The sequence below is a fragment of the Vibrio sp. J383 genome, assembly GCF_023503985.1.
GTDB lineage: Bacteria > Pseudomonadota > Gammaproteobacteria > Enterobacterales > Vibrionaceae > Vibrio > Vibrio splendidus.
The window spans coordinates 1,669,069-1,784,411 of the sequence record NZ_CP097294.1 but is presented as its reverse complement, the minus strand read 5'-3'; the positions used below and the strand labels follow the sequence as shown (position 1 = coordinate 1,784,411).

Sequence of the window (115,343 nt, the reverse complement as noted above, 5' to 3'; positions counted from 1 at the left end):
TCTTATCGCTCGCGAACAACATTGGGCCCCAGTCCATCACAACGATAGGTAATTCTGGGTAGCGTTCAAATACATCAATGTGCTCGCCTTCAAGGGTTGAACACATCAGCATTAGGCCATCGACACGCTTCTGCAGCAAGGTATCTATAGATGATTTCATGCGCTCGCTGTCGCCTTCGGTGTTACACAAGATAAGGTTGTAACCTTTCTCGTAGCAACGACGCTCAACACCTTTCACTACTTCACCAAAGAATGGGTTAGTAGAGGTAGTTACCAGCATACCTAAGGTTTTGGTTTGCTTCATTTTCAAACTACGAGCCAATGCAGAGGGTGCGTAGTTGAGTTCTTTAGCCGCACTGTTAACACGCTCAGCTATCTCTTCACTGACAAAACGTGACTTGTTGATCACATGGCTGACGGTTGAAGTTGAAACCTTTGCTAGCCGAGCGACGTCTTTCATTGTTGCCATAAAAAATCCTTGTGGGAGTAACTTGCCACGTTGCGCGATATTCTGCCTGAATACAGGGGCTTATGCTTGTTATTTGTTGTTACCGAATTTGAAGGCTTGCATCCGTTAATGACGGTTTAGCTCAGGAATTAAGCCTTCAAGTAGGTATCAAGCTAAGCCGATAATTGCTCTGATAAAAACGCGTCGGTTTCAGCACGGCTTGGAATTGACGTCTGAGCGCCGAAGCGAGTCACTGAAATAGCAGCCGCGGCATGAGCAAACTTAATCGCGCGCTCAAGTGGCATGTCTTCAAGTAAGCCTGTCACCAATGCACCGTTGAAGGTATCACCCGCTGCGGTTGTATCCGTTGCTTCAACACGGAAACCTGCGATTAGCTCGCCCTTATCGTTTTTACTTACCCAAACACCTTTCGCGCCAAGTGTGATCATCACAGTCTCGATGCCTTTGGCGTGCAAAGCTAAAGCTGCCTGATGAGCGGATGCGCTGTCAGTCACGGTAATGCCTGTCAGTACTTCAGCTTCTGTTTCGTTAGGTGTAATCACATCAACACACGCCAATAGTGTATCTGATAGAGGACGAGCAGGAGCCGGGTTAAGAATCACTTGAGTGCTGCTTTCCTTCGCCACTTTTGCAGCGTATTCAATGCCTTCAATTGGCGTTTCAAGCTGAGTCAGCAGGTATTTAGCACCGCGAATCTTCTCTAGGTGCGGTTCAATTTGGTCGCAAGTCAGCTTGTTGTTAGCTTCAGCAGAAAGACAAATGCTGTTTTCCCCCGTTGCGGATACTTGGATCATAGCAATGCCTGTCGGCGTGTTGTCTGCAACGATCACGCCGTCGATGTTGATGCCGTCTTTGGCGAAATCTTGACGAATATTGATGCCAAATGGGTCGTCACCAACACACGCGATAAAGCCAATATCTGCGTTTAATCGCGCTGCAGCTACCGCTTGGTTTGCGCCCTTGCCACCAGGGATGACCTGATAGTTACCGCCAATCAAGGTTTCACCCGGACGAGGGAAAGAAGGAACCTGCAGTACGTGGTCAGCATTAACGCTACCTAAAACAATCAGTTGAGTCATGATACGAGCCTTATGATATATCGTATTTGAGAATACATTGCTCTTACACATCGCCATGAACAGGGCATGAGAAACAGCAATATATTGTCGAGAGGGTTGGGTAAAGAAGGCAGGGGAATAGGGGAACCCCTGCCTGTATGTCGCTTTATTTAGTAACCATTTTTGCTTTATTTAACAAATATGGGTTTCTATTACTGGTTTTGAATACTGCTTTCGATTACTTAGCAATAATTTTTAGAGGTACTGGAATGTACTCGTCTACTGTCTCGCCTTTCAGCACTTTGTCTGCCATTTCGATACCAAGAGAACCGATTAAGTCAGGCTGTTGCGCTACTGTTGCACCTAATAGCCCGCGGTTAACTGCAGCAATGCCGTCTTCAGTGCCATCAAAGCCAACGATCAATACGTCTTTACCTGAAGCTTGAACTGCGCGAAGCGCACCTAGTGCCATCTCGTCGTTTTGAGCGAATACCGCTTGTACGTCAGGGTTAGCTGCAAGTAAGTTCTCCATTACGTTCAGACCTTTAGTGCGGTCAAAATCAGCTGGTTGGCTTGCAAGAAGCTCAAGGTCGCTGCCGTTTACTGCGTTCATGAAGCCTTCACCACGTTCACGAGCTGCAGAAGTACCAGCAATACCTTCAAGTTGGATCACTTTCGCTTTTTCGCCCACTTTTTCCATGATGTAGTGACCTGCCATTTCACCACCGATTACGTTATCAGAAGCAATGTGGCTCACTACGTCACCACGGCTTGCGCCACGGTCTAGCGTTAGTACTGGGATGTTTGAACGGTTAGCAATGCGAATCGCGTTAGATACAGCGTCTGAATCTGTAGGATTAATCAGAATTGCTTTAACACCACGAATGGTTAGATCTTCAATGTTCGAAAGCTCTTTGCTTGGGTCGTTTTGAGAATCAAGAACGATAAGCTTGTAGCCTAGCTCTTCAGCTTTCGCTTCTGCGCCATCTTTCATGGTTACGAAGAATGGGTTGTTCAATGTAGACAGAACGATTGCCATTGTATCTTGCGCCTGTGCAGACACAGATACCGTTGTAGAAAGAAGAGCAGCAGAAATAAGAGTCGCTAATTTTTTCATGGTGTAAGTCCTTTATGTAGGGTGAGCTAGGTTGGATAATCCTAGCTCGTTGTTACGTTATTTATTGGTTTAATTGTTACGTTACGTCTTGTTTTTAATAGGTGTTGCGTTTACTGAATAAATCAATTTGTATTACTTGTTTTTGTTGTCGACCAATACCGCCAGAAGAATAACCACTGCTTTTGCAATCATCTGGTAGTAAGAAGATACGTCTAGTAGGTTTAGGGCGTTGTTTAGGAAACCGATAATCAATGCACCAATCAAAGTGCCCATGATGCGACCACGACCACCAGCTAAGCTTGTGCCGCCCAGTACTACTGCGGCGATAGCGTCTAATTCGTAGCCCATACCTGCGGTAGGTTGAGCTGATGACAAACGAGATGCCACGATGATGCCTGCAACCGCTGCTAACAGACCACAGATTGCGTAAACACCGATTTTTACTTTGTCTACATCGATACCTGATAGGCGAGTTGCTGATTCGTTGCCACCTAGAGCGTAAACATAACGACCGAAACGTGTGTGGTTCAGTAGGTACCATACCGCTGCGAATACCACGACCATGATCCATACTGGAACAGGGATGCCCATTGCGTAGCCTGTACCGAACCAAGCAAATGCGTCTGCTGTTTCAGTGAAGCCTGTTGAGATCGGACGACCGTCGGTGTAAACCATGGTTACGCCGCGCAATAGAGTCATGGTTACTAGCGTTGCGATGAAAGCTTGAACTTTACCCTTGGCGATAATCACACCACTGATAGCACCCAGTGCTGCACCTGCTACTAGAGCTGTTGGAACGGCGATCATGACCGGGATTTCCATGCCAATCATGCTGGCAGCGAAAGCACCACAAAGCGCAAGTACAGAGCCGACACTCAAGTCGATACCCGCAGTTAAGATAACCAGTGTCATACCCACTGCGATAATTGCATTCACAGAGGTTTGGCGCAGAATGTTCAGGATGTTATCGACAGTAAAAAAGTTTGGATTTAAGAAAGAAACGACAACAATCAGGAAGATCAAAGCAATCAATGATTTTTGATCAATCAGCCATTCTTTGCTGATTAACGGTTTTTTCTTTGGAGCTTCAGTTGTTTTGCTCATGGTTTTAGTACTCATGCTGCGTCCTCGTTGATCTTTTTACCGACCGCACACGCCAGTAATAATTCTTGGTTTGCTTCTTTAGCATCAAATTCACCGCTTACACGGCCTTCATGCATCACCATGATGCGGTCACTCATTCCTAACACTTCTGGCATTTCAGATGAGACTAAAATAATGCTCATGCCGTCGGCTTTAAATTTATTAATGAGTTGGTAAATTTCTTTCTTAGCACCGACATCGACACCACGAGTGGGCTCATCGAGAATCAATACTTTTGGTTTTGTCATCAAGCCTTTAGCGATAGCTACTTTCTGTTGGTTACCACCAGATAGGTTGCCAATGATTTGCTCGCGAGTCGGGGTCTTGATGTTGAACAGTTTGATGAAGTCATCAACCGCCATCACTTCGTCTTTGTGTTGGATTTGACCTTTGTTAGTCAGTAGGTCAAGTGAACATAAAGACATGTTTTCTTTTACTGAAAGCCCTAGAACCAAGCCATCGCCTTTACGGTCTTCAGAGATGTATGCAATGCCATTGGCAAGGCCATCTTTTGGACTAACAGGGTTAATGGTTTTGTTTTCTAAGTTGATGACACCGCGCTCACTCGGAAGAGCGCCGTAAATCACTTTCATCAGTTCGGTACGACCTGCACCCATCAAGCCAGATACACCCAGGATTTCGCCGCGCTTTAGAGTAAAGCTCACGTCGTGAACACCAGAACCCGTCAGGCCAATCACTTCAAGGCAAGTTTCACCGTGGCTTTGGCCGATACGAGGATATTGCTCGTCCAGCTTACGGCCAACCATCATTTCGATTAGGCCATCTTCGTCAGTATCTTTTACTTCACATTGGCCAATGAACTTACCGTCACGAAGCACGGTGATGTCATCACAAATCTCGAAGATCTCTTTCAAGCGGTGAGAGATGTAAACAATGCCGCAGCCTTCAGAACGCAGCTCGTTAATCACCTTAAATAGCGACTCAGTTTCAGTATCGGTTAGTGCATCCGTTGGCTCATCCATGATGATGACCTTAGATTCAAACGATAGGGCTTTCGCGATCTCTACCATTTGTTGCTCACCAAGGCTTAACTGTCCTAAAAGTGTTTTCGAGCTGTGTTTTACATTAAGACGTTTAAGTAGCTTGTCCGCTTCTTGGTACATTTCGTTCCAAAGAATACGACCCATAGTCCCGGTGATTTCACGACCTAAGAAGATGTTCTCGGCGATGGTTAGCTCTGGAATTAGGTTCAATTCTTGGTGAATGATACTAATGCCAGCTTGTTGTGAATCACGAGGTCCTTTAAATGCCGCTGGTTTACCTTGGTAGGCAATAGTGCCGCCATCCAAGTGGTAAATGCCGGTGAGCACTTTCATGAGCGTTGATTTACCTGCACCGTTTTCACCCATTAACGCCATTACGCGTCCTGGGTAAACGTTGAGGCTTGCCTTATCCAGTGCTTTCACACCAGGGAAGGCTTTCTCAATTGAACTAAGTTCTAAAATGGCTTGAGTCATGTCGGTTCCTTTACTCGGGGCCAGTTGTATTTGATTGTTCTGTATATGTATTGTGTTTGTTCAGCAATGACGCTGAACTGTCGTTGCGTTTCGCTTGAGCTAAAACGTTACGCCAGCTTGGAAAATGACATTCGCATATGGTGTGCATTCACCTGTGCGAATCACCGCGCGGCTTTCGTGCGTGCGCTCTTTGAATTCTTCATGAGTGATGTACGTAATCGAAAGCGATTTGCCGCAACGCGCTTCTTCTGTCTTGATTAAATCAATCAGCGCGGCGTGATGTTCAGGGCTGACTTTCGCAAACTCTTCTGCAATCACAACACCTTCAATTTGAGACTCATCCAGCATGGTTTTTACCGTTTGTTGAAAGCTTGGTACACCATGAGTCAGAGCAAGATCAATGCGAGTGACGTGGTCTGGAATCGGTAAGCCCGCGTCACAAATCGTGATTTCATCTGTGTGGCCAAGAGTCGCCACTAGGTAAGAGAGCTCAGAGTTTATTAGGGTACTTTTTTTCATATCACGACCTATCGAAAAATAACGTTTAATGGGTTGAGAACAACTCAAGAAAAAGCCATCGAAACGTTTCGATAGTGATAATAGTGTGTGATTTATCATTTGCACGTTTGATTGTTTTAGAGTGTGATAACGATCATCGAAACGTTTCGATGGGGCGTTTTTTGGTGATCGCAATCACTTTCATCGGCAATTAAGAAGGTAAGGCAACGTAACGTTAACTTAAGGCAAAGGGAGCTAAAGTTTATTCACCGGAACATTTTGAACAGATTCTATAGGGGAGGTTTTAAGGGGTGTTTCTATTGCTACATATCCAGCTTCATTTGTATTGGGTATGACGAACAACGTATAGCCATATCGAGGAATCGTAACAATTTTGATGTTAGATGCTCTCAAGCGAACAAAAACATTCCTTAAGCAATAAATGACATTGGTTAGTGCTTGTGTCGGCACCGTTTCGTTTCCCCAACATGCGTTCACGATGTCTTTTCTAGGGATGGGTTGTCCAGCGCTTTGCGACAGTAGACAAAGCACGGAAAACAAGTGGTGACGTAAATAGATCTTGTTCCCCTGTTTGTTCGTGATGTTTCGAGTATCTACGTTAAGAGTTAGGTCGCCAAAGTGGATTTCGTTATTCATTGTTTTTCGATCTTTCTCATTCTTCATTGTGGAGGAGTGGGTTGGGATAGCAGATAAAGCGCGCGGATTATGCAAAATAACGTCACTGTTGAAAGTAAGCATGCGTAAGTCTGCACGAATAAAATCTAAAAATGGGATGGTTTGAAAATTGATGGGAGGTATTTTTAAGAAATAGATGGATTTTATTTGTCGATTATTCAAATGGTTATTTAGCTATAACTGATTGTGTTGTATGAGATTACAAAGTGATTATATTTTTATTTATTTTTTTGTTTTCTGTGAGATTAACCTGCTTGCTAATTCGACGGGGTGTCGGATAACTCTAACAAGATTGTGCAGCACAGGAAGGCGTAACAATCTTGATTTGCATTAAGTAAGGTCAAGCCGTAATGAACAAAAAATTTCTTCTAAGCATCGCAATGATGTCAGTATTTTCAGCAAACAACGTAATGGCAGCGGACAGCGGTTTCTACCTAGGTGGTGCAATCGGTACGTCTGGTGTGGATGACGGTGGCATGTTTGATTCTGTAAATGTACCCGTTAGCTTTGAAGCAGAAGACACCACATATCGTTTGATTGCAGGTTACAAATTTAATCGCATCGTTGCGATTGAAGCGCAATACACGGACTTTGGTGATGTTGTTGCTAAATCACCAGGTCGTAATGATGGTTTCACTTGGACACCTCAAATCTTTTCAGTAACGGCTAATCTTGGTTACACGTTTGATAATGGCGTTCGTCCATTTGGTACTATCGGTTTATCGACTATTGATCTAGACATGAAGCTTGCAGACGGCTCTCGCCCTTCAGAAAGTGGTTTTGATGATACGGGAGACGGCATCCGTATGGGGGTTGGTGTTGAATACACACCACCTACAATGTCTTCGTTGAGCTTTCGCCTAGCGTACGAAGCCGATGCTTTTGACATCGAAGATAACGACAACGGACACAAGACAGAAGAAACCGTTGTTCTGGACTCTTTTTACTTAGGCGCAATGTACACATTCTAAGTTTCACACCTTGCTAAACGGTAAATCGGTTCTAAATGGGGCGTCGGTTGGCTCAACCCGTTTGGCTAAAGTGGAAAGCCGCAGTTTTTGACTGCGGTTTTTTTCTGTCTGTTACAGCTTGCGTTTTTACATGTTCGGATTAGGTAAGACGCCTGTTTTAAAGCGAACCTGCATCGGGCAGTTAAGCTTCACGAATATGAGCGGTTACAGCAACGATGGCATGGTCCGTACTGAATTGATCGTGCTCGAAGCTTGGATTGATGAGGTGATGATCGACCACTGTGTAATCAGACAATTCCATCAAACTTGAAGAGTTCTGACAATCGAATTCGTTCGACATCAAAATGTAATCCAGTACAGACCCAGAAGCTCCGTAGTAATGGGTTGGTTTACGCTGTTCAAGCAAGTCTTGTTCATGCAATTGATGATAAATATCCCAGCTGTCTTTTAAGCGGAAGTGGGAAAGCCAATGCTTGCTGTTTTCGTCTCGGTTTATTGCGTAACTCAACAGCCCTTTAAACTCATCGTGGAATAATGGTTTATTAAAGTCACCCATCAACACAACAGGCTGATCGGTTTGGTAGCGATGATTGGTGATGTATTGATGCAGCATCTGAGCTTCAAGGCCACGTTGAACACTCGATAACCAAGAGCCAAGTTGTTCTTGGTGGAAGCGAGTGAGCGTGTCACTTTGTGGCTTTGCACCTTGCTGAGCGTTATCCGAATCGACAGATTCAGTTCTTGGCTCCGTCGGACGCTGTGATTTGAAATGCACAACATAACAGTCGGTTGAACCTAAATGAGGCAACGTAATAGTGGCATGAACAGGTGTTCGGTTGAATGAGAAGTTGTCACTAAGGTTGAACGCTTTCAGTAACTTCGAATCTGGCGTAACAGGCTGCACGTTTTCAATCGGGTAACGGGAAGCGATACCAACGACAGGTGAGGTATATAAGTAGTCATCCTCAACGTGTGCACTATCGACAACAGCAAAGTAAGGGTAGCCAAGTTCATTCATTAACTGCTCTAAAGACTGCGGGCTAAATATCTCTTGAAAGCCAATCACATCACAATCTAATGAACGAATCGTTTCAGCCATCCAGTGCTGTTTCTTCTGCCATTCATCGAAGCTGTAGATGTTCTCAAAATCATAGTAAGCATTCGGTGGTTCGAGGTAGTTCAAAAGATTGAACGTTGCGAATGTTATGTGGTTTGGTTTATTCAAAGTGTCATTCCATTTAGACCTAGGCAGCAAGGATACTCCAGTAAAGTATAGTTTGTTGATTATTTGGGGGTTAAGTTTGATTAATTAAGCCAATCAAAGTCAGTGACGCTTCTGTCAGTTACGTTAGTGAGATTATTGTGACGCAGCTTTAGCTTGCTGCGTCATCAAATAAATTCGAGTGGTGACGAGTTAATTGTAAATAAACGGTAAGAGTTAGGGTGCTGATGGTTTTATTAGTTATTACATGATGTTAGATTTGAACCTATACTTGATTTAACGGCATGCATTCAAAGCCGATTAATTAACTTGAATATCGAATTCATGACATTTGAAGGGAGAGTCAAATGGGAACAGTTTTTCGACGCAAAGCCTCGCAGCGCACTCAGTTTTTCAGGTCTAATTTAAAGTCCTGTGCAGTTATGCTGCCGCTTATTGCTTTACAACCCTCCGTTACTTACGCTTCTGATACCCAATCCACTCCTGCTGTCACCGTTATTGAAACCACACAATTGGTTGGTTTTGGTGAAGCAAAATATCCAGCCGACTTCACTCACTTCGATTACGTTAATCCTGATGCGCCAAAGCAGGGCAAAGTGACCTATGGCAGTATAGGTACCTACGATAGCTTTAATCGATTCGGTTCTCGCGGCGTTGCTGCAAGTTATACCGGAGAGATTTACGATACCTTGATGTTTTCTCCGAGCGACGAGATTGATGCGTGCTATCCATTGATTGCTTCAAAGGTTCGCTACGCCAGTGATTTCACTTGGATGGAAATCGACATCAACCCAAATGCTAAATTCCAAGATGGCGAACCTATTACCGCGCACGATGTTGCCTTCACTTTTGACAAGTTTTCAAAAGAAGGTGTGCCTCAGTATCGTGTGTATTACAAAGAGATTAAGTCAGTAAAAGCGGTCTCTGATTTGGTTGTTCGTATTGAAATGAACAGTCCAAACCGCGAAAAACTGTTTAGCTTTGCGCAAAGCACTCGTGTATTGCCAAAACATTTCTGGAAAGACAGAAAACTGTCTGAGCCTCTAAGCGAGCCACCAGTCGGTAGTGGTCCCTATAAGATCATTAGCTATAAATCTGGGCAAAGTGTGACCTACGGCCTAGATGAAAACTACTGGGCAGCAGACCTACCAGTCAACGTTGGCCGTAATAACTTCAAGCAAGTGCAATACGATTACTATCGCGATGACACCGTAATGCTGGAAGCCTTCAAAGCAGGGGAGTTCGATCTTCGAACCGAGAACTCGGCTAAGTTCTGGGCCAACTCTTACACGGGCGCAAACTTCGATAAAGGCTACATCATTAAAGAAGAGATCAACCATGAGAAGCCTGAAACGACTCAAGGTTTTGTCTTCAATATTCAATCTCCAGTGTTCTCTGATCCTAAAGTTCGTGAAGCGTTAACGTACGCGATGGACTTTGAGTGGATGAACAAGAACATGTTTTATGGTCAGTACAAACGGACTCGTAGTTACTTCCAAAACACTGACTATGAAGCGAAAGGCTTACCAAGCGAAGCTGAAGTTGAGTTGTTGTCTCAGTACAAAGATCAGATTCCAGCGCGAGTGTTTACCGAAGAATTCCAACCTTCAGTAACCGACGGCAGCGGCCGTATTCGTAGCCAAATGCGTACCGCTTTCAAACTGCTGAAAGAAGCGGGTTGGGTATTGAAAGACAAAGTGATGACCAACGAAAAGACCGGTAAGACGATGTCATTTGAGTTGTTGATTTACAGCCCAACCACGGAACGAATCGCAACGCCGGTTCAAAAGAATCTCAAGCGCATGGGTATCGAGATGAAGATCCGTACCATCGATACCACCCAGTACATCAAGCGTCTTCGTGATCGTGACTTCGACATGGTTTCGTCGTCATTTTCCGCAAACCCTTATCCTAGCCCGAACTTAATGATCGTTTGGAACTCTAACTACATTGATTCTACTTACAATACTGCAGGTGTGATGGATCCGGTGGTTGACGCGTTAACAGAAGAAATTGCGCGTAACCAACAGCATCCTGAAAAGCTGCTTACGTTAGGTCGTTCACTTGACCGTGTATTGCAGTGGAATTTCTACAACATCCCGCAATGGCACGTCGGTGAATATCGCGTAGCAATGTGGGACAAGTTTGAGCGTCCAGATGTATTGCCTAAATACGATTTAGGTATCGATACATGGTGGATTTCAGAAGAGAAGGCGGCTTTGCTTCCTGAAAAACGTCGCTAGGAGTTAGTTAGCATGGCCGCGTATATATTTCGGCGTTTATTGTTGGTGATCCCCACGCTGTGGGCGATCATCACCATCAACTTTTTCATCATCCAGATAGCGCCTGGAGGTCCGGTAGAGCAAGCCGTTGCTCAACTAGAAGGGCACAACTCTGGCATCATGGAGCGCTTTTCTGGTGGTGGACAAGAAGTTGATTTAAGCGAAAGTGACCAAGCGTCTGCAAGCGGCTATAAAGGCTCTCGCGGGCTTGATCCTGAAGTGGTTGAAGAGATCAAAAAACAGTTTGGTTTTGATAAGCCGATTCACGTTCGCTACTTCGATATGTTGAAAAACTACGCGACCTTTAACTTTGGTGAAAGCCTGTTTAAGGGAGGTAACGTCATTGACCTCATCATCGAGCGGCTGCCTGTTTCCATCTCCTTGGGATTGTGGAGTACCTTAATCATCTACGTGATCTCGATACCTCTAGGCATCATGAAGGCGATACATCACGGCTCTCGCTTTGATATTTGGTCGAGTGCGGTGATCATTGTTGGCTATGCCGTTCCAGGTTTCTTGTTTGCGATTATCCTGATTATTTTGTTTGCGAGTGGTAACTACTTCAGTTGGTTCCCATTGCGTGGGTTAGTGTCGAGTAACTTCGACCAGCTCAATTGGTATCAGCAAATAGGCGACTATTTCTGGCACTTAGCTTTGCCTATTTTTGCGATGGTCATCGGCGGCTTTGCCACACTGAGCATGCTGACCAAAAACTCCTTCCTTGATGAGATCAATAAGCAATATGTGGTGACCGCGCGAGCGAAAGGTTTGGACGAGAGCAGTATTCTCTACAAGCACGTTTTTCGTAATGCCATGTTGATCATTATTGCCGGTTTTCCAAGCGCGTTTATTAGTATTTTCTTCACGGGTTCTATGTTAATTGAAGTGATGTTTTCACTCGAAGGCATCGGCCTGCTCGGCTTTGAATCGACCATTCAACGAGATTACCCAGTGGTGTTCAGTTCTCTCTATATCATGACCTTGCTTGGCTTGGTGCTGAGCATTATCTCCGACCTGACTTATACCTGGGTTGATCCTCGAATTGATTTTGAAGCGCGTTAATGGCGAACGAATAACAAGGTATTGATAATAAATGTTTAACAACCCTTTAGCTGAAGCTCGTTGGTTACGTTTTAAAGCAAACAAGCGTGGTTTTATCTCCCTTTGGATATTTACCATTTTGTTTGGATTGAGCCTGTTCGCTGAGATCATTGCAAACGACAAGCCACTCTTGGTGTCTTATGATAATCAGTGGTTTGTACCTGTTATCAATGAGTACGCTGAGACAGAATTTGGCGGCGAGTTTGAAACCGAAGCCGACTACAAAGATCCTTATGTTATCGAACTCATTGAAGACAGCGGTTACATCGTGTGGCCAATCATTCCTTTTAGCTACGATACGATAAACTTCGATATTTCGGGCGCGGTGCCATCGGAGCCAGATTCAGTGAACTGGCTTGGAACCGATGATAAAGGGCGCGATGTGCTAGCTCGCATCATTTATGGTTTTCGTATCTCTGTTCTGTTTGGTTTCATTCTGACGATTGTATCGAGCGTTGTCGGTGTCGTAGTCGGCGCGACACAAGGTTATTACGGTGGTTGGGTCGACTTGTTTGGGCAGCGCTTTATTGAAGTCTGGTCTGGAATGCCGACCCTGTTCTTGCTGATCATTCTGTCGAGCTTTATTGAGCCTAATTTCTGGTGGTTGCTCGGGATTATGGTGTTGTTCAGTTGGATGAGTTTGGTTGGGATTGTTCGAGCTGAATTCTTACGCTGTAGAAACTTTGATTACGTAAGAGCCGCGCAAGCCATGGGTGTCGACGATAAACGCATTATGCTTCGCCACATGCTACCCAACGCGATGGTGGCATCGTTAACCATGATGCCGTTTATCCTTTCTGGCTCGGTCACTACGTTAACCTCATTAGATTTCTTAGGCTTTGGTTTGCCTGCGGGTTCGCCTTCATTAGGTGAGCTATTGGCGCAAGGTAAAGCTAACTTGCAAGCGCCTTGGCTTGGCATCTCTGCTTTCGTCGTACTTTCTCTGATGTTGACGTTACTTGTCTTCGTTGGTGAAGCGGTGCGTGATGCTTTCGACCCACATCAACAGAAGTAAGGATAGGTCATGACTTCAAATACAGTTCCTGCTTCCAATAACGTTTCTACTGCAAGATCAGCAACAGGTAGTTCCGACACGTCTCCAGTTCTAACCATAGATAAATTGTCTGTCGGTTTCGGGCGAAAAGATTCGATAGAACAAGTGACGCAAGATGTCTCTTTAGAAATATACAAAGGTGAGACACTCGCGCTGGTGGGCGAGAGTGGCTCCGGTAAATCGGTTACGGCTAATTCGATTTTAAAGCTGTTACCAAAAGGCTCATCTCATTACTTAAACGGTAAGATTAATTTCTCTGGTACCGATATCCTGAGTTGTTCTGAAAGACAGCTGCGCGGGATTCGTGGTGGCCGCATCGGCATGATCTTCCAAGAGCCTATGGTTTCGCTTAACCCACTTCACCGAGTCGGTAAGCAGCTAGTTGAAACTCTTTCTATTCACCGAGGAATGCGAACCAATAAAGCTCAAGCCTTGGCGATAGAGTGGCTTTCAAAGGTGGGTATTCGTTACCCAGAGCAGAAGATATCAGCGTACCCGCACGAGCTATCAGGTGGAGAGCGTCAGCGTGTGATGATTGCGATGGCACTGATCAACGAACCTGAGCTGCTTATCGCTGACGAGCCGACGACGGCATTGGATGTGTCGGTACAAGCGCAGATTTTGGATTTGTTGAAGGACCTACAACAAGAGCTGGGTATGGCGATGCTTTTCATCACCCATGATTTGAGTATCGTTCGTCAAATTGCCGACAGAGTGGCAGTAATGAAAGATGGCCGAGTCGTGGAAAGCAATGACTGCCAAACACTTTTTAATGCGCCAGCTCATCCATACACGCAAAAGCTTATCAACTCTGACCCGAAAGGTTTACCTGTACCGGTTTCTTCTGACAGTAAACCTTTGCTTGATGTTAACCAACTTCGTGTTTGGTTCCCGATTACGGGCGGTTTATTCAAGCGAACCATTTCTCATGTCAAAGCCGTAACAGACATGGAGTTCACTTTGAAGAAAGGGCATTCCATCGGTTTAGTTGGCGAAAGTGGCTCTGGCAAATCGACAACCGGTATGGCGATACTCAAATTAGTGGATAGCGAAGGGTCAATTACCTACTCGAATGAACAGCTGCAAGGTTTAGACCGCAAAAAGATGCTTCCATTTAGAAGCCGTATGCAAGTGGTCTTTCAAGACCCATTTTCTGCGTTGAACCCGAGAATGTCAGTTGCTCAAGTGATTGGTGAGGGTTTGTTAGTGCATCAACAATTGGATGAGAATGAACTCGACCAACGCATCTGTGACGTAATGAAAGAGGTCGACTTAGACCCAGAAACTCGCCACCGTTACCCCAACGAATTTTCTGGAGGCCAAAGGCAGCGTATTGCGATTGCTCGTGCTTTGATCCTTAAACCAGAGTTTATCTTGCTCGATGAGCCAACATCGTCATTAGACAGAACCGTCCAAGCTCAAGTGCTGGATTTGCTGAAGTCACTTCAAGAAAAGTATGGCCTAACCTATCTGTTTATCAGCCATGATCTGAATGTTGTGAAATCCCTGTGTCATTACACCATCGTGATGAAAGCTGGCGAGGTAATAGAGAAGGGTGACACTGAGACTTTGTTTGGTAATCCGCAGCATGAATACACCAAGCAACTTGTGAGTCTTTCCAATGTTGGTGGGACGTTATAACGAAGGTGTCAGCACTAAAACAAATAATGACCTGATCAATTCAACATGGTCATTTAGTTGTTTTAAGATTACACTGCGCCCAATATTTCAGAAGTACATATTTAGGTAGAGGTCACCATGGACCAAGAACATTACGAAGACGCTGATTACGAAGGCCAAGAGCTGGGCGAAGAAGGCGAAGAGATTGAAATTGAAGCAATTGGTATTGATGTTTCATCACAGCCAATCGAGCTCTACAAAGTGTTTAAAATTGCTAACCTAGTGAGTGGTGGCGGAGAAGCTAAACACATCATCTCTGAAGGCTACGTAGCGGTAAATGGTGAGCTAGAAACCCGTAAGCGTCGTAAAATGTACGATGGCGACTTCTTTGAATTCAACCAAGAATACTATGTAGTGGTGTGTGATCAGCCAGTACAAGAAGAATCAGAAAAGCCGAAAAAGAAAGAAGCGCCTAAAAAAGAGAACAAGGCGAAGAAAGGTCAGTCTAAAAAGGATTCTAAGAAGAAAGAATCTAAGAAAAGCAAAGCAGAAATGCTAAGCGCAACGGCTGAACCAAAGAAAGAGAAAAAAGAGAAGAAGAAAGAAAACAAACCGAAAAAGAAAGCGGATACGCCGAAGCCAACACGTGACGACAAAAGCGGCCGTAACTCGATTGAATTCTTCTAAAATTATTACTTTGAAACGTAAGCACCGTTAGACCCAGGTTTACGTTAAACAGATATCAAAAGGCTCACTATTTAGTGAGCCTTTTTTGTAGGTGTAAATTAGGTCCTGACCTAATTTTATTTTTGATGAGCCACAAACTCTACAAACCTATCCCTAAGTGGGTTTTCACTCTCTCCATTCCATATCAACCCGACTGGCCAAGTGGCGTGTTCACCTTGTAATGCAATGAATTCCACATCGGTGTTACTAATGTACTGCGCGCTGTTTGGCACAATAGTGAAACCGATATTGGCCGAAACTAACGCCAGTAGGGTAAGAATGTCGTCGGCTTCTTGTGTCTTTGATAAGTCGATTTTATTGGAAAGACAATATTGTTGGATCTGTCTGTCTAATCCGGGGCCGCGATGTTGGGCGAGCTTTAAATAAGGCCATTTCGATAACTTAGAGAGAACCTGATCGTTGCCTGGCGCTTGTTTGAGGAGATCTTTGTGTACCGCTATTACAAGGGAATCATTGAACAGAGTTAGACTTTCCAAACCCACAGAGTTGGGTATCCGATTGAAGCTGATATCGAGTTCGTGACTCAATAACTCATCCGTCTGCTGCTTAGAAGGTGTGTCATTTAAGGTGATGTGAACGTCTGGGTATTGCTGTTTATAAGCCGCAATAAGCTTGGGCGCTTCATGATAAGTGGAAACACCAAAGCCAATGTTCAAATGCCCCTGAGTTCCGTTCACCACAGAGCCTGACAGTTGTTCAAACGCCTGCATAGAATGAACCAAACGTTGGGCTTCTGCCAGTAACGTTTTGCCTGCGTGCGTCAGCTCTGCGCCATTCCTGCCACGAGAAAACAAAGATGCCCCAATGTTGGATTCAAGTCTTTGAATCTTTTTAGTGAGTGCCGATTGAGTGATGTAGAGCTGCTCTGATGCCAAGCGGTAATTGCCTGATTTAGCTAGCTGACAAAATGCCTTCAGTAGATCAAATTCCATTCCAAGTACTCATTGAATTGAGAATATCTTTCATTATATGGAATTGAATCGATTTTTTATACTGAGTCCATACCAAATCAGATTAAGCGAAATTCGAGGACGAATCATGAAGAGAGACATCAAAGTAGCGTCGGTTCAATTTAATCACCACGCAGGTGACAAGGCATATAACTTGTCGCTTATAGAGCAATACGTTCAACAGGCTGCGAACAGTGGTATAGAGATCATCAGTTTCCCAGAGATGTGTATCACCGGTTATTGGCATGTGTCTGTTTTGTCGAGAGATGATATAGAAGCGCTAGCGGAGCCCGTACCGAGAGGCGAATCGACTCAAAAACTAGTTTCGTTGGCAACGCAATTTGGAATGAGTGTTGGCGTGGGCTTGATAGAGCAGGGCGCGGATGGCGAGCTATACAACACCTACGTATTCGCCATGCCAAATGGAGAAGTTCAGAAACACCGTAAACTGCACACCTTCGTTAGCCCGCACATGAGCAGTGGTGATCAATACACGGTGTTCGATACGCCGCATGGTTGCAAAGTGGGTATCTTGATTTGTTGGGATAACAACTTGGTCGAAAATGTCAGGATCACTGCTTTGAAAGGTGCAGATATATTGATCGCGCCACATCAGACGGGCGGTTGTCATTCACGAAGCCCGAATGCGATGAAGCGCATTGACCCAGAGTTATGGTTTAACCGAGATGAAAACCCAGAGGCGATTCGTGCTGAAATGCAGGGTAAGAATGGGCGCGAGTGGTTAATGCGTTGGCTGCCTGCAAGAGCGCACGATAACGGCCTGTTTGTGGTGTTCAGTAATGGTGTCGGCGTTGATATGGATGAAGTTAGAACCGGTAATGCGATGATTTTGAGCCCTTATGGGGAAATCATGACCGAGACTGACAGCGTTGATAACGACATGGTGATTGCAGAGCTAAAAGCAGAAGAGTTAGAGATGTGTACGGGCAGACGTTGGATTCGTGGTCGTAAGCCAGAGCTTTATCATTCACTTACACAGCCTCTTGGTCATGAGCTAGATCCGCACCAAGCGCGTTTTGCTGAGAAGTAATGTGAAGATGCTAGTGGATAAGGCGAGTAAATAAGGAGTCGGCAGGGAAGGGGTTGATTCAATAACATCGGATGTAGTCTACCCACTTAAACTGTTTTTAAGTGGATAGACTATTTACATGTTAAGCATTAAGCATTAAGCATTAAGCATTAAGCATCTAAGTTCTATTCTCAGTGGCGGGTGCGAGAAGACGTCAGTTCTGATGCGCGAAGCTGGGCGACGGCTTTTGCTAGTTCAAGCTGAGCTTGTGCAAAGTTGATGTCTACATTGCCCTTATTGATATTTTCTAGAGCTGCATATTTCGCTTCTTCTGCGCGAGCGCGGTCAATATCTTGGCCGTGCAAGGCAGTATCGGCTAACACCGTTACCACATCCGGCTGAACTTCGAGCATTCCGCCAGAGACATAAAGCACTTGCCCTTCTGATTTAGGATCTGTGACAAACACTGTTACGCCCGGCTTGATCTTACTGAGAAGCGGGGAGTGACCGGGGCGGATCCCCAGCTCACCGTCAGCGCCAGAAACGGCTAGGGCATACGCTGGACCTGAAAACAGCGTACCTTCCGCACTTACAATATTAAGTTGAAATGTATTATCTGTAATTCCGATAGCCATGGTGCACCTGCCTCTTAGAGTGATTTTGCTTTGTTAAGCACTTCGTCGATAGAGCCACAGTACAAGAATGCCTGCTCTGGGATATCGTCATATTCGCCGCCTAACAGGCCTTTAAAGCCTCTTAGTGTTTCGCTTAACGGTACAAATACACCTTTCTGACCGGTAAACACTTCGGCTACGTGGTAAGGCTGAGTTAAGAAACGTTCAATCTTACGAGCGCGAGATACGGTCTGTTTGTCTTCAGTAGACAGCTCATCCATACCAAGAATCGCGATGATGTCTTTTAGCTCTTTGTAGCGTTGCAGCGTTGTTTGGACTTTTTGTGCAATGTCATAGTGCTCTTGACCAACCACAAGCGGGTCCAATTGGCGAGATGTTGAATCCAATGGGTCGATTGCAGGGTAGAGGCCCAATGCCGCGATATTACGAGACAGTACAACGGTCGCATCTAAGTGAGCAAAGGTTGTTGCTGGTGATGGATCGGTCAAGTCATCCGCAGGTACGTATACCGCTTGGATAGACGTGATAGAGCCTTGTCTAGTCGAGGTGATACGCTCTTGAAGCACACCCATCTCTTCAGCGAGTGTTGGTTGGTAACCTACTGCAGAAGGCATACGACCTAACAGCGCTGACACCTCAGTCCCTGCAAGCGTGTAACGGTAAATGTTATCAATGAACAACAGTACGTCACGACCTTCATCACGGAAGCGCTCAGCCATAGTCAGGCCTGTAAGTGCAACACGTAGACGGTTTCCCGGTGGCTCGTTCATTTGGCCGTAAACCATGGCTACTTTGTCTAGTACACCCGCTTCTTTCATCTCGTAGTAGAAGTCGTTACCTTCACGAGTACGCTCACCAACACCGGTAAATACAGAGAGACCTGAGTGGGCTTTTGCGATGTTGTTGATAAGCTCCATCATGTTGACGGTTTTACCTACGCCAGCACCACCGAACAGACCGATTTTACCGCCCTTAGCGAACGGACAAATAAGGTCGATAACTTTAACGCCAGTCTCAAGAAGTTCAGTGCTGTTGGCTTGTTCTTCATAAGAGGGTGCTTCACGGTGAATTTCGTAGCTTTCTTTTTGACCGATTTCACCGCATTCATCGATAGGCTGACCAAGAACGTTCATGATACGGCCTAAGGTTTCTTCGCCCACAGGAACGGTGATTGGAGAACCGGTGTTTTCAACAGTTAGGCCACGGCGCAAGCCATCTGACGTACCCATTGCAATACAACGAACGATACTGCCACCCAGTTGTTGCTGAACTTCCAATACGAGCGAGCTTGCTTCCTCGCTAGTCACTTTCAATGCATCATAAACGCGTGGGCTGTTGCCGCCGCTGAACTCGACGTCTACCACCGCGCCGATAACCTTAACTATTTTTCCAACACTCATCTCTAAATCCTCAAATTCTATTCTTAACCCACTCTTTCTGCCCTTAGACAGCTTGAGCACCTGAGACTATTTCACTCAGTTCTTGGGTAATGGCAGCCTGTCGCGCTTTGTTGTATACCAACTGCAAATCATCGATGAGTTGGCCTGCGTTATCGGTCGCCGCTTTCATGGCCACCATTCGGGCTGCTTGCTCACAGGCAATGCTCTCTACGATGCCTTGATACACTTGCGATTCAATGTATCGATGTAACAGCTCAGAGAGGATGTCTCTTGGTGCTTGCTCATAGATGTAGTCCCAACGACGTGCTTTTTTCGCGCCTCCATCGGCCTCAGAATCTGAAGGGTGTGGCAGCAACTGCAAGGTCGTTGGTTCTTGAACCATGGTGTTGATGAACTGGTTATAAACGAGATACAAGCTGTCGATTTTTTCGTCGTCGTAATGCCCTAGCATCGCGTTAACCGTACCTAAAATGTCTTCTAATTTAGGCGCGTCACCAAGGCCTGACGTTTGCGCGATAACATTGCCGCTGCGTTGGAAGAACGAGATAGCCTTAGATCCCACTAAGGTTGTTTCTACCTCGACTCCCTTGGTGCGCCATTGCTCCATTTCTTCTAACACTTTCTTGAACAAGTTCGAGTTCAAGCCACCACATAAGCCCCGATCGGACGAAATAATGATGTAAGCAACGCGTTTTGGTTCACGCTGTTGAAGGTAGGGATGCTGGTATTCCAGCGACCCTGATGCGACATGAGAGATAACTTTGCGCATGTTCTCCGCATATGGACGTGTTAGCGTCATATTGTCTTGAACCTTACGCATCTTACTTGCCGCAACCATCTCCATTGCACTGGTGATTTTCTGAGTGTTACTAACACTGCCTATCTTGGTGCGAATTTCTTTAGTATTTGCCATTATCTGCTCCTAATTTGCTTTGATTTCCAGCCAACAAACCGGAGCGTTTACCAAGCTTTCAACGCTACAAAGTCACCGAGAAGCTTTGCAAGAGCGCCATCAATTTCATCGTTGTAGTCACCATTAGCGTTGATGGTGTCGAACAACTCTGGGTTTTGACCTTTTGCGTAAGCAATCAATTCTTCTTCAAAACGCGCAATTTTGTTCAACTCTACGTCAGCCAAATAGCCTTTTTCTGCTGCGTAGATAACCGTTGCTTGTTCAGCGACAGACATCGGCGAGTATTGCTTTTGCTTCATCAGTTCGGTTACACGCTCACCATGATCAAGCTGCTTGCGCGTCATGTCGTCTAAGTCAGAAGAGAACTGAGCAAATGCGGCTAACTCTCGGTATTGAGCTAACGATGTACGGATACCACCCGACAGTTTCTTGATGATCTTGCACTGAGCCGCGCCACCCACACGAGATACCGAGATACCTGGGTCAACTGCAGGACGTAGACCTGAGTTGAATAGTTGGGTTTGTAGGAATACCTGACCATCAGTAATTGAGATTACGTTGGTTGGTACAAACGCAGATACGTCACCCGCTTGAGTTTCAATGATAGGAAGCGCTGTCAGTGAGCCTGTTTGGCCTTTCACTTCACCGTTCGTAAACTTCTCTACATATTCCGCATTAACTCGTGCTGCACGTTCTAGTAGGCGTGAGTGGAGGTAGAATACGTCGCCAGGGAAGGCTTCACGACCCGGTGGACGCTTAAGTAGCAATGAGATTTGACGGTAAGCGACGGCTTGTTTTGATAGGTCATCATAGATGATCAATGCATCTTCACCGCGGTCACGGAAGTATTCGCCCATGGTGCAACCTGCATAGGGGGCTAGGTATTGAAGCGCTGCTGATTCTGATGCTGACGCCACAACAACGATGGTATTTTTAAGCGCATCGTGGTCTTCGAGTTTACGAACAACGTTGGCGATAGTGGAGGCTTTCTGGCCAATAGCCACATACACGCATTTGATGCCAGAATCTTTTTGATTGATGATCGCATCGATAGCTAACGCTGTTTTACCAGTCTGACGGTCACCGATGATAAGTTCACGTTGACCGCGACCGATAGGCACCATGGTGTCTACCGCTTTATAGCCTGTCTGAATGGGCTGATCGACGGACTTACGCTCGATTACGCCGGGTGCAATTACTTCTACAGGGTCGAGCCGGTCACAACTCACTGGGCCTTTGCCATCGATTGGCTCGCCTAATGTGTTCACTACACGGCCAAGCAGTCCGTTACCGACAGGCACTTCCAAGATACGGCCAGTACCTTTCACTTTCATACCTTCAGATAGGTCAGTGTAGGGGCCCATAACTACGGCACCGACTGAGTGGGTATCTAGGTTAAGTGCGAGGGCGTATTTGCCTCCTGGAAGCTCGATCATCTCACCCTGCATGACATCCGCAAGGCCGTTTATGGTAATGATGCCGTCACGAACCGAGACTATGGTGCCTTCGTTGCGAGCTTCGGTGCTCACATTAAATTTCGAGATGCGATCTTTGATTAGATCGCTGATTTCATTTGAATTTAATTGCATAATTGTTACCTATCTCGCGTGAAGTTGATGGGCTAATCGGTTAATTGATGTGTTCAAAGAACCATCGATGACGGTTTCACCCGCCTTGATGACGATCCCGCCAACCAGCGAGTCATCAATAACCTGTTCCATTTCAACCTGACGTTCTAATTTCTTCTCAAGTGCAGCAGTGAGTGATGTAACTTGATCTTGTGTAAGCAATTCTGAACTGGTGACAGTGACAGGGATTACACGTTCATGTTCGTCCTTTAGGTCGCTGAACAAGTTAAACAAGTCTCTGATCACTGCAAGACGGCCATTCTCAGCCAAGACTTTAATGAGATTAATGACGTGGTCATCAACGAGTCCTTGGCAAACGTGAATGATGAGATTGACCAGTTCTTCAGATTGCTGTGTGTGAACACCTTCTGCTGATGAAATCTGTTTAGCGATCGTTTCTTCTTCCGCCACAGTCACAAGAATCGACAGCATTGAGTGCCACTCTTGCAACTTGTTTTCACCTAAAGCAAAGTCGAACGATGCTTTAGCGTAGGGATGAGCAATATTGGTGTAATCTGACATATTGCCTCCGTTTAGAGTTCGCTTATCATTTGATCAACTAACGCTCGGTTCGTTTCGGAATCTAGGTTTTTGCTGATCAATTTCTGTGCACTTTGAATAACAGCATCTGCCATATCCGCTTGAAGTTCACGGCGTAACTTTTGACGTTCGCCTTCTAGCTCAGCTCTACCTTGTTCTAAGATACGTGCTTTTTCTTGCTCACCTTCTTGGTGAGCTAAGGTGATGATTTCGTTGCGGCGTTTTTTGCCTTGCTCAATCAGTTCAGTCACATTTCTTTTCGCATCGGCGACGAGTTGTGCGCCATTTGATTTTGCTAGTTCTAGCTCTTTCGCTGCATTCTCTGAGTGGCGTAAACCATCAGCGATTTCTTTTTGGCGCTCGTCTAACATCGCGGTGAGAGGGGGCCATACATATTTCATGCATAGCCAAACAAAAATCACGAATGAGATTGCTTGACCAAACATGCTGGCATTTAAGTTCATACCTTCCTCACTAAATCTTGATTATTTACAAATCGATCTTTTCAAAGCTTTTCATTAAGCCACGGCAAAGATGATGTATAGACCGATACCAACACCAATCATCGGTACAGCATCCACAAGACCCATCATGATGAAGAATTGAGTACGAAGCATTGGAGTAAGGTCTGGTTGACGAGCTACACCTTCAAGGTATTTACCTGCTAAGTTACCAATACCAGATGCTGCACCTGCTGCACCTAAACCGATCAGTAATGCACCCGCTACATATAAAACTGCGCTTACGATATCCATTTGTATCTCCGATAAATAATGTGTTAGTTAATTTTTTAGTTATTAATTAATGGTGTTCTTCTGTTGCCATCGCTAAATAAACAACGGTCAGTACCATAAATATAAATGCTTGCAAGAATACGATTAATATGTGGAATAAGGCCCATGGAACACTCAGTGCCCATTGCATCCACCAAGGCATTAGTGCGATAAGGATGAATATCATCTCGCCTGCATACATATTTCCGAATAATCGTAAGCCTAGTGATATTGGCTTTGAAATTAATGTTATTAATTCAAGAACAAAGTTAACAGGATATAAAAGAGGGTTATCAAATGGCTGAGTAGTTAGCTCTTTGATAAAGCCTTTCAAACCTTTATTTTTAAACGTATAAGTTAACAATAAAATAAACACACCGAGTGCCATCGACATTGGGATATTTACATCCGCTGTCGGTAGGTCTCTAAAGTGTTCTAAACCCATTACACGAGTTAACCCTGGTATTAAATCTATAGGCAATAGGTCGACTGCATTCATTAACAACACCCAAACAAAAGTGGTTAATGCCAGTGGCCCTATTAATTTATCCTCCGCTTGAAAAATCTCTTTGACTAGGTTGTTAACGAAATCAAAGATAAGCTCGATAAAACATTGAAAACGACCTGGAACACCGCTAGTGCCCTTGGTCACTACATATCGAAAAGCTCCAATAAACAGTAAACCCGTGATCCAAGATACCAACATTGAGTCAATGTTGAACGCCCAGAAACCATCACCTGTAGTTAAGAAGGTTAAGTGATGCTCTATGTATTCGTGAGCGGTAGTGACTTGATCCATACTACACGTACTCCGATCTTGTAGAGGCAGTAATAAATGGTGTTAAGAAGTACCCAATCATTGTGAAAATATACGCGTATAATATTACTGGGTTATCCAATTTAAAAAACTGGAATGCCAAGATAAACATTAAGAACGTATAGGTTATTTTCACGACACGACTCATTTGCATTAAGTCACGTAAACTATAATTAGGATTCTTGTGCACCTTAAGGCTTGCATATATAAAACCAAACAGCGGTGGTAACATCGCGATTACGACACCCAAAGCTGAAGACTCCATATCTACTTTATTACCAAAAAACACTTCATATAAAACTACACCGACGGCTAATACTATTTGGCAGAGAACAACTCTTTTAGCAGCAACAAGGATGTCGCTACTTATCCCATTAAGCCTCATAATAAAACCTTATATTTAACAGTGTAAGTCAATATAAAACACAGTTTGAATATGTTTTGTTACTAGCACTTACTTGTTAATAGCAATTTGACTTGTTAATAAACCTTTACTTGTTAACAAAGAAATAATCTTTCTGGCTTTATATCTCCTGACGAAATTAAACGTTAAAAACTAACTCGCTATCGTTTCGACAAAATATAAACTACGCCTAAAATTATGTGATCAAAACGACAAATATCGGCATCAATAATTCCATTTTTGAAATGAGTGTTTTTCATTTATGAAAGTAATAGTTCTATTATTAAAACCATGAATATTTAAAATGCTTTGTTTATAGCGAGAAAATGGAGGTTTTACCCAGAAAATTAGAGAGAAAAAATATTAAGATATGACGTTATCAATTAAGCATATTCAATGACTTAGAGTCTTTTCTAAATGTGATGACGGGTTGGTATTCGAAGCGGGGTATAACCAAGATTTTGTTGATATTGGAAGGTTTCGTTTGTGCAGTGAAATAGCAGTATGGTGCTCCTTATCATTAAGCTAATATTTTTTAATATCGTTATCATATTTTCATTATTGATGTATTGGAACGCGAATCAACACGCCCAGCACCGGGTTCAAGATGAAAATTTGATGAAAAATTCAGCGTCCAACCACTTATGCAACAAGATCTAGGGTCAATGATGAGGGCGAGGAAACATACATACAGATGGAAAATACGGGTTAATTGACTCAAAAATAGAGGTATCGCTGAGGTTGGGTCGAATTATTATCGGACGAATTCGCAGAGTATCGACCCAGAAATCACAGTTTCAATACAGAAATAATCGGAATCTAAAGATGTTTGTCGTATCAATAGGCCTATAGGAAGCGCATTCATTCATGTTTTTCTATTACTCTTCATAGCTTAGGTATTGAATACACAAGTCATGAAAGGCTTGTGCTTGTGGCGAGATCGTACGGTCAGCCAATCTGAAAATACCGATCTGACGCTGTAAGGGCGGGTCAATCAACGGAATCCACACCAAGCGGGTTTCATTGGTTGGGAAAGCCAGTTTAGGCAGCGTGGTGACGCCTATCCCGAGTTCTAACACCGAAAACAACGAAGTGATGTTCTCTACTGAATACAGAGCCTGTTCGCTGAGCATTCGTGCGGGTGTTGGGTCAAGTAGGGTACAAGTACCGTTGCGAATGAAGGGTTGTTTTAACAAAGTTTGCCATTCGATTCCCTCTCGTTGAGAGGCGATGGGGTTGTCTTTGAGGCAGACCACACCAATAGGGTCAGAGAGCAAAGGCGTGAAATCGATGCTCTCTTCTTCTAAATGGGAGCTATTTCCGAGGGCAACATCCACCTCTCCAGAGAGTAATCTCGCTTCCACACCTGCCGCATTATCGTCAATTAAGCTGACCTCAACATTGGGGTACTTTTCGCAAAAAGCCCCTAAAACACTAGGGATTAGTTTTGCGGCCACTGAAGGGACACTCGCTATTCGAACTCGCCCTTGTTGGCCAGCTGCTGCAGCACGGAGGTCGTTATCTAATGCCTTGTAAACATTTAAGAATTGAATGATTTTCGGTAAACATATTTCGCCAAAAGGTGTCAGCGTCGATTTGTTGCCCGTTTCAAACAGTGGTTGGCCGAGAATTTTTTCTAGCTCTTTTATCGATGTTGAAAGTGCCGCTTGCGAGCGATTTGCTCGGTGAGATGCCGCTCTAAATCCGCCTTCTTCGACCACTAAAACAAAATGTTTTAACTGTTGTAGCTTAATACTCATGACAGGAATCCTTCTCTAGGCCTTGCTATACCTTACTTTTTTAAAGGTGATAGATTTTATTTATCAAATGCACAAAATTTACCGTTAGATTTATCAGCCGTCAAGGTGCAGTATTTAACCATCTTGAAACATAGTTGTTACAAAGTTGGATAGAATCGTGAACGCACAAACTAAAAAACACCCAGTAAAAACCGAGCTTTTCGCTTCAAAAGCACCACTAGAGTGGGCAATCGTTAATAACGGCACTCTATACACAGCGCAGATTCCAATTGATGAAACTGGCGCAGTAGTAGAAGGCGGTATCGAAGCGCAAACGCGTCAGACTTTTAACAACCTTGTTCATACGTTGGAGTGTGCAGGCGAATCTATGGATTCAGTGCTGCAAGTTCTGATTTACGTGACAGACCGTGAATATCTAAAAACGGTCAACAGCGTATACGGAGAATACTTCAATGCACCTTATCCAAACCGTGCTGCGGTCGTCGTTGCAGGGTTAGCAAGAGAAGAAATGTTGGTTGAGTTCGTGGTTTACGCATCAGCCTCTCAACCTGAATAAAGATACTGTGAACTGAGGCAATTTGCGGATTAAAGCTATTTGTCTGTAAAGATCTTTATTGATACAAGCGTCTTGGTTCAGTTTTAGATACAAGATTTAAACGTTATTTCTTATATAAATTAACGTTTTATTCATTAATCAGATGGTTGCCAGGCTCAAACGCAACCTAACCGTTACAAGGACAGAATGATGACTCAATTACAGAATGTTCAAGCAGAAAACGCACTTTACATTGGCGGCGAATGGCAAGCGGGTGTAAGCACCGTTGCGAACATTAACCCATCAGATATTTCTGAAAACATCGGTAACTTCGCACAAGCAAGTGCTGACCAAGTTCAACAGGCGATTTCAGCGGCAAAGCACGCTCAACCAGAGTGGGAAAAAACGCCGATTGAACGTAAGCAAGCAGTACTTCAAGCAATCGGTGATGAGCTGATTGCACGTTGTGATGAGCTAGGTACGTTGCTTTCTCGTGAAGAAGGTAAGCCTTTTGCTGAAGGTCGTGGCGAAATTTACCGTGCAGGTCAGTTCTTCCAGTACTTTGCGGCTGAAGTGCTTCGTCAAATTGGCGACAACGCAGAATCAGTACGCCCAGGTGTTTCTGTAGAAGTGACTCGTGAAGCGGTGGGCGTTATCGGCATCATCTCTCCTTGGAACTTCCCAACGGCAACAGCAGCTTGGAAAATCGCTCCAGCGCTTGCTTTCGGTAACAGCGTTATCTGGAAACCAGCAAACCTAACGCCAGCAAGTGCGGTTGCACTAACTGAAATCATCCACCGTCAAGGTATGCCTGCAGGTACGTTTAACCTTGTACTGGGTAGTGGTTCGAAAGTAGGTGATGCACTGATCAACTCTAAAGAAGTGAACGGTGTGAGCTTTACTGGTTCTGTTGATACGGGTCGTAAGGTTGCGGCGGCTACAGCGCCAAACTTCGTTCGCTGCCAACTCGAAATGGGCAGCAAGAACGCACTTGTGGTTGCTGATGATGCTGATATCCAAACAGCCGTTGATGCAACGATTGCAGGTTCATTCTCTGGCGCAGGTCAAAAATGTACAGCATCTTCTCGTCTAGTGGTTATGGATGGCATTCACGACCAATACGTTGAAGCACTGATCAAGCGTATGAGCGAGCTGAAAGTGGGTCACGCACTAGAAGACGGCGTGTTCATGGGCCCTGTTGTTGACGGCAACCAACTTGAAGCGAACCTAGGTTGGGTTGAGAAAGCACGTCAAAGCGGCGGTGAGCTAGCATTTGGTGGCGAACGCCTAAGCATGAAACACGAAGGCTTTTACATGTCTCCAACGCTGTTCTTGAATACTAAGAACGATTGGGAAGTGAACCAAGAAGAAGTGTTTGCACCAATGGCAAGCGTGATTCGTGTCGCTGACCTAGAAGAAGCGATTGCGACAACAAACGATACTCGCTTTGGTCTAACGGGCGGCATCATTACTCAAAGCCTACGTACTAGCGCAATGTTCAAGCAACAAGCGCAAACAGGTTGTGTGATGGTGAACCTACCAACAGCAGGCACCGATTACCACGTACCGTTTGGTGGTCGTAAAGAGTCTAGCTTCGGTCCTCGTGAGCAAGGTCAATACGCGAAAGAGTTCTACACAGTGGTGAAGACAGCTTACCAGCGTCCTTACTAAGCAGCTTTCTATATAAGAATTGGATAGCTGAAGATATTAAGTCTCTAGCTATCCAGCTATCGAATTGGCCTGATTCACAGAGTCAGGCCAACATCCAAGCCCAATTACGCTCAATCAATGTAGATTTCAAAGACTGAGCACCCAGTAAGTGATTTAACCCATTTTTGAAAACATGTTATTTGAGCGTGTTTTCAAAACCGAGCTAGAACACTGAGCTTTCAATAGGAGTGGTTATGTACCAGCAACGGATTGTTATAGATGGATTGCAATACTGCAATTGGAACAGAGAATATTTCCAAACACTAAAGGCGAGCGGCATTACAGCAGTTCACGCTACCGCGGTTTACCACGAGACAGCTCGTGAAACCTTATCTCGCTTTGCTGAGTGGAATCTAAGATTCGAGCAAAATGCAGACATTATCATGCCGATTCATTCAATGGCTGATGTTGAAACTGCAAAAGCGACGGGAAAAGTCGGCATTTTTCTAGGTGCTCAAAACTGTTCGCCAATCGATGATGAGATTGGTCTTATCGAAGTGATGCGTCAGCAGGGTCTTTTGATCATGCAGCTTACTTACAACAACCAAAGCTTACTGGCGACGGGTTGTTATGAGCAGAACGACACAGGCATCACGCGCTTTGGTAAACAGGCTATCGAAGAGATGAACCGAGTAGGCATGATCATCGATATGTCTCACAGTGCTGAACGCTCAACACTTGAAGCGATTGACTTGTCTTCTCGTCCTATTTGTATCAGCCACGCGAACCCTACGTTTGCTCATGATGCATTACGAAACAAATCAAACGATGTGATTAAAGCCCTAACCGCACGCGGTGGCTTAATCGGATTCAGCTTATACCCATTCCACCTACCAAACGGCAGCCAATGTACGTTGGAAGATTTCTGCCAAATGGTTGCAACGACTGCTGACATGGTTGGCGTAGAACACCTAGGTATTGGTAGTGACCTATGCTTAAACCAACCTCAAGCCGTTCTTGAATGGATGAGAAATGGTCGTTGGTCTAAAGCAATGGACTATGGCGAAGGCTCTGCAAACAACTCAGGTTGGCCAGATGCGCTGCCTTGGTTCTGTGGTAGTGCGGGTATGGAAAACATCTATAACGGATTGATGCGCCATGGTTTCAGCGAGTCTGAAGCTGGGCAAGTCTTGGGAGAAAACTGGTTTAACTTCTTGAAAGATGGCCTAGAACCTCAAAGCAAGGGTTAAGTGTTTTTTCACTAGCAATCATCGAATTAGCAGCCTTCTAATAAACGTTCATTTAGACGTGCTGTTTTAACCAATTTCACTATTCAAAAGGAACAACGGTCTATTTCGCAACGCGGTAACCCAAACATGGATTAGCCTGCCCAACACAAAAAACAATAGGGCAGGTGTTAAATACACCTCTTGTAGTCATCATTAAAGTGACAGCTGCAAAGAAACCTCTGGAGTCAGAGTATGTCTGATTTAACCAATAGCGTGAAATCTTCAAACGTAAATGCGGGTCAAACAAACACAGCAAACAATAATACACAGTCTGAATCTACTTCAGACAAATTAGGACTAACCAACCCAGCACTATGGTACAGCGGCGGCTTTATTGCTCTGTTCGTAGCCCTTGCTTTGTTTGATGGCGAGCTGTTATCAAGCCTAGTAAACACGGGTTTTGCTTGGTCTGTAAAAGTGTTCGGCCCTTATTGGCAAATGCTTCTTCTTCTGACTTTTCTTATTGGTCTTGGCCTAGCGGCAGGGCGAACAGGCAAGGTTATCCTAGGTGGCATCGATAAGCCTGAGATGGATGGCTTTCGCTGGATGGCAATCATCTTCTGTACACTACTTGCGGGTGGCGGCGTATTTTGGGCGGCAGCTGAGCCTATCGCGCACTATGTGAGCCCACCTCCGTTGTATGGCGCACAAGAAAATGCACAACAAGGCGCGGTGAATGCTCTATCACAATCATTCATGCACTGGGGTTTTCTTGCATGGGCAATCGTTGGTAGCTTAACGTCTATCGTGGTTATGCACCTTCACTACGACAAAGGCTTACCGCTTAAACCTCGTATTCTTCTTTACCCTGTATTAGGTGAAAGAGCGCTGAAAGGCCATACAGGCGCATTGATTGATGCATGTTGTATTGTTGCAGTAGCAGCGGGCACCATCGGTCCGATTGGCTTCTTAGGCCTACAAGTGAGCTACGCCCTGAACGAACTGTTTGGTATTCCAGATGGCTTCACGACACAGCTGATCATCATCTTGTTCGCTATCGTTCTTTACACATTGTCTGCATTAAGTGGTCTTAACCGCGGGATGCAAATGCTAAGCCGTTACAACGTAATTTTAGCAATGGCATTGATGGTCTACATTCTGATCTTCGGCCCAACAAACTTCATTTTCAATGGCTACATCCAAGGTGTAGGCAGCATGATAGATAACTTCATCCCAATGGCAACATACCGTGGTGACGAAGGTTGGTTGAGCTGGTGGACAGTATTCTTCTGGGGTTGGTTCTTAGGTTACGGCCCAATGATGGCAATCTTCATCGCTCGTATTTCACGCGGCCGTAGTATTCGCCAATTGGTATCAACCATCAGTCTTATTGCGCCGTTTGTAACATGTTTCTGGTTCACCATTGTAGGTGGTTCTGGTCTAGCGTTTGAAATTGCAGATCCAGGCAGCGTAAGTAAAGCGTTCGAAGGCTTTAATTTACCTGGCGCGTTACTGGCAGTAACTCAGCAACTACCAATGCCAATGCTTATCTCTATTCTGTTCTTGATCTTGACGACGATCTTCATCGTAACGACAGGTGACTCAATGACTTACACCATCAGTGTGGTAGTCAGTGGTGAGACAGAGCCTAACGCAATTATTCGTACTTTCTGGGGTGTGATGATGGGGGTAACAGCATTGATTCTGATTTCCCTAGGTTCAGGCGGAATCTCCGCGCTGCAATCGTTCATTGTAATCACAGCGGTACCGGTGTCCATAATCTTACTGCCATCGCTTTGGAATGCGCCTCAAATCGCAATCAAGATGGCGAAAGAGCAAGGTTTTTAAAGAACAGGTTTTTTAAAGAGCAGATTTTGTAAAGAAAAGGGCTCTTTAAGACAAGAGCTCTGTAAAAAAAAGAAACTGATTAAATAAGAAAAATCAGCCTTCGAAAGAAGGCTGATGCAAAAATTCCGAAAGGAACAGCAAAACTGTACTGGTGAAGATACACCGGACGGCAAAGTATTTAGGTCAATCGATCTAGTCAGGACAAATAATAAGGGGCGAGCTCGCTTGCCCCACATAACGTGAAAGCTAACCAGCATACTGTAATAACGAATGCTTCAAATGACGGCAACGATCGGTTCTGAATGGCTAGCAAAACCCTATAACTATAAGGTGGTGAGCAAAATGGATGCACATCGTTCTACCTACACTGAATCAGCATTACGTGACGCAACGGTTGTCATGGCACCGGAAAGGCTAGGTGCGATGCACCAAACACGCATCAGCTTCGTGAGAACTCTGATGCGTAAAATGGCGCAGCAAGAGTGGAAAGTGACCAAACATGAGTGGCAATTAGATGCTCAAGGTTTTGGTCATGTTATCTATAAGCTAGCGACGCCAAACCATGTTTATCATTTGGTTGTTTTTTGCGATGAAATTGCAGATGACGAACGAAATGACCGTGTAATTGCTGAAAAGTGGGACGTAACGTTTGCGCTTGTTTTTGGTGATGTTGATGTCACCCTACTTGAAAGACTTCGTGCGAATGTACCGCTTCAAGAAGCCGGCCGTAATCCAAATAACGTACTTGTTTTAGCGCGTGCAAACAAAAGTGTACGTGTGTTTGAACACATCGTGAGTCACTTGGCGAAAGGTGTTCAACCAACGCCAAAAGAACTCGCTGAAGTAGGCTACATCCTACGAACCACTGCCGTTTATGGTAATGGCAAATTTGGCATTGCAGACTTTAAAATCTTAGAGAAAAATGAAGATTTTAATCAGTCGTTTAGCGCTCAAATGTGTGCGGTGTATATGCTGCGAGAGTTCAGCCTAGATTGGGTTCATTATCTAGCAGAGCAACAAGGTGGTGAACAAGCGATTACCTTACACAGAGGATTACAGCGTTACCTTGGTGTTGGTAATGCGACTGGTTTAGGTATGGCGCCATACCTGATTAACCACCCTAGTATTGTCGATCAGTGGATGACAACCCGTGAACATGCATTGGCGGACGTGTTGTCCAGTCAGACTGATACGGCGTTGATCGAGCCACTGCGTACCTTAGTTAAAAAAGCGATTTGTCATTTAGAACAAGTCGTTACCATCAATGAAACACAGCAAGAGCTGAACAAAGCTGCTGTTGATGATTTGAAGCACACAGAACAATCATTAGAAGCTTCTGTCAGCCTGTGCGATACATGGGCACAGTTAGTCGAGCAATCTAAGCACATGAGTATGGAAGCCCAAGAAATCCTTATCTCATGCTTGATGGAATTGTACCCAGAATTAGTGGACGCCCATCAAGAGCAAATGAATTGCAGCGAAACACTGTCGCTTCCTAGCGGCAAAAAGATTCAAGATCTTCTTGTTGTACTAGAAGAGAAGTATCGCTGGGCGATCACGACCGACTTTACAAAAGCAGAGAACAACTACTGGTTCTGGTATCGCTCTCAAGACAAAGAAGAGCCAAGACTCGGTGTTCGAGGTGAAGAGCTGGGTGAAGAGCGTGAACTGCCGTTGGATATTGGTCGTCAAGCTTACCGTTTGTACCATGCTTTATTGCAATTCGCGCCTGAGCTTTCATTGGCTGAGTTCCTTGTTAAACAGCCGCAACACCGTGCAATTGCGCGCCGTGTATGGACGCTAGGTAACAAAGCGATGGGTGACATTCAAATGAATGTGCTTCACCAAGATTCGCCGCCAATGCACTTACTGCGTTGCAAGCTTGCCATGTTTGGCGCGACTAAGTTTGATCCTCGCTCAGATCGCTGGGTACGAGTGACGTTTTTCCAAGGAGCGCCACTGCTTGATGAAATTCATCAGGACGAATGGGTGTTCCCAATATTACCAAGTGAAGCAGAACTGTCTGGTTCGCAAAATGTTTCAATTCACAGCACAACAGCTCACGGCACAGCTATTCACAGCACTCCAACTCACAGTACAAATACGAAAGGCCAACATGGAGGTAAATCGTTATGATCGTTTCTCACAATGAACTGGTAGCGGCCGTCAATAAAGCCTTTCTAGGTATGCGTCGTACATGTGGTGAAGCTGATGTGATAGCGAACATGGTGGCAGATTTACAAATGGTCGGTTTGGATGGTGTTCGTCATTTTAACAGTGCGAGCAACTTCATCGGGCTAGAAGACGACCGCCCTGTCGATATTCAGGTACGCAGCGATAATACGGTTGAAGTCGACCTGCACAAGGCGAGTTTGGCGTGTCATCTTCCTGTGATTATGGACTATTCGATTGAAAAAATGGTTGGTAAGAAGACGCTGAAAATTGAGCTAAATAACTGCCACAACCGTTGGCTAGCATACAGCGAGCTTGTAAAACTGGCTGCGAAAGGTATCGCGTGCATGGCACGTTGGGATAACGGCTCTAACCCTAAGAGCACTTTGTATGTGCTTAATCGTGGTTGCGTTGCACCAGAACTGTTTTTATCAGATTTGCCACTGGCATCGGTCGAACATATCCACAATATGACCATCGAACTTTCCGTCCAGGATTTCGATATCGAACGTTTGTCAGATGGCTACCAAACACACATTGAATCGGAAGCGCTTTTTAAAACTCAAGAGAAAGCATGGAACGATGGCATTGAGGTGGATGATGGAGAGTGGGCGGCACTGAAAGAGACCGCTACCGCAATCCTAGTTCAGAGCAGCGAACGCTCGACTCAAGGTGCCGGTGAACTGACGGCTTCGTAGTCGCTAGATTTATTAGGTTCATTAGAACTAACAGGTTCGATAGATTAACGGCAAATAAGCGAGTTAGTTTATCAACACAGATAAAACCAAAGAGCTTAACGTATCCTCACCTCGTTAAGCTCTTTTTATTTGCCTCGCGCTTTGGATTTTCTTTACCTCATTCTTTTGCTCTCTCGCTGGATCAGCCTCTTCTAAACTGACTGTTTTGACACACGTTGTTACCCGTTGAGAGGTAATTGAACAATTAAACGAAGCACGTTCACATTCATGTTAAACAAACGGTTTCATTTACAAGCTACTATGCGTATCTTGCTCATATGGGTGCCAAAGGGCGCCATTTTTATTCGTACCAATGACTTTAGAATCAGATAAAAAGGAATGAAGCGTGCAAGCTAACTTTATTGATGGAACCACCCTGTATCGTCAGCACTCTTTCGAGTTGCCACTTGATTATCAAGCCAAAGATGGACAACAGATCCAAGTCTTCGCACGTGAGTTGGTTGATCTCGCTAAAGATGCGCAAGAGCTGCCGTGGCTGATCTACTTTCAAGGCGGCCCAGGTTTTCCTTCTCCACGTGTTAGCGGGCAATCGGGTTGGCTAAAGCGTGCATTACAAAGCTATCGTGTTCTGCTTCTGGACCAACGTGGTACAGGCAACAGCACGGTTATCAGTCATGAAACGTTGGCGCCCCTTTCTCCAGAACAACAAGTCGAGTACTTAACGCATTTCAGAGCCGACAATATCGTTCGTGACGCTGAAGCGATTCGTGAGCAGTTTGGTGTTAAACAATGGTCTACGATTGGCCAAAGCTTTGGTGGCTTCTGTACACTGAGCTATTTGTCACTGTTCCCACAAAGTCTACAGCGCTGTTATGTAACGGGTGGTATTCCGTCTATTGAGCGTGAAGCTGATGATGTTTATCGTGCGACTTACAAGCGTGTAGAAGACAAAAACAGAGCTTTCTTTGCTCAGTTCCCGCAAGCACAAGCTATGTGTCGCGAGATCTCTGATTACCTGCTTAACAATGATGTGAGACTGCCAAACGGTCAGGTGTTTACAGTTGAACAGTTCCAGTTGATCGGCATTAATCTTGGTGGCGGCGAAGCAAACCTTCCAATGTATTTCACACTGGAAAGTGCCTTTGTTGAAGTGAACGGTAACAAGCAGCTGAGCTATAGCTTCCTAAATCAAATGCAGCAAGAGCAGGGCTACCTAACGAACCCAATCTACGCTATTTTGCATGAATCGATTTACTGCCAAGGCACAGCGTCTAATTGGTCTGCACATCGAGTTCGTGAACAGTACTCACACTTTAACTACCAAACGGGTAGCGAGTTCTGGTTTACCGGAGAAATGGTGTACCCATGGATGTTCGACCAACTAGAAACGTTGAAGCCATTACGTGAAGCGGCGAATTTGTTGGCTGAAAAATCGGATTGGGGCAAGTTGTATAATGCAGAGCAGCTAAGCAAGAATACCGTTCCAATGGCATGTGCAGTTTACGCTGACGACATGTACGTAGAACTGGATTACAGCCGTGAAACACTGGCGAATATTCCAAATTCGAAAGCGTGGATCACCAACGAGTACGAACACAATGGCTTGCGAGTGGATGGCGAAAGAATTGTAGACAAATTAATGACGATGGTTGAAGCGTTAGAAAACCTACCAAAATAATTAGACGGTTTACGTTAGAAGCTGTCTACGTTAGAAATCAGATACGCTAGAAACAAGAAAACGCTGCATCCGTGCAGCGTTTTTTTTATGCCATCAAACTCTGTTTTTCTCAGTATCGTATTGATAACTAAAGCGAGTAAAGCAGAGAATTTAAGAACCGGGAGGGATAGTTCCTAAACTCATTAAGGTTGGATGACGATATCTTGATTTTCAGTGGTCGATAAGCTGGCGCGGTTCTGTTCGATAAGTTGAGCCGCATAAGAGGGAGTCACAGCTTGAATTTCGCCTTTTGAACGAATAGTTAGTGCTTCCCACGCATGATCACGGTATTTGCCTGTTTGTGTATATTCAATAAGTACTCTCATGATTCTTCCATCCGATGTGTGGTTAACGTGCTACTAACATTAGCGCCATTGTTGAGGTTGCACACCTGTTAAAAATGGAACATAAGATTAACCAAATGAGAATGCGTGTAGCTTGAAAAACAGGCCCAACTGCACTTATCTTACTTAACCGTACTTATCGTAACCAACCGTCCTTATCGTAAATAGCGTCCATAAAAAACGCTGCACAATGGCAGCGTTAAAGTTGAGATAGGTTGAAGGTTGTTTAGCTGTTTTCTAAGCCAACAATCTTGCGTGCAGACATCACTGCACTATCCAAGTCGGTCAATCTACCAGCACTTGCTGGACCAAGAACTGATGAATATAAAGCCAACTGCTTCTCAAATGATAAATCTAATTGGTTATATAGATTTTGGCGGATTTGAGCGTGTTGCTGTGGCTTTGCGCTCGACAGGCCTTCCAACGTATCGTAGATGAGTGTAGTTGTATCCATAACTGTCCTTAGTACATCTTTAGAAAATTTTGCATATTATGCACTTGGTGTCATCTTTGTTCTGCGAGATTGATCGCATTATGTGCAGCTCTGCTTAATTGTGTAATCAGTTAGTTACAATTGTGTTGTACGGCAAAGTGTCGAAAACTCGGGTTATGGTAAAAAGAAAAGGAGACGCACTGGTCTCCTTTGGGTTTATTAATCAATATTAAAACTTACTTGCTACTTGCTGAGCTAATCGAATACGTCGAGAACCTAGCGAATGTTAATGTTCTTATCTCGATTTTCGTACATTTCAGGTGTGGTGTGTAATCCTCCAGCGTAACCTGCTGCTTCAAGTGTTTCTCTTACCTCTCGAACGTGCTCCGCCGTTACTGGTTTCTCTCTATCTCCAAGGTGCAATCGCACGAAGGTGATCAACTCAGCCAACCTTTGATCCGACAGCACATCTTCAAAGCTTGCCATTGGCATGAAGTTTCTGTCTTTGTCGAGATAGGTGGGTTGTAGGCCGCGCACGGTTACCGCGATGGTGTTGAATGGATCGCTGTGCATGATAATGCCGTTATTCAACAGCGTAGGGGCGATAGGGTCGCGACCTTTACCATCGTCACCATGACACGCTCCACACGTTTGGCGATACGTGGTGTAAATATCAGTCGCGTAAGAGTCTTCATCAAACCCTTTAGGTTGCAACTGAACTGCATCACTGGCAATGGTGTTGTTGATGTCACCACTGAGTAGGTAATAGGACATCGACTCGATATCTTCACGCGTCATCAAGCTGAGGCTGTTTTTTACTACGTCTGCCATGCCCGCAAAAGCAGTACCTTTGTCTGAGTGACCCGTGTGTAAGAAATCGGTCAGTGTCGCTTCATCCCAACCATCGATATAGAGCTCATTGGCGGTGATATCAGGCGCGTTCCAACCGTCGATCAAGTTACCTTGGAAAATACGTTCTGGTATCAGTGCTTGGGCAATGTTTCGTGGCGTATGGCACTCCGAACAGTGACCAAGTCCTGCGACCCAATATTTCCCTTGTTGCCATTTCTCAACGTTTTCGACTTCCGATTTAAGCTCTTCAGGCACTTGATAGTCAATCGGGTCGGTATCCATGAACACAATGTTCCAGCCAAGCAAACCTAAGCGAATGTTGGATGGAAACATCATGCTGTTGTCATCATTGCGTCGTGGCACGGCGGTGATTGACTGCATGTATTCCCACAAATCGATCATGTCTTGGTCGGTCAGATATTGATAAGAGGTGTAGGGCATTGCAGGGTATAGGTAACCATTCTTACCTTTACCTGCAACTAACGCGGCTCGGAAGTCATCAAAGTCATAAGTCCCAATCCCTTCGGTGGTGTGTGGAGTTATGTTGGTTGAATACACTGTGCCGAAAGGAGTAACAAACGGTAGGCCGCCAGCAAAGGGTTCGCCACCTTCTGCACTATGACACGCGACACAGTCACCGGCATAAGCGAGGTATTCACCACGTTCAACAGACTGAGCTTCTAGGTTCGCGAGTGTTTGTTGCTGCTCTGAGCCCGCATGTCTAATGTAAGCACCCAGTGCGAGTATTTCGTTCTCGGTGAGCTGCTCATCAAAAGCAGGCATTAGGTTGTTCAAGCCTTTGTTGATGGTGTGTTGTATCTCTTCAATACTGCCGCCGTGCAACCAAATATCGTCTGAGAGATCAGGCACGCCAATCTCTGGGTTCGCAACAGAACCATCAGCGTGACAAGACGAGCAGTATTTTACAAACAGCTCTTTGCCGACTTTAACTTTTACTTCTGGAACATCGGTATGGCGTTGATTGAGGGAAGCTAAGTAGTAAGAAACCTTAGCCACTTCATCGGGGCGCATGATTTCGCTCCAACCTGGCATAGCACCGTTCCGACCTTTGGCGATCGAATGAATCACAGCTTCATCACTGCCACCGTACAGCCACTCTTGGTCTATCAGGTTAGGGAAGTGCTTTTGTCCCTGAGCATTATCTCGGTGGCAGGCCGCACAGTGAGTTTGGAACAAGATCTTACCGCTATTGACGATCTCTGGGACTGCTGCTAATCCTTGTAACGTGGTTTCACTGGTTTGAGAGAATTGTTCATTAAGGCTGGTGGTCGGCGAACTGAGTTTGTCGTCGCTTTGCTCCCAATCGACTAACCCTTCCCATTCGCCCAGCCCTGGGTAAAGCACCAAATAGCCTGCAGACAAAAGAAATGCGACCGCATAGCTTACAAATAACAGCTTAGGTGGAGGCGCATCTTTCTCTTCAATACCATCAAAGGTGCCAATGGTGTGGTCATGATCGGCCTTGTGATTGCTACGCCAGTATTTAACGACAACAGACACCATCAGAATAAAGAATATTAAGGTTAAGAGTACCGCCCATAGATTCCAGAATGTGCTCATTGTGATACCTCCTGTGACGTATCTTTACCCAGGCTTTGTAAATAGCGAATCAGCGCTTCACCTTTGGTTTTGCCTCTTACTTGCAATCGGGCGTCACCAATTTCTTGATCGGTATAAGGCACACCTAAGGTACGTAAAACTTCCATTTTTGCGCTGATATCATCGCCTGTAAGCGTTTGTTCAAACAGCCACGGGTAAGAGGGCATGATCGATGTAGGAACGACTTTTCTAGGATCAGTTAGGTGAATAACATGCCACTGGTCAGAATACTTTCTACCTAAGTTAGTGAGGTCAGGGCCGGTACGTTTAGAACCCCACAAGTTAGGAAATTCGTAAATATCGTCGGCTTCTTTATTCGGGCGACCATTACGTTTCACTTCTGGCTCTAGAGGGCGAACCATTTGGGTGTGACACACATGGCAGCCTTCACTGATGTAGATGTCTCGTCCTGCCAACTCAATCGGTGTGAGTGGCATTGCTAAACTACCTTTGGCAATATCGTCTCCGCGGACAATGCTTGGCACTACCCAAACCAACAAAGAGAAGGAGGCAACAACAACGGTGGTCAAAATTAAAATGACGATTGAATGTGTAAAGTCTTTACTCATCATTTAAGCCCCCTCATTAACGGTATGTTTAGCGTCGTGTACTACTGGCATACGAACCGTTTTGTACAAGTTGAATGCCATTAAAAACAGTCCAAGTACAAACAGCGCGCCACCAAAGAAACGCATGAATAGCCAAGGTGCTTTAAAGTCCATAGCCTCAACAAAACTGTAAATCAGTTCGCCATTTTCATTTTGAGCGAGCCACATATAACCCTCACCGATGCCTGCGATCCAAAGTGCTATCGCATAGATGGCGACGCCAGCATGAGCGAGCCAAAAGTGCCACTTAATCAGTCGTCGTGACCAAAGATCGGTTTGGCCCCATAAGCGTGGAATGAAATAGTAAAAAACCGCTATCCCTGACATTCCAACCCATCCAAGAGCTGCGGAATGTACGTGACCGATGATCCATTCGGTGTTGTGTGCCACCATGTTGAACCAGCGAATAGCGAGTAGGGGACCTTCGAATGTCGCCAAGCAGTAGTAAAGAATTGCTGAGAAAAAGAATAAAAGAATGTAGTCGGACTTCAGCTTTTCTTTGTTTTGTAGAAGGGTCATTGCGCTATTGAACGCACCGGCCCAAGAAGGGAGCCACAGGATCAAAGACATTACGATGCCGATGTTTTGAATCCAGATGGGAACAGAAGAATAAACCAAATGGTGCGTTCCAGCCCACGTGTAAAAGCCGACCAAGCCCCAGAAATGGATCACAGACAAACGGTACGAGTAGATAGGTCGATCCGCCGCTTTGGGTATGAAATAGTAATTCATACCAATCACACCTGCGGTTAGTAAGAAACCGACGGCATTATGTCCCCACCACCACTGAACAATCGCATCTTGAGCCCCAGCAAATACAGAGTAGGACTTCATCGCCAACACTGGCATCGCGAGGTTGTTCACGATGAAAATCATTGCAACGACGATGATGAAAGCAGCAAAGAACCAGTTAGCCACGAAGATGTGACTGACCTTTCGTTTAGCAAGGGTGCCAAAGAACAACACCGCATAAAGCACCCAAACCAGCACGATCATTAAGTCGATTGGCCATTCAAGTTCTGCATACTCTTTTGAGCTGGTGTGGCCTGCGGGTAAGGAAATGACCGCAAGCAATAGAATAAATTGCCATCCCCAAAATACCATCCATGAAAGGCTTTTATTGAACAACTCACAATGGCCTGTTCGCTGGGCAATGTACAAAGATGTCCCCATCAAGATATTCACGACGAACCCGTAAATCACCCCAGATGTATGTAGCGGGCGCAGTCGACCAAACTGGAAATATTGAGAATCGAAGTTTAAGACTGGCCAATACAATTGCGCGGCGAGAATCACCCCGATGATCATACCTACGATTGCCCACACTAAAGACGCGATGATGAAGTACTTAACGACCTTAATGTTGTATTGCGGTGTCACTTGTTCCATAACAAGGCTCCTTGCCTAAAGCTTTTATTCGCTGACTGAATTTGATTCGTTGAGTGAGTTTGAATCGTTGAGTGAGTTTGAATCGTTGCCGAGCATTGAATAGAAATAGGAAATGTCGCGGATGTCTTGGTCTGAAAGTGTGTCGGCTTGTTGCTGCATGAGAATTGCCAAACCACTGGTTCTTTCCCTTGTCTGATAGTCTTTTAACGAGGAAATGAGATATCCCACCTTTTGACCACGAAGGTTCGGGTAGGGGTCTTGCGTTGAGATGCCATCAACGCCATGGCAGGTCATGCACACCTTTGCTTTCTGCTTACCTAACTCGAATTGTTCTTGATTAACGTCAGCAGAAACAGGAAACATGACCAACGTCATTACTAGGGTTGAAAGTGTCGTCATGGGGTTAAATTTTTTTATATTCAAACTCATTCTCGATTCCCTTGATTATGAAATGAGTAAGCTTTTTAAGAGCGACACACGATACCTGCTGGTGGAATAGAAGCGACAGATATCAGAAAAACAAGCTCTCAAAGCTGCTTACGTTCGATTAAAGGTTAAGCAGCAACAAGCATTCTTGCTACTTACTGACTCATATTTATTGTTAATTTTGATGGTCAGTACGTATTCAGTGGCTGGATTGGATTACTCATTGCCTTTAAAAAACCGGGATTACTGGTATGAACGCTAATTAAAGTCTTATTTAGAGAAGGGTAAGGTGTTGTTCGCACCTGGTTACAGGAATGAAACGTTATCTGAGAAAGAGTCGAACTGCATCATTGAGAAAATAGGCAATGTCTAAGCAAGTCAAATGACCAATATGAACTAGACTCAATTTAGTGACCTTTTTAGAATGGAGTTTAAAATGAGAGCTGCACTTCTGTTTATACTTTCACTGTGTTCATTTTCTATTTTTTCAGCATCGGAACTCACAATATTCGATCACCTAGGGCAAAAGCATCAATTCAGTCGAGAACAACTGTTATTGCTTCCTCAAAAAGAAATATCCACCTCATTACCTTGGGTGGATGGAGAATTGGTTTATAGCGGTGTGGCCTTACAAACAGTGCTTGAAACAATGGATTTACCCATGGCTTCGCAAGTGACCTTTGTTGCACTAAACGACTATAAAATCGCGGTGCCCAAAGAAGACTTTGACGATTACCAGCCGATCATTGCGATTAAACAAAATGGCCAATTTATGTCAGTCAGAGAAAAAGGTCCGTACTGGTTGATATATCCACTTTCTTCGACTCCAGATATAGATAATACAGATTTCCATGCCAAGATGATCTGGCAGATACGCGATATTCATTTGTAAGGGCTTCGTATGAAAAAGCTGTTGTCATTGACTGCCATTAAAGTCGTCGTGTTATCTTTAGCGGCAGTGGTGCTCACCGTTAATATCTACAGTGTTACCCGCATTAACGATATTAATAAGAGTTTTTCTACCCGACAAAATGAGGCAACGTGGTTCGTTTTTCAATTGGTGAAAGAATACGCCAATTTCTTGATGGTAAGCCGCTCTGAAACCATTGATTATGATGAGTTATGGTTAGCGTACGATATTACGTGGAGCCGTTTTGATATATTGATTAACAGCACTGAGTCTTCCAATTTCATCAAGTCAGCAAACTTTAAGCCCTATTTCACAGCGGAATTTGATAAATTTAAGAGCTTAGAGCCCTCAATTAAACTGGTCAGCCAAGGGTTGTTGCCCAAGGAATCGTTACAGAAAAAGGTCGATATTTGCTACCACACACTCGTAGATTTTATTAACGACAAATTTCGATTACAAAGCCCTGTAATTGAAGAAAATACCTCAATGGTTGATAACTTAGTGACAGTCCATCGGATCAGTAGCGTTTTTCTTGTTGGCATCTTGTTGTTGACTGGGATTATTTTTTATATGGATTTTTCTATCAAAAGAAAGCTCTACTCTACGGATTTTATTACAGGGTTTCGCAATCGAATTTCATTGATGAAATTTGTGAAAAATAGCTACTCGAAGGACAATAACTTTGATCTCTATTTTGTCCGTATCAGGAACCTTACCGAAATTAATCAAAAATATGGCCTTGAATATGGTGATCTTGTCGTTAGTTCGGCCGCTAAATCTCTGACCGCTAAGATACCAGAAAGTACCATTTCATTTCGAAGCAGCGGAAGCCAGTTCTTATTTTTTATTCCGGACCATTTGTACGCGAGTGATGAAATTCAGGACAAGTTTAACGACGTGCTCAGTGATTACATATCTGCGGGTAATTTGGAGCTAATGATTGATGCGGTAGTAAGGCACAAGAAGAACATAAGTTCCAAAGACATGATGGAGTTGTTGACCAGCATGCAAGGTTAAGTTCTTAAGAATGTCTTAATGTCTTAGTGCCTTAGACGCTTAGACGCTTAGCTGCTTGGTACTGGCGAGTGTCGCACTTCGCAGTTGAATTCGGGGCTTAGCTTAGTAAATCTGATTGCTGATTGCTGATTGCTGTTTGTTATTGCCTGCCAGTTCTTGCTAATGCTTCCCAGTTTCCTAGCTCTTGTTACGGCTTCCTAGCACTTGTTGAGCTCCACCTTTATCTATCCTTCCTTCTTATACATATTTAATACTACAAGCCTTATCAGAGCCAATGAACGTAGTCATTAGTTTGGGTAGCGCTTTTATCTGTCTACTTAGTGCCAATCTCAAGATATTTAACGTGTATTGCGGCCGTAGATATTGGCTCATTTCAGACGTTATTACAGGTTGGAAAGGGGCGGGGAAGTGGCCGTTGTTAATTAAATAACATGATTATTAAGGCGCATGGCCATTAAATCGCATAGTAATTAAATCGAACAATTATTATTTATTATTAAGCACGACAACCCTTTCGTTAGTACTTGGTTCTAAAAGGGCTTGCTGATCAAGAATAGTTTGCGGATTGTGATCACGAACAAATTCAATGAACTCTATGTAAGTGAGTGGTTGGCTGAAAAAATAACCCTGTATTAGGTCGCAGTTGGCTTTTCGAAGGTGATGATACTGTTCGAGAGATTCGACACCTTCGCCAACAACGAAGGTGTCACAAGAGTGCCCTAAGTTAACCATGGACTCGACCATTTTACGGTCAGCTTTGTCGTGGACGATGTTATCGATAAAGCTCTTATCAATTTTAAGTTCATCGACAGGGTAATGAAGAAGTTGGTTAAACGCCGTGTAACCCGTACCGAAGTCGTCGAGGGAAACTTTTAAACCTAAGCTTCTGATGTTCTCAATGGTCTGCACGGTAAGTTTGCTGCTTTTAACGTAACTGGTTTCGGTAATTTCTATAATGATGTTGCCAGGAGGAACTTGATAACGTTCGAGTACCTTTCGAATATTGTCGGCAAAGTTACGGTTGTAGAGCTCCATCGCCGAGATGTTAATGGACAAGGTGCCTTTATATAGGTGAATTTCTGCAAGCTCTTTATAGGTCTTGATTGCGGTACTAATGACCCACATGTCGAGCTTGGATATTAAATTACTTTTCTCTGCGACTGGAATGAACTCATCCGGCCCTGCCTTTATGTCAAATAGAGCAGGGCAACGAATCAAACATTCTGCTCCGTCGATCTGAAGTGTCTTAGCATTGAAAATAGGCATAAAGCGAAGTTCAAAGTTGTCGCTCTCACAGCACTCCAATAGCCTTTTCTCGATAACATCATGTCTTTCGAGTGAATGAAGTAGTTCTTCGCCGTAAACAATCCGGCTCTCTCCGTCACTGTGATCCTTAGCATTATTCAACATCTCATCAATACATCGGTGCCAAATTTCTTCAAACTTTGGTGTGTCGAGGGGTAAAACACCTGTTGCGAGTGATAACCTAAACCCATAATAGTCAAGGAAGGTGGTGCCAGTCAGCATATTATTGATGTTCTCTATTTCTTCGTTTATCACTTGGTTTTTATCCATTTCCAATATGGTAATGAATTGGTTTCCTCCAAGCCTTGCGATTGAATAGTCGCTGAAACTAAAGCCGAAAGAGGATTGTTGATTCTGCAGGGTTTCTCTTAGTGTTTTGGCTAGACTAACGAGTACATTGTCGCCCACCTTTGCACCATATAAATCATTGATTTTACGAAAGTCGATAATGTCCCAACAAACCAAGTAACAGTGTGGGCTCATTGAGCTTTTTATACGTACATCGAGATGTCGAATAAATGAGCGTCGGTTTGCTAATTTGGTTAATTGGTCGAATTCAGCTTCGAATTTCAATTCCGTTAGTGAGTCAATGTAGGCGTTCTTAAGTCCGTCGATCTCACTTTGTCCGGATGACCGTTTAAAATATCTTAGTTTGAGTCCACCAATGGAGATTTCGTGTAACAAGTCTTTGAGTGGTCGAACTAATTGGTAGCGTACGACCATGTGTACGATGAGCATGATAATGAATAATATCGTCAAGCCACCAAGTAAGGTCTCCTGAGCGATGAGGGATTTTTCGTGATTGAATTTTTTTTCACGAACATTGACTTGAGCGAGGAAGTGACGACTATTCATCTCGACTTTGATTCTGTCTTTGGTTTGTTCAAAGGACTTAATGACGAACTGTGTATTTTCAATATGTTCGGTATCTGATGACGGTTCAATCAGAAGCTGCATGTTGTCATCATCGTTGTATTTAGTGAGTAAGTTAGACAACTGCTTTAATGGACCGTCTGCAATCAATATGTATCGATTGACACTGTCATTTGCACGTTTGTCTTGTGGGAGTAAGTAAGGATCGATAGCTGCAACATAAGCGTATCTGAGCTCACCACTCACTGAGATATAAGAGAAGCCTTCATGAGATAGCTCGTTTTTATTAATCAACGAAGTATAGATGTCGAAGACTTTCTCATAGATGTTGTCGGGGATCTTTAACCCTTCGAAAGGATCTGCTCGTAAAGTAGAGAGTGTTAATTTGAATTTAGGATCGACGACATAGATATTACGTTGACCAAACTGATTAACGTGACTCTGGTTTAAGACGCGAAGCACTCTTTTTTCCAGCAGGGACAGGGTTGTGTAGTCACCCGGGTTTTGAATATATCGCAAGAACTGTAGGGATGAGCCAATATCTTTTACTAGCAAAGATAAGCCCAGTTGTTCGTATTCAGCCGCCACGAGCGCGGTGTTCACATCCGATTGTACTTCGTCTAAGTACATGTGTTTCGCGTGGTTAGAGGCCAAGTTGTAAGTAACCATTCCGCCTATTGCAAATACGAACAATAAGGTAGGAATGAGCACAAAGTAGAGCTTCTTTAATACTGGCATTAATTATCTCAAACTGTCGACAATGCGGTTACGAATTTGAATGCTATTGGGTTCGAGTTGCTGATACAGATAGCTGCGTTCTAAGACCTCTTTGCTAGGGAAAAGCTCCGGATCATTTTGGTACTCTTGTGTCGTTAAGGCTTTTGCTTTTGAGCTTGGAGTTGCAAACCATGAATCCATTGCGTTTTGAGCTGCGATCTCGGGTTGCGACAAGAATGATAGAATCGTTGTTGCTTGTGCAGACAATTCTCCGTTATTAATCGCAGCAATGCACTCTAACCATAACGTGGTGCCTTCTTGAGGCACAGCGTAAGACCAAGAGGCATCAGGCTCCAAATCATTGAGTACATAACTGTCACCAGAATAACCGTAGGCAAGGTCGATGTTAGCAAGACGTTCAGGTTGGCGAATATAGTCGATGACGTATTCGCTGCTTTCTAGGTGAGGCTTTTGAGCTTGCAGGGTTTTATAGGCAACGCGAAGTTCCTGCTCATTATTGGTGAATGGATCAAATTGATTTGCTAACAGTGCAGTACTCACCAAATCCGTAGGTTCGTAATACATACTTATGCGGCCACTGCTGTTCGTGTCTGGTTCGAGAATAGCGTTCCAAGAGGTGGGAGTGTTTACTTTGTCACTTCGATATAAGATTCCCGCAGTCCCCCAAGCGTAGGGAATGCCATACTCGCCACATCCTTCAACCCACCGTGAATCTATGTTACCAGCAATGGATTGTTGTAACTCACTGAGATTATGAAACAGGTTCTGCTTGGCTAACGCATTGAGCTTTACACTTTCTATAATGACGAGCTCAAATGCGCCACGACGTTCGCTTAATAGCACTTCATCTCTGATCGACTCATCAGAAAAAAACTGCTGTTTCAAAGAAATGCCGTACGTGTCGCTTAGTTGGGTCACGACGCTATTGGATAGAAATTCATCCCAATTGTAGAGATAAATATCATTCTGTTGGCTAAACGCTGTGCCAGTTAAAAAGGATGATGACGCAAGAACTGAAACATAAAATGCTTTCACTGACGGATTCCTTTCCTACTTTACTTAACTAAATCGTAGTCCAAATTTTGCGATCTGCTTCAAATTTACGACTCTTATTTTAGTACAACCTAATATATTCGATGCGCCCACTTACTTTCAGCCCGCAAATTAGGGAATAAATGAGCCTTTATAGAAAACACCAAGCTAAATCATGGCTTAGCGGTCTAAATATTAAAAAGCGTGTTATTTGGGCCGTCTTTTACCTAACGAGACAGGTGAAAACGTGTTGTCTGTCTGATTCTCTTAGTATCGAAACCCTAATAATTAACCCAAAAAGCTAATTGTAGGTTAATTATGCAATAATAATGCATTAAATTTTACAATAAGGACATTGGTTTATGGATGCGGGTTTAGTCGGAATTTTTGTTACCGTGGCGATTGCTCACTTTCTAGCGTTATTGAGTCCCGGGCCAGACTTTGTGATTGTGGTGAAGAGTGCTGTTCGAAATAAGGGAAGAAAAGCATTAGGCGTTGCATTCGGTATTGCCAGTGCGAATGCGGTTTATATCGCTTTGTGCTTGGTTGGAGTAGGGTCGATTCTAGCGGCATCCGTTTCCGTTATGATTGTACTGAAGATCATTGGTGGTGTGTTTCTTGTTTATCTTGCTGTGCAAGCGATAAGAGCGAAGAAATGTAATTACAGCAATATGGATGTTACCGAAGGAGATAGCTTCAACCAAACGACTTTTCTTAAAGAATTCGTCACGGGTTTTCTATCAGGAATCCTTAATCCCAAAAACCTTTTGTTTTATTTGAGCTTATTCACGGTTGTGTTGAACAATGACATTGGCTTCATGTTTAAGTTGGGGTTAGGTATTTGGATGACGGTGGTTGTATTTGTATGGGATGCGGCGATCATCTTCCTGTTATCTGCACCTAAAGTGCGTCAAGAGTTTACACGTGTTGCTTACTATATTGATAAAGTAACAGGAGTCATGCTGGGTCTGCTTGGCTTGACCATTGTGAAATCTGCTCTGGTACGTCAGTAGATTCACCATTGCTGAGTAACCTTACGTTTGTGGCACGATACAATGCCTATGTGCCGCGAATGTGTGCTTGTTTCCTACCAGGCTGATACGTTTTATCTCTTGTCTGCCCGATAATAAACCTTCTGCTTAATCCGCCTATTATTTTCATAACTCTTTGTTTATCATTCCTTACTTCTTAAATAAGTATTAGTAATGTTGCTGTTGAACACTTGTAGCACGGGGTGTTTGTGCTTATTGTAGGCAACAATATTTATCCAATATTAGAGCTAGGAACTATTGTGAATTTAGATATATATCAAGTGGACTCGTTCACAACTCAAGCTTTTAAAGGAAACCCAGCTGGGGTCTGCATTTCTCAAGATCTACTTGATGAGTCACTCATGTTCTCAATCGCTGAAGAGATGGCGGTATCTGAAACTGCTTTTCTTGCGCTTAACACTATGACGCTTAAATGGTTCACTCCAGAAGTAGAAGTAAAACTGTGTGGGCATGGCACATTGGCAACCGTTCATGTAATGAAAGAGCAAGGGTTGGTTAAAACAGGTGACAGTGTTGTGTTTAACACCTTGTCGGGTGAGTTATCTGCCACAGTTTGTGAATCGTCTATCGAACTTGATTTCCCTAGCACTCAGTTGTCATTGAACTCAGAAGCTAATCTCACATTGCTTGAGCACTTTGGTTTAGAACCGCACCAAGTCGTTTCATTCCGAGAGTTTGATTCCAAGCAGTTAATCGAAGTTTCTAGCGAGCAAGTGTTATTGGCTCTCTCACCTAACTTTGATGCTTTAAAGAGTATTAAAGGGCGAGGCGTTGTTGTGACGGCACTTTCATCAAATTCTAAACTCGATTTTGTTTCTCGTTATTTTGCGCCATGGGTTGGGGTTAATGAAGATCCCGTTACTGGGTCGGCACATTGTGCATTGACGCAGCACTGGGCTGAAAAGCTAAACAAAAGCTGCTTCAGTGCTTATCAGGCGTCTCGTCGTGGTGGGTATATGTCGACAGAGCTCTTAGCAAACGGGCGAGTAAAGTTAATCGGTTCTGCTATCACTGTGATCAGTGGTGTGTTGAAACTTTAGATTTTTATAGAAGCTTTAGAGCGCTGTTTGCTCTGTTTTGTTGTAACCGCCTAGTATGTTTTATTCGATTATTCACAGTGAAAGAAGCGGCTAGGGCGTAATGTTATTATTGAAGGAATCACCGTGTCAGATTTTTATCTTTCTCAAGTATTAGTCGCAATTGCTATTTGTTTCGATCTTCTGTCTTTTCAGTTTAAAGAGAGAAAGAAAATCGTTACCTGTCTGTTCTTTGCTGGCGTGCTTATTTCGAGCCACTTTATTCTTCTCGAACAATGGACAGCGGCGAGCTTAATGACGATTGCCACTATTCGCTATTTGACGAGTGTATTTTCTACATCGTCTAAGTTTAAATATTTGTTCTGTTCGATGTCGGTGGTCGCAACGGTTGTGACTTACTCGGGGCTGACCAGCATATTGAGTTGCTTTGCTTCCGTGTTTCAAACCTTTGCTGCCTTCAATAAAGATGACCGTCGATTAAGAGAATTGATGATCATCGGAACCAGCTTTTGGTTGGTTCACAATTACTTAGTTGGCTCGCCAACAGCAGTTCTGATGGAGGCGCTGTTTATCTGCAGTAACTTGGTGGGCTATTACCGTTTTTATTTCAGAAAGAGTGCTGCTGCTTAGGTTTTACAGTGCAGCTAAGGCCCAGGTTGTTAATCAATTCATTTCCAATCAATTCAATGTTAGCTAGGAGAGCTTGATGCCAAACATTTACAATGATGTTCCTTCGTCAATACCCAATGAAATATTCAATGACCTGATTGCCAACGACGGTGTTCGAATCGAAAGGATATTGTCGCATGGACATAGCTCACCAGAAGAGGGTTGGTATGACCAAGATGAGAATGAATGGGTGATGGTGATTGAAGGTAAGGGTGTCATCGAGTTTGAAGATGGACGCGTTGTTACTTTATCAAAAGGGGATTACATCAACATCGCTGCACGAGAAAAGCACAAGGTTATTGGCACAGACAAAAACATGGTGACGATCTGGTTGGCTGTGTTTTATCGTTGATATCTTGTTCTAAAGCTGAGGCTGTTGAGTGCAGGTTACAGAGCCTGTTGAGCTTGAACTATTGAGCCTGCTGATTCAGCTGTCTATTTGCACCTCTGAACGAACTTAAGACAAAAAGGAGTATGTCGTGGTTAGAATTCGAAACTATCAAGCGAGTGATGACAAAGCACTGTGGGAGATCTTCTTTCATACCGTACGTAACGTGAATGTTCGAGATTATTCTCAACAGCAAGTAGAAGCTTGGGCACCCAGTAGCTTTGACTTTGCGTTATGGCAAAAGCGTATGAATGGGTTACAACCCTTTGTGGCTGAACTCGATGGTTGCGTAGTTGGCTATACTGACCTGCAACCAAGTGGCTTGATTGATCACTTTTTCTGTCACCACGAATATCAAGGGAAGGGGGTAGGGAAAGCCTTGATGGAGCATGTTTTCACTGTGGGTCGAGTTCGTTGTATATCGAGATATTTCTCTGAAGTAAGTATTACCGCAAGGCCTTTCTATGAGCATCTTGGCTTTAAAGTTGTCAATGAACAGGAAGTCGAAATGCGTGGTGTAAAGCTGACCAATTACGTGATGGAAAAGGTAGTTGAAGATAGAAAAGGTAGTTGAATAGGCGGGCTAGTGTTCGTAGGGATACAGAAACCGAGTTTGAAATATTAATGAACCTTTTTAAGGATAACTTTTCCTGATCTATTGATATTGTCGATGAGTTCAAATTGTGTGCAAGATAATTTGTCTAATCTAAACATTGAGTGAATACAAGGAGTGTTGTTCATGAGTCATGTGAGTAGATCTAAACTATATACATTAATGTCGATGTTGTCCTTCGGTGTTGGCGTTCTAGCCTTAAAAGCTGGGGTGTCGGGGCTGTTTCCTCTCTTTGTTGTCGTCATTTCGTTCTTTTCATTCGTCATCAACTCGTTTCTTTGTTTGTTCGGAGTTAAACACGAAGATGGTTTTGATGCCTATCAAAAAGCAAATCAGACTCGGTCCGGAGCACTGGTTAAAGGCCTAGAAGATTCGAACAAATAAACCTGTGCCTTCAGACGAACGGTAATCTCATTTTTGTTACAGTTTTCACCTGTTTTTGGTTCTCTTCTTAAAGAAAAATCATCACTTTAGCGATAATATTCACTGCAACTAATTTGAGTGAAGGAAGTTACGTGGGAATTGAAGCTTTAGCGTTTGTGATGGACGCATTAATAACCGCATGCTGCATGTATATCGCCTCCAAAATGTCTTTCGTGATCGCAGACTTTAAATCCCTTCTTACTATTGCTGTAATCGTTGCTTTGGTGTCATTGATTCCGACAGTGGGCTGGGTGTTGGGGTTGATTCTGTTTGTGTTCCTTCTCGGGAAAGCAACGCACTCTAGTATTGGTGATTGCATCTGGGTGGTGGTCTTCACGAAGGTGGTGTCGATGGCGGCATTTCTAATATTCGGCCGCTTGTTTGTGTAATTCGGGTTCTTGTCGATATAGTTCTTGTTGATATAAAGGCAGCCTCGGTTAGCTGGAGACCGTTATTAACTTTTTAATTAAAAGATGAAAAGGGTGTGACCTGTCACACCCTCTTAAAACCTTTGACTGATGTTGTATTTCTTATTTAGGCAACAGCACAGCGTCAATCACATGGATAACACCATTGCTAGCCTCAACGTCTGGCATAATAACTTTGGCGTTGTCTATCATTACGTTGCCGTCATCTATCGCTATCATTACCGCACCGCCTTGAACCGTCACTGCGCTATTTAACTTCATAACTTCAGCTGCCATGATTTTACCTGGTATTACATGGTATGTGAGCACTGCAACTAATTTGTCTTTGTTTTCTGGCTTCAACAACATGTCGACCGTTCCTTCTGGTAACGCAGCAAATGCCTCATCAGTGGGAGCTAATACGGTGAAAGGGCCTTCACCTTTCAATGTGTCAACTAAGTCCGCTGCTTTTACTGCAGCCACTAAAGTATTGAAAGAGCCGTTTTCAGCCGCAACATCAACGATGTCTTTCTTCATCTCGTGGTGGTTAGCGTGAGCAAAAGCCGTAAAAAGAAGCGTCGCAACTAGCACTGATGTGGTTTTGATTAATTTGATAAACATATTGTCTTCCTTTGAGTTTTGTCCGTTATTTTCGAGAAGTTCTACGAAAGCTTAAAAGCGATAGATCAACTTATTGCACCTTTGAACATATTTTTTAGACACCCAATTCGTCAGTTGAATGAATGTCTCCGTTAAATAGTTGTTATAATTTTAATTTAATACATATAGTTGACGGGTGATTATTCAATTAATGGATGTGAATATGAGGTTTGTTTTACCAGTTGTATTTTCGGCATTCGCTTCAATGCCAGCTTATAGTGGCCTTGCACCAACGGAAGGTTTCAGTGGTAACTTCAGTGTCTTGACGGGTGTATCTTCTGACAGCAGTAACTTGAGCACCGAGCAAGACGCGAATCAAGCAACTAACACCAAGGAGGGGGACAGCGAAAATCTAGGGCTACTCGGTTTTTTGGGTACGGTTCAATATACCTTTGGTGAGTCACTGACTCATCAAGTGTATGCGGGTACCACTCGAGAGGATATTGCAACAGGTACCATTGCTTTTGAGATTGGTTATCGACATCAGCTATCTGGAGGCACAATATTGGATTTTTCTGTTCTTCCTACGCTTATCTCGGGCAAGGCTTGGACGGATCCGTATGCTGTTGGCGTTAATCGAAATGAAACGGATGTGAAAGGTAATGTAGGACGACTGCAGCTCACTAATATCGGTGGAACTGGTTTTCGAACGGATCTCGCATTTGGACAATCTGATGTTGATGAAGAGCTATCTGGTAGCCAAGCCTTATCTCCGGAAGATGCTGTGCTGCTGGATAGGGAAAGAACCTATGTGTACGCCAAAGCAGGGTACCGCTTTATCTTGCCAAACCAAGCAGGTCTATTTGTTCCTTCAATGGTGTATTTCCACTCAGACGCAGAAGGAGGGGCACTCAGCTTCGATAGTTATGGTATTGAATTAAACTACGCGAAGAGAATCGGTCGCCACGGTTTTGTTGTTACCCTAGATGCAAGTGATCGTGAATATGATGAGTCGAATCCAATTTACGGGCAAGTACGTGAAGAGAATGAATACGGTGCATTTTTAGCTTATGAGTTCGGTGGCTTAATGGGTTATGAAGATTGGTCGTTTATTTCATTACTCGGTGTCAGGTCGATTGACTCTAAGATTGACTTTTACAGCTCTGAACAAGCATTAGCGAGTGTTGGTGTTGACTACAAATTCTAATATTCACACTACGTCAACAAAACTAATCAAAGCAGAAGCTTAAGAGCAGCCTTTCTATTTGTGTAATTATTTCGAGCACTTACACCTTCAAAGGTTGTAGGTGCTCGTTGCTATCCGTAATATGAAAATTAGCTTATGGACAAAAATAATATGATAAGGAAGCGCTTTGGAAATACAAATTAGACATCTTGAACCCACCGATAACCAAGATATTTTTGATATTTATCGACACTCGTCAGTATTAGAGAATACCTCACAAAAGCCTTTTCTTAGCTCTGATCAAGTGGAGCGACTGTTTGGTCACTCAGACCATTTCACTTTAGTTGCGGAGGTTTCTGGCAAGGTCGTAGGTCACATTACTTTATTCATGACCACGAAGGTGAGAGACAGACATTGCGCTGGTCTTGCGATAGCGATTAATCCGGAGATGCATGGCAAAGGGGTCGGTAAGACTATAATGCAAGAAGCGATCAATCAAGCCGATAACTGGCTAAGCCTCGTTCGCCTTGAGTTAGAGGTTCATGCAGATAACCACTCCGCGATTGCTTTATATGAACGAGTGGGTTTTCAGTTAGAAGGCACCAAAAGGCTGAGTACATTCAAAGCGGGTAAGTATATCGATATGTTACTGATGTCGAGAATTCGACCGGATTATCGTTGAGAGTGACTTAACTCAGTTCAGTTGAAATTGGCCAATAAGATAGTGATTAAACAAAGCCCTTAAATCATTGCTTTTGAGGGCTTTTATACGAATCTAGCGTTATTTGTTGTCTATACCGAAACCATTGCGCAGCGCAAATTGAATCAGTTCGGTATGGTTGTCGAGTTCCAAAATATCCAACATGCGGTATTTGTGTGACTCAATGGTTCTAGGGCTTAAAAAGAGGATCTCCGCACATTGCTTAGCGGTATAACCTTGTGCCAATTGAGTTAGAACCGCACACTGCCTTTTGGTCAGCAATAATAGTTTTTCACTCTCGTTAATATTATTGGTTTCATCGCTGGTGACACTACGAGTCATTTTGGAGTGCTGCCAAAAACAGAGCCAGATGTCACTCAGCAATTTGATTCGCTTCATGTCAGCCTCTTCAATTGGCTTATCGTAACGACTGAACCGTGAGAAGCCGATAGCTCCCCACTGTTGACCAAACAGTGAAAGGCTTACAATCCCATGCCAATGAGCACCTTCTTCATAAAGTACACGTAGCGGGTCGAGTTTATGGTTCTTTAGTGTTTCCTCAGGGAACAACTGCCAACACTCTTTTGAACGTAAAAGCTTTAGGTAATCAAGATAATTGCCTTTTAGAAAGCGTTCCATTTCAAGCGGTGGAGTATCTGTTTGGGATACGGAAATACTTTTTCCTGTATCCAGAAGAATCATTGAGTTTGGAAACAGGGTAAGCCTGTCGAGCTTAAACCAAGCGAGCGCTTCTCTTGCCAGTAAGAAAAAAGTGCTATCGAAATCTTTGGGTTGGCATGCGGTCAAAGTGTTGGTTTGGTGAGAGAGGAGATCCTCAAAGCTCGCGAATTGGTTATCTTTCATATTGACCGTCTTTTGTGGTTTTAGACAAAATAGCGGCAATAGCTAAAGTGTGTCAACCTAATGTTAGAATGATGTTCTGAATAAAGTGTGGCGAGTATTCTTAAATGCTACTGAGTGATTTATTAGTTTTATGGAGAAACGATTAGTGAAATTCACACTGAACTCTGTATAGTAGCAACCGTTTGCTTCGTATAACCCCAATGATATGGTTTGGGGGTCTCTACCAGCTCCCGCAAAGTGCTGATTACGAAGGGTTTAGATCACAATTGTGTTCTTACTCTTTGTAATGGCGTTCAAGAAAACCTCCTGTCTATTATTCAGAGTAAGTGCACACCTAAAATCCATAGTAGGTGAAATATGAACGCATTTATTCAAGGGCTCCCAAAAGTAGAGTTGCATTTACACATTGAAGGTTCGCTCGAACCTGAGTTACTTTTCCAACTTGCTCAACGCAACGGCATTGATCTGCCTTATTCATCTCCAGAGCAGCTAAGACGCGCATACGAATTTGATGATTTACAGTCATTTCTGGATATCTATTATCAAGGTGCTGATGCACTGCGCACAGAACAGGATTTCTACGATTTAACATGGGCTTATCTAGAACGTTGTAAAGCTGACAATGTTATTCATACTGAAATTTTCTTTGATCCTCAAACGCATACCGATCGTGGGGTTGCATTTGATACTGTGATTCACGGCATTTATCGCGCACTCGAGTGTGGTCAGAAAGAGTTAGGGATCACTTCTCAAATCATCGCTTGCTTCTTACGTCATTTATCTGAAGAGAGCGCTATTCAAACGTTCGCCGATATTCTCAAGCACCAAGGTAAAATTATTGGGGTTGGATTAGACTCCTCAGAACTCGGGCATCCGCCAGAGAAGTTCAAACGCGTATTCCAACAAGCCAAACAAGCGGGTTTTCTAACAGTGGCTCATGCTGGTGAAGAAGGGCCTGCACAGAACATTGTCGATGCCATTGAAATGCTCAGTGTGAGCCGAGTAGACCATGGCGTGCAGTGCATGACCGACGAAGCGTTGATATCGGAATTGATTGAGACCAAAATGCCGCTGACTGTGTGTCCACTATCTAACATTAAACTGCGGGTGTTTGATGTAATGGAAGACCACAATATTGTCGAGCTACTAAGGAAGGGCGTTGCCGTAACGATCAACTCTGACGATCCTGCGTATTTCGGTGGTTATATGTCGGATAACTTTAATGCTGTTAGCAATGCTCATCAGCTTACGCATCAAGAGCTAGCACAGTTCAGCTTAAACGCGATCGACGCGAGCTTTATCGAGGAATCGTTGAAACAACAATATCGTGATGTTGTTTTAGCGTATATCGCCGAGGTTGGTGCTATCTAGTATTCAAAGTTCTACTATTGGATATACCTAAACGACTGGCAATTGCTGGTCGTTTTTTGTTTATGTTCAGTAAACAGGGGGGCAATCGATTGAGTCTTCAATAAATTTAATGTCAATAATCTGAATGCCCAAAAACGAGTCCCCAAAAACGAGAGTGCAACAAGCGAATTGTTACGGCTATATAGGTTAATAGTTGGTCACTTCTTAACACTATAAAATGGTTCGCCCATGATTTTAAGTTGCGTTAAGGCCTTAAGATACTAAGGCATATGGTCTTTTTGATAAATAATCTCTGGATATTAGCTGGAATGGACTACATTTAGGAAAGGTGCGGTGAGATAGCGTTGTACTTACGTAGATATATCTAAACGAGGAGTTAATCGTTGTTAGACCCCCAAATAGGTGAACAGATACAATGGCCTTGTGATTTACCACAAGACTTTATAGACAGCCTGCTCGAAATTGCTGTTTTAAAAACGGGCATACATAGCCTTGAGATTACGAAAAAATTTCAAAATCTTCCGGGTGTTTTTTATATTCTTACCGGTTCGGCTGGTATCTGCTTTTCAACTGAAAATTTGAAAAGTATGTCGGGTGGGGTCGTAGGTAAAGGTGATTGGATCGGCGCGCTGTCGGTTCATGTTGACTATAACCTTTTTGCTCTCGCTGAAGAGGTAGACCCCATCACAATGGTACTTTTCCCTTCAGATAAGATCTTAGATCTCGCAGAGAGAAAGTGCATGGTATTCAAATGGCTACTTCATTGCGGTGCAAAAGGTCAGTCGATCTGGATGCAAGCTTACTTGTCGTCTATCCATGAAAAAGAACAAAAAACAATTTATGTGTTGTTAGAGCTAGCGGCACGACAAACGAATATTACAGGGGCAACGGTTAGTATCAACATTTCACAAAGTCAACTGAGCAACATCACTGGCATATCAAGGCCTAGGTTAAACGAGGTCCTCAAAGGGATAGAACAACAGGGTTTGGTTAATATACAAAGAGGGAAGGTTTCTATCACCAATGTTGAGCGCTTGTATGAGCATATTTCTCCGATGAATTTGATGATACGAGATCCTGTTGCTGAGATTAAGGCGTGAAGCTCTAACAATACGAATTAACGTTTGGATGACTAGATTTTCAGTGTTTATTAGATATTTCAAAAAATTATGCACAGTGTTCTTTTAGGAACATACATTACAAGAGAACATCTATAATGTTCACTCTAGATTTATAAATTGAATTAGAGCGGAATAGAATTGTTATGAAAATGGCTGTATTGGAATATAAAGTATTGGGGCTTGGTGATTGGATTAAAACAACGGTTTCTAGCCGCTGTGCGCACTTACTGGCTGCAGAATACAAAGCGCTAGGGTGGCCAACAAAAGTAGATGGCAAAGTGTTATCGACTGAGTCTGCTTAATCTATATAAGCTTAAATCATCTAGATGAAGACAAAAAAGAAGCTGGCAGTGCGCCAGCTTCTTTCGTTTTTAAATTAAGACCATTGAGCTACTTGTTCACGTAGTCTTTGAATTTCTGCTTCGTTTCAGCATCCGCTTTTTCGTACCAGAAATACAACATTTCTTCAGCTGTATTCGCCGCATTTCCGTCAATCTTTGCTGGAAGCGTTACGGGTTGTGCTGCGCCCGCGCTAGCACCTACTGTAAGTGCTGCGATGCCGCCTTTCTGGTTGTATTCTCTAGCTTCTTGAGGGTATTTACGACCAATCTGCATGCCATCTTTTACTAGCTTGTCTTGCTTAACACTGATTGCGTTTTGGTTTTCATCAACCAGTTTCCAATCTAAGTTTTGAAGGCCTTTTTTCGCTTCGTTGGTGTTACGGAACTTCGGCATGTCGAACGTCAATGCTGTGTCTGCCGCGTCAAAAGTAGCAATAATGGTGTCGCTATCGACAAACTCGCGGTCGTTACCTTGGCTAAAAGCGAGTTGATATTTGAAAACGATTTGGTTCACACCATCTGGAACGGTGATCGTTTTGCTCGAAGAGAAAAAGCCACCGTCAAGATCAGGCTTAGCCTCATTTACAGCTAAGACTTCGACTAACGCATCTGCGCTAGAAGGAACTTCAATTGTCACGTCAGCTAACACGTTTGGTGCTACGATAATTGTGGAAAGCAGCGCGATGGATTGTAATGTTTTCATAATCATACAGTTGTTTATGGATAGTTAAATTACAATCTCATGCAGAACGAAGTATTTCAAGTTACCTTGTCTCGATTTGGTAAAATTCACCGAAACTTAACCTAAGCCTAATTCTTGAACGTACGAAACGTGTTTTTTTCGTTCGTATTATGGTGTGGCCTCAACGTTTTCTCTTCTGGATTATCTAAATCGCTCTCTTGAGCGCTTCGAAGCGACTGCAGAGTGATATACATAGGAACGAGAGCAGATACCCAAATGGCATAAATCGTAATCACTCGGTTGAAGGCGACGAACCAGGTTTCACTGCCCGTACTAGATAGGTAGTAGCCAATGAGCGTAAGCAAGGTGCAGGTGATAGCCCACATGACTGTGGAGGTTGGATCTTTCGTTGTTGCCGCCAGCAATACTATCGTAACGTAGGGAACGGCCATAGCAATGCCTAAAGGTACATGACAATCGACGGCGAAAATGATGGTTGCACCAAGGGCTAAGAGCATATTTGATCGCGTATTGGGTAAATTAAAGTTCCATGTCATGTGATATCTCACTTAGCCCGTTTTACGTTGTTGATTGAGCTTGTTTATTAGGCGCGTAGCTTGATGGCTATTGACCATCAGGCGGTTGATCAGTTGTTGGAGCAACTCGGCTTCTGGCATGACGTGTTGATCGGCTATCTGTTCGGCTGAGCTCGCGAGTTCAAGTACTTCGTTCATTTCATATCTTGCGGCAATCTCTTTAACCGCCTTCAATGTTCTGGAGAGGTCATCCTGTTTAGCGTCCGAAAATAGCTCTATCAACTCATCGATTTCGTTTTCTAGCTCATCAACGAGAGACGTTAAGCATTTGAGCTTCTGGTCTGATTTGAGATCATCTTGTGCCAATACTTGGCTACGCGACAGTTCTTCCTCAGTGAGTGGCAGTTTATTCTTGGGATGACGCGTTAACATGGTGATGTTGCTTGCACCTTTGGTTAAAAGGTTATGTTCGTTAGCCAAGTTATGTCTGTTACCCTCAAATTGGTCATGAAACTCATTGATGGCGTTTTGTAAGCTGTTTTTCTGTAATGGTTTGGTGAGAACAAAATCAGCCCCTGACATGATAAATTCATCGTGTGCTTCTTTAAATACGTCGGCTGTGCATGCGAAAACTACGGTAGTCAGCTTGAGTTCGTTACGGATTTTTTGAATTGCCTCAATGCCGCTCATGTTCGGCATGTGGTTATCCATGATGATCAGGTCATATTGGCTTGAAACTAATTTATCTAAGGCTTGTAAACCGTCGTAGGCGTTCTCAACCGTTAAGTTGATAGATTCACAGAACTTCCTAATCACCATTGCGTTGATCTTGTTGTCTTCGACTAACAATACTGAGAAGTCATCGAGAGTCTTATTGGTTTTGGTTGGCGTTTGATCGATGACTTGTGCTTCAAGTTCGTGCATTTCAAGCGGAAGCGAGATAGTAAATCGAGTGCCAAAATTAAGCCGGCTGGTAACCGTGATGGTGCCACCCATCAGTTCGACTAACTGCTTAACAATGGAAAGCCCTAATCCTGTCCCACCAAACTTACGGGTCGTTGAGAGCTCGGCTTGTTCAAATGCCGTGAATATATGGTCGATCTTGTCTTCTGCGATGCCAATACCTGTATCAGTCACTAAGATATTCACGCTTGGTGGGGTGGTTGGTGCAATCAAGAATTCCACTTCAACCTTTCCTGACTCAGTAAATTTGACGGCATTGCCTGCTAAATTAAATAAGATCTGACGTGTACGTGCAGAGTCACCAATCAACTGAATATGGGTAGGGATGTTATCTTTAATGGTAAAAGCGAGGCCTTTGTCTTCTGCAAGAGGCGTCAAGGTTTTATCAAGATGTGTCACTACGTCTGCCACTGAGAAAGGGCTATATTCAAGCTCCATTTTGCCTTGCTCAACCTTAGAAAAGTCAAGAATATCATTCAATATGGTGACAAGATGCTGGCCTGAATCGATGATTATCTGTGCTTGTTGGCGGGTATCGGCGCTTTGCGAATCCTCTTTGATTATTTGAGCGATACCTAGTACGCCATTCATCGGCGTTCTTAACTCGTGACTCATGGTGGCAAGGAATAAGGACTTCGCTTCGTTGGCTTTTTCTGCTTTGTTTGCGGCTTCTTGATAGGCAAGGTTGTTTCGTTTTAATTCAAAGACTCGGAAGATAAAGATGGCGAACGAGAAAGCGAAGGTTAATAGCGCGAGTGTGATGATAAGTTTGACAATCACGCCTTCTAGTTGGTCTTGAAGGTCGGTGAATTGATGTTCAATTTGCTCAAGATACTCCATGTTATGCACCGAAAGAACTTGAGATAACAGTACATTTTGTTGCTGATTGAGTTCAGCGAACGTTTTAGACAGGTCCGACAACTCTGAGCTAATCTCTTGAACTTGAATTTGGCTCCCTGAAAATAACACGCTAGCAAGTACCTCACTTTGAATGTTGAGCTCCGGTGTAGAGAGAGCATTTAGTTTTTCTGAATCATGTCCCCTTGCTGCTTCTCGATGGTTTGCTGAATGACTATCAATGAGTTGCAGCGTTAGGGATTGCAGTATGAACTGACGAGCGACACTCAACCCGACGAGCTTGTCGAGCGTATCGACATTGGCTATCGAGGCCTTGTGGAAACGCTCAAGTAATTGGGTGGTTTGTAAGTCTTGAAAGAACGTTGAGTGGATGCTTTCCCCCTTATAGCTATCCTTGAGCTCTTGCAGTTCTATTTCTAGTCTGACTAAATCAGCCGATATTTGGTAAGGGTTCGAAATGTCAGCGAGAGCAGCGTTGGTTATCTGATCGCGCATTTCTAAAACTTCATGCCCCAGCTCTCGAACAGATTCTCCATATTCCGATACTTTCCCGTGCTCAGAATAGGTCAATATAATTAAGCTAACCAAAGCCAAGAATAGCGAGAAAAACAGCAAAAAGATGAGTCTGATTTTATTCATTTTCAAACTCCACTAACATCTGAGGGCGGCTGCCCGTTAAGGTTTCTAGAAATGTTTTAATCTCACTAATGGTTTGCTTTTCAAATGTTTTACCGAGTTGGCTTTCCCCCATGATTTTGATGGCTTCCTCTAACGTTTCAGTTTGACCATCATGAAAATAGGGGGCAGTGATCGCCACGTTTCTTAAACTGGCGACACGGAAGAGGTGCTTGTCTTGTGGTTGTCTTGTAAACATAAATCGACCTTGGTCTTCACTTCGTTCTGAGCCCGTTTTTGATAACCCAAAATAGCCAAATCGCATCACCATACCTCCGCCAATATTGGTACCTTGGTGGCAGCGAATGCAGCCTTGTTCTTGAAAGGCCTCCCAGCCTCGCTTGGCCTTATCAGACAACGCTGAATGATCGCCTCGCAAATACTGGTCGAAAGGAGAATCAGGCGTGGTTAGCCCTTGCATGAACTCAATAAGTGCAGCCTTAATCGAAGCTTCGTTGATGGTTGTCGATTGTTCTTTGAATAGGCTGATGTAAGTCTCCGATTGAGAGACATAGTCCGTAATGTGTTTCCAGTTTGAATCCATTTCGTCAACGTTGTGTACTGGACCATCGATTTGATCGCCAAGGTTATTCACCCGACCATCCCAAAAAAATCGGTAGTTAAAGGCAGCGTTAAAAACGGTGAGTGAATTTCGCATTCCTGCTCCATTTACGCCAATGGAAACAGGAATCACTTCAGCACCATTGGTTTGTAGGCTATGACAACTTTCACAGCTGACACTTCGGTTCGATGATAAGTTAGGGTCTTTGAATAGCGCCCAGCCTATCTTGGCAAGTTCATTGTTAATCTCGGTCGAATCTGGAATTGGGAAGATTTGTTGATCTGGAAATGCCGCTTGTTGGGCATCTTGTGAGTTTGTATTTGAGTCGTGTTCTGAAGAGTATGAATCATCATGGTCGTTTGCATGAGAGTGATTTTCTTGGTGCTCAAATGAGGCGTGCATCTTTAAAGAAGCGGCGTCATAAACCAGTAGGCCTATTGAAACGCAAATGACAGTGATGCTTATTACTGCTAAATATGGCGTTTTCATAGTATTAGTTCCATCTAGTTTAGATAATTTTGGCAAGTCAGAATCCTTCTGATTTAAACCTTATTCACCCTGTGGATGAGAGGTGCATATTTATAAACTTAGTTTCATAGCGGTGATGTTGCAAGAAGATGGTGTAACAAGAGGAGAGGAGCAAGATGAAGTCATTGAATCGTTGGATGACAAGGGACAGGGATCGTTAGAAACAACGCGTTACGTAGGGCAAGTTAGTGACCTAACGGTCAATTCGAAAAGACCTTGTTGTATAAAACTCGGATTTTTAAGATACAGATACTGATGCAGATACAGAAAACAAGTGCCAGACGTAGAAAAACCGTGGTAACTGCATAGAGTGACCACGGCTTTGGTATTACATCATGTACTTTCTAAACTGCTTGAATTACATGGTCTAGAAGGACTTATTTAGCTTGCGTTGCTGCCGCTTCTAATTGCTTAAGTTTACCTTGAAGCATGTAAGCATTTTGGTTGAAGTTACCAGGGTTCAATACTTGGCTTTGCTGCATTGGGTAGTCAGGTAGCGTGTTCATGAACTCTTGTACTTTGCCGCCTACTGGTACGAATAGCCACATGTTATCTGCCATCCAGCGTAGGTACATGCCCGATTCGTGTGGTGCTTTTTCGAATGGGTCAGCACGTAGGTGAACTACTTGAGGCCAGTTTGGTTGGAAGCGAACTGCATCAACAATGTTACCGTCCATTACTGCGAACGAAATCTTGAAGTCATTCCAACGAACTGCGTTTAGCTCAGCGTTAGCAGAGAAGTAAAGCATGCTGTCACGAGGGCCTTTCTCTTCTTTGCCTTGGAAGTAAGGCAGGAAGTTGTAACCATCTAGGTGAACACGCCAGTTTTTACCGTTGTAAGTTGCACCTTTATCAGACGCAAGTTTCTCAACCACTTTATCATCACCAGCGGCTGCTAGTAGAGTCGGGATCCAGTCTTGGTGCCCCATAATATCGTTGATCTTAGTTCCCGGTTTGATAGTACCAGGCCAGCGAACTAGTTGAGGAACACGCATGCCACCTTCGTAAGTTGTACCTTTCTCACCGTGGAAGTAAGTAGCACCACCATCAGGCCAAGATACGGTTTCTGCACCGTTATCGGTAGAGTAGATGACGATAGTGTTGTCTGCGATTTTAAGCTCATCAAGCTTGTCTAAAAGGATACCCACTTGGTCATCGTGCTCTAACATGCCATCAGCGTAGATGCTGATACCCGATGCGCCTTGGTATTTTTCTTGTAGACGAGTCCACACGTGCATACGAGTGGTGTTGTGCCAAATGAAGAATGGTTTGTCAGCTTTTACTGCTTTTTCCATGAAGGCTAGAGATTCTTCTAGGAACTCTTCATCCGCATGCTCCATACGCTTACGCGTCATTGGGCCTGTATCTTCAATCTTACCGTCAGAAGTCGATTTGATTACACCACGAGGGCCAAAGTTCTTACGGAACTCAGGGTCTTTAGGGTAGTAGTATGTCTCTGGCTCTTCTTCCGCGTTTAGGTGGTACAGGTTACCGAAGAACTGGTCAAAACCGTGGTTCGTTGGAAGGTGTTTGTCTTGGTCACCCATGTGGTTCTTACCGAACTGAGCTGTCATGTAGCCTTGTTCTTTAAGAAGGTCTGCGATCGTTGGAGCCCAATCAGGGATACCGTGGTCCGAACCTGGCATGCCGATAGTCAATAGACCAGTACGGAAAGGTTCTTGACCTGTTAGGAATGCAGCACGACCAGCAGTACACGATTGTTGACCGTAGTGGTCAGTAAATAGTGCGCCTTCGTTAGCAATACGGTCGATGTTAGGTGTTTCGTAACCCATCATACCGTTGTTGTATGCACTGATGTTGAATACACCAATGTCATCACCCCAGATAGCAAGAATGTTTGGTTTTTCTGCTGCTGTTGCCGCTGAAGAAGCTGCTAATAAGCCAACACCTAATGCTAGTTTATTAATTTTAGTACCCATAAGGACTCCGATTCACTTTTAAGATTAATGCGTTAGAACAACGCATCGATGAGCAAATGTTATTCTCAAAATTCCGTTACGTCCTTTTATAGTGCTTATAACCAATCGTTATGATGCATGGTTAACTTGCTGATTAAATTGAATTTAGTCTGATGGTTACCAGAAACCCTTAGATAACATGTGTGATCCTTATCATGTTTGTCGCCGTAAACCTTATCGATAACTTCTGCACCTGTATCTGAATAAAAAATGACAAAAAGATTAATAGCTTAGCGAACCTCGCGCATGCTTAAAAAATGGACTATACGTTGTAGGGCAGGATGCAAATAACTTACGAAGAGGTTTCTATGACAGCGAAATATGGCGTTAAACGTCGTTTAGCGATTTTGGGTACGGCGATGATGGCGGCTTCCACCACCACATTCGCAGCTGAAAAACCAAATATTCTCGTGATTTGGGGGGATGATATTGGACAGTCTAATGTTAGCGCATACACCTTTGGTTTAATGGGTTACAAAACGCCTAATATTGATAGCATCGCCAAAGAAGGGATGATGTTTACCGATTATTACGCTGAACAATCGTGTACTGCGGGTCGCTCTACCTTTATTACGGGACAAAGTGTATTACGAACGGGTTTGAGTAAAGTAGGCTTGCCGGGCGCAGACATTGGCTTGCAAGCGGAAGACGCGACAATCGCAGAAATGCTGAAACCTATGGGTTACATGACAGGTCAATTTGGTAAAAACCACCTTGGCGACAAAGATGAATTCCTTCCAACGGCACACGGGTTTGACGAATTTTTTGGCAACCTTTACCACCTGAATGCTGAAGAAGAACCAGAGAATGAAGATTACCCAACCGATCCTGAGTTTCGTAAGAAGTTCGGTCCGCGTGGTGTTATTAAGTCATTCGCTGATGGCAAGATAGAAGATACGGGTCCACTGACGCGTAAGCGTATGGAAACGGTCGATGAAGAAACACTAGACGCGGCACTTGATTTCATGGATCGCGCAGTGAAAGCGGACAAACCATTCTTCGTTTGGTGGAACGCAACACGTATGCACTTTAGAACGCACGTGAAAGCCGATAGTAAAGGTGTGACCGGTGTCGGTAACTACGCTGATGGTATGGTTGAGCACGATCGACACGTTGGGCAACTATTGAAGCAAGTGGATGAGTTGGGAATCAAAGACAACACCATCGTTTTCTACTCAACGGATAACGGCCCACACATGAACTCTTGGCCAGATGCGGGTACAACCCCGTTCCGTGGTGAGAAAAACACTAACTGGGAAGGCGCATACCGTGTACCAGCAATGGTCCGTTGGCCTGGTAAGATTGAACCTGGAACCGTATCCAATGAAATCATGCACCACATGGACTGGATGCCAACCTTCGTTGCCGCTGCTGGTGATGACCAAATCAAAGAGAAATTGCTGAAAGGTCATACTGCCGGTGATAAAACGTTTAAGGTTCACTTAGATGGTTATAACTTCCTTCCTTACCTAACGGGTGAAGAAGAAAAAGGCCGTCGTTCAGAGATCTTCTACTTTACCGATGATGGCGATTTAGCGGCGCTTCGTTACAACCAATGGAAAGCGGTGTTCATGGAGCAACGTGCAACGGGTACCATGCAGATTTGGTCAGAACCGTTCGTGACGTTACGTCTTCCTAAGCTGTTTAACCTGCGTATGGACCCATACGAAAACGCAGATATTACTTCGAATACCTATTATGACTGGTTGTTAGACCATGCTTATATGTTCGTTCCTGCGCAAGCGTATGTAGGCGAGTTCTTAGAAACGTTTGCCGAATACCCACCACGCCAAAAAGCAGCAAGCTTTAGCTTGGATCAGGTTATGGAGAAACTTCAAGAGAACCATAATAAGTAAGCTTTGGTTTATTGAAACTGATAGCTTGATGAAACTGAAAACACAAAGAGCTCCTAGGAGCTCTTTTTTTTTATGCGCATATCGATGAGTAAATCCCGGTCGTGAATATGAATCACAACTATCATGATCATTGCCACTAAATAATTGTATTTTAGTCGTTTTTACGTCTACCTTAGTAAGCATAAGGATGTATAAAAACAAGGAATGTTATGTCTGCATGGTTGTGCTCGCTAGTGAACGGATTGAAACACCAGAGAGTCGCAGTATTATCCGTAATCTTGTCTCCACTTATGTTGTCGCTGTTCAGTTTGAGCACCTATGCCAACGAGCAAGATCCTAATAGCAACACTGAGGCTTCAAAGCTCAGTTCTGTAGCTTCAGACGCTAGCTCTGATGTTTTACCTATCGGCTCTAAAGCCACCTATGTCGGATCGGAAGCTTGTGTTGATTGTCATAGTGAAGAAGTCGAAGTGTGGCAGGGCTCTCATCATGACATGGCGATGAAACACGCTGCAGATGAGTCTGTATTAGGCGATTTCAACGATCAAACGGTCACTCATGGCGGTAAACCCAATCGATTTTTTCGCAAGGGTGAAGAGTTCTGGGTCAATATCGAAGGGCCTGACGGGCAATTCAAAGATTACAAAATCAGCTATACCTTTGCCTTTGAACCATTACAACAGTACATGGTTGAGTTTGAAGACGGTCGAGTACAGTTGATTCCTTTCGCTTGGGACTCTCGCACTGAGGGCGAAGGCGGTCAACGCTGGTTTAACCTCTACCCGGATACCACCAACACTGATGAATTCTACTGGACCAATAGCGGTCAAAACTGGAACTTCATGTGTGCTGATTGCCATTCAACGAACCTAGAAAAGAACTACGACAGCGCAAGTAATACTTACAACACTACTTGGTCTGAGATTAATGTCGGTTGTGAAGCCTGTCATGGGCCTGCAAGCGAGCACGTTGAGCAGGCCCAGCTAGCAAAAGCTAACGGCGGAAAGGATGCTCAAGTCTCAGCGCATTATGGTTTTGATCGCGACTTGTCGAAGTCGGTCAAAGAGTGGATCTACCAAGAGGGCAACTCAACCCTGCAACCAAAAGACATCATCCATACCAATCAAGTTCAAACCTGTGCGCAATGCCACAGCCGACGTACTCAGTTAAATGAAACGGGTGACCATGTGAACGGGTCTTTCTTTGATAAGTATCGTCTAAGTTTGATTACTCCTGAGCTCTACCACAACGACGGTCAAATCTACGATGAAGATTACGTTTACGGATCTTTCCTTCAATCAGTGATGGCTGAAAAAGGCGTCACATGTACTAACTGCCACGATCCCCATACCGCAGAACTGAAAATTGCAGAGGAAGCTGTATGTAGCCAATGTCACATTGCTTCTGAATACACGCCTGAAAAGCACACCTTCCATGAAGCGAATACTGAGGCTTCACAATGTACCACTTGTCACATGCCAGAAACGACTTACATGGAGGTCGACCCAAGACGTGACCATAGTTGGCATATCCCGCGTCCTGATATTAGCCAACACATTAAAACACCAAACGTGTGTACTAGCTGTCATGAAGATCAAACCGACCAGTGGGCAGATAAGCAAATCGGTAAGTGGTTCCCAGATTCTAAGTATCGTAATCAGCAGCATTTTGCCGTTGCCTTTTATGCTGATTCAATAGGACACAGAGGTGCAGAGGATGCGTTGGCATACTCGGCTCAGGACTCCAGCTTAAGCAATATCATTCGTGCATCGAGCTTAGAACGTTTGGGCGGCAATACGGGTAAGAATACGCTTATCTCGCTAGCAAGAGCGGTGAAACATGATGATGAAATGATCCGTTTGGGCGTTGTGCAAGGCTCGTCTGGTTTCCCATTCACTGACCGTTGGCAAATTCTAGAGCCGCTAGTGAAAGACCCTGTATTGTCAATTCGTTCAGAAGCCGCAGGCGCATTAGTGCGTTATTGGGGAGAAATGAACCCTCTGCAGAAAGACCAAATCAAGCCTGCATTGGAAGAGTACATTGAAATACAGCAATTTAATGCCGATAGAGGATTTGGACGTACTAACCTAGGCAACGTTTACCGGGATTTAGGTCAGCACGACAAAGCGATTGAGTTTTATCTAGGCGCTATCGAGATTGAGCCTTATTTCGAAAATAGCTACGCCAATTTAGCGGATTTGTATCGAGCGCAAGGTCACGAAGCAAAAGCGTTGTCGACCTTGAAGCAAGGCATTGAAGCTCAGCCTAAATCGAGTGTATTGCCATACAGCACAGGGTTATCTCTGCTTCGCGTGAAAGATTACGAACAAGCAACGGACTACCTTAAACAAGCCGCTGAAACTGCGCAAACCGACCCACAATATTGGTATGTGTACGGATTGGCTTTGGAGAAATCTGATGTGCTTGCGGCAAGTCAATCACTGCACAAGGCTTACCAATTTAGCCGTAACCCACAGCACTTGTATGCCCAGTGTGAAGTGTTGGCGCGAAACAGCCATATACCGGGCGTACCAAAGGCGTTTGAGCAATGTATTTCATCACTGAGCAAAGTGGCACCGCCGGAGGCCATTAACCAATTGAGAGCTAAGTTTAAATAAAGCGATAAGGTGAGCTTGGCTATTGTGCTTGCTGCTTATTCCGCTTGTAACTAATTATCGCGCTTATGAGCAATTATCACGTTTATAACTTATCGCGCTGATGAACAATTATCACGTGTATAACTAATAGTTATGGGGCTTGTGAGTAGGATGTACGCAGCCAGATTGAATTAAGGGAAGACCTATGAACCATGCGCAACAAGCAATTAACCAACTGATTGAACAAACAGAGAAAAGTGTTATCGGTCAGAGCCACGTCGTTCGGGCTCTGGTGATAGGGTTATTGACTAATGGGCATGTGCTTTTAGAGGGACTTCCCGGTACAGCGAAAACTCGTTCAGTGAAATCGCTGGCGAACCTACTGAACACCAGTTTTGGTCGAATTCAGTTTACGCCTGACCTGCTGCCATCAGATGTAACCGGTACAGAAGTGTATCAAGAGCTTGATGGGAAGCCTCAGTTGCACTTTCAACCGGGTCCTATTTTCAACAGTATTGTTTTAGCCGATGAAGTGAACCGTGCTCCTGCAAAGGTGCAAGCGGCTCTGCTTGAAGCCATGGCGGAAGGAACGATTACGGTGGGTGGTCAAACTCATATCCTACCTGATCTATTCATGGTGCTCGCTACGCAAAACCCAGTCGAGCAAGAAGGTACGTATCCACTGCCTGAAGCACAGATGGACCGTTTCATTATGAAAGTCACGGTCGACTATCCAGAAGATGAAGCTGAACGCGACATCATTCGACTTGTGCGCAGTGAGGAACTCGGTAGCGAGACCAGTTCGGAATTAGTCACTCCACAGCATATTGAACCTGAATTAGTGCTTGAAGCGCGCCGCCAACTTCCAGACATTGCCGTTTCCGATTTAGTAGAGAACTACATTGTGGCTTTGGTAATGGCGACTCGTAAACCTGAGCGTTATCCAGAATCAGACTTATCGAAATGGATTGAAATTGGTTCAAGCCCTCGTGCATCTATTTCATTGGATAAATGTGCTCGCGCTTATGCGTGGCTGCAAGGGCGTGACCACGTCACGTCAGACGATGTGCGTGCCATGTTGCCAACCGTATTAGGTCACCGATTCTCGTTGTCTTACGATGCATTGGCCGATGGTGTTGACCATCAAAGAGTGGTTGAAGAACTGCTTGATAATGTTGAGATCGGATAACTAGGGGGCGTCATGGCGAAGCCAACACAAGCTCCCAAACCACAAGGCCTTGATCCTCGACTGTACTGTGACTATTCAAGGTTAGTGCGAATTCAGGCTCAAGCTGAGTCATTTTCACTGTTACCTCATTTAAAAGCGGGCAGCGTACTTTCGGGCAGACATAACTCTTTGTTCCGTGGTCGTGGTTTGAACTTCGAAGAATTACGTCATTACCAATTGGGTGATGATATCCGTAATCTCGATTGGAAAGTCACCATGCGAACGGGGAAGCCGCATGTTCGCAGTTACACCGAAGAGAAAGACCGTAATGTGATGATCTGTGTCGATCAGCGCAGTTCGATGTTTTTTGCTTCTCAAAACACCATGAAATCCGTTGTGGCTGCCGAAGTCGCTGCACTGTGTGGATGGCGAGTGCTTAAAGATGGTGATCGTGTCGGCTTCGTTTTGGCGTCGCACCAAAAGCTCTTTCATACCAAAGCGCAGCGTTCACAGTCTGATTTATTGGCTCAGTTAAAGCATCTTACCAAGGCTAATCAAAGCTTAGACGTGAGTGTGAGTGACAGCGAGGGTGTTGGTTTTAGCCAGTGGATTGAACTGATCAAGCGAATGAGACTCAAGCAATCAACTTTGATATTCATTAGTGACTGGCGAGACTGCCGAGAACAACATCTCGATCGACTAAAGCAGTTACAGCAACACAACGATATCTTGGCCATTATGGTCACCGACCCATTAGAACAGTCATTGCCTCAAGATCTTGCAAGCGCAAACTGGGTGGTGGGTGATGGTCGCTTTCAACTTAATCTGGATAGCCAATCTAAGGTAAACCTCGCGAGTGAAAGTCTTGCTCAGAAAGCGGCACTGCAGAAACAGTCCCTTGCTAAATTGATGGCGATGAAAAACCTCCCTTATATAGAATTAGACACGTCGGGCAATCACATATCACAGCTGCAGAAGCTAGTGGGAGGGCGCTAAATGGCTGTTGAACATACTCCTCCAAGTACCTATATCCTCCGCGAACTGCACGATGTAGCGATTCCTGACAGTGTGAGCTGGGCTCCTCAAACGATCGGCTGGAAGATCCTTGGCGTTATTCTGTTATTGGTCGCTATCTATCTGGCTTATCGTTTGGCGCAGAAATGGTGGAATAACCGTTATCGCAAAGAAGCGCTTCAAGAGCTCATGATATTGGATGCACGAGACAAAAATTCAACAGAACGAACCTTCAAAGTACTGAAAGTGGTACTTCGTTACCTAGACAGCAGTAATGCAAAGCTGTTTGGACAAGCCTATGTAAACCGTCTAAACGCTTATCTGCCTGTTAGCGCTAACACAAGTGAAAACAGCAATGCGTTCTTTGCCGATGAAATCTCAGAATTATGGATGCAGAGCTTAATTGACCCTAATGTGCGTTTGAGCTTTGAACAGCGTTTAGAGGTGATTCAAACCGCGATGATGTGGCTAAAAATTCATAAACCAGATGTACAAGCGAAACCAGAGGGGCAAGATAATGTTTGATAGTTTATCTGCCAGCTTTGAATTCGCGCACCCACTGTGGTTTATCGCGCTGCCTTTGCCGTTGTTGGTCTACTTTGCCGTGCCAGCTTATCGAACTAAGCAAATGGCCATCAAGGTGCCATTTTTCAGTGAATTGGTTGAAGCTATTGGTGAAGCGCCGTCTGAAGGGGCAAGCCAGCTAACACCAAGCTGGTGGCAACGAACCACGCTCATTATTACTTGGGCATTAGTGGTGTGCGCGCTCGCTAAACCAACCATTCTTGGTGAGCCGCAAGTTCGCGAACAATTAGGTCGTGATGTGATGGTAGTGGTCGATTTATCTGGCTCAATGGCAGAACAAGACTTTACCTCTAAGCGGGGCGATAAAATATCTCGTTTGGACGCGACCAAAGAAGTGCTGGCTGATTTTGCGACTACCCGAAAAGGGGATCGACTCGGTTTGATTCTTTTTGGTGATGCAGCGTTTGTACAAACACCGTTTACAGCTGACCAAGATGTGTGGCTTGAACTGCTTAATCAAACCGATGTCGCTATGGCAGGGCAAAGCACGCACTTAGGTGATGCAATTGGCTTGGCGATTAAGGTGTTTGAACAAAGCGAAAAGCAAAGTGTTGCCGTTCAAGATTCAAGTGTTGATGCCAACGAAAAAGAGAAGGTCGTGATCGTATTAACCGACGGTAATGATACGGGAAGCTTTGTTGAACCGATTGATGCCGCCAAAGTTGCGAAGGCGAAAGGCGTTCGTATTCACGTGATCGCCATGGGTGACCCACAAACCGTTGGTGAAGTGGCTTTGGATATGGAAACCATCAAACGAGTGGCTCAAGAGTCTGGTGGCGAAGCCTTTGAGGCGCTTAACCGCGACGAACTGACTAAAGCCTACGCTCAAATCGGTGAACTAGAACCACAGTTATATGAAAGTACCACTTATCGTCCTAAACAGGGGCTGCACCATTACTTAATGGCGATTGTTGTTGTGATGTATCTGACTGCCTTTAGTCTGGCGACTTTACGTAGAAGGTCGCTTTTGGCTTCTAAAACTAAAAAATTGAAAGGAGAGGATGATGCCTGATTCTCTCACTCTACAACAGTTCTTCACCCAGTTTCATTTTATCCGACCTTTGTGGTTGTTGGCCTTTATTCCGATGTTCTTCCTGTTATGGGTTCGTTGGAGAGAAGAGACCAAACCAACGTGGAAAGATATTCTACCTGCACACTTACGTGATGCATTGACGATTGGCGAAACAGGCTGGCGTAAGCAACTGCCATTGAAGCTATTGGTGGTGATTGTAACTATCGCCATCATTATCTGTTCTGGCCCAACATGGCAACGTGAGGCTTCGCCTTTTGGTGAAGACAAAGCGTCGATGTTGGTTGTGCTTGATAACAGTGAATCCATGCTCGCTAAAGACTTACCACCGAGTCGCTTGGAACGTTCTAAGCAGAAAATTAGAGACTTATTGGCAGCTCGGAAAGGCGGTAATACGGGCTTAGTGGTTTACGCAGGCAGCGCACACGTCGCGATGCCCGTCACTCAAGACAGCAAGGTATTCGAACCGTTTCTAGCGGCTATCACTCCCGATATCATGCCGGTATCAGGTAAGTCAGCAGAAGAAGCACTGCCATTGATTAATCAGCAACTGTCTGGTGAGTTAGGCTCTTCTGTACTGTTGGTATCAGATGGTGTAAACCCAAGCACCATTAGGGCGTACGAGAGTTTCTTTAACGACAATCCGTATCAGTTGCTCATTCTAGCCGCAGGAAACAGTAATGTGGTGAGCGATAACCCAGTCGACCTAGATTCATTGCGTAACTTAGCGAGTAAGACGGGTGGACGAGTGGTTGAGGTGACCGTTGATGATTCGGATATCCAACAACTGAACAGAGCGGTTGAAAGAAACATGCAGCTCAACGGCGAATCTTCAATGCCTTGGAAAGACATGGGCTATGGCTTGCTTATCCCAATGGCGATTATCATGTTGTTGTGGTTCAGAAAAGGATGGTTGGTGCAGTGGTGTGTCGTTGGTCTAGTGATTTCGGGCAGCATCTATTCACCAAGTACTTTGGCGAAAACGGTCAACTTAACCGCTGATAAACCGGTTGTGGTGGAGTCGGTTACGGCTTGGGACAAAACAGCTCAATGGTGGTGGGACTTATGGTTAACGCCTGACCAACAAGGTCAACGCCTGTTGAATCAGAAAGAATACCTTGAAGCGGCAAAACATTTTACTGACCCAATGAGAAAAGGTGCGGCTTACTACTATGCTCGTGATTTTAAGCTCGCACACAGTGCATTCCTGCAAACCAAAACCGATTATGGTTTGTATAATGCCGCGAGTGCTTTAGCTCGACAGCGAGAATACCTTGCCGCGCGAGACCTTTTGAAATCATTAAGCGAGAAAGAGGATCTGTCACCAGAACTAAGAACGGATGTGGAGAACAATCTTGCAGTGCTTAGCGGGATTGTCGAAGAGGTAAACCGAACCAGTGAAAGTCAGTCCGGAACCACAGATGGCCCTGAAGAATCTTTAGAACTCGAAGACGATCAGCCGCGAACGGGTGATGGCGCTGAAGAAGAAACGGTAGCGGAATTGATGCTCAAGGAAACGCTTAATGCCAATGAAATTTTGGGTAGCCAAGAGCTTGCCGATAAGTGGTTAAAACGAGTCGAAGCGGACCCTAAGTTCTTCTTAAAATCTAAATTCCAAATTCAGCTACGAGACCCTGCACCTTCCATCGAACAAGCGTCAAAACAGGAACAGGCATCAAAACAGGAGCAAACCCAATGAGTCGATATGATTTAGCTCTTGAAGCCATTCAATTAAAGAGAGTGCGATTCAGAGCCCATAAGTGGTTACTGTCGATTACTCTTATATTGAGTTGGTTTTCTCCTTTTGTTGCTTCTGCTGCCGATATCTTCGATCTCCAAAAAAGTGGTGACGTTGAGCTTATCGCTTGGGTAGGGGAAAAGCCAAAGTCAGGCGATAAGATAACGCCGACTAAAGTGAGCGTTAATGAGCAGGTAATTCTGAATATTGAGGTGGCGACGCCGCGCTGGTTAACAGGAGGGACTCGAATCGGCAGTATCGAAATCCCTAACGTGATCGCTAAGCAACGTAACCAACTCGCGACCAATTACACGGAACGGGTCAATGGCACTACATGGTCGCATCAACGATGGGAAGTGACACTTTATCCGATGACTTCTGGCGAGTTTGTCATTCCAACCGTGCCGGTTCGCGTCCAAGTTTCTGCACCTGATGGTTCTAACGTTGGCGGCACGCTTTACACGCAGTCAATTAAGTTTGAAGCTTCGTTGCCTTCAGGTTTACTTGATAATGAATCGCCTTGGTTTTCTGCAACAGAAGTAGATACAGAGCAACAATGGCAACGCTCGAGTGAAAACTTAAAAGTAGGCGATGCTATTACTCGAACGGTAACCATCAAGGCAAAAGACAGCCTTTCTGTATTACTTCCGGACGTGTTGAACAATGAATCGAACCAGCAGTACCAAGCTTACCCGCAGCCTAATCGTTTAGATGATACTCAAGATCGTGGTAACTACCGTTCCAGTCGAATTGAGGAGACGGTTTATGTTATTCAGCAGGGCGGTGAATTTACGTTGCCAGAGTTTTCATTTCAGTGGTGGGACAGCAAGAATCAACGCCTTGAAACCGTGGTGATAAAAGGGAATGTGTTTGAAGCTAAACACACAGTCCAATCTTTCATCAAGGCTTACATGTCAGTGTTTATTAGCGTTGGTCTGGCACTGTTGTTCAGTGTGGCGTGCTTTGTTTCTGTTAAACGTTATTACGAGAACCGCCCAACACCGAGTTGGTTGGTATTCCGTCGTTTGCTTAAGCAAGGTAATTGGGCTGCATTGAGAACCTTTATCTACCGTCAATTGCGAAACGAAACCTCTCAGTTAGAACTGAATAAAGCGCAACTTGGTAAATTGAATGGACAAAAGCGTTGGCTAGAAGACAGTGAATCCCTCCAACAAGGGCGTGAAGACAAAAACGTATTTACTCGTTTATGGAAAAGCTTACGTAAATTACCCAGTGATAAATCAAACTCAAGCAATTCTCGTTCAATTTTCGACCGCTTGAAAATCCCTAAAGCCTTGCCAGACTTAAAAGATAGAACTAAGTAGCAAACTTTAGTTATACGCATCGAACAAAATCGGCAGGTTCTCTACTATAGGGAACCTGCTTCTTTAATATGGAACTGTATGAAAAGTACCGAACTCAATCTAATTCCTATATTTGTCGCTATTTATGAAGAGCAGAACTTATCTAGGGCTGCTAATCGCATGGATATAAGCCAGCCAGCTGTGAGCAAAGCGCTTGCAAGGTTGAGAGATATCTATGACGAGCCACTGTTTCATCGAACGACTTCTGGCGTAGAGCCAACCACATTCGCTATTGATATCTATCCAGCAATGGCTGCTGCGCTTAAAAACTTTACTTCTACCTTATCCGCATCAAGAGATTTTGACCCTAAAACCTCTGGCCGTGTGTTTTCAATTGCCTGCGTTTCAGCGGCGAGTTATGAAATGATGCCAAGAGTCATGCAGTTAATCAGTCAAGTCGCACCTGGTATCGCATTAGAAGTTCATCCTCTATTTACGGAAGATTACGAGTCTGATTTAAGGCTTCAAAGACATGATGTCATTATCGATATGACGCCAAGAGGAAGAACCATGCTCAAGCATGAGGTGATCTCTAAAGAGGAACTGGTGGTGGTGTGCCGTAAAGACCATCCCACGATTGGTGACACTATCGATATGGAACAGTTTTTATCACTTGATCATGTGGTTGTTTCAAGATGGCATGCACGTAGAAGCTTATTGAGTTCTGAACACTACAGTGACCTTGAAAAACGTAGAATAGTCTATCGAGCTGCTGGCGTTGTTGAGATGCTGCCTGTTATTGAGGGCTCTGATTACATTGGAGTGCTACCTATGTCATCGGTGCGTTGCTTTTCTGAAAAATATGACGTTAAAACTCTTCCTTTGCCATTCGAATTGGAAGACCTCGATATGTGTATGATTTGGCACCCCAGTCGCACTAACGAACCTAGCCACAAGTGGTTGCGCACTAAGCTCAAAGCGGCAGCAAAAGAGTTATCAAGTTAGCTTCTAAAGGGCTTTTTTATAGAAAGCATTCGCACAATTTCAAATGGAAAGAAAGCCAGTATCCTTGAGCTGAGGTAAGCGGCGTTTATTGCAAGGGAGCGGGATATTGACCTGCAAGTTAGAGTCATGTGGGACTCTTCAGATATGTTTCGCTTGGTGCTGCCCGAAGGCAGCCCTTGTTTGATCATAAATCAGTGAAGGAACTTAACTTACTGAATTATTTAATTTAAGTAACGGATACTAAGCCTCTTTTGGGCTCTGTTCTGAGTTAAGCAAGAAGTAGGACACCCAATCATCAATAGGCAAAGGTCGCGCGAAGAAATAGCCTTGAGCATATTTACAACCGATCTGGCGTAGAGTCGTTACATGATTCTGGGTTTCAAGGCCTTCTGCAATCACTGAGAAATCGAGTATTTGCGCGAGCTTGAGAACCGCGCAAGTAATCTCATAATCTACTTTTGACGAGTTAATATCTTCAATAAAGCTTCGATCTAATTTTACGCAATCGGCGGAAAGATTCTTCAACACCGACAACGAAGAATAACCCGTTCCAAAATCATCGATAGCGATCTTGTAACCCTTAGAATGAAGTACCTCGATGGTCCTTGAACAGGTCTCGAAATCTCGCATCATATCCCTTTCTGTGATTTCCAGAAGCAGCTGATGAGGCTGACAATCCGTTTCGTCGAGTATCACTTGTAACTGGTCTGCGAGATCGGTCATATAGAACATTCTCGCTGAGAAGTTGATGGAAAAAATTACGCCCTGTAGGTCCATTCCTGCGCGTTGCCATTCGGTAATCAGATTCGCTACTTTCTTAAATACCCATTTATCAATGTCGATAATGAGATCGCTTTTTTCGGCAACCTCAAGGAAATCGACGGGCGGCAATAAGCCCAGTTTAGGGTGACGCCAACGTATTAGAGCCTCGGCACCAATGATGTCTTGCGAGTCTAAGTTGACTTTGGGTTGGAAGAAGACTTCAAGCTCGTCATTGGCAATGGCTTGATGAAGCCCCATGTTGGTTTCAATCAAGTCATTTACCTCGTGAGTCATTTCGTCCGCGTAGACGCGATATTGATCTCGGCCGTTTCGCTTTGCGTGATACATTGCTGTGTCCGCATTTCTGATTAGAGTTTCACGATCTAAACCATGAGTGGGGTACTCACACACACCAATACTCGCCGATACAAAGATAGAATTATCATCGATGTAATAAGGCTTTCTTAACGCTTGATTTAAGCGGTCTGCGATAGGTTCGCCTTCGTCTAACCCAATGTTTGAGTAAACAACCAAGAACTCGTCTCCACCCATTCGGGCAACAAATCCTTTATCACCCACTAAGTTACTCAATATGTGCCCGACATTGACTAATAAGTTGTCACCTGGTGCATGCCCTAAAGAATCATTAATGGTCTTAAACTCGTCAATGTCGAGGTAGAACAGCAAGAAAGAGGCGTTGTTCTCATAGGATTTCCTGATCTCTTCATCTAACTGTTTGGTTGCCAATAGTCGATTTGCCAAACTGGTCAGTGGATCGTGGTGGGCGAGGAAGTCGAAGTTCTTTTTTTCTTCCGTGAGGTCTAGGTATGCCTTAGATAGCCTTGAAGCCATATCGTTATAGGCTTTCTCTAAGTGAGACCATTCGTCACTTCGGCCCAAGTTAATTGGGTTTTTTAGGCTTCCAGACTCAAGACGATCGAAGCCATGTCTCAGTGCATTGAGTGGCTTTCGAATGTGGTGTCGAACAACGTGGTGAACCAATAACATCGACAATACGACGGCTGAAAAACTGATAATAATGGCGTTCATTCTTGATAAACCGATCTCTTTTTCAAGTTGGTCGGTTAATTCTAAGGCTTGGCTTTGTACGCGTGACTCGGTCTTTTCTACCATCTCTAACAGGTCGCTTTGCGCGACTAATAGTGAAGCCATCACCAGCCAACGCTGTTCCAAATTCGCTCTAATGCGTTTTAAAGCGGCGTTGTATCGTTTCACCGTTCGATTGATTCTTTTTTTCTCAGCAATAACCGCCGTCGTTTCGATATCAACGTTTTCTAAGTGGAGTAAGAATATATCGAGTTCTTTCTCGACCTCGATAAGCAGTACTTTCTCGGTCTCTGGCGTGATGCGACTGTGAATGTCTCCAACCATTTTTCCTGAGGTGAGGAACGACTCTCTCAACATGTTGATGAGATCTAATTCATTGTTATAACGAATGAAATTTGGTTGGTCTAAGTGCCTAAGCTTGCTGTCGGCTATCGCAAATTCGAGCTGATCAAGCTGTTCGGCTAACGTGGCGTCGATCTGATTGGTCTGCTTTAGAATTCGATTTAATGCGAGCGAACTGCCTAAGAAACGATGGAAGTTATCGATAAAGGCATCAATTTTTTGCGAGAAACCTTCGTTAGTTGATAGGTCTCTGAGTCGTTGAAGCTGGAAATCCACATTAAATGCTTCTTCCGACAGTGTGGTTTCACTGAACAAAAAAGTCTGTTCAAGTAACTTAACTCGAGAGGTGAGCGTAAATACGCGTCGGCTGATTTCAGAGTTAACAATCAAGTCTGATACGTGTGTCGAAGTTTCGTTTTTAAGCGTCGACTCGACGTAATACAGAGATCGAATCACCATGATGACAGCAAAGCTGACAATCAAAAGCGAAAGCAGGTTCGAAATAATGAGTCGTTGGGTGATGTTTATCTGAGGTAATTTCATTGTGGCTTCCAAATTTTCAGATACGCTTCACGGTAGCCATTTTTAGGGTCGTAGATGCCTTTGTCTGACTGGCTGATGAGCTCTTCAACATTATCGGGCGTGACGAGATGAACAGGGGCAGAGTAGCCACTTGGCGGCATGTGATTAAATGCTCGGTTGAGTTCGTCGACTATTTGCCAGCCTTGTAGATATAAGGGCTCAGGTACTGTTGCCAGTTGGAATTGACCGCTATTGATTCTTTTGTACGCGGCCTTGCTACCGTCACCCGCTGAGATATTTTGTGGTATCAACCGGTACTCCTCTAGGTTTGACTCCAAAGACGGGATAGCATAGTCAATGTACAGGTCGTTGATTGCCAGAAGATGAGTGACTTTCTCGCCGTACTTCTCATCTAGGTTCTTTAATGTCGCAGGCATTTGCTCGGCAATTTTATCGAGCGGTAAATAGTTAAGCTCAAGTACATCACAAGCGCTGCAACGCTTGATGGTATTGACCATCGCGTTGGCTTTGATCATCGCGATTTCATAGTTAGGGTCGGTGAACACCACGGTTCTCGCTCTACCGTTTGAGTTCACAATCGCGAGTAGCGCGGCCACTTCCGCCACATCGAGAGGGTCGGTGGTGATGTTGGTGTATAAACCTATTTCTGGATTACCACCGACAAGTTCAGTCGCGTGCCATCCAATGACAACGATTCCCAGATCTTCAGCTTGTTTCAAAATGGTTTTGTGTCGGACAGCGTCAATGCCGCCCAAAACAATGGCATCGGGTTCAAAACCAATCGCTTTCCTGATAGCTGCACCTTGGCGCACTTCTGAGCCTAATCCATCGATGAATCTAAGGTGCCAATTGATGTTAGAAATGGCTTCAGATATGCCTTTCCCAACGCCATAAACCCCACCATTACGTAAATCAGACGCGACAAAAATAACGTTCTTTTCATGGCGCACAGCAGGGCCTTGTGTGGGGCCATTCCACGTTCGCTGGTTGGAAACCGCACGCATCACTTTTTCTTCAGCATATTGGAAGAAATCGTCTTCATGATTACCCGCAAAACTCTGAGAGTAGCAAGTAATAGCGAGCAACAAACTCGCAAAATTTAATCTCTTATTCATATGGCTTATAAAACGCTTTAACTTATAATCGCTCTATATTTATAATAATGTTAATAAACATTCAAACATTTGGTAACAGTTATGCCGGGTCAAATTTGTAAAAACGTCTTGCTAACCCTACTGACAGCGTGTTTTTCCCTCCCTTTGTACGCCAAGTCTGACCGGGTAAGGGTGGAGGCTGATGCTCAGAAACTCGAAAAATTTCAAGAGACTGTGAGTGGCGAACCGATTCTTTTGGCTCCAATGTCGGTAGAAAAACCGGTAAGAATTGCATTAATTTACCCAAGTGCAGATATTTCTGACTTTTGGACACGAAATTACACAGCACTGAAGCAAAGGCTCGTCGCTTTGGAGTTACCATTTGAGATCAGCGAGTTCACTTCAAGGCAAATTGAGCACTCATTGCAGACCCAATACACCGAACAAGTGTTGAACTCTGAAACCCCTTACGACTTCGTTATTTTCGGCCCTTCTGAGCTGGGTATTCAAGCTGAGAATATTCAAAAACTGTCTGCTTCGACAGAGTTCAAAACCTTTATTTGGGCTTTTCACACGCCCAATGAACAATGGAAACATCAACCGGATAGCTGGTTCGATTTTTCAAGCGCGATGGGGGCCGATGTCCTGTGTGACCATGTGGTGAAAGAGCTCGGCAACGACGTGGAATTTTCAGCGAATCGTGGGATACCGGGAATAACCGATACTCAACGCTCGCAAGGTTTCATTGATTGTGTCGAAGAGAAAGGTGATTGGTTAACAGTGTATGAGCACTTTGGGCAATACCAGAAGATAGGCGGTGCCGATGGAATTCGTTTAGTGCTCGGTAATTTCCCGGAGGTGACCATGGTTCACAATGCCAATACTGCGATGACCATGGGAGCGGTGGATGCATTAAACAATGCCGACATGTTGTCTGAAATCTATGTGACGGGTTGGGGCGGTACAGCGAAAGAGATTGAAAAGATTCGTACGGATGAATTGGATGCGACTCCAATGAGAATGAGTGATGATCTTGGTGTGGCGACAGCCGAGGCGATCAAGTTTCACTTAGAAGAGCGTGAAGCAGAAGTCCCACTGGTTTATTTAGGCCGTATCACGGTTGTGCACAACAAGATGAATGATGACCAGTTGGATCAGCTGACCAGAGAAGCGTTTCGATATTCTGGTAAGAACTAGGTTAGATTCAACCTATCCTTTATCGATCAAAAAGAGCTGCTTATCTGTTTCGACTGAATCAGTCTGAATATGATAAACGACTCTTTTAATGAGTGGGTGCTGGGTTCGAAATCTAGCTCACGAAACCTTAGAGGTATAGTCTACTCAGTGACCTCTTGTAACACCTCTCCAATTGATCCACTTGGTTGGGTTATACCCAGTTTGTTCGAAAGTGTTGGCGCAATGTCGTATGGCGTGATTGCACGCGAGATCTTCTGGGCTTCAACGTCGTAGCCTGCGAAGATTACAGGGACATGCGTATCGTACTTCCATGGTGAGCCATGTGTAGAGGCGATTTGAAGGCCTTCCATGTCGTTAATGTAACTACGCGGTGCAAATACCACATACACGTCACCAGAACGAGCAGGGTGGTAGTTGTTTTTGATTAGCTGCATCACATGAGTATCAGGCACTCGGTTCGCTGCAATATCGCTGCTTGATACTGCAAACGCCACACCCTTCACTTTCGCTATTTCATCGGCGATCGCTTCCTGCACTTTAGCTAGGTCAAGTTTCTTCTCTGCGATTAAATCGTGATTCAGATAGATATAAGGCTGTGCATACAAGCGAATTGCGTCTTTGGATAAACCAAATTGATCCTTCAATCTTTTTTCTACGCCACTCGAGAGCAGTGTGTCTCTATTGAAGTATTGAGCTTGATTAAAGCCAAGCGCATTTGCCGCAGGTGAAGATTCAGGGACACCATGATCGGCAGACAACACAATTAATGTATTTTTTAGCCCGACTTGGTTATCAACGGTTTTAAGAAGCTTGGCGATCGTCTTATCAAGTCGAACTAGATTGTCTTCTGTTTCTAGGCTTTCAGGGCCGTATAAGTGCACCACGTAGTCGTTTGATGAGAAACTCACAGACAGATAATCAGTCACTTCACCTTGGCCTAGCTTCTCTTGCATCAACAGTGTGCTTGCAAAGTTTTCTGTGATCTCGTCACCGGCCGGGCTAACGGTTAGCGTTGTGCTGTAGTACTTGTAACTTGCAGGGCCATAAGGGTGAGGGAAGGTGCGTTGGAAGTCACCGAGTTTCACTTTGTGTTCGGTATCGTGTTCTTGAAGCGTGTACTTCTCACGTGGTAATGAGAGCTCCCACTTCTGTTTCGAGTACTGAGCAGCAATCGCTTTCTCGTTCCAACGTGATACCCAATCTGGATACTCGTCGTAGTAATAGTTGCTGGTGACAAACTCAGATTGCGCTTTGGAGAACCAGAAGGCTTTACCACTGTGTCCCGCCAATGAGATTGCGCCGCGGTCTTTCACTGATACACCGAACACTTTTGATTTGCCACTATTGGAAATCGTCAACTCGTCACCAAACGTGGTGGAAAGTATTGGCTCCGGAGAACGTCCATCGCCCTGTGCTGTCTTTTGCGTTGGGTCGATCTCAGTTGCTTTGTCGACACCCGCGCCAGAGGTCAACATTTTGTAGTTGCCGTCTTCTACGTTATACACCAAACGCTCTTCGCTACGGTCATACCAAACGTTACCTACCATGCCGTGTACGCTCGGTGGCGCACCGGTTGCAAGCGACACATGGCCCACGATCGTTTCCGTGTTGCCATGTTGGTAGTTCGCGTTGGTGTAGTAAGTGCCGTCATCCATTAAGTACCGGAAACCACCTTCACCGAAGTTATGCTTATATCGTTCGATTAGATCTGCGCGCAGGCCATCTACCGTGATTTGAAGGACTAGATCTGGCTTTTCCGCAGCCGAAGCTGGGAGAGCACAGAGTAACGCGAGTGTCAGTCCTGAAAGCTTGGTGTATTGCATAGAGTTTCCTTATTCAGTATTGCCGCAGAGTTCTAAGGTTTGGTCAGATTTCTAACGTGTATACAGTGCGAATCGTATTTTTAGGATTGTTGGTGAAGATTATTGAGTCATAACCGTCGGCACCTTAGTTAGTTCAGAGCCTTAGTTAGTTCGTATCCTTAACTAAACGCAGGCCCATATCTGACATAGTGATCGATTGGCTTGCGAAGTCGCGACGGTAACTTTCAGATTCGTTTTCGTCATAAGCAAAGCTGCCACCGCGAACCGATTTATGTGATAAACCAACGTCGCTGTGTTTTGCGTTGTTAGGATTGTCTGTTGGACCGAATCGGTAGAAAGTGTCATCGAAGGCATCAATCACAAACTCACCCACGTTTCCGGTCATGTCATATAAGCCTAGTTCATTTGGCTTCTTTAGCCCGACAGGATGCGCGCTATTTTTAGAATTTGCTGAGTACCACGCAACATCATCTAAGTTATTGGAACCACTGTAAGTATAGCCTTTGCTCTTGTTGCCACCTTTCGCTGCAAATTCCCATTCAGCTTCAGTCGGCAGACGGTATTCTTCACCTGTAAGTTCGTTCAATTGTTCAACGAAGTAGTTCGCCTGTTGCCAACTTAAGTTATTGACCGGAACTTGTGGGTTTTGGAAATAACTGAGAGATGAACCCATTACTGATTCGAACAATTCTTGAGTCACCTCAAACTTCGCAATGTAGAAACTATCTACAGTTATATCTCGCGCTGGTCGTTCTGCTTTGGTCGCTTCAGGATCGTTCGAACCCATGGTGAATGTACCACCTTCAACTAGCACCATCTCTTGGTCGATTTGTTGGGCGATAGGGTGTGTAGGCACGCTCGCACAGCCGCTTAGGAAAATAGTCATGGTGACGCTGCTGATCGCCGCTAATTGTTTGTAATTGAAAAATTTCATCACGTGCCTCGAATGTTCGAAATAGAGGGCAATTTTAACGTTTAAAGTCATTCCTATTGGTTATAAAGGGTATAACATGCCACTGACTGAAATAGGCATTATGATGGCTACAGACACTAAGATAGGTAGATAAATCATGCACATTACTCAAGGTCCACAATACAATGGTAAAGCGTCTAAACGCTTGCATGTTATGGCTAAGCCAATTGGCGCAGCGTGCAACATTGACTGTAAATATTGTTATTACCTAAGTAAGCAAGATTTGTTGGAGTACAAGAAAGGCAGTTCTCCAAGAATGGATGATGAGACGTTAGAAACCTACATCCGACAATACATCGAAGGTCAAAATACGCCTGAAATTATCTTCTCATGGCAGGGCGGTGAACCGACTATGCTGGGTTTAGCGTACTTTGAAAGAGTGGTTGAGCTACAGAAAAAGTACCGACCTGAAGGTGTGTTGATCTCAAACGATCTGCAAACCAATGGCACATTATTGAATGACGACTGGGGTCGATTCTTAGCAAAGAACAATTTCCTAATCGGCTTGAGTATTGATGGCCCTGAAATGCTGCACAATGCGTATCGTGTTAACAGAGCAGGCCGTGGTACATTCAAACAAGTGATGGCGGCCGTTGAACTGCTGCACAAACACAAAGTGAAATTCGCAACGCTTACTTGTGTGAATAACCTCACCAGTCAAAATGCACTTGAGGTGTATCGCTTCCTACGTGATGTGGTGAAGTCACCGCAAATGCAGTTTATCCCTATCGTTGAGCAAAAAACCTTTAGAACCGTTGCGCCACAAACGTCTCAAGTGAGTGAGCAGCTTAAACAAGGCGACAAACGCCTGATCCCCGGCCATAAAGATTCGATCATGGAATCGTGGTGTGTGTCGGACTTGGCTTGGGGTAACTTCCTGATTGCTGTGTTTGATGAGTGGGCGAAGAACGACATCGGTAAAGTGTTCGTTCAGTATTTTGAAGCAAGTTTAGAAACATGGATAGGGCGTCCTAACCCGCTTTGTACTCTGAATGAAATCTGCGGTAAAGGCCTCGCGATGGAGCCTAATGGCGACGTATTCTCATGCGACCACTATGTTTACCCTGAATACAAGATTGGCAATATTCATCACGAGAAGCTTGATGATTTGGCGTACAGCGCACCACAGCAAAAGTTTGGTTTTGCTAAATCACGCACAATGACCAGTCAATGTCAGCAGTGTGATTACAAGTTTGCTTGTCATGGTGAATGTCCTAAAAACCGCTTTATCAAAACTCGCGCAGGCGAACCGGGCTTGAACTACTTATGTGCAGGTTGGCACAAGTTCTTTTCTCATGTCGATAAGTCGATGGCTTATATCGCTCGTGCGATGGGGCATCCGGTTGCTCATGGCAAATTCAGTGATTCAGTATTGATGGCACATCGTGCAAAACAGGCGCAACAAACTACGTTCGAGACCAAGTTTTAACTCGTTTTTTGGGTCAACAGGTCCAAGACAAATTTAATCAGATACGAGTCTAAGGACAGGCTAAGTTCTCCAGTTTAAGGTAATACTATGATGAAGAAGAGTTTAGCGACGGCTGTTGCTCTATTAGTTTCAACGTCCGCATTGATTTCAACGTCAGCAATGGCAGCGAATAGCGTTCAGCAAACTGTTGACACACCGGCAAAAAATATCAATCAAGTGCTCGAAATGACGGACACTCAAACCCGTATTCAACAGTTGTCTTACATGGCACAAGATCAGAACCAATCTATAGAGAATCGTACTGGTGCACTGCAAGAGCTTGCTTCATACCCAAGCCAGAATGCGCTGGTGGCGGTGGCAAGAGGTTTGAAAGATCAAAACCCTGAAGTTCGTGAGGCTTCGATTATCGGTTCTTCGCCATATCAACTTGAGCATCGTTGGGCGTTAGTTTCGCCTTTGCTGAGCGATACAGATTCTATGGTTCGTCACTCAGCAACATCGAACTTAGTACGTGATTACAATACGTTAGATAAAGAACAGAAAGCACAAATTGAACAACCCGTCGCTGAGTTAATCACATTCTTGGAATCACAAGAATCTGAAAAGTTTCAATTGTTGTTCGCTGACGTGCTCCGTTGGCACAATGAATGGGATAAAGCGGAAACGATTTATCTTGAGTTGATTAATACTCACCAGAAAGACCCTCAAGTTTGGCTGAGCTACGCGGATAACTTCCGAGCTCAGAATAAAGATCAACAAGCGGTCGAGGTGTTGGATCGTGGTTTGAAGAACGTGCCGGACAATGCAGCGATGCACTATTCTAAATCATTAACTTTGGTTCGCCTTGAAGACAAGGCAGCAGCAGCCAAAGAGATTGAAGTAGCAGCAGAACTTGCAAAAGATAACAGCTACTACTGGTACTTGAATGGGGTACTACAAGAAGAGCTGGATATCGACAAATCGACTAAATCGTTCGAGAAGGCGTATTTGATCTCTGGTTCTCCAGAGCAGTTATACGCGGTATGTGATATCTACGTGCGATACGGCAACGACAAGACCGATGATTGCTTAAGTGAGCTAGGTAAAGTGGCTCCTGATTATGTTATTGAACAGCTGAAAGAGAAGCGAGTAGCGCCAAGCTCATAATATTTGAATGAGTAAATTGATAAGCCGCTTATGAAAAGCCAGTCGAAATATTCGACTGGCTTTTTTGGATCTAGAGTTCTGTTTGGAATGTCTATTAAAGCAAGGCACAAGTTGGAAACATCTAAAGTGGGTGAGCTTATTGTCTCACCCGTTAAGTTAAATTATTCGCCCATTGAGGTGGATGCACGGCGTCTGTCTGTCGCGCCATGGATCTTGCCATCTTTGATTTCAATGGCGTTCAAACCGCTGACCACTGGAATGACATGTACTGGGTAACCGAGCTGCATAAATTCTGGAACCAACATTTCAGCGTAAGTCTTCTTCTCGACCAATAAACCCGTTGGGTCATAAGGTTTGGTGCGATCTATCTTGGTGCCGTATTGGATGTTTGGAAGGTCAATTGCTTCCTGCGCAGACAGATCCCAATCTAAAACACCAACCACGGTTTTTAACACATACCCCGGAATTTGTGAGCTACCAGGAGAACCTACCACTAAACGCAGGTCGTCTTTTTTATCCATAACCATTAACGGGGTGATCGCGGAACGAGGTCGCTTACCTGCTTCAATAGAGTTTTGAGTCGGTTTACCGTTTATTGTGGGTTTTGTGGAGAAATTTGCCATTTGGGCATTAAGAATCACGCCATCGACCATTACCCCTGAACCCATGCCTGTGCCGACGGTGCTGGTCATTGCAATGGCATTACCGTCTTTGTCGATGATGGATATGTGCCCGGTATCTTGGCTCTCAAAACCTTGATACTGAGCGTAATCAGTATCGGATAGCTTGCCTGCTTTCGGATTTGTTTTCGCAATACCACTCTCTGGAATGAGCTTACGTCGCTCATCGATGTAGGCTTTGTCGAGTAGGGCAGCAACGGGCGCTTCGATATAATCTGGATCGCCCGCATAAGCGATGCGATCGGCCTTGGCGATTCTCATGGCTTCGGTCATCAAGCGCCAAGGTTCAACATCAGTTTTAGACATATCGGCTAAGTCATAAGCTTCGAGCATTTCAAGGCTTTGAGCAACCATCACGCCACCAGAGGCTGGGTAACCGAACGAGACAATCTTGTTGCCTCGGTAGTCACTTTCAATAACCTCACGCTGTTTGACTTGGTATCGTGCAAAATCTTCAATAGACAGCTTTGCGTGGTCGGCATCGATTCTGCTGTTCACAGTTTCAACGATGTGCTTACCAAACTCGCCACCATAAAGGTACTTATCGCCTTGTTGAGCAATGTTACTCAGAGTGTCGGCAAGCTTAGGGTTTTTCATCAATGTGCCGGTTGGTTTGATTTGGTCGCCATTCCAATACAGGGCTTCGATTTCTGGATCTTCAATCAATCGTTCTTGTTCACGAACCACGATGTCGTAGGTGTAACTGTTCATCGCGTAGCCCTTACTCGCCAGTTCAATTGCGGGTTGAACAAGCTCAGACCATGGCAGTTTTCCGTATTGTTGATGAGTGCTATAGAGCAAACGAAGTGTGCCGGGAACCGCTACAGAACGAGCCCCTAAAATCTCGTTTCGACTTAGTGCTTCTCCATTTTCCATGAACATGTCTGGAGTAGCAGTTGAAGGGGCTTCATCTCGTCCATCAAGTGCGAGAAATTGATCTTTGTCTTTTTGATAAAACAGCGCAAAAGTACCACCGCCAATTCCTGTCATATCCGGTTCAACCACCGACATTGTCATCTGCATCGCCACCATCGCATCGACCGCATTACCGCCTTTTTTGAGTATCGAATACCCAGTGCTGCTTACGTATGGATTCGTTGCACTTACCATAAACTCTTCGCCACTTTCATCTGGCGTAATTGGAAAAGGATTTGGCTCAGCCGCGAAACCGGCCGCTGAAACCAAACTTAAAGATAAAGTCGCTATTCGCATGCGTTCTCCGTTTAAGGTATCTGTTTATTCGCTCTTAGGTTGACTGAATAAAGGCGGTGAAGTTCGTGAGTTTGCAGCCTTCTTACACAATGCTGACGTTGCTGACATTGGAATGAAATCATCTCAATATTTCTGGATGAAAGGATAGTTAAGATCAATGTTATGGCTTGTTAAGCATGACAATTCAAAGACATAAAAAAGCCCAAACTGTTTGATTAGCTTGGGCTTTTATTTCTAATGTCGATTATTTTCCCGCTTGATTAGAAAACGAAACTCAACATGATGGTGTAAAGGACGGCATCTTTGTCATCAAAACCAGTAAGTGCATTGAAATCCTCAACAAAGGCACCGTTTGCTTTACGAGCCTCAAAATATTGCACTTCACCATTAATAGACACGTTAGGTAACACATCATAGTCAACGCCAATTAAGTAGCTGTTCCCCTCTAAGTGTTCATTGGAGTCAAATTGTGCGCCATAAACGACGTAAGGCGTGAATGACCCTAAGTGGTAACCAAGACTTGCGTACATGGATGAAGAGAAGTCGCTGATTTGCCCTTCACTGGCAAGTACAGCTTGACCAAATTCGTATTCAGCACCTAGCGACCAAAGTTGGATGTGTTGGTTGTCTGCTGTTGGAAGTGAACCGATGTTTTTAAGCTTTACGGTTTGGTCAAAATTGGAATCGAGGAATGACAAATTCCAACGATAATCTTCTCCACTCAATTGTAGATTGGCACCAAACATTCGATTTGTTTCAAATTCAAGCTCAGTTGTCGAATTGAAGTCGACTTCATTGTTATCTTTAATACCAAAAAATGGAGAGAGTAGTAGGGTAGCTTCATCGCTTACATCATGAGTCCAGCTCACTTTTATGCCATTGAAAGCTGTGATTCCGAGCACGCTGTTATACACCTCTGTCGGTGGCCTTGCTGTCATATAGGCTTGGCCGACATAGTAGTACTCAGAGGCAAGGAACAGTGGCAGCCTTAAGCGTCCAAGACTTACATCGAAGTCGTTAAATTCATAGCCCAAGTAAGCCCATTCCAGTTGAGGGTCACTCCAATCATATTGGGGTGGTTTGACAACTTGCACAGAAGCTTTGAATGAGTTGTAGAAGTAGTCTAACTGAACCCCAAATGTGGTATCACAGTCGTAACAATTTTCATCGGTAAAACCGCGGTTGATGATTAATGGATTATCGTTATCTGAGGTTGCCCAAGAAGTAGAACCGAATCCGCTTAACGAAAAATTATCGGTAAGTTCAATAATCGCAAAAGCCGGAGAGGCAACTGAAGCACACAGTACTGACGTAATTATTCTTTTCATATTATTTCTCCGAACTTATAACGTAGAGAATGTTGGCATTTTGAGGAACCGAAGAGAGTGGGGAGTAACCAATACGGTTTGGTTTGTCATCAAGCCAGTCCACTAAGCTGTCGGTTGACGCCGTTTTGATTTCTCTTGGATAACGCGCTTTTCCTGAAAAAGATAAACCAGCCCAGTGTGCATTCATTTGAGCGGCATTTTTTCCAAGCAAAAGCTGATAAAAGTCCTCTCTTTCGGCACTGTTCTCAGGCCAATCAGACAGTTCAACACGTTTGCCATTGAGGCGCTTAGTTTTCCCTCTATAGAGCTTTCGCGCTTTGTTTATTGATATCTCTTCAAATCCGGAGTCTAAAGAAAATATGGCATAATCTTCAGCGGCGTGAGCAGGGCTGAGAAGAAGCAAGCTTCCTAATAGCCCTACCGCGACTGGCAACATGACTCTGCGGGGAAGTGTTTTTATTGTTCTAATCCAATCCATGGGTATCTCCTAACAAGTCGCACTTTCTATTTGATGGAATAGCTTTTCTTTTCTTACGGGCTTCGCTACATATCCATCCATGCCTGAATCAAAGCACTTTTGAATATCATCGTCGATAACACTGGCGGTTAACGCGATGATAGGCGTTTTGCTTAAGCCTAGGTTTTTCTCATGCTCTCTGATCTCTTTGGTCGCAGTGAAGCCGTCCATAACGGGCATCATGCAATCCATTAGAATAATATCGAAGCTACTGTCGTTTTGGTACATGTCGACGGCGATTTGTCCGTTGTCGGCGATTTCAAACGCGTAGCCGGCCTTTGTTAACATCACAGAAGCGACTTTTTGGTTAACTCGATTGTCTTCGACGAGCAGTATTCTTTCAGATTTACTCGGAACCGTGTTTTGCACTCTTTCTTCTGGCAATGTTCGCTTAGCTGCAGCATTAAGAATCGGCGTTACGGTCGCGGGTTTTTTCGTAGATTTAGTTTTGTAGGCAGCAGGAAGTGGCATCGCTTCAACGGCGGCAAGTACTTTTTCTTTTAGCATTTCAAATTTGAATGGCTTTGGTACATAGTCATCCATACCTACGTCGAAACACTTTTGAATATCATCATCAATCACACTGGCGGTTAAGGCGATGATAGGGATACGGCGCGTGGCGTTGGTCTCTTTTTCAACGCGTCGAATGTTGCTTGTCGCTTCAAAGCCATCCATGACGGGCATCATACAGTCCATCAGTATCACTGCGTAATGAGGGTTTGCGGTGAACATGTCCACAGCTTCTTGACCATTATTAGCGAACTCGAATTCAAAACCACTTTTACCGACATGAAGCCCAGCAATTTTTTGGTTGATCTTGTTGTCTTCGACGATGAGTATCTTGTGTTGGATCTCTAGAGGTTGTTGGCTTGCCTCTGAAAGCTCAGCTAAACCCTGCGTATCACAGAGCTCAATAGCTTTAATTAAACGTAAGCCGAGTAGGGGCTGTGCGACTTGTGCAGTAACGCTGTCGCCAAGATCCGCAGGCTCACTTAAGAAAGAACGTATCAAACAGATAGTGATGCCATTTTGGTGCAGCTTAGCTAAGTTATCTGCGTGGGTATTAGCTAGGAATACATCATCTTCAGCGAAAACGACAGTAATCGGTTTATTGTGTTTCTGAGTCGCGAGTTGTTCGGTCATCGCGGAAGTGTTATTCGTTCGCTGAGTTACCTTTAAGCCATAAAGGTTAAGGTCACATTCTATTCGTGTAGAAAGCATGTTCTCGTTACCCAGAACATAAATGTCAGCGGTTGCCGTGCTTGGTTTCGGTAGCATCATGTCAACGGGTAATTCTAAGTCGAAGTAGAAACAGCTGCCTTCCCCCTTGACTGAATCGAGCTGAATCTGGCCACCCATCAGTTCGACCAACTGTGTACTGATGGCGAGGCCAAGACCAGTACCGCCAAACTGACGTGTAGTTGAGTCATCTTCTTGAGCAAAGGGCTCGAATATTTGCTTCTGTTGTTGCTTGCCGATACCAATACCTGTGTCGCGAACGGCAAATCGAATGGTGACATTATCATCAGATTGTTCGAGTGTTTTGATCGACAGTGTTACGCCACCTTCAGCCGTAAACTTCACTGCATTCGACATAAAGTTCATTAGGATCTGTCTTAAGCGGTGATCGTCGATCATTACGCGAGCTGGTGTGTCTGGGCTGATATCAACGTTAACCGATATTTTTTGCTCTTTCGCTTTTGGCGCAACAATAGAGGCTATGTCGTATATCGACTCTCTAATCGACGCCGAGTGAGGGCTGATTAACAGCATGCCAGATTCAATCTTCGAGAAGTCTAAGATATCGTTGATCAAGCTCAGTAGCAGTTGGGATGAAGTTTCAATCGTATCCACATAATCACGCTGTGTGGGTGTGAGTGGGGTATCTGCAAGAATCTCGGAAATACCAATAACGCCATTGAGTGGGGTACGAATTTCATGAGACATATTGGCTAAGAAGCTGCTTTTCGCTTTGCTAGCTTGTATTGCGTGGTCTTTGGCTTTCTCTGCGTCTTCTACGGCTAAGGTTAACTTCTCTTTTGCGTGTTCTCGTTCGATGGTGAGTCGCTCTACTTGTTGAGCAAATAGGCTGAGTTCATCTTTGCCTTGAATTAGCTTATCCAAAGAAGGTCGAGTTTCATCGTTTTCGCTTTTCAAGAAAGCCAACACCAAATTCAGGTTGTTGGTGACTTGTCTTGCCAAGCTTAGGGTTAATCCCATCACAATAGTCGCGAGCAAAGCAACGATAGAGATAAATAGTGTTCGTTGGATCTGAGCTTCATAGATGGCTTGCTCAACTTCTTGTTGGAACTCTTGCTTGATAACATTACCTAGGCTTTGCAATAAGCTGAGTCGAGCGCTCATCGCCTCTAATCCGACAGAAATCTCTTGTGGCGTCAGTTGGCTGATTGCGTTTAGGTCGAGTAGTGCGCTTCTAATCTCTTGGCTTTGAGCAAACACATCGTTTCTAAATACTTCAACCATCAGTGACACTTGATGTTCGTTGGCATTCAATGAAACAAAGCGTTCTAAGAACAATTGCTGTCTTTCACTTAAGGTTTCAATCTGTTCAGCAAGTTCTGGGTCGTACTCTTGGTTGCTTTGGAATATCTCAATCAGAGAGGTGCCCAGCTTAAACTCTTCGTTTGACCAAAACATCAGCCATTCAAGCTGTTGTAACGCGGTGAGGTGTTGCTGAATTCCCCGCTTGGTGTTTTCGAATGGGACTTTTTCTATTTCGAGCAATAACTGCTTGTATAAGTCGCTCTGCCACTCAAGGGCATCCAATTTATCGTAGCTGTCAGTGGCTTGCATTGTCGATAAGGTTGCTTCGCTGAAGTCGGCAACCAGTTGATTAATCTCATCAGAAGCATCTAAAAAAATGATTGGAGACAGGTTCTCTAATTCTGCCTTTGCTTGACCGCTCTGTATCGCGAACTCTTCCGGACTTGAGGACAAAGTACTTCGATACAGAACCGAGATATCTTGAAGATACACAGATAACTGATTGGTTCGCTCAAAATCGGTCAACTGAGTCGTTAAAATATAAGCTTGTCTACCTGCGAGGAAGAGTAGTAATGAAATGGGAAGTAGAACTAAGCCAAAGAGTTTATGTTTGACTGAAAGGTTATTCCAGACCGTAATCGCCATATAAGGATCCATCCAACTGTTTTTATATAAAAACAGTAGAATAAAAATGCCGATATGGAAACTTTGAAACCGCAAATTTAATAGAAGTGTGGGAGGGGTATAAGTTCTTGTGATTCCAGAGCTTATTTTGATATACGTTCTTTTATTAGTAATTTATAGCGTTTGGCAGTTTGTTTAATTTTATGCTTATTGATGAATTACTTAAAATTCGTGTTAATGAGGGCGTTTTGTATCAAGGCTTAGTTCGAAAAGAAGTTGCTCTAAAACCGTTTTTGCAGAGGGTTCTAATGTCCAAATACCGAGCATTCTGTTCAACGCGGCGCGATATGTTCTGTTTTTGAGTAGAAAGGCGAGCGTGCTCGTATCGTTGCTCAAAACATGTGTTTGTACAACTGTGAGCTCAGCTTTGTTTTCGATATCAATTTTCTGAAGATTGAAAGCAGGCAGGAATGAACATTCGTACCAAATCTCAATGATCTCTCGAAGTTCGATTTCTTCTTCAGGCACGTCACAGTCCTGAAATATATGATTCTCAGGAATTGCGGATAAGTAAGCAACATCAAGCTTGTCTGCAACGAATGTGTACATTTGTTTCCTTGTTACCTGTGGTATTGGACCGAATCATCTCTCTCACTTATGATTTTGTCAATTACATCCATCTCGCGAAATGACGAATTGTGAGTAAGCGTTATGATTTAGCTCAAACTGTTTAAGTATTTGTCTGTTAAGCCAAAATATTTCAAGTTTCCATCTGGCTCTAGAACCAAACTCATGTTGGATGTGGCGATTAAGCCGGGATCATTGGTCGAAAAAATGACTGTCTTATTCAGCAACTTATCGCTGAACAAACGGTTAAAGTATTGCGCGTTTTCTTGCTCGGCACCGTTGAAGGGCTCATCAATAATTATCAGAGATTGCTCACAGTTACCCAAGCCAAGGGCCAAACGTAGTTTTTGCTGAATTCCGTTTGGAAGGCCTTTGCACTTATCGACACTCAATTGAGTCGCTAAGCCTTCTGGTAGCCATTCGTCCAGTTCGAAGAAGCTCACCATCTCTTGCATCTTCTCTGTTGGAATGAGGCCGTTATGCAGAATGAAGTTGGTTTCTAGTGAACCTTCAAAAATATGCAGGTTAAAAGGGATGTAGTTAATTGAGGTGCGATAACGGTAGCTATTGAACTGCTTGATGTTGTAGCCGTCAACGGATACTGCGCCTTGATAACGATCCTCTAAGCCAGCAATGATTGAGATGAGTGTTGTTTTTCCGCAGCCAGTTGGGCCACAAATGACGACTTTTGCACTGGGTGGTATCTTAAAACCAAGGTTGGTTAAGCCGGTCGCCGCACCTGCATATCTGTGACTGACTCCGCTGCCCATAATGCTGCCTTGGAACTGGCGAATAGGCGGGCTCTTCTCTAAGGTTAATTTGTCGTCATTCATCGACATCAAGTTATTGATCTGTGCTGATGACGCCTTGATGGATTGAAACTTAGATATCGAGTTATAGATACCCATGATTGGGCCTAACGCCTTCCAAACCAATATCACTGTCGCGAGCATTGCACCAGCATCAGAAGTGCCTTCCATCACTCCGATTACTGCGGTCACGATACTTGCAGTACCAATCACCTGAATCAAACTGCCGCCAGCGGCCTGAATCTTACTGTTAGTCACGGCGACGTTCTCGGCATCACTTGTGCTTTGCATGTGTGAAGCACTGAAACGAGATTGAACGACACGAAGTAAAGGCAGGCCTTGGATAGTTTTGATACCACGAAGGATTTCATTCCATTGATACGAGACCATCGCATTAGCGCGGGAGCTTTTGGATGTGGCTTGCGAGTAGATATAGCGAGAATACACACAGAACACCAACATCAAGATTAAGCCACCCATCACTACAAGCGCTGCCGTACCCGACATCAGGGCAATCGCGATGATAAATACAATCACAAATGGCATATCAAAATAGCTGAGGGTTGATTCTGCAGTCACTAAGCGGCGGAACGTATCGATATCTTTCAAACGAGCTAACTGGGAAGAGACCCCAGCAGTGGATGTCATCGCATAAGGTAGCCACAGCAGCTTAGATATAACGGCTTGCGAGATGTGCACGGCGAGATCTTTACCGGACGTGGCAATGATGTTGACCCGCATCTTTTTGAAGAAATACTCCGAGAAGCCAACAATAATGGCAAATAAGGTTAACCAATAGAGTGTGGCTTGAGAGCTCGAAGTCAGTGCGAAGTTATACACACTCATAATAAAGAATGGCTGCAATGCTCCGAGAATACTGATGACGAAGCTGAGAATGATCAGGCTTTTAAGTTCATTGTTGTAACGATAGAAAGCGTATTTTATCCAATTGCTTCTGTCTTGCGATTCCGGCGGTGGTTCGCGGAATAGACGAGAATATTCGCTAATCGAAATCAGCAAACAGGGCTTTTTACACATTGGGTATTCAATGGTGTTGTTGTTCGTGTAATCAAACAGGAGTAACTTTCCATCCTTAGTACCTAAGAAAATGGCGCTAAGGTTCTCTATCTCAATAAAGCATGGATGAGGGTACTGATCGATATTCTCGAGAGTTTTTAGCTTGGTCACATCACAGCGGTATCCAAGACGCTCTATGGTCGCAGTAAAACTGTCACTGTCTTTTTGTTTGGGAATAAAAGCGTCACTGAGAATAGACGGCGTGCCTTCCCATTCCAGTGCAATTAAGGTGTAAGCTAAGCCACGAATCAGCGGTGACTGACTGTAGCGTTCATCATAACCACTTGCTTCAAAGTCCAACACCCGCTGCGGAACATTGTTGAAATCAACTAGGATGCTCATTGATCACCTCCGGTAAGTTTTACGCGTTTGAGGCGGTGGTTTAGTTTGTCCATCTTATTACTGGCGATGATTAGGATTTTGTCATTGGCACGATAGGCGGTACTGGTCAGCACCACTCGTGCAAATTCCTCATCATAGACACAATCGATATCATCAAATATCAATACACGCTTACTGGCGAGCAGGGCGCGAACCAATAATAAGGCGTAACCTACTTGGCGTGAGAATGGATTGCGCATGTGGCCTTTGAGTTCTGTGTAAAAACCAGCAGGAAGCCCATCAATTTGTGCCTTGATGTTCATAGTCTCGCACAGTGCAAACGCCGTATTATTCAAACTTGGTCGGAAGCAGGTTAGATTATCAATAATGGTTCCTTCCACGAACGAGCTTGTTTTATCGACCATCAGCACACTGTTGCGCCAAACGTTGTAGTTAACGTCATCGAGGGGGGTCTCGTTAATCATGATGTCCAGTTTGTTATCGCTGTTCTGGCGAGTAATACAGTTGGCAAGGTGTGTTTTGCCTGAGCCACTTTTCCCTGTAAGTAAATAGGCTTGCCCAAGTTCGAACTCGATACGCTGTTTTTCAGAATACTTAACCGAAATACGTTCAACCTCTGTTGTCTCATGCTGATGTTCAACCGAAGCCGCCAGCTCAAGCAGTTCGGCGATACGTTGTATGTGGAGTTTGTTTAATTCCCAGCGGCTCGCGGTGCGCATCACTTGTTGGTAAGGCGCAAAATAACGGTTGGTTAGCATGATGATCGCGGCCATGATGCCTTGGCTAGATTCCATATTGATAACGGCCGTTGCCAGTACCACAACAACACAAGCTATAGATAGCTGTTGGATAAGCGCCAATATTAGGCTGAAGTTCGATTCAATCTGCTCATATTTGATGTTCTCAACTTCGCGCTCTTCGACCATTTGTGTCATCAGGCTTTCAACGCGGTATTCCATATTTCGAGCTTTGATATCAAGCGGGCTAGAGATGATCTCGATGATTTTGGAGGTGGTTAATCCTTCGATGTCTGACTTATTCTGCAAACTATCAATCTTTTGTTTGGAAAGGCTCCACGCGAAAATAGCCAAGATGACAGAGGCAATCAGAAGTGTAATACCAGCCCATATGTTGATGAGCCCGATGATAAGGATGGTAATCAAACTGACAGCAAGGTTGATCAGTGCTCGAACCGATTCTCCACCAAAAAAGGTTTTCAGTTCTGGAATGGTCGAAATACGCTCCAAATATTCACCGGGCTCTAAACGGCGAAATTTGGATATCTCAGCCAAGCATATGGATTGAAATACTTTGTTGGTTAAGTTGGTCTCAAACTGCCTCATGATGACGGAAGATATCTTCTCTTCCTGATTTTTTAAGTGATAGTCGAGGAAGATGGAAATCAAGATAATCGCGAACAATAAGAACAGAGTATCTTGTGCTTGGTTGGGTAACACTCGGTCAAAAATGATCAGAATGGAGAAGGGCAGCACCAAGCCAAACAAGGTCGATATTATCGTTGAGAAAGTCAGATAACACTTATCTGCCATATTGATCTTTTGCGAAAATTGCTCAGTTTGCATTGCGCCCTCCTTTTCTCAATGACTCAGTCGAAAGAAGGTGTTTAGGCACCAAATCTTGATTGTCTCGTCCCTCAATATCACTCATCAATTGCATGATACTCTCTATCGATTGAATCGAAAGCACGCCTTTAACTTGCTCAAGCTTAATGGTCTCGATGATGTAGTCGTATCGAGCGCTTTCGTAATCTCTTAAGGCGCTGAACAGCTTACTTTCCGCCGCCAGCAAGTCGGTGATGGTACGCGTGCCTAATTGGTAGGCTCTTTGGATCCCTTTATAAGATGCGTAGTTGGCGCGAATGATGTTTTCGAAACTGCTTATAGACTGCGAGAAATCGTTAATGTTGAGCACTGAGGTATTCACGCTGTTACGTGTGGTATAAAGCGAATCTTGGTAAAGCAGCTCAGTACGTTCGATGGCCGTCGATGATTTTTGATAGCCATAGTAATCAGAACCACCAGACAAGATAGGCACGGCGAGGTTTAAGCCAACACTGGTTGAGTTACTTTCGCCTGTGGCTGTAATGTCGGTTTTATCGTAGTTATTGGCGTCATCATGTCGATAGCTGGCTGAAAGCGAAACGGTCGGTAAGAAGTTTGAACCGCTCTCTTTTAAGCTTCTGCGGCTTCTCTCTACGTTTTTCTTTGCCACCAACAAGTCGTTATTCAGCTTTAACGCCTGATCCATGATCGTGCGTTGCTCGGTTTCGTTGATCTCTTTTAAAGGCACGCTTTCGTATATGTCTTGCGACGGAGTGATAGGGTACTGAATTTGAATAGAGAGCCCGTTGAGAATGACACGACGATCTTTTTGCAAGGTTCTTAAACGGTTCGAAACACCTTCTTTTTGAGCAATCACTTCGTACAGCTCACTGGCAGCTGTATTTCCTAACTCCACATTGCGTCGCATTTGATGTTCACGCGTCTCAGACGATTTAAGCTCAACTTTAGTCGCTTTTATCTGTGCGTTGTTTTTCAAATACTCAAAGTATTGAGACCCGATTTCCGAAATAGTGCTTTGGATTTTGTTCTCGTGTTTAATCTCTTCGATATTGAAGTCGAGCTTTGCCGTCCCATATTTGAAAATGTCACCAAGATTGAATATGGATTGGGATAACGAAAGACTGTAACTGTTTGAGTTATAGCTAGAGGTTTCATCGGGCACGCTCGATAGCAAGGTTTCATTCTCGTTCCATGTTGTATCGGCTGCACCATTGAGTGAAGGTAGAAACTTAGATCGGCTGATCCCAATGTTGTATTCGTTCTCTTCCACGCCCTTATCACTAGCACGAAGAGACAGGCTGTTTTGCAAGCCGAGCTCTACCGCCTCTAGCAGGGTAGTCGCCGATGCTGAAGGTGTCGTGCTGAATGCGAGTGCAGCTATGATGCTGCTAGTTAAGTTTCTGTACCGCCACATACTTGTTGATCACCTTGATTATTTGGTCACTTTTATAAGGTTTGCTGATCACGTAATCCATTCCGGCTTCGATACAAGCCTGGTGTTCGTTACTGCTGGTCAATGCGGTTGCACCTATGATGGTACAAGGGTTCTTCTCGTTTTCTTGTTCAAACTGGCGAATACGTTTTGTGGCTTCAATGCCGCCCATACCCGGCATGATGCAGTCCATGAAAATGATGTCTGAACGTTTATTCATGAAGTGTTTCACTGCGTCAGCGCCATCGCCAACCATGTCTGGTTCATATTCTTGCTTGGTAAGGATTCGTTTAAGTAAAATCTGCTGAACTCGGTCATCTTCTACGATTAGGAATGAGCTATTCTCCATTTGTTCTTCTGATGCTTCCGCTTCCATAATGGTGAGTAAGTTAGGAATAAACTCATAAGGAATCGCAGGGGAGTTGATGATCTTATCGACGAAGCTATGACACTCTTGCGCATGCTGAGTGTTGGTTACCGATAACAGCAACTTGGTATTTGGGTGGTTCTTAAGTTGAGATTTCACTGTTTTACTCAGTGACGGTAACTTGTTGGGTTCAAAGGTATCGGTCAGCATAATCGCATCGTAATCACCAAAGGTCTTCGCCGCTGAAAATAACTCATTGGCAGTCCGAATTTCGGTGATATCTAGCCCCAAATTACTGAGCATTTTCTTCATCACATCGATGCGAACTTGAGTGTTGGCGCACAGCAGTAAACGCTTGCCGTCGAAGCGAGTCTTTTCTGTGTGGAAATTCTTCGCCTTGAGATCAAGCTCAATCTGAAAACGTTCCTGCGTACCCGATTGGAACCAGTGACTTTCGTAATACCCGTAATCTTTTAATACGCTTTTTGCTAAGTCGTCTGTGCTTGCGGTGTGGTCCTTGTGACTGCTCCAATGGAGTTTATTGAGCTTGGCTACAGAGACATCTAACGTTGAAAGGAAGTTTAGATTGATGGTAACTCGGGTATTTTCCATGTCTGAAGCCGCCCCAGATTCAATCGTCACAAATAGTTTCTTATTTGATTTGAGTTGAATGGCATTGGAAAGCTGTAGGAACAATATCCAGAACAAGCTGGTGGATTGGCCTTCTACGCGATTGGGTAAGTTGTCGGAAATAAAGCAGTCAAGTTGACCTTCGTTCCTCTGAACTTTGGCGCTGATATGAATCATCAATTCAGATAACACGCTCAGCAGAGAAAACTCTTTCGACTTGCTTTCCGTACCCTGTGAAATCAATCGATTATAGTTTTCTGCTAGCTCAGATAGGGTGCTACATGCAGAGGTAATATCTTTCGCCATCAATACGCCATTTTCATCGGTTTCTTGAACGAGGTACTGGACACCACCGTTGATGGTATTGGTGATTCCGCGAATCTCATAACCGATTAACGCATACAGCTGTTTGTAGAGATCGTTATTACGTTTTTGGTCTTCCAATTTACTGAAGATCAGTTTGAGATGAGAGTAGATCTGACGCTGTTTGGGATTGATGCTCACTTCATTAAGAAGCTCTTCAAGCCTTTGTAAATCTAACTGTTTTAGTTCTTGATACAGAGCATCGAACTCATAGTCGATTTCGCGTTCGTTAGAGCTGGATTTCTTCAGTTTCAACATGGCGACAGCGTTAGATAGAACCGTTATCACAGCCAGTATTACGACCACTATAAACAACCAAACGAAGAACTCGTTTTTCTCAGACATCAAATCGCTCGCATGGTTGTTAAACATGGTGCGGTAGTTGTCATCCATCTGCAGATAGTTGTTGGTCAGTGAGAGATATAAATCGAGTACATCGGCACGTGCTTTAGCGCTATCGGAGAAACGGTTAATCGCTAATTCAAGTTGAGTGTATTCAGTAGCGCCAACCAAGCTGAACTCAGTTTTGTTCAAAGAGGCTAGCGACCTAAATTCATCTATTTCACGCTTCAAGTTAACTAGATTGAATTCGTTAGTACCACAAGTGTCGGTACTTAAGCACTGCTGCAGAGTTTGAATATCTTGTTCGATGGTCTGATTAAGCTTCTGAGCTTGTATGAGCAGTGGGGCACTTTGCACTTGTGCGACTGAGTCTACTTTTGACCAAGAAAAGTATAAATAGAAAGCGAGCGCAGCCAGTACGACGCTAAACAATATGCTTAGTCGCAGGGCGGGTACAGAAATATTGTATGAAGGTTTTCCGCTCATTGATTACCTCTCATCGAAAGCATCTTCGATGGCTGACATCACCGGCTTCGCTGCGTATTCGATCACGCGACGCGAGCCTGTTTTTACATCGGCGGTAAATTCCATATAAGGTGATAATTTGTATTGAGTGCCTCCTCGTTCAAGAAAGTTTCGGTCAATTTCAATCTCTGCTAAATAGAATTCGGCGTCTTCTTCTTCATAAGACGAGCGGCTGATTGAGGCGATGGTTCCCTCAACAAACCCGTATTTTGCAAAGTTATAGGTATCCATTTTTACTTTCACTGCCTGACCAATTTCGACAAATCCCATGTCTTTACGTGGAATCTTCGCTTCACCGTGTAACGAATTATTTATTGGGGCAATATCGGCGATACTCTCGCCTGGCGGAATCACAGCTGAACGGAAATTGAAGTGCAGTTTGTCGACCACGCCATCGACTGGTGAGTAGACAACCAGTCGATCAACCTTGTCGGAATGTTGTGGTTGTAAGATACGTTTTAGCTTGAGATCTTTATTCGCTTGAATGATTTGTGCTTGATACTCAGAGTTTCGATTTTCAACCAAGTCACGGTGTTGTTTTTCCAGTTTGTCGAGCTGAAAACGTTCGTTCATGACCGACTCATCAAGGTTCTCAATCTCACGTACCATATTGGACTCTTGTACTTTCATGTTGAGGACGTCGACATAAGATGCCATCTCTTCTTTATAAAGCGTGTTTTTGATGTTGAGTTGTTTGCGAATGAGCGATAGTTGATTCTCTGAACTTTTACGACGCTTAAGCATTGACTTAATCAGGGAGTTTTTGTGTTTAATATCGTGGGTAATGAGCTCTTCGTTGGAGCGGTTTTTAGAAAACTCTTGTCGCCATGTATTCATGTTCACCTGAACTTGTTCTGGAAATTTTTCGATATAAGAAGCGAAGTTGGGTTCTACCATGTCGCGTAAGCTTTCATAGCGAATCTTATCGAGCTCTATCTGAATAATTTCAGTATTCACGGTATCAAGTTGAGTGTTGCGGTCTAGTGAGCGTATTCGTGCGATCGGCTGTCCTTCATAAACGACTTCTCCTTTTCGGACTAACATCTCTTCCAATATGCCGCCTTCTAGGTGTTGAACCTTCTCAACGTCAGATTCCAACAACAGCTCACCACGTACAGAAACGACGATGTCTATACGCGCTTGTGATGCCACGGCGATAGCGACTAAAGCGAGTAGGAATATGATGAGCAACGTTTTGTGAACACTGGTCATGGCACTTGCAAGCACAATGGTGTCATCAGCTGTGACCTTAGAAGCCTCATTATTAGAAACGAGCGCTTTTCTTAAGTGATGTTCTATTTGGTTATTGCTCATGACTACCTCGATGACTTGTCATCTATTACTTCCTTAATGTCCAACAAGTGATTGATTTGTCGATTGACGTTGTGCAATTCAGTTTTTACATCCTCTAAAAGCTCTTCAGGTGCAGGGAATTCGTGCTTACTCAAATGTTCCAATTTGGCCATTTTGGGTGGCAAGTCTTGATCGCACAGTAAAGTTAAGATGGTCTTTAATCTCTTTGAGTAGTTGTTGAGCTCATCAAAACGGTCACTTTTATGAAGCATCTCTATGTTGATCGCTGCGTCTGAAAAGTCCTTATAAAAATCGCCTAATAGCAATTGAAGCCCTTTGTGGTTGTTGTCGATTGACCGCAGCAAACTCGTCATGTCTATCATCATTCCACCGCCGTAATTGCTTTAATCACAATAACTAAGGATGTTTAAAGGAAGTTTTCAAATTTTTTTTGATTCTTTATGTATAAAAAGAAAAATATGAAAAATGTTGTATAAAAACTTGGTTTTTCAAAATGGTGTCCTTTAATGCCTCTAAATACGATCAGTTAGCTAGTAGCAACGGAGGCTGTAATGGCAGGCGAAAATAACCAAAACAACCAAAATGAAGATCTAAATGACGCGGTAGAACAAACGGACACGAACGACGCGGGTACGCCCTCCCAACAGCAGAATCAACAAAATCAACAAAATACGATTGCGTCGACAATAGCGACGGGTGCTGAAAACACGGATGCGGCCGACGAGGTTAATCAGGCTTTAGAAGACAATCCGAGTGGCGCAGGTAATGCTGAAGATGCGTCGGCTTCTGGTGCGACTGTTCAAGAAGAGACGCCAGAAAGCGATGGAGATTCAGACGCAGCACAATCCAATGTAGTCGGTGGTGCGGCTTCGGAAGCTGGCTCGGACAATGCTGCTGGCAGTGGTGGCGGAGCAGGTGCTGGCGCTCAAGCAGTAGGTGGCGATAACGCAGAGTCTGCGACAGGTGGAGCAGACGCTGAAAGTAATGAAGAACAAGGCCAAGCTGCACGTACCTCTGCAGCGTCGAGTTCTACATCTTCTGAATCGGGTGAGCAACAAGTTGGTGACGACCTCGATTCACAGACAGTCGAAGAGACATTTGCCGTTGATGTTCAAGCTTCAGATGAAGAGACCATCAGTGAAGTAGAGGATGACTTTGATTCTGAAACAGTAAGCGAAACGTTTAAAATCCAAGTAGAAAGTGAAAATGATGCGCCAGAAGCAGAACAAAATCTGGCTTACATCATGGATGAAGATGGCTCCATAACATTCACTCAAGAACAATTACTCGAATACGCAAGTGATGTAGATGGGGACGAACTGGTTGCCTCTAACGTTCAAGTTGGTGCTGATGCAACCGTTCAAGACAATGGTGACGGTACTTTCACAGTAGTTCCTTCTGCTGACTTCAATGGTGAACTTGACCTTACTTTCGACATCAGTGACGGCCAAGAAACGATTAGCAGCGCAATTGATTTAACGGTACGTCCGATTAATGACGCGCCGGTTCCTGAAGATAAAACGTTTGAAATAGAGGAAGACGGAACTCTTGTCTTCACCGACGCTGATCTTCTTTCTGGTGCGACGGACATTGAAGGTGACAACCTTACTGTTGAAGGTGTGACTTACGATGGCGGCGACGGCATTCTTACCGACAACGGTAATGGTACTTACACCTTTGCGCCGAATGAAAACTTCAATGGCGATGTAAACTTCGGTTTTGATGTGTCAGATGGCACTGATACGGTAGCTGCAAACATCGACGTAAGCGTAACAGCAGTCGATGATGCACCAGTATCTGGCGACCTTGCTTACTCAGTCGATGAAGACGGTTCGATTCGTTTAAGCCAAGAGCAATTACTATCACAAGCATCTGACGTAGAAGGCGATGATCTAACTGCTAGTGGCCTAACGGTTGGTGGTGATGCGACAGTTACTCAAAACGACGATGGCAGCTTTACCATCACGCCAGATGCGAACTTCAATGGTGACATCGATATCAGCTTTGATATCTCAGATGGCACTAACACGGTTCAAGCTTCTGCCGATTTAACCGTTAACCCAATCAATGACTTGCCAGTCCCTCAAGATCAACAATTCAGCGTTGAAGAAGATGGCACGTTAATCTTCACCGATGCAGACTTGTTAACAGGTGCAACGGACATTGAAGGCGATAACCTTACGGTTGAAGGTGTGACCTACGATGGCGGCGACGGTATCCTTACCGACAACGGTAACGGTACTTACACCTTTGCACCGAACGAGAACTTCAATGGTGACGTAAACTTTGGCTTTGATGTGTCAGATGGCACCGATACGGTCTCTGCGAATATTGATGTGAGTGTTACGGCGGTTGATGATGCGCCAGTATCAGGTGACCTAGCTTACTCAATCGATGAAGACGGTTCGATTCGTTTGAGCCAAGAGCAGTTGCTTTCTCAAGCATCTGATGTGGAAGGTGATGACCTTACTGCCAGCAGCCTAACGGTTGGCGGTGATGCAACGGTTGTTGCTAACGACGATGGCAGCTTTACCATCACGCCAGATGAGAACTTCAATGGCGACATCGATATCAGCTTCGATATCTCTGATGGCACCAATACGGTTCAAGCTTCTGCTGATTTAACCGTTAACCCAGTTAACGACCTGCCAGTTCCTCAAGATCAACAGTTCAGCATTGAAGAAGACGGTACGCTGCAGTTTACTGATGCAGATCTGCTAACTGGTGCAACCGATATTGAGGGTGATGATTTAACGGTTGAAGGCATCAGTTATGAAGGGACTGATGGGGTACTGACAGACCATGGTGACGGCTCATACAGCTTTGCGCCAAACGAAAACTTCAATGGTGATGTGAGCTTTAGCTTCGATGTTTCAGACGGAACAGATATGGTGTCTGCAAACATTGATGTTAGCGTGACTCCAGAGAACGATCCGCCAGTTGCGGGTTCAACGTCTTACACAGTTAATGAAGACAATTCGATTACCATTTCTGATGCACAACTATTGGCAACATCTTCAGATATTGAAGGTGATGTATCGATAGACAGCGTGACTTACTCTGGTAGTGACGGTGTCCTTGAAATCAATGGTAACGGCACTTACACCTTCTCGCCCAATGAAAACTTCAGCGGTGAAATTGCACTGGATGTGGTTGTTGCTGATGAAGATGGCGCGACCGACACGACGACCGCGGGCATCAATGTTCTTGAAGTGAACGATCCGCCAGTCGCAGGCCCAACGTCTTACACTATTGATGAAGACTCAGTGTTGACCTTCAGTGAATCACAAGTGCTACTTAATGCCTCAGATGTAGAAGGGGATGTTGAGCTTGTTGGTATTAGTTACGATGGCCCTGAAGGTATCTTCTCAGTAAATGGTGATGGCACTTGTAGCTTCGCTCCGAATGAGAACTTTAATGGCCAAGTTCAGCTTGATGTCACCATTCGTGATGAAGATGGTGCAGAGGTTGAAACCGTCATCAATGTTGACGTACTGCCAATCAATGATGCGCCAGTATCCGGTGATTTGGCTTACAACGTTAACGAAGATGGTTCAATCACATTGAGCCAAGAACAGCTGTTGTCTCAAGCGTCCGATGTTGAAGGCGAAGACCTAACCGCGAGCGACTTAACGGTTGGTGGTGATGCGACGGTTGTAGCTAACGATGACGGCAGTTTCACCATCACACCAGATGCGAACTTCAATGGTGACATTGATATTCAATTCAACATCACTGATGGTACTGACACGGTTCAAGCAACCGCCGATCTTACTGTTAACCCAGTTAATGACTTGCCGGTTCCTCAAGACCAACAATTCAGTATTGCAGAAGACGGTACGCTTCAATTTACAGATGCAGACCTACTCACCGGTGCCACCGATATTGATGGCGACGACTTAACCGTTGAAGGTATTAGCTATACAGGTGGTGATGGCGTACTGACCGACCACGGTGATGGTACTTATACCTTTGCGCCAAATGAAAACTTCAATGGCGATGTGAACTTCAGTTTCGATGTGTCTGATGGCACAGAAACGGTCAGCGCTAACATTGATGTCAGTGTGACGCCTGAGAACGATCCGCCAGTTGCGGGTTCAACCTCGTACATGGTCAACGAAGACAATGCCATCACAATTTCTGATGAGCAGTTGCTAGCAAACTCTTCTGACGTTGAAGGTGCAGTGTCGATTGACAGCGTAACTTACAGCGGCACAGATGGTGTGTTCCAAGATAATGGTGACGGCAGTTACACCTTCCTTCCTAATGAAAACTTCAGTGGCGATATCAGCCTTGACGTTATTGTTGCCGATGAAGACGGTTCGATTGATGAAACCACTGCGGGCATCACCGTTCTAGAAGTGAATGATCCACCGGTTGCGGGTCCAACGTCATACACCATTGACGAAGATTCGGTTCTGACGTTCAGTGAATCTCAGATTCTTGTGAACGCTTCGGATATCGAAGGCGATGTAGAACTTGTTGGCATTAACTACGATGGCTCTGACGGTATCTTCACTGTAAATGGTGATGGTACATGCAGCTTTGCACCAAATGAAAACTTTAATGGTCAGGTTCAACTGGGTGTGACCATTCAAGATGAAGATGGCGCAACGGTTGAAACACACATTAACGTTGATGTATTGCCAATCAATGATGCGCCAGTATCGGGTGATTTGGCTTACACCATCAATGAAGATAGCTCCATCACGCTAAGCCAAGAGCAATTGCTAGCAAGAGCAGGTGATATTGATAGCGACAACTTAGAAGCTATCAATCTATCTACTGATGAAAATGCGACCATCCAACATAATGATGATGGCAGCTACACCATCACACCGAACGCAGACTACAACGGTGACCTAGATCTGAACTTCGATATCATCGATAACGATGGTGGTTCAGTTCAAGTTGGCCTAGACGTTACTGTGAATCCGGTTAATGACCTGCCACAAGCGGAAGATCAACAGTTCACGATTGAAGAAGACGGTACGTTACTCTTCACCGATGCTGATCTGCTTGCAGGCGCGTCGGATATTGACGGTGATGAACTGTCGATTGAAAACGTGCTCTACACAGGTGCAGATGGTGTTCTTAGCGATAATGGCGACGGCACATACAGCTTTGCTCCAAACGAGAACTTCAATGGTGATGTTCAATTCTCGTTCGATGTCTCTGACGGTACTGATTCAACATCAGCTGTTATTGATGTCAGTGTAACGCCTGAGAATGATCCACCGGTTGCTGGCCCGACATCTTACACAGTTCAAGAAGATGGCCAAATCACGATCAGTGATGAGCAATTATTGGCAAACTCTTCCGATGTAGAAGGCGATGTATCATTGTCTGGAGTATCGTACTCCGGTGATGACGGCTCATTTGTTGATAATGGCAATGGTACTTACACCTTTACGCCAAATGAAAACTTCGATGGTGATATTTCACTAGACGTTGTTGTCGTTGACGAAGACGGTGCAACCGCAACTACAACCGCTGGCATCGATGTTATTGCTGTGAATGACGGCCCTGAAACATCTGGTATTCAGGCTGAAGTCGACGAAGATAATTCAATCACCATTACTCAAGAGCAGTTACTTGCGAATGCGACCGATGTTGAGGGTGATGAGCTAACGGCAACTAACCTACAAACCAACGATCCTGACGCGACGATTGTTGCGAATGACGATGGTTCATTCACCATTACGCACACAGAAAACTTCAATGGCGAGTTGGACTTCACATACAGCATCAGTGATGGTGAAAATGAAGTTCTGACGACACTCGACTTGACGGTTAATCCTGTCAACGATGCGCCGGAAGCGGGCGATGAAATCTTCATCCAAGCACAAGAAGACCAAACGGTTGGTGTGACACTTCGTGAAGAACCAGCACTACGTTTAGACCAAGCGCCAGAAAACGGCATCATTGAAGCGAATGTGAATGACGAATGGGTGGTACTGGAAGTAGGACAAGAAGTTCCTGCAGATACCGAAGTGCGCTTTGTTCCAAGTGAAGATGCTCTTGCTGAAGGTACACACACCACACAAATTGGTACGTTTGACGATAACGCGAGTGTGGATGATTGGGGGACAGAAGTTGACCCTTATACTCGTGAGTTCTCAGATGGTGACTTAACGGTAACCGTTCAAAGTAACGATGATCCGCTTGGTGCCTGGAATGGTAACACCCACATTGGTCACGGACTTGGTGATACAGACCGCCAAGGTCTAAGTGGTGATGAGAAACTGACAGTTTCGGTTGAAGGTCAAGACATCAATGAAATCAGTTTCCACCTAGATGGTTTGGGTGGTTGGTTCATGGAAGAGTCTCGTCACTTTACAGAAGTAGAAATCAAAGCGTTCAATGAGGATGGCGACCTAATTGACTCGATGACTTACCACAAAGAAGACCGTGGTACTTTCGAGACAGATTACACGCTAACGGTTGATCAACCGGTGTCTTACTTTGAGCTTGGTACCGTGCAAGGTAATGGTACTTACGTCGTTCAAAACATGACAGTGTCACAAACTTTTCATGATGAAGCTGTGTTTACATCGATTGGTGTAGACGGTTCAGAAATCACCGAAACGGTTGAGTTGAACATCCATGCGGGTGACAACGAAATCGAGCTAACGGCTGATCTTCCGAATATCACTATCGATACGGAAGGTTCTGCTCAGTTTGCTTCTGTTGTGATTACAGAAGAACAGCTACTGGCACAAGCCTCTGATATTGATGGCGACGACCTTGATATTCAAAATCTAGAGCTGGTGGGTGAAAACTCAGAGCATGCAACACTCACCGATAATGGTGATGGTACTTGGACGGTAACACCGGATGAAAACTTCCATGGTGAAATCGAACTCGGTTACCAAGTTACCGATGGTGAGCTAACAGACAGCAACATCATTAATATCAACTTCGAATCGGTGAATGATGCGCCAATCGTTTCTGGCCCGATTGTTCTATCGACAGATGAAGATGAAGGTATCACGTTCAGTGCAGATGACTTACTAGCGAACACCACTGATGTGGAAGGCGATACGCTGTCTATTTCTGACATAACTTACGGTGGTGATAACGGTGACTTGGTCGACAACGGCGATGGTACGTTTACCTTCATGCCGAATGAAAACTTCAATGGTGAAATCGACATCGACTACAAGGTGTTTGATGGAACTGATGAAGTTGCAACGCACCTAGACCTAACGGTTGTACCAGTCAATGATGTGCCGGTTCCGGGTGAACCATTGCACACCCAAATGCTTGAAAACGGCTCCATGATCATCGAAGCGAAAGACCTATTGTCTGGTGCTACCGATGTTGATGGCGACATTCTTCATGTCGAAAACCTATTACTTGCAGACCAAACGCAAGGTACGTTAACGGATAACGGTGATAATACCTTTACCTTCGAACCTGCAGAGGACTTCTACGGTGAAGTGAATCTGACTTTCGATATCAGTGATGGCCAAGCAAGCGCACCAAGCACAGCAAGAGTTGACGTTGAAATTGTCAATGAAGGCCCAGAGGTGAGTGGTCCAATTGAAGCCGCTGTTGATGAAGACGGTTCAATCACTATCACTCAAGAGGATCTGTTAGCGAATGCAACCGATGTAGATGGCGATAACCTTGAAGCGGTTAACTTTGCGACCAACGATCCAAATGCGGTTGTTGTAGAAAACCCAGATGGTAGCTTCACGATTACACCAAGTGCAGATTTCTTTGGTGAGATTGAATTTACTTACGATGTCACTGACGCGATCGAAACTGTTGCGGCTGACCTCAACCTAACCGTCAATCCAATCAATGATGCGCCAGACGTGCCTGACATGTCTTTCACTACGGAAGATGGTCAAGCGATTACTATTACCGAAGCTGAGTTACTGGCACAAGCGACAGACGTTGAAGGTGATGAACTGTCAGTTGTGAATGTGACGAGTGCAAGCGACACGGTAGAAGTCACAGACAATGGCGACGGAACATACACATTAACACCAGAGCAGGGCTTCTTCGGTAATGTTGACCTAGCGTTTGATGTGAGCGATGGCACGGATGTGGTTGCCGCAAACATCGACCTAAAAGTTGAGTTCGTCAATGATGCGCCAGAAGCGACGCCAATGGTGGCTGATGTCGACGAAGATGGTTCAATCCTCGTTACACAAGAAATGCTACTGGAGAACGCGAGCGACCAAGATGGCGATGAGCTATTTGCTTCTTCGCTTGAAACCAATGATCCGAACGCAAGCATTGTCGACAACGGTGATGGCACGTACACAGTGACACCTTCTGAAAACTTCAACGGTGATATTGCATTCACTTATGAGGTGAGCGACGGTGAGCTGAGCACGTCTAATGATATGACATTGACCGTTAATCCGGTGAATGACATTCCAATTGTTGCTCCAGGCATGTATCACATTGAAGAGGATGGCAGCATCCTGTTCACTCAAGAAGATCTGTTGAGTGGTGCGATTGATATTGATGGCGATGACCTCAGTGTTACTAGCATCAATTACTCTGGCGATGAAGGCACAGTCACCGACAATGGTGACGGCACGTTCAGCTTCGTTCCTGAAGAGCATTTCAGTGGTGATCTGCAGTTCAGCTTTACTGTGACAGACGGTACGGATGAGGTTGAACAAGACCTTAACGTTCATATTGAAGCAGTCGCGGATGCGCCGGATCTTGTGATAACCGATGGCGACGGCGTTAACGTTGATGACCAAGCTATTTTGGTTGAGCCAGGCGGCATTGTTGAGCTTAATATTGCGGCTGCGCTAGTAGACCAAGATCTATCAGAAACACTGACGGTAACGGTGGATGGTGTGCCAGAAGGTTCGGTTATTCAATACGATAATGAAGGCGTTCTGAATGACCAAGAAAACGGTATCACCAGTTACAACGATACTGAAATCACAGTAACGTTTGAAGGTGAAACCGCGGGATACCAAAACGCAGCGGGTTACTACAAAGTCGATGAAGACGGCAACATTACAGGTGTTGAAGTTGTCTACGAGAATGCATCACAAGTGGGTGGCGGCGGTGACCTTGTCCCTGGGCAAGATCAGTTCAGCTTCCAAGTCGAGGAAGGTGAGAGTTTTAACCTGTTCTTAATTCCAAACGGGCATCAACACAACGACTTTGACGCGATGCAAGACGGTCAGTACGAGTTCCGTGCTGAGGATGGTTCACCAGCGAACATGGATACGGTTGATCCTCAACTTGTCTTTGTTGCTGCTGATGGCACTGAAACCGTGGTGCAAGGGCAGAATGGTGACGCGATATTCCATGGTGGTTCAAGCTCTCAGCTAAACCAAGATGGTATCGAACATACTCGCACGACGGTTAATGAAGACGGCGAACTGGTTTACGGCTTTGAAGATTTGTATGGCGGCGGTGATGCTGACTACACAGATTTCAACTTCACAATCGATGTGGGTGAAGTGAACAGCCAAATCTACAGCGGTGAAGTGACCGTTGGCCCTGATGGTACGGTGAACTTACCGACAACGGCTATCGAAAATTCACTACAAATCCAGTTACCAGAAGACTTCAACGAACAGCTTGAAGTTCATGTAACTGCAACCGCAACAGAGCTATCGAATGATGATTCTGAAACGGTCTCTCAAACCATCTACATTAACGCGACAGGCGCGCACATTGAGCACGCACCTGAAGCGCTGCCTGTTGCAGCAACAGTAGAAGAAGATGGTTCTATCACCATTACGCAAGAAGACTTGTTAGCTAATGCTCGTGATCTCGATGGCGACCAGCTGACGGCTCTGAATTTAGCAACCAATGATGAGAGCGTAACTATCACAGATAACGGTGATGGTACGTACACATTAACGCCAGATGCTGACTTCAATGGCGATGTTAACTTTACGTTTGATGTGTCTGATGGTGATGATGTTGTCTCTACCAATCTGGAGTTAACGGTTTCACCAGTGAACGATGGTCCAGAAGCACAAGACCAGGCATTCACAGTCGGCGAAGATGGCGTGTTAACCTTCAATGACCAAGACCTATTAACAGGTGCAACGGACATTGAAGGGGACGACCTAAGTGTTGAAGGTGTAACTTACACTGGCGCAGATGGTGTCCTAACCGACAATGGCGATGGCACATACAGCTTCGCTCCAAACGAAAACTTCAATGGCGATGTGAACTTCTCGTTCAATGTATCAGATGGTACCGATATGGTAACCGCTAACATTGATGTAAGCGTGACGCCAGAGAATGACCCTCCGGTTGCGGGTAGTACGTCTTACACGGTTCATGAAGACAACTCTATTACGATCAGTAACGAACAACTGCTAGCGAACTCTTCGGATATCGAAGGCGAAGTCGCAATTGATAACGTGACTTACAGTGGTAGCGACGGTGTTCTGGAAATCAACGGTGACGGTACATACACCTTCTCGCCAAACGAGAACTTTAATGGCGAAGTTAGCCTAGATGTTGTCGTGACGGATGAAGATGGCGCGACCGAAGCAACAACGGCGGGTATTACTGTCCTTGAGGTGAACGATCCGCCAGTTGCTGGCCCAACGTCATACACCATCGATGAAGATTCAGTACTGACTTTCAATGAGTCTCAAGTTCTGCTGAACGCTTCTGATATTGAAGGTGATGTTGAGCTTGTTGAGATCAACTACGATGGCCCAGACGGTATCTTCTCAATCAATGGTGACGGTACATGTAGCTTCGCTCCGAATGAAAACTTCAACGGTCAAGTGCAGTTGGATGTGACCATTCAAGATGAAGACGGCGCTCAAGTTGATACGTTTATTACGGTTGATGTATTACCAATCAACGACGTGCCAGTATCAGGCGACCTGGCATACAGTGTTGAGGAAGACGGTTCGATTACCTTGAGCCAAGAGCAGCTTCTTTCTCAAGCAAGCGATGTAGACGGAGACGACCTTACTGCCTCTAACTTGATTGTTGATGGAGACGCGACGGTTTTTGCTAACGATGACGGCAGCTTTACCATTACGCCAGATGCGAACTTCAATGGTGACATTGACCTAACGTTCGACATTAGCGACGGTACAGATACGCTTGTTGCGACGGCTGACCTAACCGTTAATCCAGTTAATGACCTTCCACAACCACAAGACCAAACGTTCA

At 44.4% G+C, this 115,343-nt stretch carries 90 protein-coding genes and 1 riboswitch (2 of these 91 only partly in view); of the genes, 41 read left to right on the top strand and 49 right to left on the bottom strand.

The window, feature by feature from the left end; genetic code table 11:
• The 7 genes from M4S28_RS24230 to M4S28_RS24200 form a co-directional block, all read right to left on the bottom strand.
• Positions 1-469 carry the beginning of a substrate-binding domain-containing protein gene (locus tag M4S28_RS24230; RefSeq protein ID WP_048663431.1) on the bottom strand. 533 nt of this gene lie to the left of the window's left edge, so the window shows 469 of its 1,002 coding nt (coding positions 1-469); the start codon lies at positions 467-469; its stop codon lies off the left edge, out of view.
• 152 nt (positions 470-621) lie between these two features.
• Positions 622-1,548 (bottom strand): ribokinase, encoded by a 927-nt coding sequence (gene rbsK, locus M4S28_RS24225; RefSeq protein WP_249633082.1) that lies wholly within the window; start codon positions 1,546-1,548, stop codon positions 622-624.
• Positions 1,549-1,765: 217 nt separating this feature from the next.
• The gene (gene rbsB, locus M4S28_RS24220; RefSeq protein WP_249633081.1) at positions 1,766-2,644 is read right to left on the bottom strand and encodes a ribose ABC transporter substrate-binding protein RbsB; all 879 of its coding nucleotides are present in this window, start codon (positions 2,642-2,644) and stop codon (positions 1,766-1,768) included.
• Positions 2,645-2,776: 132 nt separating this feature from the next.
• A complete protein-coding gene (gene rbsC / locus M4S28_RS24215; protein WP_192892037.1) occupies positions 2,777-3,763 on the bottom strand; it encodes a ribose ABC transporter permease in 987 nt (328 codons plus the stop codon).
• Positions 3,760-5,265, bottom strand: a complete 1,506-nt coding sequence (rbsA, locus tag M4S28_RS24210; protein ID WP_102435025.1) for a ribose ABC transporter ATP-binding protein RbsA — start codon at positions 5,263-5,265, stop codon at positions 3,760-3,762. The genes rbsC and rbsA overlap by 4 nt, the downstream gene beginning before the upstream one ends.
• A gap of 99 nt (positions 5,266-5,364) precedes the next feature.
• A complete protein-coding gene (gene rbsD, locus M4S28_RS24205; protein WP_029203033.1) occupies positions 5,365-5,784 on the bottom strand; it encodes a D-ribose pyranase in 420 nt (139 codons plus the stop codon).
• 234 nt (positions 5,785-6,018) lie between these two features.
• Positions 6,019-6,420: a winged helix-turn-helix domain-containing protein gene (locus M4S28_RS24200; RefSeq protein ID WP_249633080.1), complete on the bottom strand. Its 402-nt coding sequence runs from the start codon at positions 6,418-6,420 to the stop codon at positions 6,019-6,021.
• Positions 6,421-6,809: 389 nt separating this feature from the next.
• Here M4S28_RS24200 and M4S28_RS24195 point away from each other — a divergent pair, with 389 nt between their 5' ends.
• Positions 6,810-7,430 carry a porin family protein gene (locus M4S28_RS24195; RefSeq protein WP_249633079.1) on the top strand — a complete coding sequence of 207 codons (621 nt, stop codon included), beginning with the start codon at positions 6,810-6,812 and terminating at the stop codon, positions 7,428-7,430.
• Between the two features lie 181 nt (positions 7,431-7,611).
• Here M4S28_RS24195 and M4S28_RS24190 read toward each other — a convergent pair whose 3' ends face one another.
• Entirely contained in the window at positions 7,612-8,655 is a 1,044-nt protein-coding gene (locus M4S28_RS24190) for an endonuclease/exonuclease/phosphatase family protein (RefSeq protein WP_102556587.1), read from the bottom strand.
• Between the two features lie 344 nt (positions 8,656-8,999).
• Here M4S28_RS24190 and M4S28_RS24185 point away from each other — a divergent pair, with 344 nt between their 5' ends.
• From M4S28_RS24185 to M4S28_RS24165, 5 genes are all read left to right on the top strand, one after another.
• Complete coding sequence (locus tag M4S28_RS24185) at positions 9,000-10,895, top strand: extracellular solute-binding protein (protein ID WP_249633078.1); 1,896 nt, start codon at positions 9,000-9,002, stop codon at positions 10,893-10,895.
• A 12-nt stretch (positions 10,896-10,907) separates the two neighbouring features.
• Entirely contained in the window at positions 10,908-11,996 is a 1,089-nt protein-coding gene (locus M4S28_RS24180) for a microcin C ABC transporter permease YejB (RefSeq protein WP_065606030.1), read from the top strand.
• Between the two features lie 31 nt (positions 11,997-12,027).
• Positions 12,028-13,050, top strand: a complete 1,023-nt coding sequence (locus M4S28_RS24175) for an ABC transporter permease (RefSeq protein ID WP_004730360.1) — start codon at positions 12,028-12,030, stop codon at positions 13,048-13,050.
• 9 nt (positions 13,051-13,059) lie between these two features.
• The gene (gene yejF / locus M4S28_RS24170; RefSeq protein WP_249633077.1) at positions 13,060-14,730 is read left to right on the top strand and encodes a microcin C ABC transporter ATP-binding protein YejF; all 1,671 of its coding nucleotides are present in this window, start codon (positions 13,060-13,062) and stop codon (positions 14,728-14,730) included.
• 117 nt (positions 14,731-14,847) lie between these two features.
• Positions 14,848-15,396 carry an RNA-binding S4 domain-containing protein gene (locus tag M4S28_RS24165; protein ID WP_012600784.1) on the top strand — a complete coding sequence of 183 codons (549 nt, stop codon included), beginning with the start codon at positions 14,848-14,850 and terminating at the stop codon, positions 15,394-15,396.
• 116 nt (positions 15,397-15,512) lie between these two features.
• On the opposite strand, the gene M4S28_RS24160 is transcribed toward M4S28_RS24165, so the two are convergent.
• Positions 15,513-16,388 carry a LysR family transcriptional regulator gene (locus tag M4S28_RS24160; RefSeq protein ID WP_249633076.1) on the bottom strand — a complete coding sequence of 292 codons (876 nt, stop codon included), beginning with the start codon at positions 16,386-16,388 and terminating at the stop codon, positions 15,513-15,515.
• A 106-nt stretch (positions 16,389-16,494) separates the two neighbouring features.
• Here M4S28_RS24160 and M4S28_RS24155 point away from each other — a divergent pair, with 106 nt between their 5' ends.
• Positions 16,495-17,457 carry a nitrilase family protein gene (locus M4S28_RS24155; RefSeq protein ID WP_249633075.1) on the top strand — a complete coding sequence of 321 codons (963 nt, stop codon included), beginning with the start codon at positions 16,495-16,497 and terminating at the stop codon, positions 17,455-17,457.
• Between the two features lie 170 nt (positions 17,458-17,627).
• On the opposite strand, the gene M4S28_RS24150 is transcribed toward M4S28_RS24155, so the two are convergent.
• The 10 genes from M4S28_RS24150 to M4S28_RS24105 form a co-directional block, all read right to left on the bottom strand.
• Positions 17,628-18,071 carry a F0F1 ATP synthase subunit epsilon gene (locus M4S28_RS24150; protein ID WP_004730391.1) on the bottom strand — a complete coding sequence of 148 codons (444 nt, stop codon included), beginning with the start codon at positions 18,069-18,071 and terminating at the stop codon, positions 17,628-17,630.
• A 14-nt stretch (positions 18,072-18,085) separates the two neighbouring features.
• The gene (gene atpD / locus M4S28_RS24145) at positions 18,086-19,471 is read right to left on the bottom strand and encodes a F0F1 ATP synthase subunit beta (RefSeq protein WP_004730394.1); all 1,386 of its coding nucleotides are present in this window, start codon (positions 19,469-19,471) and stop codon (positions 18,086-18,088) included.
• Between the two features lie 43 nt (positions 19,472-19,514).
• On the bottom strand, positions 19,515-20,384 hold the full coding sequence (gene atpG, locus M4S28_RS24140) for a F0F1 ATP synthase subunit gamma (protein ID WP_009844931.1): 870 nt from the start codon (positions 20,382-20,384) through the stop codon (positions 19,515-19,517).
• A 47-nt stretch (positions 20,385-20,431) separates the two neighbouring features.
• A complete protein-coding gene (atpA, locus tag M4S28_RS24135) occupies positions 20,432-21,973 on the bottom strand; it encodes a F0F1 ATP synthase subunit alpha (RefSeq protein ID WP_009844932.1) in 1,542 nt (513 codons plus the stop codon).
• Between the two features lie 9 nt (positions 21,974-21,982).
• A complete protein-coding gene (locus tag M4S28_RS24130; RefSeq protein ID WP_009844933.1) occupies positions 21,983-22,534 on the bottom strand; it encodes a F0F1 ATP synthase subunit delta in 552 nt (183 codons plus the stop codon).
• Between the two features lie 11 nt (positions 22,535-22,545).
• Positions 22,546-23,016: a F0F1 ATP synthase subunit B gene (locus M4S28_RS24125; RefSeq protein WP_017074010.1), complete on the bottom strand. Its 471-nt coding sequence runs from the start codon at positions 23,014-23,016 to the stop codon at positions 22,546-22,548.
• Between the two features lie 54 nt (positions 23,017-23,070).
• A complete protein-coding gene (atpE, locus tag M4S28_RS24120; RefSeq protein WP_004730405.1) occupies positions 23,071-23,307 on the bottom strand; it encodes a F0F1 ATP synthase subunit C in 237 nt (78 codons plus the stop codon).
• Between the two features lie 46 nt (positions 23,308-23,353).
• The gene (atpB, locus tag M4S28_RS24115; protein WP_017082381.1) at positions 23,354-24,124 is read right to left on the bottom strand and encodes a F0F1 ATP synthase subunit A; all 771 of its coding nucleotides are present in this window, start codon (positions 24,122-24,124) and stop codon (positions 23,354-23,356) included.
• Position 24,125: 1 nt separating this feature from the next.
• On the bottom strand, positions 24,126-24,527 hold the full coding sequence (locus M4S28_RS24110; RefSeq protein ID WP_004730409.1) for a hypothetical protein: 402 nt from the start codon (positions 24,525-24,527) through the stop codon (positions 24,126-24,128).
• Between the two features lie 896 nt (positions 24,528-25,423).
• Entirely contained in the window at positions 25,424-26,305 is an 882-nt protein-coding gene (locus M4S28_RS24105; RefSeq protein WP_004730410.1) for a LysR family transcriptional regulator, read from the bottom strand.
• A 157-nt stretch (positions 26,306-26,462) separates the two neighbouring features.
• Here M4S28_RS24105 and M4S28_RS24100 point away from each other — a divergent pair, with 157 nt between their 5' ends.
• The 7 genes from M4S28_RS24100 to M4S28_RS24070 all read left to right on the top strand — a co-directional run bounded on the left by M4S28_RS24100 (position 26,463) and on the right by M4S28_RS24070 (position 36,115).
• On the top strand, positions 26,463-26,861 hold the full coding sequence (locus M4S28_RS24100) for a RidA family protein (RefSeq protein ID WP_004730412.1): 399 nt from the start codon (positions 26,463-26,465) through the stop codon (positions 26,859-26,861).
• Positions 26,862-27,050: 189 nt separating this feature from the next.
• Positions 27,051-28,511: an aldehyde dehydrogenase family protein gene (locus M4S28_RS24095; RefSeq protein ID WP_004730413.1), complete on the top strand. Its 1,461-nt coding sequence runs from the start codon at positions 27,051-27,053 to the stop codon at positions 28,509-28,511.
• A gap of 233 nt (positions 28,512-28,744) precedes the next feature.
• On the top strand, positions 28,745-29,740 hold the full coding sequence (locus M4S28_RS24090; protein WP_004730415.1) for a membrane dipeptidase: 996 nt from the start codon (positions 28,745-28,747) through the stop codon (positions 29,738-29,740).
• Positions 29,741-29,971: 231 nt separating this feature from the next.
• Positions 29,972-31,567 (top strand): BCCT family transporter, encoded by a 1,596-nt coding sequence (locus M4S28_RS24085; RefSeq protein ID WP_004730416.1) that lies wholly within the window; start codon positions 29,972-29,974, stop codon positions 31,565-31,567.
• Positions 31,568-31,846: 279 nt separating this feature from the next.
• Positions 31,847-33,703 (top strand): hypothetical protein, encoded by a 1,857-nt coding sequence (locus tag M4S28_RS24080; protein WP_249633074.1) that lies wholly within the window; start codon positions 31,847-31,849, stop codon positions 33,701-33,703.
• Entirely contained in the window at positions 33,700-34,437 is a 738-nt protein-coding gene (locus M4S28_RS24075) for a DUF3726 domain-containing protein (protein WP_004730420.1), read from the top strand. Before M4S28_RS24080 ends, M4S28_RS24075 begins: the two co-directional genes overlap by 4 nt.
• 385 nt (positions 34,438-34,822) lie before the next feature.
• Positions 34,823-36,115 carry an alpha/beta fold hydrolase gene (locus M4S28_RS24070; protein WP_249633073.1) on the top strand — a complete coding sequence of 431 codons (1,293 nt, stop codon included), beginning with the start codon at positions 34,823-34,825 and terminating at the stop codon, positions 36,113-36,115.
• 182 nt (positions 36,116-36,297) lie between these two features.
• Here the strand turns inward: M4S28_RS24070 and M4S28_RS24065 are convergent, their stop codons facing one another.
• The 6 genes from M4S28_RS24065 to M4S28_RS24040 all read right to left on the bottom strand — a co-directional run bounded on the left by M4S28_RS24065 (position 36,298) and on the right by M4S28_RS24040 (position 41,829).
• Positions 36,298-36,480 carry a hypothetical protein gene (locus M4S28_RS24065; RefSeq protein WP_004730424.1) on the bottom strand — a complete coding sequence of 61 codons (183 nt, stop codon included), beginning with the start codon at positions 36,478-36,480 and terminating at the stop codon, positions 36,298-36,300.
• A gap of 244 nt (positions 36,481-36,724) precedes the next feature.
• Positions 36,725-36,952 carry a PAS factor family protein gene (locus M4S28_RS24060; RefSeq protein ID WP_004730426.1) on the bottom strand — a complete coding sequence of 76 codons (228 nt, stop codon included), beginning with the start codon at positions 36,950-36,952 and terminating at the stop codon, positions 36,725-36,727.
• 255 nt (positions 36,953-37,207) lie between these two features.
• Positions 37,208-39,364, bottom strand: coding sequence for a cytochrome c (locus tag M4S28_RS24055; protein ID WP_249633072.1), 2,157 nt, complete (start codon positions 39,362-39,364; stop codon positions 37,208-37,210).
• Positions 39,361-39,975 carry a cbb3-type cytochrome c oxidase subunit II gene (locus M4S28_RS24050; RefSeq protein WP_004730430.1) on the bottom strand — a complete coding sequence of 205 codons (615 nt, stop codon included), beginning with the start codon at positions 39,973-39,975 and terminating at the stop codon, positions 39,361-39,363. The genes M4S28_RS24055 and M4S28_RS24050 overlap by 4 nt, the downstream gene beginning before the upstream one ends.
• A complete protein-coding gene (gene ccoN, locus M4S28_RS24045; RefSeq protein ID WP_017089926.1) occupies positions 39,976-41,400 on the bottom strand; it encodes a cytochrome-c oxidase, cbb3-type subunit I in 1,425 nt (474 codons plus the stop codon).
• 24 nt (positions 41,401-41,424) lie between these two features.
• Complete coding sequence (locus M4S28_RS24040; RefSeq protein WP_249633071.1) at positions 41,425-41,829, bottom strand: c-type cytochrome; 405 nt, start codon at positions 41,827-41,829, stop codon at positions 41,425-41,427.
• Positions 41,830-42,250: 421 nt separating this feature from the next.
• On the opposite strand from M4S28_RS24040, the gene M4S28_RS24035 reads away from it, so the two are divergent.
• The gene (locus tag M4S28_RS24035) at positions 42,251-42,718 is read left to right on the top strand and encodes a putative pterin-binding protein (protein ID WP_017091205.1); all 468 of its coding nucleotides are present in this window, start codon (positions 42,251-42,253) and stop codon (positions 42,716-42,718) included.
• Positions 42,719-42,727: 9 nt separating this feature from the next.
• Positions 42,728-43,753: a diguanylate cyclase domain-containing protein gene (locus M4S28_RS24030; protein WP_017082375.1), complete on the top strand. Its 1,026-nt coding sequence runs from the start codon at positions 42,728-42,730 to the stop codon at positions 43,751-43,753.
• Positions 43,754-44,239: 486 nt separating this feature from the next.
• On the opposite strand, the gene M4S28_RS24025 is transcribed toward M4S28_RS24030, so the two are convergent.
• Both M4S28_RS24025 and M4S28_RS24020 read right to left on the bottom strand, forming a co-directional pair.
• A complete protein-coding gene (locus M4S28_RS24025) occupies positions 44,240-46,669 on the bottom strand; it encodes a putative bifunctional diguanylate cyclase/phosphodiesterase (protein ID WP_249633070.1) in 2,430 nt (809 codons plus the stop codon).
• Positions 46,670-46,672: 3 nt separating this feature from the next.
• Positions 46,673-47,704, bottom strand: a complete 1,032-nt coding sequence (locus tag M4S28_RS24020) for an ABC transporter substrate-binding protein (protein ID WP_243584880.1) — start codon at positions 47,702-47,704, stop codon at positions 46,673-46,675.
• Between the two features lie 359 nt (positions 47,705-48,063).
• Here M4S28_RS24020 and M4S28_RS24015 point away from each other — a divergent pair, with 359 nt between their 5' ends.
• From M4S28_RS24015 to M4S28_RS23985, 7 genes are all read left to right on the top strand, one after another.
• On the top strand, positions 48,064-48,714 hold the full coding sequence (locus M4S28_RS24015) for a LysE family translocator (protein ID WP_017094563.1): 651 nt from the start codon (positions 48,064-48,066) through the stop codon (positions 48,712-48,714).
• 221 nt (positions 48,715-48,935) lie between these two features.
• On the top strand, positions 48,936-49,793 hold the full coding sequence (locus M4S28_RS24010; protein WP_249633069.1) for a PhzF family phenazine biosynthesis protein: 858 nt from the start codon (positions 48,936-48,938) through the stop codon (positions 49,791-49,793).
• Positions 49,794-49,916: 123 nt separating this feature from the next.
• Positions 49,917-50,420 (top strand): YgjV family protein, encoded by a 504-nt coding sequence (locus M4S28_RS24005; protein ID WP_017080131.1) that lies wholly within the window; start codon positions 49,917-49,919, stop codon positions 50,418-50,420.
• A gap of 76 nt (positions 50,421-50,496) precedes the next feature.
• A complete protein-coding gene (locus tag M4S28_RS24000; protein ID WP_249633068.1) occupies positions 50,497-50,811 on the top strand; it encodes a cupin domain-containing protein in 315 nt (104 codons plus the stop codon).
• Between the two features lie 127 nt (positions 50,812-50,938).
• Positions 50,939-51,421 carry a GNAT family N-acetyltransferase gene (locus M4S28_RS23995; RefSeq protein ID WP_249633067.1) on the top strand — a complete coding sequence of 161 codons (483 nt, stop codon included), beginning with the start codon at positions 50,939-50,941 and terminating at the stop codon, positions 51,419-51,421.
• A 165-nt stretch (positions 51,422-51,586) separates the two neighbouring features.
• A complete protein-coding gene (locus M4S28_RS23990) occupies positions 51,587-51,844 on the top strand; it encodes a hypothetical protein (RefSeq protein ID WP_017081177.1) in 258 nt (85 codons plus the stop codon).
• 131 nt (positions 51,845-51,975) lie between these two features.
• A complete protein-coding gene (locus M4S28_RS23985) occupies positions 51,976-52,272 on the top strand; it encodes a hypothetical protein (protein WP_065607251.1) in 297 nt (98 codons plus the stop codon).
• A gap of 141 nt (positions 52,273-52,413) precedes the next feature.
• On the opposite strand, the gene M4S28_RS23980 is transcribed toward M4S28_RS23985, so the two are convergent.
• Positions 52,414-52,911, bottom strand: a complete 498-nt coding sequence (locus tag M4S28_RS23980; protein ID WP_249633066.1) for a fasciclin domain-containing protein — start codon at positions 52,909-52,911, stop codon at positions 52,414-52,416.
• A gap of 202 nt (positions 52,912-53,113) precedes the next feature.
• On the opposite strand from M4S28_RS23980, the gene M4S28_RS23975 reads away from it, so the two are divergent.
• Positions 53,114-54,097, top strand: a complete 984-nt coding sequence (locus M4S28_RS23975; RefSeq protein WP_171310599.1) for a DUF2860 family protein — start codon at positions 53,114-53,116, stop codon at positions 54,095-54,097.
• A 166-nt stretch (positions 54,098-54,263) separates the two neighbouring features.
• Positions 54,264-54,758: a GNAT family N-acetyltransferase gene (locus M4S28_RS23970; RefSeq protein WP_249633065.1), complete on the top strand. Its 495-nt coding sequence runs from the start codon at positions 54,264-54,266 to the stop codon at positions 54,756-54,758.
• A gap of 99 nt (positions 54,759-54,857) precedes the next feature.
• Here M4S28_RS23970 and M4S28_RS23965 read toward each other — a convergent pair whose 3' ends face one another.
• Complete coding sequence (locus M4S28_RS23965; RefSeq protein ID WP_017080125.1) at positions 54,858-55,640, bottom strand: LuxR C-terminal-related transcriptional regulator; 783 nt, start codon at positions 55,638-55,640, stop codon at positions 54,858-54,860.
• Positions 55,641-55,807: 167 nt separating this feature from the next.
• A riboswitch (purine riboswitch) is annotated at positions 55,808-55,907 on the top strand.
• 90 nt (positions 55,908-55,997) lie between these two features.
• Here M4S28_RS23965 and M4S28_RS23960 point away from each other — a divergent pair.
• From M4S28_RS23960 to M4S28_RS23950, 3 genes are all read left to right on the top strand, one after another.
• A complete protein-coding gene (locus tag M4S28_RS23960) occupies positions 55,998-57,011 on the top strand; it encodes an adenosine deaminase (protein WP_249633064.1) in 1,014 nt (337 codons plus the stop codon).
• A 383-nt stretch (positions 57,012-57,394) separates the two neighbouring features.
• On the top strand, positions 57,395-58,111 hold the full coding sequence (locus M4S28_RS23955) for a Crp/Fnr family transcriptional regulator (protein ID WP_249633063.1): 717 nt from the start codon (positions 57,395-57,397) through the stop codon (positions 58,109-58,111).
• 164 nt (positions 58,112-58,275) lie between these two features.
• Positions 58,276-58,434, top strand: a complete 159-nt coding sequence (locus M4S28_RS23950; RefSeq protein WP_004730469.1) for a hypothetical protein — start codon at positions 58,276-58,278, stop codon at positions 58,432-58,434.
• A gap of 88 nt (positions 58,435-58,522) precedes the next feature.
• Here M4S28_RS23950 and M4S28_RS23945 read toward each other — a convergent pair whose 3' ends face one another.
• The 5 genes from M4S28_RS23945 to M4S28_RS23925 all read right to left on the bottom strand — a co-directional run bounded on the left by M4S28_RS23945 (position 58,523) and on the right by M4S28_RS23925 (position 65,217).
• Entirely contained in the window at positions 58,523-59,176 is a 654-nt protein-coding gene (locus tag M4S28_RS23945) for a DUF2057 family protein (RefSeq protein WP_249633062.1), read from the bottom strand.
• A gap of 107 nt (positions 59,177-59,283) precedes the next feature.
• On the bottom strand, positions 59,284-59,712 hold the full coding sequence (locus M4S28_RS23940; protein ID WP_102503835.1) for a hypothetical protein: 429 nt from the start codon (positions 59,710-59,712) through the stop codon (positions 59,284-59,286).
• 12 nt (positions 59,713-59,724) lie between these two features.
• A complete protein-coding gene (locus M4S28_RS23935) occupies positions 59,725-62,151 on the bottom strand; it encodes a hybrid sensor histidine kinase/response regulator (protein WP_249633061.1) in 2,427 nt (808 codons plus the stop codon).
• Entirely contained in the window at positions 62,144-63,238 is a 1,095-nt protein-coding gene (locus M4S28_RS23930) for a cytochrome-c peroxidase (RefSeq protein WP_249633060.1), read from the bottom strand. The genes M4S28_RS23935 and M4S28_RS23930 overlap by 8 nt, the downstream gene beginning before the upstream one ends.
• A gap of 416 nt (positions 63,239-63,654) precedes the next feature.
• Positions 63,655-65,217: an arylsulfatase gene (locus tag M4S28_RS23925; protein ID WP_249633059.1), complete on the bottom strand. Its 1,563-nt coding sequence runs from the start codon at positions 65,215-65,217 to the stop codon at positions 63,655-63,657.
• Positions 65,218-65,564: 347 nt separating this feature from the next.
• Between M4S28_RS23925 and M4S28_RS23920 the strand changes: the two genes are divergently transcribed.
• The 9 genes from M4S28_RS23920 to M4S28_RS23880 all read left to right on the top strand — a co-directional run bounded on the left by M4S28_RS23920 (position 65,565) and on the right by M4S28_RS23880 (position 77,553).
• On the top strand, positions 65,565-67,112 hold the full coding sequence (locus tag M4S28_RS23920; protein WP_004730481.1) for an arylsulfatase: 1,548 nt from the start codon (positions 65,565-65,567) through the stop codon (positions 67,110-67,112).
• A 209-nt stretch (positions 67,113-67,321) separates the two neighbouring features.
• Complete coding sequence (locus M4S28_RS23915; RefSeq protein WP_249633058.1) at positions 67,322-69,730, top strand: multiheme c-type cytochrome; 2,409 nt, start codon at positions 67,322-67,324, stop codon at positions 69,728-69,730.
• A gap of 184 nt (positions 69,731-69,914) precedes the next feature.
• The gene (locus tag M4S28_RS23910; protein ID WP_108187514.1) at positions 69,915-70,898 is read left to right on the top strand and encodes an AAA family ATPase; all 984 of its coding nucleotides are present in this window, start codon (positions 69,915-69,917) and stop codon (positions 70,896-70,898) included.
• Positions 70,899-70,910: 12 nt separating this feature from the next.
• Entirely contained in the window at positions 70,911-71,873 is a 963-nt protein-coding gene (locus M4S28_RS23905) for a DUF58 domain-containing protein (protein ID WP_017080116.1), read from the top strand.
• On the top strand, positions 71,874-72,416 hold the full coding sequence (locus M4S28_RS23900; RefSeq protein WP_086051061.1) for a DUF4381 domain-containing protein: 543 nt from the start codon (positions 71,874-71,876) through the stop codon (positions 72,414-72,416).
• Positions 72,409-73,488, top strand: coding sequence for a vWA domain-containing protein (locus tag M4S28_RS23895; protein WP_102449434.1), 1,080 nt, complete (start codon positions 72,409-72,411; stop codon positions 73,486-73,488). Before M4S28_RS23900 ends, M4S28_RS23895 begins: the two co-directional genes overlap by 8 nt.
• A complete protein-coding gene (locus M4S28_RS23890; protein WP_102393777.1) occupies positions 73,481-75,205 on the top strand; it encodes a VWA domain-containing protein in 1,725 nt (574 codons plus the stop codon). Before M4S28_RS23895 ends, M4S28_RS23890 begins: the two co-directional genes overlap by 8 nt.
• Positions 75,202-76,569 (top strand): BatD family protein, encoded by a 1,368-nt coding sequence (locus M4S28_RS23885; RefSeq protein WP_249633057.1) that lies wholly within the window; start codon positions 75,202-75,204, stop codon positions 76,567-76,569. Before M4S28_RS23890 ends, M4S28_RS23885 begins: the two co-directional genes overlap by 4 nt.
• A 78-nt stretch (positions 76,570-76,647) precedes the next feature.
• Complete coding sequence (locus M4S28_RS23880) at positions 76,648-77,553, top strand: LysR family transcriptional regulator (RefSeq protein ID WP_004730495.1); 906 nt, start codon at positions 76,648-76,650, stop codon at positions 77,551-77,553.
• Positions 77,554-77,793: 240 nt separating this feature from the next.
• On the opposite strand, the gene M4S28_RS23875 is transcribed toward M4S28_RS23880, so the two are convergent.
• Entirely contained in the window at positions 77,794-80,268 is a 2,475-nt protein-coding gene (locus M4S28_RS23875; RefSeq protein WP_231903114.1) for an EAL domain-containing protein, read from the bottom strand.
• On the bottom strand, positions 80,265-81,383 hold the full coding sequence (locus M4S28_RS23870; RefSeq protein WP_102482602.1) for a substrate-binding domain-containing protein: 1,119 nt from the start codon (positions 81,381-81,383) through the stop codon (positions 80,265-80,267). The genes M4S28_RS23875 and M4S28_RS23870 overlap by 4 nt, the downstream gene beginning before the upstream one ends.
• Before the next feature lie 81 nt (positions 81,384-81,464).
• On the opposite strand from M4S28_RS23870, the gene M4S28_RS23865 reads away from it, so the two are divergent.
• Positions 81,465-82,559, top strand: a complete 1,095-nt coding sequence (locus tag M4S28_RS23865) for a substrate-binding domain-containing protein (RefSeq protein WP_249633056.1) — start codon at positions 81,465-81,467, stop codon at positions 82,557-82,559.
• A 140-nt stretch (positions 82,560-82,699) separates the two neighbouring features.
• Here the strand turns inward: M4S28_RS23865 and M4S28_RS23860 are convergent, their stop codons facing one another.
• Complete coding sequence (locus M4S28_RS23860) at positions 82,700-84,382, bottom strand: alkaline phosphatase family protein (protein ID WP_249633055.1); 1,683 nt, start codon at positions 84,380-84,382, stop codon at positions 82,700-82,702.
• 145 nt (positions 84,383-84,527) lie between these two features.
• Positions 84,528-85,316, bottom strand: coding sequence for a formylglycine-generating enzyme family protein (locus M4S28_RS23855; protein WP_017088127.1), 789 nt, complete (start codon positions 85,314-85,316; stop codon positions 84,528-84,530).
• Between the two features lie 136 nt (positions 85,317-85,452).
• On the opposite strand from M4S28_RS23855, the gene M4S28_RS23850 reads away from it, so the two are divergent.
• Together M4S28_RS23850 and M4S28_RS23845 are read left to right on the top strand one after the other, a co-directional pair.
• A complete protein-coding gene (locus M4S28_RS23850) occupies positions 85,453-86,784 on the top strand; it encodes an anaerobic sulfatase maturase (RefSeq protein ID WP_065681415.1) in 1,332 nt (443 codons plus the stop codon).
• Between the two features lie 87 nt (positions 86,785-86,871).
• Positions 86,872-87,930 carry a HEAT repeat domain-containing protein gene (locus tag M4S28_RS23845; RefSeq protein ID WP_249633054.1) on the top strand — a complete coding sequence of 353 codons (1,059 nt, stop codon included), beginning with the start codon at positions 86,872-86,874 and terminating at the stop codon, positions 87,928-87,930.
• A 161-nt stretch (positions 87,931-88,091) separates the two neighbouring features.
• Here the strand turns inward: M4S28_RS23845 and ggt are convergent, their stop codons facing one another.
• From ggt to M4S28_RS23790, 11 genes are all read right to left on the bottom strand, one after another.
• Complete coding sequence (ggt, locus tag M4S28_RS23840) at positions 88,092-89,822, bottom strand: gamma-glutamyltransferase (protein WP_249633053.1); 1,731 nt, start codon at positions 89,820-89,822, stop codon at positions 88,092-88,094.
• A gap of 260 nt (positions 89,823-90,082) precedes the next feature.
• Positions 90,083-91,150 (bottom strand): sulfate ABC transporter permease, encoded by a 1,068-nt coding sequence (locus M4S28_RS23835; RefSeq protein ID WP_249633052.1) that lies wholly within the window; start codon positions 91,148-91,150, stop codon positions 90,083-90,085.
• Between the two features lies 1 nt (position 91,151).
• Positions 91,152-91,628, bottom strand: a complete 477-nt coding sequence (locus M4S28_RS23830) for a hypothetical protein (protein ID WP_017080103.1) — start codon at positions 91,626-91,628, stop codon at positions 91,152-91,154.
• Positions 91,629-91,637: 9 nt separating this feature from the next.
• Positions 91,638-94,817: a response regulator gene (locus M4S28_RS23825; protein WP_249633051.1), complete on the bottom strand. Its 3,180-nt coding sequence runs from the start codon at positions 94,815-94,817 to the stop codon at positions 91,638-91,640.
• 213 nt (positions 94,818-95,030) lie between these two features.
• Positions 95,031-95,405 carry a hypothetical protein gene (locus M4S28_RS23820; RefSeq protein WP_249633050.1) on the bottom strand — a complete coding sequence of 125 codons (375 nt, stop codon included), beginning with the start codon at positions 95,403-95,405 and terminating at the stop codon, positions 95,031-95,033.
• A 107-nt stretch (positions 95,406-95,512) separates the two neighbouring features.
• Positions 95,513-97,651, bottom strand: a complete 2,139-nt coding sequence (locus tag M4S28_RS23815; protein ID WP_249633049.1) for an ATP-binding cassette domain-containing protein — start codon at positions 97,649-97,651, stop codon at positions 95,513-95,515.
• On the bottom strand, positions 97,648-99,234 hold the full coding sequence (locus M4S28_RS23810) for an ABC transporter transmembrane domain-containing protein (protein WP_249633048.1): 1,587 nt from the start codon (positions 99,232-99,234) through the stop codon (positions 97,648-97,650). The genes M4S28_RS23815 and M4S28_RS23810 overlap by 4 nt, the downstream gene beginning before the upstream one ends.
• Positions 99,224-100,648: a TolC family protein gene (locus M4S28_RS23805; protein WP_249633047.1), complete on the bottom strand. Its 1,425-nt coding sequence runs from the start codon at positions 100,646-100,648 to the stop codon at positions 99,224-99,226. Before M4S28_RS23805 ends, M4S28_RS23810 begins: the two co-directional genes overlap by 11 nt.
• A complete protein-coding gene (locus M4S28_RS23800) occupies positions 100,623-102,854 on the bottom strand; it encodes an ATP-binding response regulator (RefSeq protein ID WP_249633046.1) in 2,232 nt (743 codons plus the stop codon). Before M4S28_RS23800 ends, M4S28_RS23805 begins: the two co-directional genes overlap by 26 nt.
• Before the next feature lie 3 nt (positions 102,855-102,857).
• A complete protein-coding gene (locus M4S28_RS23795) occupies positions 102,858-104,207 on the bottom strand; it encodes an HlyD family type I secretion periplasmic adaptor subunit (protein WP_004730526.1) in 1,350 nt (449 codons plus the stop codon).
• A 2-nt stretch (positions 104,208-104,209) separates the two neighbouring features.
• The gene (locus M4S28_RS23790) at positions 104,210-104,572 is read right to left on the bottom strand and encodes a hypothetical protein (protein ID WP_108117721.1); all 363 of its coding nucleotides are present in this window, start codon (positions 104,570-104,572) and stop codon (positions 104,210-104,212) included.
• Positions 104,573-104,758: 186 nt separating this feature from the next.
• Here M4S28_RS23790 and M4S28_RS23785 point away from each other — a divergent pair, with 186 nt between their 5' ends.
• Positions 104,759-115,343, top strand: partial view of a tandem-95 repeat protein gene (locus M4S28_RS23785; RefSeq protein WP_249633045.1) — the 5' portion only. 10,361 nt of this gene lie beyond the right edge of the window; only the first 10,585 of its 20,946 coding nucleotides appear in the window; the start codon lies at positions 104,759-104,761; its stop codon lies off the right edge, out of view.

Excerpts from the sequence above, each read along its gene's own strand:
- rbsK (WP_249633082.1), bottom strand. The coding sequence starts at position 1,548 with ATGACTCAACTGATTGTTTTAGGTAGCGTTAATGCTGACCACGTACTG.
- rbsB (WP_249633081.1), bottom strand. The coding sequence starts at position 2,644 with ATGAAAAAATTAGCGACTCTTATTTCTGCTGCTCTTCTTTCTACAACG.
- rbsC (WP_192892037.1), bottom strand. The coding sequence starts at position 3,763 with ATGAGTACTAAAACCATGAGCAAAACAACTGAAGCTCCAAAGAAAAAA.
- rbsA (WP_102435025.1), bottom strand. The coding sequence starts at position 5,265 with ATGACTCAAGCCATTTTAGAACTTAGTTCAATTGAGAAAGCCTTCCCT.
- rbsD (WP_029203033.1), bottom strand. The coding sequence starts at position 5,784 with ATGAAAAAAAGTACCCTAATAAACTCTGAGCTCTCTTACCTAGTGGCG.
- M4S28_RS24200 (WP_249633080.1), bottom strand. The coding sequence starts at position 6,420 with ATGAATAACGAAATCCACTTTGGCGACCTAACTCTTAACGTAGATACT.
- M4S28_RS24195 (WP_249633079.1), top strand. The coding sequence starts at position 6,810 with ATGAACAAAAAATTTCTTCTAAGCATCGCAATGATGTCAGTATTTTCA.
- M4S28_RS24185 (WP_249633078.1), top strand. The coding sequence starts at position 9,000 with ATGGGAACAGTTTTTCGACGCAAAGCCTCGCAGCGCACTCAGTTTTTC.
- M4S28_RS24180 (WP_065606030.1), top strand. The coding sequence starts at position 10,908 with ATGGCCGCGTATATATTTCGGCGTTTATTGTTGGTGATCCCCACGCTG.
- M4S28_RS24175 (WP_004730360.1), top strand. The coding sequence starts at position 12,028 with ATGTTTAACAACCCTTTAGCTGAAGCTCGTTGGTTACGTTTTAAAGCA.
- yejF (WP_249633077.1), top strand. The coding sequence starts at position 13,060 with ATGACTTCAAATACAGTTCCTGCTTCCAATAACGTTTCTACTGCAAGA.
- M4S28_RS24165 (WP_012600784.1), top strand. The coding sequence starts at position 14,848 with ATGGACCAAGAACATTACGAAGACGCTGATTACGAAGGCCAAGAGCTG.
- M4S28_RS24160 (WP_249633076.1), bottom strand. The coding sequence starts at position 16,388 with ATGGAATTTGATCTACTGAAGGCATTTTGTCAGCTAGCTAAATCAGGC.
- M4S28_RS24155 (WP_249633075.1), top strand. The coding sequence starts at position 16,495 with ATGAAGAGAGACATCAAAGTAGCGTCGGTTCAATTTAATCACCACGCA.
- M4S28_RS24150 (WP_004730391.1), bottom strand. The coding sequence starts at position 18,071 with ATGGCTATCGGAATTACAGATAATACATTTCAACTTAATATTGTAAGT.
- atpD (WP_004730394.1), bottom strand. The coding sequence starts at position 19,471 with ATGAGTGTTGGAAAAATAGTTAAGGTTATCGGCGCGGTGGTAGACGTC.
- atpG (WP_009844931.1), bottom strand. The coding sequence starts at position 20,384 with ATGGCAAATACTAAAGAAATTCGCACCAAGATAGGCAGTGTTAGTAAC.
- atpA (WP_009844932.1), bottom strand. The coding sequence starts at position 21,973 with ATGCAATTAAATTCAAATGAAATCAGCGATCTAATCAAAGATCGCATC.
- M4S28_RS24130 (WP_009844933.1), bottom strand. The coding sequence starts at position 22,534 with ATGTCAGATTACACCAATATTGCTCATCCCTACGCTAAAGCATCGTTC.
- M4S28_RS24125 (WP_017074010.1), bottom strand. The coding sequence starts at position 23,016 with ATGAACTTAAATGCCAGCATGTTTGGTCAAGCAATCTCATTCGTGATT.
- atpE (WP_004730405.1), bottom strand. The coding sequence starts at position 23,307 with ATGGATATCGTAAGCGCAGTTTTATATGTAGCGGGTGCATTACTGATC.
- atpB (WP_017082381.1), bottom strand. The coding sequence starts at position 24,124 with ATGGATCAAGTCACTACCGCTCACGAATACATAGAGCATCACTTAACC.
- M4S28_RS24110 (WP_004730409.1), bottom strand. The coding sequence starts at position 24,527 with ATGAGGCTTAATGGGATAAGTAGCGACATCCTTGTTGCTGCTAAAAGA.
- M4S28_RS24105 (WP_004730410.1), bottom strand. The coding sequence starts at position 26,305 with ATGAGTATTAAGCTACAACAGTTAAAACATTTTGTTTTAGTGGTCGAA.
- M4S28_RS24095 (WP_004730413.1), top strand. The coding sequence starts at position 27,051 with ATGACTCAATTACAGAATGTTCAAGCAGAAAACGCACTTTACATTGGC.
- M4S28_RS24090 (WP_004730415.1), top strand. The coding sequence starts at position 28,745 with ATGTACCAGCAACGGATTGTTATAGATGGATTGCAATACTGCAATTGG.
- M4S28_RS24085 (WP_004730416.1), top strand. The coding sequence starts at position 29,972 with ATGTCTGATTTAACCAATAGCGTGAAATCTTCAAACGTAAATGCGGGT.
- M4S28_RS24080 (WP_249633074.1), top strand. The coding sequence starts at position 31,847 with ATGACGGCAACGATCGGTTCTGAATGGCTAGCAAAACCCTATAACTAT.
- M4S28_RS24075 (WP_004730420.1), top strand. The coding sequence starts at position 33,700 with ATGATCGTTTCTCACAATGAACTGGTAGCGGCCGTCAATAAAGCCTTT.
- M4S28_RS24065 (WP_004730424.1), bottom strand. The coding sequence starts at position 36,480 with ATGAGAGTACTTATTGAATATACACAAACAGGCAAATACCGTGATCAT.
- M4S28_RS24060 (WP_004730426.1), bottom strand. The coding sequence starts at position 36,952 with ATGGATACAACTACACTCATCTACGATACGTTGGAAGGCCTGTCGAGC.
- M4S28_RS24055 (WP_249633072.1), bottom strand. The coding sequence starts at position 39,364 with ATGAGCACATTCTGGAATCTATGGGCGGTACTCTTAACCTTAATATTC.
- M4S28_RS24050 (WP_004730430.1), bottom strand. The coding sequence starts at position 39,975 with ATGATGAGTAAAGACTTTACACATTCAATCGTCATTTTAATTTTGACC.
- ccoN (WP_017089926.1), bottom strand. The coding sequence starts at position 41,400 with ATGGAACAAGTGACACCGCAATACAACATTAAGGTCGTTAAGTACTTC.
- M4S28_RS24040 (WP_249633071.1), bottom strand. The coding sequence starts at position 41,829 with ATGAGTTTGAATATAAAAAAATTTAACCCCATGACGACACTTTCAACC.
- M4S28_RS24035 (WP_017091205.1), top strand. The coding sequence starts at position 42,251 with ATGGAGTTTAAAATGAGAGCTGCACTTCTGTTTATACTTTCACTGTGT.
- M4S28_RS24030 (WP_017082375.1), top strand. The coding sequence starts at position 42,728 with ATGAAAAAGCTGTTGTCATTGACTGCCATTAAAGTCGTCGTGTTATCT.
- M4S28_RS24025 (WP_249633070.1), bottom strand. The coding sequence starts at position 46,669 with ATGCCAGTATTAAAGAAGCTCTACTTTGTGCTCATTCCTACCTTATTG.
- M4S28_RS24015 (WP_017094563.1), top strand. The coding sequence starts at position 48,064 with ATGGATGCGGGTTTAGTCGGAATTTTTGTTACCGTGGCGATTGCTCAC.
- M4S28_RS24000 (WP_249633068.1), top strand. The coding sequence starts at position 50,497 with ATGCCAAACATTTACAATGATGTTCCTTCGTCAATACCCAATGAAATA.
- M4S28_RS23990 (WP_017081177.1), top strand. The coding sequence starts at position 51,587 with ATGAGTCATGTGAGTAGATCTAAACTATATACATTAATGTCGATGTTG.
- M4S28_RS23980 (WP_249633066.1), bottom strand. The coding sequence starts at position 52,911 with ATGTTTATCAAATTAATCAAAACCACATCAGTGCTAGTTGCGACGCTT.
- M4S28_RS23975 (WP_171310599.1), top strand. The coding sequence starts at position 53,114 with ATGAGGTTTGTTTTACCAGTTGTATTTTCGGCATTCGCTTCAATGCCA.
- M4S28_RS23965 (WP_017080125.1), bottom strand. The coding sequence starts at position 55,640 with ATGAAAGATAACCAATTCGCGAGCTTTGAGGATCTCCTCTCTCACCAA.
- M4S28_RS23960 (WP_249633064.1), top strand. The coding sequence starts at position 55,998 with ATGAACGCATTTATTCAAGGGCTCCCAAAAGTAGAGTTGCATTTACAC.
- M4S28_RS23950 (WP_004730469.1), top strand. The coding sequence starts at position 58,276 with ATGAAAATGGCTGTATTGGAATATAAAGTATTGGGGCTTGGTGATTGG.
- M4S28_RS23945 (WP_249633062.1), bottom strand. The coding sequence starts at position 59,176 with ATGAAAACATTACAATCCATCGCGCTGCTTTCCACAATTATCGTAGCA.
- M4S28_RS23940 (WP_102503835.1), bottom strand. The coding sequence starts at position 59,712 with ATGACATGGAACTTTAATTTACCCAATACGCGATCAAATATGCTCTTA.
- M4S28_RS23935 (WP_249633061.1), bottom strand. The coding sequence starts at position 62,151 with ATGAATAAAATCAGACTCATCTTTTTGCTGTTTTTCTCGCTATTCTTG.
- M4S28_RS23930 (WP_249633060.1), bottom strand. The coding sequence starts at position 63,238 with ATGAAAACGCCATATTTAGCAGTAATAAGCATCACTGTCATTTGCGTT.
- M4S28_RS23925 (WP_249633059.1), bottom strand. The coding sequence starts at position 65,217 with ATGGGTACTAAAATTAATAAACTAGCATTAGGTGTTGGCTTATTAGCA.
- M4S28_RS23920 (WP_004730481.1), top strand. The coding sequence starts at position 65,565 with ATGACAGCGAAATATGGCGTTAAACGTCGTTTAGCGATTTTGGGTACG.
- M4S28_RS23915 (WP_249633058.1), top strand. The coding sequence starts at position 67,322 with ATGTCTGCATGGTTGTGCTCGCTAGTGAACGGATTGAAACACCAGAGA.
- M4S28_RS23910 (WP_108187514.1), top strand. The coding sequence starts at position 69,915 with ATGAACCATGCGCAACAAGCAATTAACCAACTGATTGAACAAACAGAG.
- M4S28_RS23905 (WP_017080116.1), top strand. The coding sequence starts at position 70,911 with ATGGCGAAGCCAACACAAGCTCCCAAACCACAAGGCCTTGATCCTCGA.
- M4S28_RS23900 (WP_086051061.1), top strand. The coding sequence starts at position 71,874 with ATGGCTGTTGAACATACTCCTCCAAGTACCTATATCCTCCGCGAACTG.
- M4S28_RS23895 (WP_102449434.1), top strand. The coding sequence starts at position 72,409 with ATGTTTGATAGTTTATCTGCCAGCTTTGAATTCGCGCACCCACTGTGG.
- M4S28_RS23890 (WP_102393777.1), top strand. The coding sequence starts at position 73,481 with ATGCCTGATTCTCTCACTCTACAACAGTTCTTCACCCAGTTTCATTTT.
- M4S28_RS23885 (WP_249633057.1), top strand. The coding sequence starts at position 75,202 with ATGAGTCGATATGATTTAGCTCTTGAAGCCATTCAATTAAAGAGAGTG.
- M4S28_RS23880 (WP_004730495.1), top strand. The coding sequence starts at position 76,648 with ATGAAAAGTACCGAACTCAATCTAATTCCTATATTTGTCGCTATTTAT.
- M4S28_RS23875 (WP_231903114.1), bottom strand. The coding sequence starts at position 80,268 with ATGAAATTACCTCAGATAAACATCACCCAACGACTCATTATTTCGAAC.
- M4S28_RS23870 (WP_102482602.1), bottom strand. The coding sequence starts at position 81,383 with ATGAATAAGAGATTAAATTTTGCGAGTTTGTTGCTCGCTATTACTTGC.
- M4S28_RS23865 (WP_249633056.1), top strand. The coding sequence starts at position 81,465 with ATGCCGGGTCAAATTTGTAAAAACGTCTTGCTAACCCTACTGACAGCG.
- M4S28_RS23860 (WP_249633055.1), bottom strand. The coding sequence starts at position 84,382 with ATGCAATACACCAAGCTTTCAGGACTGACACTCGCGTTACTCTGTGCT.
- M4S28_RS23855 (WP_017088127.1), bottom strand. The coding sequence starts at position 85,316 with ATGAAATTTTTCAATTACAAACAATTAGCGGCGATCAGCAGCGTCACC.
- M4S28_RS23850 (WP_065681415.1), top strand. The coding sequence starts at position 85,453 with ATGCACATTACTCAAGGTCCACAATACAATGGTAAAGCGTCTAAACGC.
- M4S28_RS23845 (WP_249633054.1), top strand. The coding sequence starts at position 86,872 with ATGATGAAGAAGAGTTTAGCGACGGCTGTTGCTCTATTAGTTTCAACG.
- ggt (WP_249633053.1), bottom strand. The coding sequence starts at position 89,822 with ATGCGAATAGCGACTTTATCTTTAAGTTTGGTTTCAGCGGCCGGTTTC.
- M4S28_RS23835 (WP_249633052.1), bottom strand. The coding sequence starts at position 91,150 with ATGAAAAGAATAATTACGTCAGTACTGTGTGCTTCAGTTGCCTCTCCG.
- M4S28_RS23830 (WP_017080103.1), bottom strand. The coding sequence starts at position 91,628 with ATGGATTGGATTAGAACAATAAAAACACTTCCCCGCAGAGTCATGTTG.
- M4S28_RS23825 (WP_249633051.1), bottom strand. The coding sequence starts at position 94,817 with ATGGCGATTACGGTCTGGAATAACCTTTCAGTCAAACATAAACTCTTT.
- M4S28_RS23820 (WP_249633050.1), bottom strand. The coding sequence starts at position 95,405 with ATGTACACATTCGTTGCAGACAAGCTTGATGTTGCTTACTTATCCGCA.
- M4S28_RS23815 (WP_249633049.1), bottom strand. The coding sequence starts at position 97,651 with ATGAGCATCCTAGTTGATTTCAACAATGTTCCGCAGCGGGTGTTGGAC.
- M4S28_RS23810 (WP_249633048.1), bottom strand. The coding sequence starts at position 99,234 with ATGCAAACTGAGCAATTTTCGCAAAAGATCAATATGGCAGATAAGTGT.
- M4S28_RS23805 (WP_249633047.1), bottom strand. The coding sequence starts at position 100,648 with ATGTGGCGGTACAGAAACTTAACTAGCAGCATCATAGCTGCACTCGCA.
- M4S28_RS23800 (WP_249633046.1), bottom strand. The coding sequence starts at position 102,854 with ATGAGCGGAAAACCTTCATACAATATTTCTGTACCCGCCCTGCGACTA.
- M4S28_RS23795 (WP_004730526.1), bottom strand. The coding sequence starts at position 104,207 with ATGAGCAATAACCAAATAGAACATCACTTAAGAAAAGCGCTCGTTTCT.
- M4S28_RS23790 (WP_108117721.1), bottom strand. The coding sequence starts at position 104,572 with ATGATGATAGACATGACGAGTTTGCTGCGGTCAATCGACAACAACCAC.